Source organism: Sinobaca sp. SA16-1, from assembly GCF_059510515.1.
Window position 1 is genome coordinate 230,234 of the sequence record NZ_JCAKFL010000002.1, and the last position, 115,343, is coordinate 345,576.

Sequence of the window (115,343 nt, forward strand, 5' to 3'; positions counted from 1 at the left end):
AGGAATCGCCCATGCTACCAGTACGGATGTGCGGACAATAACCGTTCCTCTTATTTTCATCTTTTCTCCCTGAACGATCAACAATGCTACAATAAATCCTGCCACCAACTGAAAAATAACACTGAAGAAAACAAAAAAAGCAGTAGTCCCAATCATCGGCAGAAAACCTGGAAGAGTAAAAAGACGAAGATAAGACTCAATCGTATAGTTATATCCGAGCTGAATCATATTTGCGTTCGTGAAGCTTAAATGAATAATTTGAAAAATGGGATATACGAAAACAGCAATCAGGACGATTAACAAAGGAATCAGCCATGGGTAGGGAGTATCTGAAAACTTTTGCTTTTGAGTTGCTACTTTTTTCGTTTGCTGACGATCTAATGCTTTTTCGTTTACATTCATTCTTCAGCCCTCTCCTCTCCGAATGTTACAATTTCCCACGCGTCATCGACTGCCTGCTCCGGCTCTTTGCTTCCTGAAATCACCTGGGAAATTGCGGTTTGGAGCTGAACTGATATTTCATTGTATCTTGCAGCTCCGGGACGTACCTCCGCTTCTGTTTCTAATGAGGCTAGAAACTCATCGCTGAACGGCCCTGCTTCATAGTATTCAGAATCATATACAGACTCCCTTGCCGGCAAAGATCCTTGAATGGATGTAAACTCCCCCATGCCTTCTTCACTAATAAACGAATCAACCAGAAAATCAAAAGCCGCTTCCTGCTTCTCCGAATCCTCTGCAAAAATTCCCCATGTCCAGCCACCTGCACTTGAAACAGGGACATCTGCTTCATTTAAAATAGGAAGAGAAGTTACTTCCCAATTATCAAAATCATCTCCTAATATTTCTTGGATCGTAGCTGCCTGCCAGCTGCCTCCCAGAAACATAGCTGTGTTACCAGCTGCCACTTCTCCATTGGCATCATTTTCTACTCCAGCGTTTGCCATGCGTTTTGCTATAGCTCCTTCTTCTTGTGCTTGATCAAGCGTTTCAAATGTACGGATCATCGCCTCTCTATTTTTTCCTTCTCCAAAAACAGGTCTTCCATTCTCATCCACCAATTCTCCGCCCTGGGACCAAAAAATAGGCCATAACGAGGTAACAGATGTACCTTCCCCAATACCAACCGGAAGCACCAGACCCTGATAACCCTGCGTTTGGATCTCATTTGACACTTCGATTACTTCATCCCAGGTAACAGGTGGGTCCTCAATAACCTCTGCATCATAGTAAAGCATTCTTGTATCGGTACTCATATACAAACCATAAATCTTGCCGTCGTCACCGCGAATTACTTCTTCCGCAAAGGGTAAAAAATCGTCTGGATCTATCCCTCGCTCCTCCATCATTTCATCTAACGGCTGAAGATATTCCATATAACGTTCGAGCATATATCCATCAATAGCTGCCATGTCCGGTGCCCGTCCTGTGTTTGCTTGTTCGAGGAGCCTAGCCATCGCTTCATCGGTGTTACTTGATTGAAGACTAATTTGTATGTCCATATCTGGGTTCGTATTATTAAACTCTTCTATCTGGCCGGTAATATATTCTCCAGTTGCTGCAGATGGCGCTTCCGGCGAATATCCGGCTGTAGTAGACCAGGTTAATGTACTTTGTTCTTCTGCTTCAGAATTACCAATACTGCATCCGGTCACACTCAATAATAGAAAAAAAGAAAGTCCTAAAGGCATAGTTTTTTTCATTTATTCCGCCTCCTACTTAACATATTGCTTTATCTTCACTTTTTAAAATGATTTTAATATGTTTCTAAAAAGGAAGGTCTGCACTTACTTAATGCAGAACCCGTTTTATCATTAAAGCAGACGCTCCCACTGCTTCTGCTTCTCGTCCAAACGAAGAAGGAATGAACGTAACAGCGTTAGCCATTTCGGTATATATACAACCTTTAATTACCTCTTGAGCTTTAGTGGAAAAGTCCGGTAAAGCAGTAATTAACCTCCCTCCAATCACTACAAGCTCTGGATTTAGGAAATTCACCTTGTCTGCAATAGCCTGCCCAACGTCTTCAATGCTTTCATTTATGATGCGCACTGCTAATGCATCTTCCTTTGCATATTCCTTTAAAATTTCTTCTATAGTCTTTATATGAGCCGGCAGAGATGTTTCAAAGCCCTGATGTATTTTTTCATTTGTCTCTTCTATGATAGGCAGTATAGAGTATAAAGGTTTTCCTGTTATGTTATCTTTATGCCATGACCTTTGGCCATTAAATCCTACTTCTCCTGCTAAGTGCGTAGAACCTCGTATAAGACGACTGTTTATCATATAGCTGCTTCCAATTCCAAAATCAATCATAAAATAGAGAACATGGTCAGATTTTCTCGCTCTTCCGTAATGCCACTCACCTAACAACATGCAGTTTGCATCTTTTTCCAAACTCACAGTCGTTTGAAATTGTTCTTTAAAAACAGATACAACATCTATATTTTTCCATAATGGAAGATGCGGCGGTGACAAAATAATTCCTTCTTTAGCATTTATAGGTCCTGGTGAACTTATACCAAGCCCAATCATATTAGAAAATGTAAACTTCGGATCTTCAATTACCTTTTTAATCTGGTGAATTACCCTCTTTAAAACAATGTTGGGATTCTCAGATAACGAAAAAGTATTCTCTCCCTGATATATTATCTCCCCCTTTAACGTAGTAATGACGAAAATCACTTCTTTAACGGATATACTTACACCAACTAAATAATGCCATTCGTTATCCAATGTATATAGTGTAGGCTTACGCCCCCCATTGGAAACAGCCTGTCCAGCTTCCTGCAAAAGCTGGGCTTTTTCAAGGTCTATTAAAATATTTCCTATTGAAGCAACAGTCAGGCCTGTTTTTTTTGCCATTTCCTGCTGCGTCATTGGCATTTCATTTTGATGCAGCAGTTCAAAAATTCTAATTCGATTCGCTGTTTTCATCATATTTGCGTTAGTTATAGTCACGGCTTCCACCTATTCTTAAAATTGTTTTAATAAGTACATTAATGATAGCGCTTACATTAATTTAAGTCAATGTATTTTTGTTTTCTTATTTTGGAAATCATTTTCTTTCATGTATGCATTGCTGGATTGAACAGGGTTTTATTATTTAAGATTATCAATATATTGTTTTCCTTCGATTAAAGATAGTCCCAATTTTTCTCTGGCTGTTTTTATCGCTTTAATGTCATTTCCTTCTTTTATCAAACGGCGCAGTTCATCATCCAATGGATCTTCAGAAATTCCTACTTTCTCGCCAACTCTATTTAATATACTCTGCATCTGTTTTATACGCCTTTCTAACGTATTCATACGGGTTAACAAGTAAATAATAACTGCAAACAAAAGAACTATAATGACATTTTCCATACAAAGCTCTCCTTCATCGAATAAGTTCCACCCGGTTTCATTTCCATTCTTAATAAATAATCAGTCGTCATGCCATATAAAAACCCTTCAATCCAAGAATAAATATCATCTTGAGATGGGAGGGTTTTTTGCGGGTTTATTTACCGCATGCGGTACTCTATTTCTTCTTTCCAGCTCGTCCGTCCGTCAAGCACGTACTTCACTTTACTGCCGTCTTTAAGATGAATGGACAGCCCATTAGGCACAAAAAATAAAGAATTCGACAGCGTAACATAATCTATCTGTAACAGGTCTACCTTATGTACTTCCTTTTGTATATTTATTTTGTGGGGAACATGAACAAGTTGATCCGGAGTTGCGTATAACGTCCCGCCCACTGCTTCTCTTCCTTTCCATACATTTGCTTTTCCTTTTTTTGTATAGTGTTCTATCATAACGGCCTCCCCGCCTATGTCTTGTTTTCTTTCATTTCTTACTCTCCGCCTAACCGATGTTTACCAAACCACGAATATGTTAATAGTACTAGTAATAATGATATAAGTTCACGATAAAGAAAACCTGTAAAGCAGTTTTTGAAAAATACACCATTATTATAAAAAGGGAGTTTTTCTATGACACAGACCTCATTATCAAAATTCATCAGTAACTATGAAGGAGAAGTAAAGTTAGCTAATTTACTGGAACGGTATTTAAAAGAAATTTTTCCGGATAATTCATTAGAAGGCGTGCAGACAAGCTTTCTTATTAATACACATGAGGAATCCAAAGTAACTGCATTCCTATATGACACATTAACCGACCAGTTCTCTATTAAAGATATCGAAGAAAAAGACAATGAAGTAAAAGTAGCCATCGATACCGTGATAAGTACGAGAACAAACGGTAAAATAATAGAAGATATTACTGGCGCAGATGATAAAAAAATAAAAAAAAGACAAGGGAGGTTTGTGTATGATCACCACGTTCCTTTAAGCATTGAGCTCATATTTGACCCAGCTGTGTATCTAAAAAAACACAACCTTCCTCCGGCTTTATTGTCCTACCGGAATTTATCACTAAATAATGGAAATGACGTTAAAGTAGATGTGGAAAAAATAACCTCCACTTCTATCGTATGGGAAGATATCTAAATTTTGCTTCTTCTGCGGCAGCGCATATTCATATGTGCTGCTTTTTTTGTCGTCCACCGTCTTAGGGACAGCAGAATTCACTCATCGTGATCACCCTGTTTACTTTCCCAATTATAAACTATTATTGAAATAAAAAGAAGGAGTTGTCTTTAGGACAGTTCCTTCTTCGGGCTGTTCATTTATACTTTTCGATACCTTTTTAATCCAATAATATTCAACGTAGTAAAACCAACAATAAACAGAAATAAGATACTTGCATCAAACCATATATATTCAAAACCCTGCCCCTTAATGATGATATTTGTAAGAGCATCTCCTGCGTATCTCAGTGGGAGCAAATAGCCAATGACACTGATCCAGTCTGCAAGATTATCCAAAGGAATAATTCCTGAGAAAAAAATCTGTGGTATCACCACCAGTGGAATAAACTGTACCATTTGAAATTCTGAATTAGCAAACGTTGATATGAATATCCCTATCGTTAAGGCTGCCAGTGCAAGCAGGATATTGATTAACAGCACCCACAAAATATTTCCTGCTATTTCTATTTGGAGTAAATAGATAGAATAAAAAACTATAATTAGAGTTTGTAGAACAGCGAATACTCCGTAGCCCGTTAAATAACCAAATACTATTTCATTCCGTCTAACAGACGTCGCTAACAATCGTTCCAGAGTTCCTTTGGTTCGTTCTCTTAACAAAGCGATGCCTGAAATAAGAAAAACAAAGAAGAAAACAAAAAATCCAATTAGTATGGGGAAAATTTTATCAAAAAATGTGCTGTTTACATTTCCATATAAATAATTATTATCAATATTCAACTCGTTCTCTGGAACAGTCCGTTCGGTATTAGGCGGTACCTGCTGACCCGTTTCCGATAATTCTTTTACCTTCATTTCTTGAATTGCACTGTTTAATACCTGCTTGGCAGCGGCCGTCTTACCCGGATCTTCATTTGGATATGTCACTACCAATGTGGACTCATTCATTCCAATAAAAACGTCTAATTGATTCTCTTCAATGACATCTTTTTTGGTCACACTATCGTCGTACGTGTGAATATGAACCTCGTCAGAAGGCAGGGCATTGATAATACTCTGCGGAACATCGTCTTCAAATCCTACAACAAGATTAGTTTCATTGCTCGTATCAAAGATCAAATACATTAAGGTAGATACAATAAGCGGAGCCAAAAACATAAGTGCGAGTGTACGCTTGTCTCTTAACAACTCTTTAACCACTCTTATACTTATAGCTCTGTATCTTATTATTTCTTACTCACCTCCGCTTTTATGAATACGTCTTCGATAGAATCTGCATTAAACTTTGTTTTTAACTCTTCTGGCGTGCCTATTGCAAACAGCCGGCCCTCGATAATCAATCCTACATAATCACACTTTTCGGCTTCATCCATAATATGCGTAGTCATAATAATCGATTTGCCTTGGTTTGATAGGACTTTTAACTGCGTCCACACATCAACTTTTAATACAGGATCAATTCCTACTGTAGGCTCATCTAAAATGATAATATCCGGATCAGATAGAAGGGTCACCGCCAGGGATAACCGTCGTTTCATTCCGCTTGAAAAAGTAGAGACGATTGTATTGATTTTCTCTTCCAACTGAACAAGTTTCATCTTCTCAGAAATGGAGGCTTCTAATTTCTCACCTGACAGCCCCATTAGATTGCCAAAAAATATGAGGTTTTCGCGCGCGCTTAATCCTTCATATAGGGCAGTATTCTGACCCATATAGCCAATCCTATTTAATACTTGACGGTTGGGGACTCGCCTATTAAATAAAGATGCTTCTCCCTTATCCAAACGCTCTATGCCAATCCAACATCTTATTAACGTCGTTTTTCCCGATCCGCTTGGTCCAATAAGTCCTAATATAGAACCTTCTTCCAGATTAAGATTGATATCACTCAAAACATTTTGCTTATCAAATGACTTATATGCCCCTTTTAAATAAGCAATAACATTTTTCATGCGCTGCCTCCGTATATAAAAATAGAATCTATTATAGATAGTATTTAGATTATACATTCTTAGTTTGGTAGTTCAAGTATAAAATGGATCTTTTATACAAATAGATAATAAAAAAACCTTCTACATCATAATGAATGGAGCGCCGGCAGTGCGGCATCATTACCATAGAAGGAAAATCTGACAGAGGTAACCCTAAAACATGATTTTTAACTCATTAAAAAAAGTAACTAACAATAATATACACTACGATAAAAACAAGTAAATAGACCAAAATATTCCGTATCACTTAGTTCCTCCCGGCTGGATAATCACAAATCCATCTCCTGCAAATTTCATTTGAATGGATTCCCCGCTGCCTCTTCCGAGAAAAGTGCGGTAGTTCATATCAGTATGGAATTCCGGTTTTACATTGCCGGACCATGCGACCGTAGCAGATGGATCAGTATATACCGGTTCACCTTCATAGACCGGGAGCGTCATTGGCTCAAAATACGTAGTAATCGCAATTTTCCCCTGGCCGTGCAGCGTAATATTAAACAGCCCGCTTGACATCATCCCGGCGGCTTTTTTCATCATTTCAATGTTCCATTCCACAGACGGTTCAAATGCGAGCAGATCATTTCCATTTACAGTTAGACGCTGGTTGTTTAAATCCAGAATCGTAATACGTTTCCCCTGATCTGCCAAGAATAGACGCCCGCGCCCTGAGGCTTTCATCAGATCCTGGCCTTCTGCAGTGAATGTTTTTTTGAGTGCCCGCTCCATGCCGTGCTCAAATGCCCGTTCCCGCTCAAATACTATATTACCGGTATAACCGGCCATCGCACCAATTTTCGCCCAGACATCACCTGCCAGATTTACTTCCAATACCCGCTCCGACTGCATGCCAAATACCTCTGTCGGCCTCGATTTAGGCTGTGTTTTATTTATGAATTCATCTATCGAATAGCTGTTCATCCTGTCCGCTCCTTTAAATAGTTAAAATCGGATACGCATGCTCCCGGCCTGAATGATTTACAATCACTATGTAATTTATGTTGTATGCATCCTCATGCCACTATAATCCTCTACTTTTTTTGAAATAGAATGAATATTTGTCGTAAAGAGGAGATAGGTCCGCTTTTCTGTGTGAATAACCAATCGGTCTGTTGTTCCATACGGCGTACCGATGCGCACCGCTTCTTTGTCTTCACCGCCATACGTATCATCTTGTGTGATGGATGTGATTTCATGAATCGGAATAGTCGTTTTGGACAACTGCCACTTAATCACTAAATCGCTGTCTTTTTTGCTGACGCTGATCCCCATCATAACAGACACCCTTTCCTGCTTGTTCCCCTTATAAATTACCATATTTTACAGTATAAATCCAAAACTATCATAATTCATCCATTATCTGTTTGGTAATCCATTTACATTTCCCTCTACTTTACGTTATCCTTCTAACCAAAGATCTTGTTTATCTATTAGACTATACTGACTAAAAGGGTGAGAATAATCTCTGCAAAAAAACCAGAGCACCAGCGGGAAGAATTGAAGCATAAAGAAAGAACGGGAAATGCGGGTGGGAATTTCAAGGATGCATCCGATCACACGCAGGCCGGCGGATTCGGCAGGGTGGCGAACAGCCCGGGGTGGAAAAGTACCGCTTTTTTACTTGTGGTTATCATTGTTGGCTTTTTGCTTTACAGCATTTTTTATTGAAAAATATCGGCAGTCCTGCAAAGGTGCCATTCTTAATAAATAATCCCGATAAAATAAAAAAGCTGTTATCCAGCTAACAGCTTTCCTATTTATAGCATTGGCTCTTTTTCAGGAAAACATAGTACACACCCTTATTGGTATGTCCGTTACTCTGCCTATTCATTATAGTTTTACCTATTTTTACAACCGTAGGGTTTCTTTAATCCATAACAAATAAAAAATCACCCACACTATTTATTCATCTATCCACTGGTAGACGTGGTCCCGCAGCTCCTGCTCCGTTTCGCCTCCAACGGGCGGATGTTCTGTTTCCGCCATCGGCACGACAATAAATTTATCTTCGGGCCCCTCTATGACCTGGGTAAACTCCATATTCGGCTCTGATATGACTACCTCGTCTTCCGCTTTTTCTACTTGGAAGGTCGCGACACCGCCGGTATCTGTATATTCAAAGTTCTGCCCGGAATAGAAATTGCCGAGAGAATAATAGACGAGCATCTCCTGCCCATCTTCTCCTTCGACCCATTCCATCGGCTGCAGCACATGCGGGTGATGGCCGATGACTACATCTACTCCTTCATCTGCAAGAAAGGCAGCTAATTCTTTCTGCTCGTCATTAGGCAGTCTTTCGTATTCGGCTCCCCAGTGCATATTCACCATTAGAACATCCACCTCGTCTTTTATTTCGCTGACATCTTCTTGTATCACTTCCTGGTCAATCACCTGCACGGCATACTCATGGCCATCTGGCACGGTATAACCGTTCAACCCATAAGTATAGGAAAGCATGCCTATATCAATACCATCCACCGACACAATTCTCGGTGCCGCGGCGTCTTCCTCATCTTTATATACGCCCACATAATCCATTCCGGCTTCTTCATAATAGCTGGTTGCGTTATGGATCGCTTCCATCCCCCGGTCCATTGTATGATTGTTAGCACCTGAAACCATATCCACTCCTGCTTCCTGCAGTGCATCTACAATAGCGTATGGACTGTTAAAAGACGGATACGTTGATAACCCCATTTCTTCTCCCCCGGGAATGGATTCCTGATTGATGATCGTAAAGTCCGGTTCTTCCAGCAGCGGAGTAACGTTCTCCAAAGCCGGCGTAAAATCATATTCGCCGTTTTCTTCCATTCTTTCATACACCCTGCCATGCAGCAGCACATCTCCGGCAGCTCCGATCGTAATAATAGAGGTTTCATTTGTTTCTGCCTGCACCTGCTCCTCCTGAGCAATACTCGTCTCCTGATCCTCCTCCTGTACTTCCTCATTCGCACAGCCCGAAACCAAAATAACAGCACCAATACACCCAACAGTCACTAAGCGCATGACATCCCCCTTTATTTAAATGGTAGTTGTATAATAAATATACCATAATATTACTAATATTCTAACAATAAATTAGCTTATCCATTATTTTCAACACAAAAAAGCCCCGTCATGCGGATGCATAACGGGAACTTCTTTATTATATAACTTGCTGCGTACTGCCAAACTGCAGGGAGACCTGCTTAATTTGATGATGGTCTGTGTCCAGTATTTTCCATCGTCTTCCGTCCCGCTCCACGACTTTATTCGGTTCGAGCGGTATATTGTTCATTTGAAGCCAGCCGCCGATAGTGTCAATATCTTCTTCATTCGAAAAAGTTATACCCAGCTGCTTTTCAATATCATCCAGCAGGGTCCGCCCATTAATATGGTACAGTCCTTCTTCGACTTTTTGGATATCGGAAACTTCTTCTGTATCAAATTCGTCGCGGATTTCACCGACAATTTCTTCTAATATATCTTCCATGGTTACAAGGCCGGCACTTCCTCCGTATTCATCAAGAAGCAGGGCCATGTGTACCCGTTCTTTTTTCATATGCACAAGTACGTCCTGTATAGCAGCGTGCTCCGGCATGACCGGGAGGCTCTGCATGTAATCTTTCAAAATAATACGGCGTCCTGCTACATAATCAATTAGGATTTTCTTGACGTTTACAAAGCCGATCACATTATCTTTGTCACCATCTTCGGTTACCGGATAACGGGTGTGCTCGTGTTCATGAAAAACTTCCAGCATTTCTTCCTGATTCATATCAACCCGAAGCGTGTTCATGTCGGTTCGGGGAATCATAATATCCCGGGCGGAACGTTCATCAAATGCAAATATATTTTCCATATACTGCAATTCCGTTTTGTTAATTTCCCCGCTCTGAAAGCTCTGGGTCATAATAATTTTAAGCTCTTCTTCCGAGTGGGCCTGATCATGGCCTGCCGGTTCCACTCCAAACATGCGCAGAAACAAGCGTGCTGAACCGTTTAACGTCCAGATAAATGGGAACATCAGCTTACCAAACCAATACAGCGGCGGAGCGAGCAGGAGTGTCATCTTCTCAGCGTATTGAATCGCCAGCGTTTTCGGTGCCAGCTCTCCAATTACCACGTGCAGGAAGGTCACAACAGAAAAGGCGATGATAAAAGAAATGATCGTAGCCAATGCCTGTGCAGTTCCCAGGCTGTCAAATAAAGGGTACAGCAGACGTTCTACAGTCGGCTTCCCAAGCCAACCGAGTCCAAGGGCCGTTACGGTAATGCCAAGCTGACAGGCTGACAAATAATAGTCGAGCTTTTCCGCTACTTTTTTAGCCTTGTCTGCTTTCTTATTTCCTTCGGCAACGAGCTGATCCAGCCGCGACATCCGTACTTTAACCACTGCAAATTCCGAGCCTACAAAAAAGGCGGTCAAACCTATCAATATAACCACTAACAACAAATTCATAATCAGTATAATGTCCAAATAGTCCCTTTAAAAAAGGGATTCACCTCCGTATTTTTTCCACCGGTTCCGTCCCCGGCGGGATGAATCAGTTTATCTCCGATGCAGGAGCCAGCCTCTTTTTATGGAAAAAGAGAAAACACATAATCTTCGAACGTACTGTTATTCGAGGATATTTTACATGTCAGCCAATACCTGCCTTTTCATAAAGTAGATTAAATATACCACATCTATAGGAAAAAGAAAGATAAACGTTTGTAAATATTGTATGACATTATAATGTCACTGGTTTTCAAGGGGCATGATAAACCTTGGACGGACGACCAGGATATCGCAGCCGGCTCTGCGGACGATGCCTTCTGAAACACTTCCGAGGCGGATTCCTCTTTCTTCCCCGGCTCCAAGAGCACCGGCAATTATCAGGTCCGCTTGAAAGCGCGGAGCCAATTCTTTCGGAATAATATGCTTCGGGGAACCATATTCCAGCGTAATCGTCATATCTTCTACTCCTTTAGCAGCCGCCAGCTGCTTATACTTTTCCAGCAGCAGTTCCCCGTTTCTCATGTACACATCCTGAATATTTTCTTGAAGCTGCTCGAGAGAATGCACTAAAGGGGTATGAAGCACATGCACTGCTGTTATATCCGCTCCATGTTTCTCCGCGAGGTCCAGACCTGCTGTGAATGCATTAACAGCCATCGATGATTCATCTATGGCGATAAGAATGCGCTGATATTTTTTAGCTGTCTCTTTATTTTTGACGACCAGTACATCGCAGTCGGCATGGTGCACGAGACCGGCTGAAACGCTTCCAAGTACATAACTTTCCAAAGGACCCAGGCCGGAGGCGCCTGTTACTGCGAGATCCACGCTGTACAGCGGCAGTATTTCTTTTGCTATCTTTTTATGTGGGGAGACCCCCTGTTTCATGATCGTTATTATATTTTTCAGACCGGCGGCTTCTGCCTGTTTTTCGCTTTCCCTTAAAATGTCCAATCCAGTTTCCACAGCAGCCTGTTTCATTTCTTCGCGGTAGACAGGTACCCTGCTGTATTCTTTGCTTTCCACTACGTGGCAGATGTGCAGCCGGCTGTCGTACTGAGCTGCTAAATAAATTGCACGTTTTAGAGCCGTCTCCGCCTGGCTTGAACCGTCTGTTGCAACCAGAATTCGTTTATATCGTTCCACCTTTCTCACCAGCTTTACCCATATTTGTTACTCCTATTATAATAAGAATAGTGCTTTTTCAATGTGATGTGTCTCACACCGGAAGCCTATTTTTATGGGCACAGCAAAAAAGCCCTGAAGATGTCCTTCAAGGCTTTGTCTGGATTGTCTGGAAATCGTTTTGTCTAGTTTATCTACGCATTCCACCGTTTCCTTTTCAAGAGAACACATGGAATAAAGAAATAAACAGCCATAGGTAAAGATATAGACGGCGTCTCGCCCTATGGAAAACGAGCCCTGTACAAGCTTTTTTATTAAAATATATGGTTTTTGTCTTTTTCTTTTGCTGCTATTCAATGCCCAGGGTTTTTTTATATCCTTCCAGATACGTTTTTTCGGAAGGCGACGCCTGTTCAAAAGCACTCATCGCGCGGTGCCACAATGGATATATCGGGGCCGGCCGCGCGGCTGCTTCAATTTTTTCTGCTTCTTCTTTGGACAGCACAATGTCGAAAGAAGCGATATTTTCGCACAGCTGCTTTTCGTTTCTAGCAGCAATAACGATCGGACCGACATTGGGCCGATCCCTTACCCAGGAAAGAGCAATCTGCGGCACGCTCGCATTATGATGGTCAGCTGCTTCCTGCAGGGTATCAATCACGTTATACAACCGTTCCTGATCCATAACCCACGGCTCCGGCCAGCCTTCTCCCTGTCTTGTGTTTTTGGGAGCTTCTTGGTGACGGCTGATCTTACCATTAAGCAGGCCTTCCCCGAGCGGACTCCAGATCATCGAACCTACGCCGAGTTCACTGCCGGCCGGAAGCAGTTCATATTCGGCTTCCCTGGCTTCCGGACTGTAGTATATCTGCTGGCAGACCGGCGGAATAAGCCCTGCCTGTTCCGCATAGGTGACCGTTTTCGCCAACGCCCAGCCGCTGTAATTGGAAACACCCCAGTACCTGATTTTCCCGGATTTCACCAGGTCCGTCATTGCCTGAACCGTTTCTTCTATCGGCGTTTGTCCGTCCCAGAGATGTACGAAATAAAGGTCCAGGTAATCCGTTCCCAGACGCTGCAGGGATTGGTCAATAGATGCTTCCAGATTTATTCTCGATGCGCCGCGTGCGTTCGGGTTATCTTCAAAATGAAAACCCGTTTTAGAAGTAAGGACAACATCTTTCCGGCGTCCTTTAATCGCCGCGCCGAGCACCCGCTCCGCATCTCCTTTCGAATACAGATTTGCTGTATCAAAGGTATTAATGCCGGCTTCCAGCGAGATATCCACCATTCGCCTTGCTTCTTCTTCTTTAATATTTCCGGTGGCTTCAAACCCATTCGTGCCGCTGAAAGGCACGGTTCCCAATATATATTTCGGAACGCGCAGCCCAGATTTTCCTAATGTAATGTATTCCATATTATTCCTCCATCGATCGTTTTATTTTTCGTGGGAAATAACTATCTTCCCAAAGAAATTCTGGCTTTTTAGGTGATGGTACGCTTCCTGTGCCTGTTCGAATGGATAGACGGTATCAATAACCGGCTTTAGCTTGTGGGCAGTGATGACTTTATTCATGGCTTCAAACATATCACGGCTGCCGACCATAATCGTTCTTGTCGATGCTTTTCCAAATAAATCGTAATAATCAATATTATCGCCTGTTTTACTCAATACACCGATGAGTGCTATTTCATCTCCCGGGGCCACAGATTGAATAGACTGCGGAAACGTAGCTGACCCCACGACTTCGACGACACGGTTTACGCCGCCTGGTATCATTTCTTTTACTTTCTTTCCCCATTCAGGCGTATCGGTATAGTTAATAATATGATCAGACCCCATTTCCTGCAGTTTTTCTTCTTTCCAACTGCTGGAGGTCGTGGACACGACCTGTATTCCCAGGGCTTTGGCCAGTTGAACCGTAAAAACGGACACGCCGCCGGTTCCGAGTGTCAGCACTGTGTCTCCAGGATCAAGCGGAGAAGGGCCGTTCAAGGCATTCCATGCCGTTACGGCTGCACATGGAAGTGCCGCCCCCTGCTCATAAGTCAGGTGATCCGGCAGTTTAACAAGCTCTTCCGGATGAATCGCTTTGTAGTCCATCAGCCAGCCGTCACTATGGGACCCGTATGGTTCTATATAGCCGGGCATTCGTTTCCCGCTGAACCACTCTCTTGTAAAGTTACCTGCTACACGGTCACCCGCTTTAAAACGGCGCACATCCGGTCCGGCTTCTATAATTTCACCGGCGCCGTCGGACAGCTGAACCGTATTCTCGTTCAACGTACCGGGATAGTTCCCTTCAACTAATGCTAAATCACGATAGTTCAGCGATGTCGCTTTTACACGAACGAGTACTTCGTTGCGGCTTATTTCAGGAAGGCTTTCTTCCGTCATTTTTAGTTGATCAATGCTTCCGGACTGCTGCAGCCGAAACGCACGATTTGTAGATTCTGTCATAGTCTGCCTCCTCTTTGTTGTTACCCTTTCCATATTCCCAACTTGGAAGGCAGTTGAAACGAAAGCATTATTTGCTGATAAACAGGCCTTTAAAAAAAACCGGTATTATTATACGCTTACATGACTGCAATTTATTTTTTATGTTAGGAGTTTACTATGACCCAGTCCTCTTCTTCTACGTTCACTGCTGAAGAAAAACGAAAGTATTATGTCTGGATGCCGCTGTTTATGAGTCTTTCTGCGATTATGCTGACCTCTTTATGGCTCGTATCGATCCCCCCTCTTCCACACCTCATTGGGTTAGCCGCCGGTTTTCATATCGGATCCTTCCTTACAGCAAAACGTTTTATTAAACAGGACCGTGCGCAGCTAGAGAAAGCGGGAACTTCCGCTCAGAAGAGAAATACTATTCTGCTGGCAATACTGCTTAGTATCATTTTCGCAGTCACTATAATCCGATTTTTTATTCTCATTTGAATTCTATTTATTTGAAACCCCGGAATTTCCTTAAAAATAAAGAAAGCTGAGAGATGAAAAGGAAGCGTTCTCTTTGTTATACTGTTTTTTTACTAATCTATTGAAAAGGGGTATGAACATGGCGAAATATAGACTTGAGATCACGAATACGAACACTAATGAGGAACACAGCTGGTACTTTTACGAGTTTGAGCCGGCCAAAGATCATTTTGATAATATCAGCAATGCATTTGACCATGTAAAAGAGTACACCGGAGAAAGCAGTGTAAAGGTGGAAGTGCTGAAAGAACCGGCAGAAATAAATGTCGCTGATATATCATCGATTGCGAATATGAATGCAGACATGCCGAAGCGTTCTTTTCATATAGACAGCTTTACAGACATTCAGTCTTACATGCATGAGAAACTAGGTTCTCCCGACGTATAATTTACCAGGAACCGTCCATTGCGGATGGTTTCTTTTTTTATATCCAGTTCTTGATATATTTTGCTGATTTAAAAAATTCTGTTTAATAGTGATCCAATTGTTCACTAGATTCGTTCCCTATATGAATCGATCATTTTATTCTTTTAAAATCGAAAGGGGAACGAACAAATGAAGAAAAGAATTGTACTTCCATTAACATCCGTATTTGCTTTTACTGCTTTTGCAGGAACTGCTGCCGCTGATCACGAGGGCCGGGAATTCATGGTCGAATTAACACCTGATGAAGAAACAATGAATGTAGAAAGCGATGCAATGGGTCAGGCCCATTTTGAAGTAAGCGAAGATGGGGATTCACTAATGTATTCAATACATGCCGAACATCTGGATGACGCGGCAGCCGGGCACCTCCACAGCGGTGCTCAAGGAGAGGATGGACCTGTTGAACTGTTATTATTTGAAAATGACGAACCAATGGATTATAACGGCGAGGTAGCAGCCGGTACGCTGACTGAAGATGACCTAGTTGGCGATATGACATGGGAGGAAGTGTCCATGGGGCTTGTAGCTGGAGAAATTTATGCTAATCTGCACACAGAAGACTACCCGGACGGTGAACTTCGCGGCCAGCTTAACGAAGAGGCGCAGGACGCAGCGATGATGCCGGAGGAAATGCCGCAGACAGGAATGGGCGGCACCGGTAACGATGGCTGGATGACCGCTTTCCTTGCGAGTATGACGGCTTTAGCCGGCGGGGCTGTTGCACTATTTATCCGTAGAAAAAAACAGGCATAATGCAAAAAAGGAAAGAGCAGCAATCTGCTCTTTCCTTTTTTCTGTATAAGATTAAATATGGACGGTTACATCTCCGTCTTCACGAAGCTCGTCTATGAGCTCCTGGGCACGTTCTCCCTGTTTTTGTGTCACTAACTGCTCTTCTACCTGTTCACGGTCAGGTTCCGGCATTTCAGGTGCTTCCTCGCCGCCCTGTTCCGCCATAGCAGCCTGTTGTTCTTCAGCCTGTGCGACAGCTTCATCTATCTCTTCATCCGTCACTTCCAGATCCTGTGATTCCTCTTCAATTAACTGTTCCACTTTAATGGACTGTTCGACCTCGGCACGGAATTCATCTTCCGTATACCCTTGTTCCTCTAAAGCCTGCTGGTACTGGTCTTCTGATTCAAACTGCTCTTTCTGCTCGGCAATTAAATCATCAACTTCCTGTTCGTCTGTGCTGTATTCCCGCTCATCTGCTTCCTGAATGAGCAGTTCCTGTCCAACGAGCTGATCGGCCGCCGCTTGTTTCATTTCGGCTTCCATTTCCCCGTTTTCATCCTGCTCTTCGAGGTTCATGCCCTGCATGGAATACATAGATAGTGCTGAAGTATAAGCCACTTCAAATTCGTCTTTTGTCACTTCTTCTCCGTTTACCTCAGCTACAACGTCTGGTACATCATCTAAATTAGGTTCCGGTTGTTCCGGTTGTTCCGGCTGCTCAGTCTGCTCTGCCTCTTCGCCGTTTTCCGCTGCCTGTTCTTCCTGGGCAGCCTCTTCATTTTCTGAGCCGGCTTCTTCTTCAGACTCTCCGCCGCAGGCTGTAATTAATGATAATGAAACGGCTGCAAATGCCGTAAGTATCCATTTTTTACTCATGTGTATATCCCCTTTATTAATCAGTCTCACACGGAGTGTGACATTCCTTTATGTTGAGACTGTGTCAGAGCTGTATTTTTTTCACCTGTCTGGTATATGCTTTAACAGCCCGGGTAGTAAAGTCAAGCACACTTCCTGGTTCTATGAAAGCAAAAAAGCCCCTTCTGCAGGACAGAAGAGACTTCGACATTACTTATTTTTTTTAAAATCCAGAATGAAACGCTGAAACATTTCTTTTGTCATCCCATCTTCAATTAATTCCTGCATCACATCAAGCCATTCCTGTTCAATCTCAACGGTATGCCCGGGGCTGCGTTCACCTGTGTTCTGACGGGGGATATTCATCATGAAATGTTTAACTGTATTGTTTCCCATTTGCAAGTCCTTTCTTTTCATCCATTATCGCCTTTAATGTAATAAACAAGTATGTAAAATGCATATTTTAGGAACAGTTACGATTTATTACTATTTTAGTGTAATCTGTGGTTTTTGTCAAAAATCGAAAAGCCATTATAGAAACCTGTTTTTAATTGTTTTTTGTTTACTGCTTTAATCCATTTAATTACACGCTTAAATTGTCAGGTGAAGCCAATTCGATTTAAAATTTTTGTTTTTTGATAATGAAATATCGATGTAGAAACTTCAAAAATAGTTCCATTGGTTAAGCACACCGTGTTTTCAATAATAAGAGCAGGATCTGCTGTAGTGAGTTGTAATAAATCCGCTTCGTAATGATCTATTTTGTCACAATTGATCACTTTGTCAGCAAAGCCGATATTCAACCGAAGGTCATCAATCAAATAGCGGTAAATCGATTGTGCCGCAATTTCCTCATTCAAATACGGTACTATATTTTTTCTGAAATAGCTTATTTCAATTGAAAACGGCTCGTCATCGACCAAACGAAGTCTTTTTACGTAATAAATATATTCTTCTGTCTGCAGGTGCATCCTTTCCATCACCTGTTTTTCTGCTTTTATCACCTTCAGTTCCAGTACTTCTGCCCGAACCGTTTTATCCGCTAAATTCTCGGTTAACCCTCTAAGACTGCCTAACTGGATATAATCAGCTGATGATTGATCTCTTAAAAAAAGGCCGCTTCCCTGTACTTGATACACATAGCCCCGGCCGGTCAACAATTCGATGGCTTTTCGTATCGTATTTCTACTCACCTTATATGCCTGCAGTAATTCTTCCTCTGTAGGAAGTTTTTTCGCCTGGTCATAAGTCCCTTTTATAATGTCTGCTTCTAATTTATCTGCTATCTCTCTATATTTTGCAGCCATAAGGTCTCCTTTTTCAGTTTAATTATACAACAAAACGCCTCAGCTCTACGTTAAGGCGCTTTGTTGTGTGACTTATAATTCTTCTCCTCTGGTTTTAATAACATGCTGGTACCAATAATAGGACAGTTTCTTTTGGCGGTTTAAATCGTTCTCATGATCTATATAAATGAACCCGTACTGTTTTTCAAAACCATTAAGCCAGCTTAAAAGATCTGTAGCCGACCAGGCGTAATAGCCTTTTAGATAAATGCCTTCTTGAATAGCTTGTTTAATCACTTTTAAGTGGGCTTCAATAAACTTAATTCTTGAAACGTCGGCTACTTCTCCTTCAATGATAGGATCTTTATCCCCAAGCCCATTTTCGGTCACGTACATTTTAATGTTACCATAACGCTCTTTGAGCATGTGAAGACCCGTTAAAAATCCTTCAGGAGATATTTCCCATCCCCATTTTGTATACGTCTTATCTTCCATCTTAACCGTTTGATAATACCCGTCAAACGAAGGATGTCCAGGCACCAATGTAGATGTCTCTCTAGTATGGTTTTGGATTGTTTTTACCTCTTCGTTTTTTTTCACACGAATTGGCTGATAGTAATTAAGGCCAATAAAGTCATTTTTGGCAGCGTTTCGTTGAATACACGATAATTCCTCTTCTGTCCATTCAGGAGTCCAGTTGTTTTCGTCCAATTGGGCTTTCACATATGGCGGGTATTCTCCTTTAAGTACCGGATCATAGAAAAAATACGTTTCATATTCGTTGGCATGCCTGGCTGCCTGTATATTTACTTCTTTATCGTCTACGCTGTAGGCAGGAAGAAAAACATGTGTAATACCTATTTCCCCGTACTGTTTTAACTCCTTATATACCTCCACTGCTTTAGCATGGGCATAATAAACGTAATGAGCTGCCTGGAAATATTTTTTCTTGTCATTTTGAATACCGGGCGGATGGGCTCCTTTTAAATACCCCAATCCACAGAACATCTGCATTTCGTTAAACGTAATCCAATGCTTAACCCGGTCGCCAAATGATTGAAAACAGGTTTTGGCATAATCAACAAATGCTTCTGCGGTTCTTTTATTTGTCCATCCTCCCACTTTCTCAAGTGCCTGGGGAAGATCCCAATGATAAAGGGTAACAAAAGGTACTATACCGTGAGAGAGGCATTCGTCGATCACCTTATTATAAAATTCCAGCCCCTTTTTGTTTATTTCCCCGTCTCCATTCGGAAAAATCCGCGGCCAGGATATAGAAAAACGGTAAGACTCCAATCCCATATCAGCCATTAGCTGAATATCTTCTTTATACCGGTGATAATGGTCAACGGCTGTATTCCCATTAGTCCCTTTAAATGTTTTCCCGGGAATTTTTGAAAAAACATCCCAGTTGGAAAGACCTTTTCCATCTTCGTCCCATGCTCCTTCCACTTGATAAGAAGCTGAAGCTGCTCCAAACAAAAAATCATGCGGGAATTTCATACATTTCCTCCATTAGTAATATAGTTTATTTATAAGTATCTATTTAATTTGTAGGTACAAATATAATATTAGTATATATCTTCTCCATTTATCTGGCTAGATATAAATATGATTTTCTTCTGTTTGGATGTTTTACGTTATAAGAATAAGGTTCTTATTCCGAATAAAAAAGCACTCCTCTGTAATAGAGAAGTGCTTTTCGTCACGTTTCCGGATAAAACAACACTTTAATATGATTGCCTTTTCGTTGAATCAAATCATCAAACACACGCGGGCCTTCGTCCAGGGAATAGCGGTGGTGGACCATCGCCCCACTTGTTATCTGTCCGGTTCCCATGTAATACATCGCTGCATCCCACTCCTGTCCTGGGAAAGGAGACGATACACCATTCCAGGAACCATACACACTTAATTCATTGCGGACAATCTTTTCAAAATAAAAGCGTTCAATCGTAATGTCTGCATAAGGAATTCCCAAAAAGACAACTTCCCCGCCTTTTTTAGGAAGAGCGAAAATCTGTGCCGAGGTAATAGGAGACCCTGCTGACTCAACAGCAAGACTTACCCCCATGCCATCCGTGTGTTCCAGCACCTTTTCATGAGGAGGCCCCTCAAGAGAATTAACGAGGACATCTGCGCCGAGTTCTTTTGCAGCCTGCAGTTTAGCCTCATCAATATCAATCGCAAAAATAGTTTTGGCTCCGAAAATACGCGCCCACTGTACAGCCAAAAGCCCAATGCTTCCACACCCCATGACAGCCACCGTATCGCCCGGTTTTATGCTTGTTTTATAAAACCCGTGCGCTACAACGGCCGCCGGTTCCAATAGAGCGGCCGTGTCAAAATCAACATTCTCAGAAATTCTAATGACATTTTCCTCCGGCAGTTTTACTTTTTCCGCATAGGATCCGGGGTGCCTGGCTCCAATAACTGTGAGCTTTTCGCACTGGGAGAATTCTCCTTTTTGACAGCTGATGCACACACCGCAGTAAAAAGCGGGGCAGCCGGCGACTTTATCGCCTTTAACTACCCGCTTTACACTGGAGCCGACTTCAACGACCTCGCCTGCGAATTCGTGTCCAAATGTCATTCCATCTATATATGGCCCGAGTTTATTGAATCTTGAGATATCAGAGCCGCAGATTCCAGCAGCCTTAACTTTAATAATTACATCTTCCGGAGCCGTAATGACAGGCTCACTGGTCTCTTCACAGCGAATATCCTGGACACCATATAAATTTAATGCCTTCATTTTTTATTCCTCCTTCTCAGCTTGTGGATTCATCTTGTTTTTTATGGAAAAAGAGCTGATAAAGGAAAAATAAAACGATGATGGTATTAAAAATGATCTGGTATTCAAAGTAAAATTCGCTGATGCCTCTGAAGGATCCCAACATATATTCAAGAAATGTATCGGCCATATTTATCTTCCTTTCTTATTTCATATTAATCGTTTATAGGAGTAAGCAGTACTTTAATGGCTTCTCCGCTTTTAATAGCATCGTAGGCTTCTTTCCACTGTGTAATTGGAAATTCATGCGTCACCATCGACTTGGCATCTACGCTTCCATTGTTCATCAGTTCAAGAGAAGGCTCCCAGTCTTCCGGCTTTTGGCTTCTGCTGCCAACTACCCGTATTTCTTTTTGGATAATTTTCTCCAGATCAAAGGACACTTCTGGGTTTGCGAAGATACCAACCTGGCCGTACTGGCCTTTTTTGCGAAGCAGATCAAGTCCCTGCTTGGCGGCCGGCGCGGCACCGGAGCATTCAAATACAACGTCTGCGCCATATCCATTAGTTAATTCGTTAACCAGCTGCTTAATATCCTGTTTCTGGGTGTCTACCGCATAGTCTATGCCAAGTTCACTTGCTTTATCCAATCTTACTTTATCGTTTGTAAGTCCGGTAATAAGTACCGTGGCGCCACGGCTTTTCGCTACCTGAGCTGTGAAAAGACCGATGGGTCCGGGTCCAATAACTACTACGATATCTCCCTGGTTTATCTCTGTTTTTGCTACCGCATGGTGGGTGCAGGCTAGCGGTTCAGTCATAGCGGCTGATTTATCATCTACTCCATCTGGAATATGATGCACACTGTCTTTGCGCGCTACTAAAAATTCAGCGAAACCGCCGTCCTGCTGCGTGCCGAGTCCTTTCCGGTGATTGCAGAGGTTGTAATCCCCGGACTGGCAGTACTCACACTCTCCGCAGATATAAAAGGTGGTTTCCGATGTCACACGGTCGCCGGCTGAGAATTCCGTCACACCTTCGCCCACCTCCACGACTTCGCCGGAAAATTCATGCCCGAGCGTCACGGGCACAGCTACTTTATAATGACCTTCATACGTATGAATATCCGAACCGCATACACCGGCATAGTGCACTTTGATTTTTACTTCGCCGGGGCCTGCCTGTGGTTCATCTCTATCCTGAATTTCGAGGTTTCCGAATCCCAGTTCTGTTTTTACTAATGATTTCATAGATATTTTCCACTCCTTTTCTCTGTGCTTAATTAATTAAATAAACCGAAGAAGCGATAGATGATCCAGTTAATAATGTTACCGCCCTGGTCAATACTTGAAATCTGCGTAGTGCCTTCCGGCATATTGAAATCTGCGTTTTCTGCCATCATTGTAAATGTAGTAGCAACATCTGTAGCGACATATAAAGAGATGCCGATCATAATGCTTCCTACAATAACAGAGTGAACGATATTTCCTTTAGCCGCACCGACAATAAAGGCTACAATGAATGGAATCGTCGCTAAATCTCCAAAAGGAAGCAGCGCGTTTCCTGGTAAAATAACAGCCAATAGTACGGTGATTGGTACGAGAATTAACGCTGTCGCAATAACGGATGGATGACCGAGAAGAACGGCTGCGTCCAGACCGATAAGAATATCTCTGTCACCAAAGCGCTTGTTGAGCCATTCGCGGGCCGACTCTGAAACAGGCATAAGGCCTTCCATCAGGATCTTAACCATTCGCGGCATTAATACCATTACGGCGGCCATTGCCATACCGATTTCGATCACATCGCCGACACCGTAACCGGCCAGGATTCCGATAAGAGAACCGAGTGCCAGGCCGATAAAGATCGACTCACCGAAAATTCCAAATCTTCTTTGAATAGATTCCGGATCCGCATTTAAATTTTTAATGCCGGGGATCTTCTGCAGTCCTTTTACAAGAAAAATACCAGGGGCATAAGAAATCGTGCTTCCTGTTGCTACCGACACACCGGGCATTTCGTAAAAATCGCTTACCATTGGTGCCGTCCAGTCTGCTACTTTAAGTGCAACAATCTGGAACAATACTGCAGCAATTAAACTTTGGATAATGCTTCCGGAGATGGCATAAACCATCGCTGCCATAAACGTGTAGTGCCAAAAGTTCCAAATATCCACGTTCATCGTTTTTGTTGTTTTTGTTACGAGCATTAATACGTTGACCAAAAGGCCTAACGGAATGATAAAGGCGGCAATAGATGATGCCCATGCAATAGATGAAGATGCCGGCCAGCCGACGTCAATGACAGTAAGCTCTACTCCCAGACGTTCCACCATGCCCTGTGCGGCCGGTCCTAAGTTTAATACGAGCAGGTCAATAACAAGAAAAATACCTACAAAAGCGACCCCTAATGTAAGAGCGGACCGGAAGGCTTTTCCTATTTTCTGACCGAAAAATAACCCCAGGAAAAATATAGCTACGGGTAGAATAACGGTAGCCCCTAAATCTAGAAAACCTTGTAAAAAATCAACAAACCCCTGCATCGTGACTCCTCCTCTATGTGTGAAAAAGAGCACGCCCGACTCTATTCCTCAGCAGTCGGAACAGCGCGCTCTTCATTTAATTATTTTTTCAGTTCATCCAGGATCTGCTGCTTTGTATCCTCTTTGCCGATTCCTGTTAGAAAGGCTCTTGCGTTAATAACTGGAAACGGATATTCTTTCTTTGTCATTGCTGTTGTAACTAACAGATCAGCCGTATCTACATAAGAACCGACTTCCGTAATTTTAATCTGGATCAGATCTACTTTAATGTTGTGCTCTTTAGCCATTTCCTCAATTGCTCCGTTTACCACTGTTGATGTTGCTACTCCTGCTCCACATGCTACCAATACCTGCTTCTTTTTCATTTATTCCATCTCCTTATATTGTAGTAAAATCGATTTGCTGTTCTATTGTTTCTTTAATGCGGGTGGCATTTGTTTCTTTCATTAAATACTTCAGTGTTTCTTCGTTTTGGAATATTTCCATCAGCTTCTGCAGGAGAGCAAGCTGGGAGTGGGTTTCGTTCATGGCAAGCATAAACACAAGCTCCACCTCTACGGTTTCTTCGTCTTCTCCCATAATGCCGAATGCGACCGGTTTTTGAAGCACCCCTACACTGATCGTTTTTGTATTAACGTGTTCGACGTCAGTATGCGGGATCGCCACAGCTACACCGGCTGTCGGAAGCCCTGTTGCAAATTCTTTCTCTCTTGCAATCACTGCTTTTACAAAGCTTTCTTTTACCAGCCCTTTTTGAACTAGATTATGTCCCATTTCTTCAAGAACAGCTTCTTTAGTCTCTCCTTTTACTTCCAGTAAGATGACTGATTCATCAAAAAATAGTTTCGTCACTTTTTCCTACCCCATTACTATGTTGGTTTGAACGCATGGTTTTTAGTCGTGTGAATATAAATCAATCATCCGGCGGATTTCGGTAATCGTTTGTGCCGCTATCGTCTGGTTCCGGTCTGTTTCGGCGTGTGCAAATCGCATCAGTTGCATGAGGGCATGAATGTGTTTTTTCTTGTCCACTGCTGCAATAATGACAATCAAATGAATTCTGTAGCCTTCTGTAAAATCCACTCCATCTTCGATCCGCAGAAGGCTCATTCCTACGTCCATTACTCCTTCTTCCGGAGCGGCATGAGGAATCGCAATATTAGGTCCAATAATTATATAGGGATCTTTATCGCTCTGGCGGATCATCGCTTCAATATAACGCTGCTCGATTTTACCGCTTTTCACTAATGGGCCTGCGGCAATACGTACAGCGTCGTTCCAGGAAGCCACTGATTTTTTCAAAGTGATATGCTCAGGCACAATCAACTCATTTAAAGGCAGGTTTCTGTTTTTTGCATACGTTTTAACAGCTTCGTCTTTGTCTTTTGACATATAGCGGTGTAAATCTTTTTTCAGCGCTTCTTCATCTGGAAGCGATGTATGGGTTTTAATAATGTCCATAATATGGTCAATGTCTATTTCATTTGGTACAAACCCATGCATATCCATCATGACCTGCTTGCGGAACCGCTGCTTTTCTTCCTGGCTTAAAAACGCTTTCGATAAAAACAGCTTTTTGTCGGTAGCAAGAGACGATGTGGAAAACACAATATCGTAATCCAGCCCGTAATGAAGGAACTCTCTGATAGACAGGGAATCCAGAAATACAAATTCCGGGAAAAGTTCTTTTAAATCATGAAACATCAGCCTGGATATAGAGACCCCCTGCGGACAGACAACAATCGCTTTGACCTTTTTCTCGATGCTTTCTCCCTGCTTTACCATCCAGCCGCTGATAAGCATCGTAATAAACGTTGATTCGTTATCGGGCACCGGCCGGCCGATCAGCTCTTCAAGCGGACCCATCGACTGCTTTACCAAATGGTGAATTTCTTTAAATTCTTTGCTCACATCCTGCTGCAGAAACACCGTTTCCGTCAGATTGAACTTGATTCGATAGTAGGCCGGTTTAATATGCTGAATCAGCTGCTCGAGCAGTTTGTCCCGCTCCTGCAGATATATGCAGGCACTTTTTTCAAAAAGCCTCAGCATATTGTCTATTTCCGGCAGCAGATCCGGAATGGCATCTTCTTCTATCGTAAACTCGGCCCGGTAGACGTTCGTTGTTAGCAGGTGAAGGGTGATGAACAGTCGCTCTTCCCTCGGGATGCTGTCTGTTTCCCGGAATATTTCCTCGGTTGCCTGGTATTCCTTTGTATCGGACAGTTCCTCATATGGGATGGAGGATTCTGTAATGTTGTTTCCCTTTTGTACTCTGCGGAGAATAAACAACAGAATATAAGGCATCATAGCTAATTTCTCATCTGTGAACTTCAATTGCAGCTTGTTTTCTACTTTTTCAATTTTGGAGCGGAATTCGTCAATTTCTTTTTCATCTACCTGAGCGGCAGCTGCTATTTTCTTTTCACCGTCTGCCATTTGAAAAATCCGGTAGGTAACATGAATAAGTAATTTCCGGACTTGAAATTCTTTTCCTTCCAGCAGGTATCCGGCTTTCCTTGAATAACGAAAAGATAAATCGTATTTTTCAAGATATGCCTGAACCTGCTTTAAATCGTGCAGCACTGTGTTTTTGCTTACATCGAGTTCTGCAGTGAAATGATACAGAGACAGTTCCTCTTTCGTCCCAAGAAGCATGAGCATGATGATATAGATCCGCTGTTTTTCTGATAAAACAGAGACAGCTGCCAAGTCATTTTCCTGACTCGTCAGATCCGTAAACACCGATTGATCAATAATGAAATGGCCCTGTCTGGTACGTTCAATAACCGGGAGATGTTTCGCCATCAGCCATTCATTAATCTTGTTCATACTGTAGCCAAACTGTCGGCGTGTTAAGTTATATTTTTTCTCCAACACGACACTTGCCACATTTGGATTGTGTATGAGTTCGTCTAGAATCTGCTTGCTTCGGTCATCCATCGACAACTGCCCCCCTTTCAATAGTTAGTGTAGCATCGGCCTGCATTCAGATGTATACGTTTTCATCCCAAATGAACGAACAGTTTATGTACAACGTTGTGATTTACATTATTAATCAAATTTTAATGTATATCGTTTTTTGCGCAAGGTCAGGAGGTCCCTGCTTAAAAATAATCGGTTTTTCACGCAAAAAAACAGCCGGTTTGAAATCAAACCAGCTGCAGCCCGATTACTGCTACGTGCTCTTTTTTGTTCGCCTCAGCCTTTCTTTTGCAGTATTTGTTGACGTATTTACAGATTCGGTCCCGAGCGCTTTTCCTAAACCAAAGGCGGGCATATTGACATAAATGGATTCGTACGAATTTTTAGGAATAGTGTACGTTTCATGATAGAGGCCTACCGCATGATTTCCTTTCGCTCTTCTATTGAACGTTTTCCAGGCTTTCGAGTGCTTTTCTCCTCTGGCATAAGCAAGCAGCTGTTCTTCAGACTCCCAGTACTGAATCATCATCGTCGTCGGCAGCTGGACATAGCTGTGCAGATTTAAGCAGCCCAGTTCTTTTCGCATGGACAGCTCTTTTATCATAGGGGGCATGGCAAGCAGGACGGGCAGCCACTTCCGGATAGACCGGAACCGGTTAATGCGCATCCCGATAACAAATACGACCAGCTCTTCCTCATTTTGTGTCGTGTGCCGGCCTTCCTGCAGATCTGCTTTCATTTTATTCCCTCCCCGTTTTAGTTTCATTATGTGCCGCGGCGGATGGTTTTCTTTCTTATATTGTAGCGCTTTATCCAAAAAATAACAGCATTCTCTTATATGGAGAATACTGTTATTTTCTATTTTCTTTTGATACCAATGGAACGGCCCGCCATTTCCGGACGTGAGCCGGCATCTGTATGCGGCAGAGCAGCAATTCCTTCCGCAAGTGCAGACGGGAAGGGAGCCGGCCGTCCCGCTGTTTGATCAATTCCCATGATCATCTGTTCACTTGCCGCCAGAAGTTCCTGAGCTTCATTTTTCATTTCCAGCCACAAGTGCAGTCGTTTTTCATCTTTATCCAACACTTGAACGTACACATCTAATTTTTCATCCAACAACGCTTCTTTCCTATACAGGACGTGTGTTTCAAGTGTATACACTGTGTATTGGTGCTGCTTCCGGAACGCTTCGTCCAGCCCTATTTTCTCAAGCATGCCATCCAGGGCCCTGCTGAACACAATCGCGTAGGCGGCATCATTCATGTGGTCGTTATAATCGACCCACGCTGCGTCCACCCGGCCTTCCCAGATGTGTTGGTTTTCAGACATTGTTCTCCACCTTCTCTGCCGGCCAGTAATTTTCTTCCTGCAGCAGCTGCAACAGCTTCAGCAGAAACTGGTCACGTCGTTCTTCCAGCTCAGCGACGCTTTGTGTGCCGGACTGGTCTTTCGTGCCATTAATTACTTTCTCGCTTAATTCAGGGGTCAGCTCCGGCGCTACCAATTTTGTCCACGGTGCCTTTAAGGCGGGGCCGAACTGTTCAAGCATATGTGCCATTCCCTTTTCCCCGCCGGCCAGGTGAAAGGTTAAAAATGGACCCATCAGCGCCCAGCGCAGTCCTGCGCCGTAAACAATGGCTTTATCTACTTCTTCTGTTGTGGCATGTCCGTCATTTACGATATGAAGCGCCTCTCTCCAGAGTGCTTCCATCAGGCGGTCTGCGATATGGCCATCTACTTCCCCCTTCATGACCAGGGGTTTCATTCCTGCGGATTCGTATAAACGGCGGGCTCTTTCCAATGCTTCCTGACTTGTAGCTGCTCCTCCAGAAATTTCTACAAGAGGAAGCAGATAGACCGGATTAAATGGATGAGCTACCATCACTCTTTCCGGATGGGCCGTGCACTGCTCCTGAAGGGTCGTTGGTTTATAACCTGATGTACTGGATGCGATGATGCTTGCTGCCGGGGCATGTACATCGATCTGTGAAAGTACGCTTTTCTTCAGTTCCTCGCGCTCAGGAACATTTTCCTGAATCAGCACCGCTCCGCGGACTGCCTTTTCAATGTTATCGGTAAAGGTCAGACGGTCCATGGAGGCCGTAGGATGCATGCCGTGCTCTTGAAGAGACGGCCAGAGCTTTTCGATCGCTTTACGCGTTTTTTGTTCGGCTTCCGGAGCCGGATCGCACGCAATCACGTCGAATCCGTTTGCTAAAAAGCGGGCAATCCATCCGTTTCCGATTACGCCTGTACCAATCACTGCTATTGTTTGATTTGTCATTAGTTTATCCTTTCTATGATAACTGTTTAGTTAAACCCAGGGTATCCCGCGCTTCTTCCGGCGTCATTGGTTCTATATCGAGCCCCTGAAGAAGGGTGGTTGTTTTATCAACAAGCTGGGCGTTTGTGCCGAGCACCCCTTTTTCGAGATACAAATTGTCTTCTAGACCAACGCGTACGTTTCCACCTAACAAGGCTGCCTGAACTGCCGTTGGAATCTGCATACGCCCAATGCCAAATGCCGACCAGTTGGCGCGGTCCGGAAGATGATGAACCATATGAAGCATTGTTTCGGCATCTGCTTCCGCTCCCCAAGGAATACCAAGACAAAATTGATACAGCGGATCGCCGTCGATCAGTCCTTCTTTTACGAGCTGGTTGGCAAACCGGAGGTGTCCGGTATCAAAACATTCCATTTCTGCTTTCACGCCGCTGCTTTTTATAAGCGCAGCCTGTTCCCGCAGCCATTCTGTCGGTGCCATGTAGAGCTGGTCGCCGAAGTTCAGGCTGCCGCAGTCAAGGGTGCATATTTCCGGAAGCAGGTTTCCTACCGGGAGATGACGCTCCCCGGGAGTTTGAATAAAGGTTCCTTCCCCTCCGGTTGCGGGATGAGTAAGGCTCGGAACAAAGTCGCCGCCGCCGCCCGCAGTTAAATTTAAAATCACATCTGTTTCTTTTTCACGAACTCGTTCCACCACTTCTTGAAAAAGGGCTGGATCAAAGCTGTATTCCCCTGTTTTAGGATCTCTTACATGAATATGTGCCACGGCAGCTCCAGCTTTAGCTGCTTCAATCGAAGCTTCCGCTATTTCTTTTGGCGTAATCGGCACGTGCGGGCTCTTGTGAAATGTATTTCCGGCTCCGGTTACTGCACATGTAATAATTGTTTTCTTTCCCATTATTTATCCTCACCTTTTTTTTCTGCAGACGTATCCACAGGTACTGAATCAAAAATAGCGCCGCTCTCAAAAAATTCCACCAGGTTATTGATCCAATTGTAATAGGCTACCCATTTGGTTAATTCTCTACGGAGTTCCTGCACCTTGGCTTCCACAGCGGGAGAGCCATCATTGATCTTTTCTATCTCGTTTATTTCCTGCTGCAGCTTTTTGGCGAACATGCGGTTTTTGCTGATCACTTCCCGCCAGTTGGTCGTAAAAAGAGAAATAAACGTTTGAACGTAATCGTTTTCGACATTGTAATGCTCTTTCCGGCTTCCTTTGATATGTTCTTTTTCAGCAATGTTTAAGGCAATCATTTCACGCATTACCTGGCTCATTCTTGTTTTGCTCATACCCGTTGCTTCTGCCAGGTCATCGAGCGTCATTGGCTCACGGTTCATATAAATGATTCCCAGCAGCCTTCCTATAGTAGAAGACACGCCGAAGGTGCTCATGTTATCAGAAATTCGGTCTCCGATCTGCCGTTCCGTTTCGCTTAATTGTGAGAGCAGTTCCGCTTCTCTTTCTATAGCCATTGTATATACCCTCCCTCATCTGCATATGTAGTAGTATCGGCTCATAGTTGTTACTGTATCATTTTTCTAAAAAAAGTAAAAAGCAGCTCTTCTATCTTATCTGAGCGATAAACCGAGTATTGATAAGATAGAACTCTATAAACTCTGTACAATAAAAATTGCATAGATTTTATAGACTATACGCTGTTATACGCCTTTTTCTTTTTTAAGTTCACTTCCATATACTTAAACGAGGCTATTAAAGAGAGTAGCGCAAGTCTAATAAAGGAGGACATTTTTTATGTCAAGGTTCACGACGGTCTTAAAAGTATCAGTGGTACTTATTCTTTCTTTTCTATTATTCGGGGTATTTTTTACAGAACAGCTTGAAGCAGGAATCACTGTCACCCAGGCTTTTGTATTTGCCCACTTTGGCTGGTATTTTCAAATACTCGTAACAGCCTTATTGATTTTTGCCATCTATTTAGGCTTTAGTAAGTATGGACACATACGACTCGGAAAGCCGGACGAAAAACCGGAATTCAGCAGGCTTACCTGGTTTACGATGCTGTTTTCCGCCGGCATAGGAATCGGCCTGTTATTTTACGGAGTCAGCGAGCCGATCAGCCATTTCGCGAGCCCGCCTATTGGGGATGGTGGAACAGAAGCGGATGCGGTAACCGGGGTTTCTTCTACATGGCTGCATTGGGGTCTTCATGCCTGGGCCATATATGCACTGGTTGCTTTAGCGCTTGCCCTGCAGCAGTTTCGCTATCAGGCACCCGGTTTAATGAGTACAACACTTCGGCCCGTACTTGGTAAATATGCATATGGACCCATCGCAACTGTTGTAGATATTATTGCTGTATTTGCTACACTATTTGGCGTTGCTGCCTCGCTTGGTCTTGGATCCCAGCAGATTAACTCCGGTCTGCAGACCGTGTTTGGAGTGCCTTATAATCTTGGTGTTCAATTTATTATTATGGCTCTTATCACCGTCATTTTCGTTACATCCGCAAGCACCGGTATCCATCGCGGCATTAAATACTTAAGTAATATCAACCTATCGATTACCGGATTATTTCTATTATTTATGTTCATCGCCGGTCCAACTTTATTTCTTCTTAACATGTTCGCTTCCGGACTGTCCGCTTACGTTCAAAACTTTATCGGCTGGGGTCTTCGCATGAGCCCGGTTGATGCGCAGGAAGCGGACTGGACGCAGGCTTGGACCGTCTTTTACTGGGCATGGTGGATTTCCTGGACACCATTTGTCGGGATGTTTGTCGCACGAATTTCCAGAGGACGAACCATTCGTGAATTTATAGCAGGCGTTCTTCTTCTTCCATCTGTTGTATCGTTTTTCTGGTTCAGCACGTTGGGCGGCTCTGCTATTTTCATGGAACTGTATGAAGGACGCGACGTTTCCTCGCAGTCACTGGAGGGCGCCTTGTTTTATGTAATTGAATCCTATCCTATGAGCGGCCTGATCTCTGTGTTAGCTATTTTCGTTATTACCATCTTCTTTGTCACCACAGCCGACTCGGCTACATTTGTTCTGGGAATGCAGACAACAGGTGGCAGCTTGAATCCGCCAACATCTATTAAAATTATGTGGGGTGTGTTCTTTGTTACCATCACAGCAGTTCTATTGGTTGTTGGAGGATTGAATGCGTTTCAGACGTCCATTGTCGTCAGTGCCCTGCCACTTTCGATTATTATTATTCTAATGTGTATTGGCATTATGAAAACATTAATTAGTGAACACAAGCAGAACTAATAAAAGTCCCTTTTTTCCAGAACGGAAAAAAAGGGACTTTTATTATGATTTACAGAGCTTGCCTGCGGTACTGCTGCAAAAACTGCTCCATCTCCAGAACAGGGAGCGGCTTCGAGATTAGGTAGCCCTGGGCTGTCTCGCATTCGTAGGCTGCAAGGGCATCCAGCTGTACTTCCTCTTCCACTCCTTCTGCAACCACTTCAAGCTGCAGATGACGTCCAATATCGATAATTGCTTTTACGAGCGACTGCTCTTTCAAGCCGCTTAGGTCATCGATAAACGATTTATCAATTTTTATCGTATCGATTGGAAGTTTCTTCAACACGTGAAACGATGAATACCCGGTTCCAAAATCATCCAGAGCTACCCGGACACCAAGAGACCGTATGTCATCTAAAATTATGGAGGTTACCGCTACATCCTGCATAATTGACTCAGTGATTTCAATTTCCAGTTTTGTAGGGTTTAGGCTGGAGTCTTCCAGCGCTTCCTGGATTAACCTTAATATGTCTCCATATTTTACTTGATGCACCGATACGTTAACAGCCATCGTTCCATGAAACAATCCTGTTCGTTTCCATTGTTCCGCCTGGTGACAAGCTTCTTTTATTACCCAGCTGCCTAACACTTTAATAAAACCTGATTCTTCTGCTAATGGTATAAACTCAAAAGGAGAGATCTCTCCCAACTTTCGATTATTCCAACGCAGTAATGCTTCCATTCCAGTGACTTCGAGCGTTTGGACATTAATCTTAGGCTGATAGTGAAGCGAAAACTCCTGCCTGATGAGTCCCTGCTTCATTTCACTTTCAATAGTCATTTTGCGGTCAAGCTTTTGGTGCAGCACCTCATCATAAAAAACAAAGCTGTTTCTCCCATTTTCTTTTGCTGCATACATCGCAGCATCAGCATTTTTCAGCAGAGACTCGCTGTCCCTGCTCGTAGCTGGATAGCAGCTGATGCCAATACTCGGCGTGAGCAATATACGCTGGCCTGCTATTAAATATGGTTTGCTGAACGCTTTTTTGACTTGAAGGGCTGCCTCTAACGCGCTGTTTTTATCAGCATTATCTACTATGATCACAAATTCATCTCCACCTAACCGATAAATATCGTAAGGAAGATCTTTTTTCAGCCGATACGCGCTTTCCATTAATACTTCGTCCCCCACATGGTGACCAAGAGAGTCATTAATCACTTTGAAACGATCAATATCAAATAGTATTAGAACTAATTCTTTATTATCTTTTTTACAAGCCGTCACAGCTTTATCTATATTTATTTTAAAACTTGTGCGGTTATAAATTCCTGTAAGAGAATCATAATACGCCAGATGCCTGTATTCTTGTATAAGCTTCGTATTTTTTTTGGTCATAATATAATTTCTGCCCGCAAATAGTAAGAGAACGACGCCAACCGAAACACTGAGGATGTTTATATGCCGATCATAACTGTTCCAGGTGAAAAAAATGAGCAGGGCAATGCCGGCAGCAGGAAAAAGGATAAACGGTTGTTTTATATCTTCCCGGATCATCCACGTGTTCTCCTGTGCCCCTGTCCTTTCATATATTGACGCTGTACCAATCATAATAATCCCAAGCAGCCAAAACACTTCATTGACATTGACCGGACCTGCAGCAGCACCTGTTAATTCCAGGTAGGCCGTACGAAAATCACCGATATTCTGAAAAACAAATGCAGCAATCAGTATGTACATCACCGTAATATCACGTTTTATTTTTAAAAGATATACCAGATAGCCTGCAGCAAACAGCAGAATGATATCAACTAATAAAAAAGAAAGGTTGATGACGCTGTTTACAAAAGAATAATCAAACACCTCCAAAGCAAAGGCCGTAAAAAAATGCCCCATTACCGCTGTCGAAACAATCATAAAGACGCTGACGTTAAATACATGAATAGATATAACAGGCTCTCGGCTTGCGATAAAAAGCTGGTACAACAGCGCACTTAGAAACAAAAAGTATGAAATCAGCCAGGCAAGGCTGGATATCGAAGGAGGGATAGAAGATATTCCTAATAGCGCAGCGGCCAGCCAGATACTATAACCTGCTCCGTTAGCCACAATCCCTCTTCTTATCCATTTCCAAAACATACGGCGGTGTCCGTACGAGCCGGTAATGGTCCTGTTTATGTGAATAAAAGCCCATATGGCTCCTCCAACAGCAAAAAGGCTCGTACCGGCTGCTTTCCTATAGTCAGGCCCTTCATAAAAGAGCACCCAGAAAACCAAAGCAGCCACCCATAAAATAATAAGCATTGTATTTTTTCTATTATGTATTTTCATTAATCACCCTCCGACCTGTTAAGTAGCCCTATTGAACTATTTATACTTTCTACTATACAATATCTGCGGGCATTTCGTATGAACAATTTTTTACGAGGTCCCCATACATTGTAAAGAAAACAGCTTTTCTCCTCTTTTCTTTACCGGTCAAAATAGAGCTTTCAGATTCGTACTCTCTTTTCCCTTTTTTGTTGATTTTTTGTTATACTATGCTTCTGTGTCAAATTGAGATATGAAAGGAGCTTGTGCTCATGAAAAATATAGCATTTATTGTTATTGGAACTTTGCTGTTTGCAGTTTCTGTCACACAGCTGGCTATGCCTAACTCCATTGCGGAAGGAGGCATTATCGGCGCCGCACTGTTGATTTACTTTGGAACCGGGTTAACACCGAGTATATCGACTCCTGTCATTTTTCTGCTGCTTCTTGGGGTCAGCTTCAAATACCTCCCCCGCCATATGATATACAAGACCATATTTAACGTGTTTTTGCTGTCCTTTTTCATTTGGCTGCTGGAAGGGGTCTATGCGGTACCAATGGAAGACACGCTGCTTGCGGCGATTTTTGCAGGTATCATTACAGGCGTTGGCTTTGGATTCATTTTCCAGGCCGGCAGCTCGGTAGGCGGAACTTCTATTATTGCCCGGGTTCTTCATCACCAGCGAGGCTGGGACCTGACAGGTACAACGCTGGTACTCGATGCCGCTGTTGTTATTATCGGTATTTTTGTTATCGGCCCTGTATTTACGATGTACACGCTGATTGCGCTTTATATCGGCAAAGTGGTAACCGACTATGTATTGGGCGGCTTTGACTCCAAAAAAGCCATTAATATTATTTCTCCACACTCAGAAGAAATATCCCGCCGTATTACAACAGAACTTGGTGCGAGCGCTACCGTTTTTGATGCGTACGGCGAATACTCCAAAGAACAGCGCCGGGCGCTTTATGTTGTTATTCCAACTCATCGGCTGCTCCGGTTCAAACGGACCATTAAAGAAATTGACCCGAATGCGTTCATTGTCGTTCATAATGTCAAGGATGTATCCGGAGGCACATTTTCTCTTCCACATGAATCTTCATTTTCTAATCGTGGGTAGATAATAGATAAAACGAGAGCGGCGCCGGCCGTTCTCGTTTTTTATTATGACTCTTTTAAGCCCTGCCGTCCTGACTTTTTGTGAAGATACATATTAGTATCCGCAGCTTTATAAAGCTCCCGAAACGTTTGACTGTTTGAAGAAATGAGAAGCATCCCTAAAGAGGCTGATAAAGGAATCCCTGCTTTTTTTCCTGCCCCGGCTATGATCGACTCTATCTGCTGCTGAGCGGCCTGCAGATTTTCGGCAAAAGGCAGATATAAAATAAACTCATCTCCTCCAATCCGTCCGATAACAGAGGAGTCCGGCAGTTCTTTTTTTAATTTCCGGCCCACCTGCTGTAGTACTTTATCTCCTGCATCATGACCCAAATTATCGTTAATCTGCTTAAATTGATTTAAATCCATCACCGCAAAAATCCCTTTGTTCAGACGATTATTGCTCCATTCCATTAAAAATCCTTCACGATTATAGAGACCGGTTAAATAATCCGTATATACTTTTTTCTGCAGATGGGTGAATGAACGCTCATAATGATGAAGAGCATAGGAAATCAGAAAACCGCCGGCAATCGTTAATGCATTAACACCAATGATGCTAAGCGGCAGAATAAAACTGCCCGAAGCAGGAAACAAAAAAACCCCGCTGAATAATATAGTTGCTCCATATAAGACCGCTCCTGCTGCATTTAATAGCAGAGACCCGGATAAAGCGTATAAAATCAGCAGGATACCGGCAAAATAGAAGATAGGACTGTCCCATCCCCCCGTATACAAAACCGTCACCCCCCACCAGAAAAAAGAGATGATTAAATAAATGCTCAACAGCCGCGTACTCTGATGAACAATCATATGTTTAATAACGAAAGCTCCTGCACAGATAAAGATTGTCCATAGTGCCATTACCAGAGGAGGAAACGCAATAAGATAAATGCTGTCCCAAATAAGAAGCAGGCCAAACAATATATACATACCGTAAAACGACCTGATATGCCTCTTTTTCTGAAAAAGCTTTATGCTGTACAGCGCTCCCGGGGCCTCCAGGTTAAACTTCGGCATGATATATTCCATCTACCTGTTCAACAGGTACTTCATTCGGCCTGGCAAAGTAATATCCCTGAAAGAGCTCATATCCCATATTGGAAAGGTATTCAATATCTTCAATATGTTCGACACCTTCACCGAGCGGCTTCGCCTGTAAATGATGGGCAATATGGAGCACGGAAAGGGCCACGTTTTGTTTTGCCGGATCCCGGCTCACTCCATCGGCAAACTCTCTTGCTAATTTGACAAAGTCTGGTTCCAGGCTGGCCAGTTTTTTTAAGTCATTGGCTCCGGTTCCGACATCGTCGAGCGCATATTTAAAACCGTGCCTGCGGTAAAAGTTCAGGATATTTTTTAAATGATTTATATCTTTCACTTCATCGCTTTCCACGACTTCAAATACTACCTGCTCCGGCTCTACTCCAATCTGCTTAATTAATTCAAACGTTGTAGCAAGGCAGTGCTCCGGTACATAAATTGCCGTTGGAATAAAATTAATAAAAATAAGCTGATTGGTTTTTACAGCGGATGCATTTTTTACTGCTTCTATCCGGCAGGCTCTATCCAGAGCAAACAGCCGGTTTCGGGAACGTGCTGCTTCGAAGAGTTTAAATGGGGGAATAATGCTTCCTTCTATATCTACTCCCCGTGACAGCAGTTCGTGCCCTACGATAGAGGCCGTTTTGTTTTTTAATTCTACTATAGGCTGAAAATGAGTGCGGATGGCTTTTTTTTCAATTACCTCATCCACCCAGATCGTTAATTGCTGTGCACGAAGTTCTGCTATCGTTATCCTTGTCTCATGGTCCTCCGGCAGTGCCGCTTCCTTTTTGAGGACAAATTGGACAGTTCCTTCGGGGTAATGAGCCTCTAAATAATCAAGCAGTTCAAACAGAATCGTTTCCTGCGTCCAGAAAGCATGATTGTTTATGATAATCCACTCGGTTTCCGGATAGGATAAAAAGTATGGTTTTATTGCTTCTATATTTTGTCCGTTTTCAAATACAGCTATGTACCCTTTTTCTCTTATAACGCAGATATCGCATGATGGTGTCATGTCTTTCCCCCCTGGCATAGTATCTTTGTCTATATCGGTATCTTTCCTGCCTTTTTGCAGTCCGTTTTCGAACAATTTATATGAACAAAGGTGGATCCAGGCACAAAAAAACTCCTTTCCTTACAGAGAATACAAACATCTCTGTCGGAAAGGAGTATATGATGGTGTTTTGCTTAGCGGAAATCCTTCGTGTCATCCATGCTGTCACTAATAAGTCTATATCCTACTAGAGAAGCTATAACAAGAAAAATACTAATAAGTGTGCAGTTTTTCATTGAAGCATCCCTCCTTCTCTATTAAAATGCGGATTCTTTTATTTAAAACGGGCGGACTTTTCCTTTTTTCAATACTAGCTTTACGCCGCCAACAAGATAAAGGGAGCGGTTGTCAATTACCTTTTTCATAGTTGCTGCTTTTTTACCGGTTAATTTATACCCGTCGAAAATGCTTCCAATTCCATCGGAATTGCCAAGAGATGCGACCGTTCCTTTGTTATCAAAAACAAAGTCTTTAAGCGGTTCTTTTTTCATTAAGGCGATAATGTTGTCAGCTACATAATCAGCTTCCTGCATGGCCAGCTGCGCTGTTGGAGCATAAGGGCGGTCGCCTTCATTATCCCAAACCCATGAACAGTCCCCGATAACGAATAATTCTTCTTCGCCTTTCATACGCAGGTCGGCGTTTACATTCACTTTGCCTTTTACCATATCAAAGCCGGATTTTTCAAGGATTGGACTTCCTTTTACTCCGCCTGTCCAGACAATAGTGCCTGCTTTTACAAGTTCATTTTCTTCACCAATAATGAAGCCATCCGGCGTACATTCTTTAATTGGTGCTGCCATTCTAATTTCTACTCCACGCTCTTCCAGTGCTTTTCTGGCATACGTAGAGAGGTCCTGTTCAAACATAGGCAGTATAGAAGGTGCTGCTTCCACGTTAATGATTTTCACCTTGCTGCGGTCAATATCATATTTTCTGCAGAGCTGTGGTACTTTATCAGCTAGTTCTCCAACAAATTCAATACCTGTAAAACCGGCACCGCCGACAAGGATATTCAGGCTTTCTTTTTCTGCATTTTCCTCATTATTAAATTTGGCAAACTGATACTCAATATGCTCGCTGATCAGACGGCTTGAATCGATATCTTCGATAGCAAACGCATTTTCAGCCATGCCTTTGATTCCAAAATCGTTTGATTTCCAGCCGAGAGCTACGACTAAATAATCATACGTAATATCTCCATTTTCCAGAACGACACGCTTTTCATCTTTTTTGATTTCCACTACTGTATCGTAAACGAGTGTGGCCTTGTTTGGGCTGATTACATCGCTGATCATGACGCGGGCATCGTTGGGAGAGATAGTCCCTGCTGCTACTTCATGAAGCCATGTTGCTTCATAGTGATAGTTATGCTTATTTACCAGAACGACTTCCGCCTGTTCGGGAGACAGTTTTTGGATTAATTTTTTTGCAGTTGTGAGTCCAGCGTGGCCGGCTCCAAGAACGACTATTTTCGGTTTCGTACTCATTATTCCATTCCACCCTTCATTTTTCACGATAAAAAAAAGCATATAACATTGCTGTATGCTTTCTACACAAAGGCCATCGTGCTATGTGAAAATATTAACATGAATAAGAATCAAAAGCACTCTTTATTGCAACATTCCCTTGTGCTTACCCTTTATTTTCATAAATTAAGGAAAAAGACCGGCTGCCGGACCGGTCTTTTTCCCTATTATTTGAGTTCGTTCATAACTATAGTATGCATCTTGCAGTGTCACCTTTTCTGCTTCCATAATAAAAACTGATGACCTTATTCAAAGAAGCGTTCAATATATGTTTCCTCCCCTTGTCCTAACAGATCGACTCCTGCATAAGCTAAGATAGAAAATACAATACTCCAGAGAGCAATACTTGCCGTCACCCAGTAAAATGTCTGTTTTTTGGAGCCGCCTAGAGATATTCCCATAAAAGCTGTTAAATGACTCCCGACAAATAACGGCCCAATGACAGCCAGTCCAGGGAGACCATATTTCTCCCACAGCCGCTGCGCCCGCTGCGATCTTTTCCCTACTTCCTTATCTGGATGTTTCTTTTTTCTCCGTGATGCCACCCATTCCTGCACCCGGGCAATAAAAACGATCAGAAGCAGAACGGTCATAACGTTGCCGATCCATCCAATAAGAAACGCCGGCACAGCAGCAATTCCTGCAATGACTGCAATCGGAATAACCCCATACGCTTCAAAAAAAGGAACAGCAGATAAGATAAAAATCAGAACGTATATTCCCAGCAATTCAATAAAACCCATTATGTACCTCCATTTTGTTCAGTTGTATGGTCATTTTACCATTTTATGGTCCGTGTTAATAAATGGTTTATTAAAAACATTATGGTAATTGAAATTATTTTACGTTTTGTTTACCCTTTTCATTGTAGGGTACATTATATTATGATGAACTTTCTTTATTTCAGCGAAAAACCATTTTTATACGGATATGTTATTTTACTTATGTCAGGAGAATGCTCATGAACTACTTATTATATGGAAGCCTTGCCGGCCTGGTCCTGTCGCTTCTCGTCTTTTTTTCATTTGTTTCCTTCTTCTCTATGGAAGCCGCTCTGCTCGTTTTACTTATATTAAGCGTGCTGCTGTGCCTGCCTTTAATTTTCAAAGCACTTATGAAAAATCAAGTGCCCCGTCCGGGTCTGTTTGGATCCCGCGCTCCTGGACCTTTAACGACGGTCGAAACAAAAAAAGACTACACCCCTTTAAAGAAAACCCTTTTTTCAGCAGGTGCCGGTATTGGCATTCTCGTTGTTTTTCTTATCAGCGCTCTGCTGATTATGTAAACGAAGCGCCCGGAACAACAGCCGGATGCTTCGTTTTTATTAGGTGCCGCAGTACGTGCGGTACGGTTGGGAGTCTGCTTCTCCAGGGTCTGTATAGGCTTCCTGTTCATGAGAATAGGCAAATGGATTGGATAGGACGGTAAGCAGCCTTTGCATGACCGAATAGTCCCCTTCCTTTTCTGCGGCCGTTAATGCCTCTTCCACTCTATGGTTGCGGGGAATTACCGCTGGATTATTTTCTTTCATCATTTCCTGCACGGTTTCTGCAGAATCCCCCTGGCGCTCGAGTCTTTCAACCCAGCGTCCGTACCATTCTGTAAACGAAGCGTCAGTAAACAGCTCTCCTTCACCGAGCTGGCCGAGCGTAAGCGCCCGAAATGTATTCGTATAATCGGCGCGGTGTTCCTGCATAAGCTCAAGCAGATCTTCGACCAGCTTTTCATCTTCGATTTCTTCCGTTTTTAAACCGAGCTTTGCTCTCATTCCTTTCATCCATTCGAACTGGAATAGCGTAATGTAACGGGAGATTTCATTCTGCGCAGTTTCAACAGCTTCTTTGGGATCGTCATGAAGCAGTGGAAGCAGCGTTTCTGCAAAACGAGCCAGGTTCCAGCCGGCAGCCGCCGGCTGATTTTGGTAACTGTAGCGCCCCTGCATATCAATCGAGCTGAATACAGTTTTCGGATTATAGGTATCCATAAAAGCACACGGTCCGTAATCAATCGTTTCCCCGCTGATGCTCATATTATCTGTGTTCATTACACCGTGAATAAAGCCCGTGAGCTGCCATTTAGCGATTAATGCAGCCTGGCGTTTGATAACGTCCTGAAGAAAAGCCAGATACTTATCCTTTTTTTTATGCAGCTCCGGAAAATGCCGCTCGATTGTATAATCGGCCAGTGCCTGAACGTCTTCTGTTGTCCCCCAGCGTGCGCCGTATTCAAATGTCCCCACCCGAATATGGCTTGAAGCCGTGCGGGTCATTACTGAACCGGTTAAGACACCTTCCCGAAGTACTCTTTCTCCGGTAGTGGTCACCGCCAGGCTTCTTGTTGTCTCTATGCCAAGACCGTGCATTGCTTCACTGATAATAAATTCGCGAAGCATCGGTCCGAGCGCCGCGCGTCCATCACCTCCCCGGGAGTATTTTGTTTTTCCCGAGCCTTTCAGCTGGATATCCACCCTTTTGCCATCGGGTGTTATTTGTTCTCCGTATAATAGGGCACGGCCGTCTCCAAGCATAGTAAAATTACCGAATTGATGTCCGGCATAAGCCTGCGCCAACGGGTATCCGCCTTCTGGTGTTTTGTTTCCGGCCAGAACCTCCACTCCTTCTTTTTCCTTTAAAGCATCTTTATCAAGACCGAGTGAATCAGCCAGCCTCTCATTTAAAATGACCAGCTGCGGTGCTGGTACTGGATTAACTGCAAACGCCGTATGAAATAAAGATGGCAGCTCTGTGTAGCTGTGTTCCAGCTTCCATCCTGTTTTATTTTTATGGTCCTGCATGACATTCATCCTTTCTTTTTTTATATCTATATGACTGCAGCATGTGCCTGGTATTGAAAATATCTGTAACAGCTTCTATTATACGCTTCTCTTCTGCTGCTTTAAATCAATACGCCATATAAGCGCGACAACTCAAAAAGGACCCCGCCTTTTCAGCGGAGCCCTCTCGGGCAGAAATCAATTAATCAATGGATTTATCTTTATTCTGTAAGCTCCAGCAGATTCTTTTCCGGATCTTCTATGACACTTTCGTAATACCCATCCCCTGTGGTACGCGGTCCGCTCACTACGGTATACCCGTCTTTACCAAGCTTTGCGGTGATGGCATCAACCGCTTGTTTTGAGCCAAGGGAAAAGGCTACGTGCGCCCATCCAATGCTGTTTTCTTTAGGACGCTCCCCAATACCGGTTTTTCTCATTAATTCAAGGCGTGCGCCTTCATCAAACTTTAAGAAATACGACTCAAACTGTTTTTGTTCATTTACATACTTATCGTTTGCTGCTCCCCCGAAGTATGTTTCATAAAAGTCTCTCATAATCTCCAAATCTTTTACCCAAACTGCTGCATGTTCTATTTTCATGGCCACGCTCCTTTTACATGTTAACTATGTGTCCACTAAGTATAGCATGATGTTCACTTATTTATTGTTTTTTCAGTGGAAGCCCGCGTCGTGCCTATGCAAAGAAGGAAAGCCTGTTCCGGTTTTCCTTCCTGTAGAGGTTGTATATCGTCATTTTCTCGCTTCAGAATAGCCGGGTTTGCCATCAAAACTGTATAAATTCTCCACTTGAATCCAATCCAGCCCTGCCTCTTCTATCTGTCCCAGCAGCTCCTGAATGTCTTTGTGGGTGATTTCCTCTTTTCCTCTCGGCATAAAACGGCACCTCCAATGATCGGTAGTAAAAATATCCGCTGCTCCTTTAGGGTACGCATTCGCTCCTCTGTTTGTAATAACAGAAAGCTCCAGTGCTTTCCCTGACAAACGTTTTAGAGTCTCAGCTGTCTGCTCGACCGGCCGTCTATTTTCAAATAAAAATACATCGACACCTTCCAGGCGCCTGTTGACAGGAGAAGCTCTGTCTTCAGCTTTTAAGGAAACAGAGGAAGTATTCTTCTTTCTGCCTCTGCCTGTTTCATAATTCATTGGTTCGATCGTGTCCGGCTTTTGGCCGAGCCGCTCAATTACAGCTTCAGCAAATTCGTTCGTTCCGACGGACGGCGAGCCTTTTGCAATGTCACCGGTGTAGATTCCGTCTTCCAGCGTTTTAAACCAGGCGTTGTGAATACGCGAAGCTGTCTCAGGCTGATCTATATGCACGAGCATTTGAATCGCACCGTGCAGCAGTCCGGAAGGATTTGCAAGTCCCTGTCCAGCAATATCAGGAGCACTGCCGTGAATTGCTTCAAACATAGCATTTTCATCCCCGATATTTGCAGAGCCGCCAAGACCGACGCTTCCTGAAATCTGCGAAGCAATATCTGATCCGATATCTCCATATAAATTAGGCATAACTACAACATCGAACTGTTCCGGAGAATCCGCAATTTTGGCCAGACCGATGTCGACAATCCAATGATCGGTTTCCATTTCTTTATATTCTTCCGCTACTTCATTGAACACTTGATGAAACAATCCATCCGAGCGCTTCATAATGTTATCTTTTGTTACACACGTTACTTTACTGCGGTTATGTTCTTTGGCGTATTCAAACGCATGCCGGATCAGGCGTTCCGAGCCTGGCCGGGTAATTATCTTTAAGCTTTGCACGACCTCAGGGGTCTGCTGGTATTCAATTCCCGTATATAAATCTTCTTCATTTTCCCGAACAATAACCAGATCCATCTCCGGATGATTTGTTTTTACGTAAGGGGCGTAAGAGATCGTCGGCCGTATATTGGCGTACAATCCCAGGGAGGAGCGGATCGTGACGTTTAAACTTTTATACCCTCCCCCCTGCGGAGTCGTAATAGGCGCTTTTAAAAACACGTTTGTCCGCAGCAGGGATTCCCACGCGCTGTCCGGCACTCCCGTAGACCAGCCTTCCAGATAGGCGTCTTTTCCAATCTCAATAAATTCCGGTTCTACAGCAGCATCTGCTTTTGTTAAAATGTTCAGAACCGCGTCCATAATTTCCGGACCAATTCCATCTCCTCTGGCTACCGTAATAGGTATTTTTTTCATAAAAAAACCTCCTGTGTACGAATGTTCCAACTATTCTATAACATATCCCTATATATAGCTATTCACTACTTAAAGCTGCTTAAAACACAGGATTTCCATAATACACTGTATCTACGTTAATAGCCCTGCCAGTTCTGTTTCTGTAACCTAAAAGCGCTGGAAGAAAGCTTATAAGAACAAAAACAAAAAAAATCCCGGCATGCATAGCTGCCGGGATTTTTTTGTTTTTGTTAAGCAATTTCCTCTTGCTGCTGGCTATCCCGTCTCGCCACTCTTTTAATGTCCTTTTTAATAAAAAGGGCCATTACAAGAGCTACAGCCATCAGTGCGGCAAAGAGGTAAAATACGGGAATGTAACTTCCGGACTGTTCTCTGATTTGGTTTACAATCTGCGGTCCGAGTAAACCTCCCATAGACCAGGTCGTCAGAAGGTATCCATGAATCTGCCCAAGCTGCTTTGTTCCAAATAAGTCGCCGATAAAGGCAGGAAGATTTGAAAACCCTCCACCGTAACAGCTGACTACCAGGAAAATAAAGGCCTGGAATATTAATACGTTGGTTATATTCGGAAACAATATAAAGGCAGTAACCTGGAGGACGAAGAAAATCAAAAATACGTTCGGCCTTCCAAGATAATCCGAAGCCGCCGCCCAGACAAGCCTGCCCCCGCCGTTAAATACCCCCATAATACCAACCATGGTTGCAGCCGCTGCTGCGGATAATCCGACCACTTCCTGTGACATAGGGGATGCCACGGATATAATCATAATTCCTGCCGTTGTATTAACGAGCATCATCGTCCACAGCATCCAAAACCGTCTCGTTCTTACAGCTTCTTTAGCATTTAACTGCTGCAGATCACGCTTGACTACTTTTTTGCCGGAAGCAATATCTTTTTTCATTTTTGCCGGCATCCAGTCTTTCGGAGGCGGCGCAATGTAGGAGGCTCCCGCAAGCATTAAGACAAAGTAGCTGAAACCAAGAATATAAAACGTCATTTGAACGCCGACTGTATTCATCAGGCTTGCTGCAACTGGTGCGGTAATAAGTGCCCCGGCACCAAAACCCATAACAGCCATCCCGGTAGCCATTCCGCGGCGGTCGGGAAACCACTTGATTAATGTAGATACAGGAGCAATGTAGCCGATACCCATTCCAAGACCACTGGCCAGTCCATACGTAAGAATGAACATTACCGGCTGATCAAGCGCAACGGAAAGCCCGGCACCTGCCTGTCCTAATCCGAATAGTACAGCAGCCAGTATAGCGGAGCGCCTGGGTCCGTTTTTTTCTACAAAAGGCCCGAAAAAAGCGGCAGCAATACCTGCGAGTACCATCATTAATGTAAAGGCGAGTGTAATTTCAGTTGTAGACCATCCCATTGTGTCTCTAATAGGGTTTGTGTAGACGCTGTATGCGTAAGCAGCGCCTATGGAAAGGTGAATTGCAATTGCTGATAAAGCGATTAACCATCTGTTTTTATTGGTCTGCATTCTTTTGACTTCCCTTCGTGTTGTATAATAGATGCAAAAACAACATATGTTTATAGTACAATTAACCGCTTACATAAATCAAACGAATATGAAAAATAAAATTATTATGAATATTCACACTTTTACTGCATGCCGGTTGTTAAAACCAGCATGTCCCTTTTTCAGGTATATTGCTGTGATTGGAAAAAAGGTCTTTTCTTTGCGCTTTTTTTGTAGAGATAAAAAAAGCATCTCTCCCGGCCGGGAGAGATGCTTTTTGATTACCAGTTTTTCATTTCCTGGCGGAGTTTTTCCTGTTTTTCTTCTTCTTCCCTGAGTCGTGTTTCTTTATAGTCCAGCCTGATCGACTTCAACAAGGCAAGACTTGCGACCAGAAGCACAATCGAGAACGGCAGTGCCCCTATGAGCGAGGCCGTCTGCAGCCCTTCCAGACCAGCGCTGATGATCAGAATTGTTGCAACAGATGCAATCAGTGTACCCCAGACTACTTTTAAAACGATAGAGGGGTTCGTGTCTCCCTTGGAAGTCATCATGCCAAGAACAAATGTAGCAGAGTCGGCAGATGTAACAAGGAAGGTAAACAATAGACCAATCGACAGAACGGATAAAATGCTGCCGAGAGGCAGATTTTCCAGCATGGCGAATAACGCATTGGTTACGTCATTTTCAACCGCCGTCGTGATATCTGTTCCCTGGAATAAATCCATGTTAATCGCTGTTCCGCCGAAAATACCGATCCATAAAATTCCGATAGCCGGCGGGGCCACCATAACGCCGAATACGAATTCGCGCACGGTGCGTCCTTTGGATACCCGGGCCACGAACATACCGACAAAAGGAGACCAGGCAATAACCCAGGCCCAGTAATAAACCGGCCATTCCTGCACCCAGGTTCCTTCGTTGTAATGGTCAAGCCGCAGGCTCGCCTGGAAGAAATTCTGAATATAGTCTCCGACACCGGTCGTAATCGTGTTTAATATAAAACCGGTCGGTCCAATCAATAAAACCGAAACCATTAAAATTAGAGCTAACCCTAAATTCACATTACTTAAGTATTTAATTCCACGGTCCAGACCGGAAACCGTCGATACCATGAAAAAGGCAAACATTGCTATGACGATCCATATCTGTGTTGCATTTCCTGCAGGAATACCAAATACATTATTAAGTCCCCCGCTGATCTGCAGCACACTCAATCCAAGTGTCGTAGCCACTCCCAGTACTGTAGCAATAACAGCAATAATATCCACCGTGTTACGCAGCGGTTTTTTTCCTGTTTCACCAATAACGGAGTTCATCGTATCACTAATTAAGCTTCTTTCTTTTTGACGGTATAGAAAATAGGATATAGACAAACCAACAAAAGTAAAAGCAGCCCACTGGTGAATCCCGTTATTAAAAAAGGCATTCCACATAGCTTCTCTTGCGGCATCCGCCGTACGTGGTTCTGCATCGGTACCAGGAGGCACTGTACCGAAGTGAGTCATCGGTTCTGCTACACCCCAGAATACAATACTTACACCGAATCCACAGCTGAACAGCATGGCAATCCATGTAAACATAGAATACTTGGGCCTGACATCGTCCCCGCCCAGCCTGATTTTTCCATACTTACTAAATGCCAAATAGAAATTAAATATAATTAAAAATAATACAAATACAAGATAAAACCATCCGAACGTATTGGATATGAAATTATATGTAACTGTAGCCTGAGATGCAAGCTGACCTGGCGCTAAAAATCCCCAGATGGCAAAAGCCAGTACAATAATAAACGAGATCCAGAACACGCTGTTAAAACGCCACTTTTGTTCTTTCTTGTCCATTTCTTTTTCCCCCTTTACTATAGTTGGAACCAGCCCATGCCTATAAACGAAGGGAAGTATTTCTACTGGGATATGTATCATTTATAGCCACAATGCTGATTATCTTTCCTTCCCCTCTTTTCCCTGCTTTAAAACGTTACTAAATCAAGGCATCCCAGGGTCATCCATGAAAAAGCGCTTATTTTGAAAGACGCCTTTTCGGCGGTTCGACACGCTTTTTGGCCGGAGTATTGGATCATATTCAGCGAATGTGCAAATGTTTCAGATGAACATCATATCATACATTACGAAGCAGGTTAAATACCCAAACCATGATTAAGTACCTCTCATGGTTGATTATACATAAAAAATAAACATTTGCCTGCTTATTTTTGCAAAAAAGGGATATTGTTTCTTTTTAGTAAGTGGAAAACAATCAAAATTTATTCAGCGTTTCGACAAAGTCGTTAATATGCTGAAGGGAGCTGATTGTCTCATTACAAGTATCGCTGTCCTGGCAGATGTAGTTCCCTCTGCTTGTATACGTTTCCCGGCTGCTTTTGACAACAGCCATAAACAGCCCTATTCTCGTATGCCCATGACAGATTGCGCATAGTCCTTTACGAGGCATTGGTTTAAACGAGCCGCTCCATCCGGTCGTACCGTGACGATGGGGAAACACAATATATTTACGCTCTGAGCGGACATCATTCCAGCCTAAGTAGGTCATCCGCTTCGCATCAGCTTTTACCAGTTCGGGCATTTTTAATTTTTTTGCTTTCGGAAAAAGGGCACGGATTTCGTTGTCTGTTATATCCGGAAACGGAATAACAAATTCCCTTCCTTCTGCAAGGTACAGCTCGGCCTGCAGGGATTCTCTCATAGCTGCCGCTCTTAAAATAAACTGCTTTTGTTCGTCTGTGAGCGGCGGCAGCATTTCCAGAACTTTTTCAACAGCACTTATCCGGGTTGCATCCAGCACCCCCTGGTCCTGAGTGGCTCCATGTGCCTGCACAATAATTTTCACTTGACGCTTTAGAAAATTGTACTGGTCATTGCGCAGAAAAGGCTGTATACCTGTTTTGTTTGATTCAGCCATTCAGATCACTCCTTTGTATCCAAAAGTCTATAAACATTCAGGAAGACCAGCGTTTCTGCTTTTCTCCCGCTCCTCCCTATCATACGATACTTTATTCGTTACTTGAAGAGAGTTCTACTTCTCTATCATTTAAAGGCTGGACAGGACGGTGATTTTCTCCGAAGATGTTCTGAAATTGTTCAATTTGTTCGGAAGACATCGTGATAGGTTCCTCATAAATCATCCATTTTACCTGCTCCGAGCAGGGTGGTGTGGTCAGTGAACCATTGTAATGAAATGAATCAGCATCTTCAGGAAGCAGAGCCTGTATGTCGATTAAATTTTCCACAGGTATACTACTCTCTGTTTCTTCTTCAGGAAGCTTGTTCCAGACAGGCAGCAGTGTTTCGTTCTCGGCCCCTTCTTGTATCATAATACCAGCTACAGCAAGCTCTCCTTCTTCGTTTTCATGTACCAGATGCAGTTCCATCTCATAATATTCCCCGTTAAACTGATGTTCGCTTGGCGTATGAAAATGAAACTGCACGAGCTTATAGTCATCTTCTTCAATAGACAACACGTTCTCCGGCTTGGCTGCATGCACCATAAGAGTATGCCCGTCATTTGAAAGACTGAATTCTCCCGGTTGATAGGTCAACTCTACATTTTCCCGGGCAGAGGATTCAGTAACCTCAGAAAATTCCAGGTCAACTGGCGATTGTTCTGTGCCATCTGCGCACGTTTGATAGGAAGGATCAAGACTTCCCCAGTTTTCCGGTCCTGTATCTTCTTCATACGTCCATTCCTCTTCGTACTGTTCGTTCTGTTCGTTCTGTTCTTCCTGTTCTTCTTGTTCATGCTGTTCTTCCGTCTCTTGCTGTTCTTCCGGCTCCTGCTCTGTCGTTTGTTCCTGGCATCCGCTCAGGCTCACTCCGATAAGGAGGCCTGCAAGCATTAATTGTTTGGTCATTGTTCCCCTCTTTTCCTAATAATGGTGTGGATTCCTGATGTTTTCTATCTTATTCTAATAGATAGTAAAAAAGGCAGAATAACCCTATTTTATTGTAATTAGTGGAAACTGTGGACACAATATGCCAAATATAACAAAATGCATAAAAAGAGCCCCTCCTATTATAATAGGAAGAGCTTTGTTGATTTTGATTGCTGCTGTTACCTTCTTTTCGGAAGAGAAGGATCTTTGCGTACTGTTTTATAAAAGGAGATTCCCATTAGTAATATGACTACCGAGAAAGGGAGTGCAGCGATAATGAGTATATTCTGCAGTCCCTGTGTCCCTCCGAAATAGACTATTACAGCTGCTACTGCAGACATCGTAAGACCCCACATAATCTTTACTGCGTTCGGCGGATTAATGGAACCTCCCACCGTAAGCATTCCGAGTACGAACGTCGCCGAGTCGGCAGACGTAATAAAGAAAACGGCAATAACGACAATAGTGATAATCGACATTAAGAACCCAAGCGGATATTCCTGTAACACCGCAAAAGTTGCCGTTTCCAGTGAATAATCTGATATTGCAGCAATTCCGAGCTGCTCAATATTTATAGCTGAAACGCCGAATACTGCAAAAAAGATAAAGCAGACAACAGCTGGAACGAATAGAACGCCAAGCATGAATTCTTTAATGGTACGTCCCCGGGATATACGGGCAATAAAGATGCCGACAAACGGTGACCAGGAGATCCACCATGCCCAGTAGAAAATAGTCCAGGCATTAATCCAGGAGCGGTTGTCTTCATTTAAAGGTTCTAAATGAAAGCTCATGTCAAAGAAGTTGGAAATATATCCGCCCATTGTACTCGTAAACATGTTGAAAATATATAAGGTCGGCCCAACGATTAATAGAATCAAAAGAAGGATAAAAGCGAGAATCATATTAAAATTACTTAAATATTTGATTCCTTTGCTGACACCGGACCAGGCCGAAATGATAAATAATACCGTAGCCACCGCCAGAATAACCATCTGCATTGCAAAACTATTTGGTGTGCCAAACAAGAAAGATATTCCTTCGTTCATCTGTGCGGAGCCAAAACCAAGTGTGGAAGCGACACCTACGACCGTAGCGAATACAGCCAGTGTATCGATAAGCGTACCAGGCAGACCCCTCATTGCTTTTTCACCAAAAAGCGGTTCCAGCGTAGCACTTACGAGGCCGGGATATCCTTTGTGGAACTTAAAATAGGCAAGGACCAACGCTACGACTCCATAGACCGCCCAGGCGTGAATACCCCAGTGGAAAAAAGAATATTGAAGCGCTTCTTCAATCGCCTGGTCAGACCCGGGCTCAGCACCCGGCGTGCTGATAAAAGCATGGGAAATCGGCTCGGATGTTGTCCAGAACACCAGACCCATTCCCATGCCGGCGGAAAACAGCATCGCAAACCAGCTGAGAAGGCCAAATTCCGGTTTTTCATTGTCCTTTCCTAATCGTATGCGTCCAATTCTTGAAAAGATAAGATACACGCAGAAAACCAGCATAAACACGACGATGATAAGATAATACCAGCCAAATGCTGTCGAAAATGTCGTGGTCATGGTTGTGGTAACAGCCTCCAGCTGTTCCGGAGCAATACTTCCCCAAACTACCATAATGAGGCAGATTGAGATCGCAAGCCAAAATACTAACGTTGCATTCTTCACTTCTTCACCTCATATGTTCGAATTTTTTCTTATGTACAGCCTGTTTCTCATACCCTTTCTAATCAGATTCAAACAAAACACACAGCTTTGCTTCTCCAGTAGATTATTCTACCATACATTAGTATCGGAATTAATAAAGAATGGCGGTTGTCCAGTTTTCTTCTCTCTTAATACTCATTTTTATATACGGTTTAAATCCTGTTTCAGCCGACAAAAATCTATTGTTATTTTAACGGTGGTTTTTTTGCGTTATAATGAATAGAATAAAAAAAGGAGTGCCTGAATATGAGTGAACGAGAATACAATGAAGTAGAAAAACGGGTGATTGAACAGTATCAGCAGGATGAGCGGATGATGATTCTTGTCTTTGCCCAATGGTGTGTTAATCAAGATCTTGATCCTGCTGAATTATATAAAAAAGCCTATCCTCTTCAATCTGAGAACGCTGCTCTGCGGGACGGTATCGCATTAACTGTATCCAAGGAAGAATCGGAGCCTATTGCTGATTCTACGCTGCTTAACGTTCTCAGCCTTTTTGGAAATGAAGACCTGTCGATAGTAGTATCAGAGTATATGCATAAAGGAAAATCCGAATGACTATTGTTACCCACGTCGGATTAACCGTTCCCGATCTTTCGGCTGCCGTCTCATGGTACTGCGATATTTTAGGCTTTCAGCTGCTGGCCGGGCCCTTTCATACCACTTTCTCTGAAGACGACAACAGCTCCAATTCCATGACTAAAGATCTGCTCGGTGAAGATATTACCGAAATGGAAAACGCCCACCTGCTGGCCGATAACCAGATTGGACTTGAGCTTTTTTCCTTTCCCAACGCTCCCAAAACGGAGCGTCCCCCTTTATGGCAGCCAGGCTTCTTTCATTTATGTATGACAGCCCAAGATGTACAGGCGATGGCAGATCACATTTCCTCCCATGGTGGAAAACAGCGCAGCAAAGTCTGGAATACATGGCCGGGTAAACCATATTATCTAGTGTACTGCGAAGATCCTTTTGGAAACATTATTGAAATCTACTCACACACGACCGAGCAGATGTATGCCAATAAGGAATAAAACATCCTCCCTCTTGTTATTAGAGGGAGGATGTTATTTTACGTATGTTCACTATGGCTTAGTGCCTGATTCAGCAGCTCAATTACGTGGCTGTCATCGCAGCTGTAGTAAAGCTGATTACCGCTGCGTCTGTATTTCACGAGCTTCATCTGCCGCAGCGTCCGGAGCTGGTGGGAAACGGCCGATTGATTCATCTGCAGAATATCGGCAATATGGTTCACCGGACATTCTTCTTCAGCCAGAAGATGCAGGATTTTTATCCGGGTCGGATCGGCGAGCGCTTTAAATAAATGATACGTATCCTGGGCATGCTGTTCTGACAGGCGCTGATGGGCTTCCTTTTTCATGTACGACACTCCTTTCTATACGTGGGAATGCTCAAGATGGCTTAAATCCTCATATTCTATTTGTATCGTGCTGTGCTTAATACCGAGATTCTCGTAAATCCAGCGGTTTGCTTCTACAAGCACTTCCTGGCCTTTTGCATGGTACTGTTCTTCCACCACAAGGTGACAGGTAAAGCTGTACAGGCCGGATGTAATGGTCCAGACGTGCAGGTCATGTACAGCTGCCACCCCGGAAAGGTTTTCAAGTTCTGCTTTAACTTTCCCACAGTCTACGTGGGCCGGGGCCCCTTCCACAAGAATATGAATGCTTTCTTTGCAGAGGTTCCAGCCGGCGATGCCGATTAGTACAGCGATGCCTGCACTTAAAATCAGGTCCATCGCATACCAGTTAAAAAAGTAAATACTCAGTCCTGCAATAATAGCCCCTACTGATCCAAGGGTGTCCCCGATAACATGAAAGAAAGCTCCTTTCATATTCAGATTTTCTTTTATTTCTCCCCCGGATAGGATATACAAACAAAGTATGTTAGCCAATAATCCTACGACGGCAATTATTATCATCGGCCCTCCCAGAATCCCCTCGTTTGTGCCGACACGCTGGACCGCCTCTGATACGATAAACAAGGAAATAACGAGCAGGGCCGCTCCGTTAAATAAAGCCGCCAGGATTTCATAGCGGTGGTTTCCAAACGTTTTTTTATTCGTTACCGTTTTGCCTGCTGCAATCATCGCCGCCAGACTGATAAACAAATTAAAAAAGTCGCTGAACATATGCCCCGCATCGGCCAGAAGGGCCAGGCTTCCTGTCCATAACCCGCCTATTAATTCTACGACCATCCAGCTTCCAATAACAATCAACGCGAGTATGAGTCGTTTCTTATTTACATTATTTCCGTGAGAATGGCTGTGGGAATGTCCATGATGCTGTGCTCCCATATTCAAAACCACCTTATCTATATGTCTATATACTCATATTTTATCATCCTTATCATATTTGTAAACAAAAAGAAAACCCCGCTTACTCAGCGGAGTTTTCTTTTTCGGTATTGAACCGGATCGATTGTCCAGGGGTCTGAACAATTAACTTCTTCTTTAAAAGCCGTCCTACTGCTCGTTTAAACGCGGCTTTACTGATGCCGAACGCGTCGTAGATATCGTCCGGCCCGCTCTTGTCTGTAAAAGGCATTTCGCCGCCGTTTCTTGTCAGGTAGATAAGAATAGCTTCTGCATCACGGTCCATCCCTTCTACTTTCATAGGACGCAGGCTGACGTTAATCGTGCCGTCTTCTTTCAGGCCGATCACCCGGCACTCTGCTTTTTCACCAAGCCGGAGTTCACGTTCGCTTTCGCTGTGATGAAGAAAAGCACGGTACCTTTCTTCGGTCCATAAAAATGATCCTACTTTGGACGCCCGGTATACGTGCCCTTTTACAGATTGGTTTTGAATATCCTCCGGTGCTTCTTCAGAAGAATCCATAATCACATCTTCATCCGCCGGGACCGCAAACAAACGTCCTCTTGGATCCTGGTGAAGTTTTACAAACAGCTTATCCCCTCGCTTGGGCCATACTTCCTGCATCAGCGGAAGGTTATCTTTGGATACAAGCATGTCTTTTTTGAGGCCGATATGAACAAACACTCCTAATTTGGGAATAATGTCAGCGACTGTACCCCATCCATAAGAAGAAACGGTAACCTGCGGAAGGTAGCTTGTCGCTAAATAACTGCCTTCTTTGTTTTGATAAAGAAACACTTCCGCCTCTTCTCCTACTTCTGTGTCTTCTTCTGCATCCACGTATGGCATAAAGATTTGGTGTTTTCCTCTTTCCAGTACAAACCCCTGGTTTTCTTCTCCAATTACATCACAGAATTGTACAGATCCTAATTCTCTCATTTTATCTACTTCCCATCATTAATTGTTCTATTGAAATATTTATTCCAAGTCGTGCCAGTGTTTCTTCAGCTGTTGTTCCGTCAGCCTGCCATTGGGCGTTTTCCAGTGGAAGTGATACCGGTGCATTGCAGCGTATTGCTGCCAGCGCTCTCGACAGGTGCATCATATCCAGTTCTGCTTCAATTTTTTTCCGCTGTCCTGCCGGAAGGTGCTCCAGGTTTTCCAGTACTCCTTCTATCGTTTCATACTCCTGAATTAATTTTAATGCCGTTTTTTCCCCAATACCTTTTACGCCGGGGTAATTATCGCTCGTATCGCCCATCAATGCTTTAATATCGACCAGCTGATGGGGATGACAGCCTTTTAGTTCCTTTACCGTCTTTTCATCATATACCTGATAATTCCCCTGACCTTTTTTCATAATAACGACACGGACTTTCTCGTTGGCCAGCTGAAGCATATCCTGGTCGCCGGTAAGAATATAAACTTCTGCGTCCTCTGCGTAAGAAACCGCAAGCGTACCCAGGCAGTCATCCGCTTCGTAGTTTACGGCATCTATACTTGGAATCCCAAATCCGTCCGTTATTTCCCGTGCCATTGCAAATTGGGGAACCATCTGTTCTTCCGGTGCAGACCGGTTTCCTTTGTAGGCTGGAAATAGTTCTGTCCGAAACGTCCGGCTTCCAAGGTCCCAGCAGCATACGATATGGGTTGGATTAAAGGACTCTACTGCTTTTATCATATGCTTGGTAAATCCATGAACCCCGTTTGTCGGAATTCCTTCTTTATTATACATGTAATTGCCATGGACAGCTGTAGCAAAATACCCTCTAAAAAGAAGAGCCATTCCGTCTACGAGAAGTACTTTTTTCTCTTTCATTTCTATTGCTGCTCCTTTCTACTTTACAAAGTGTTACGACCATAAACGCTTAGGTTCTATGACCGGCCAGAATATTTTCTTAACCGTATTGGTTGATAAAATAAATGTATAGACTGCGGCAGCGGCAATATAGAGCATAACCTCTAAGTTACCGTTAAATATAGTATAAAAATCCGTTGTGCGCAGGTAGCGTAGAAGAAAGCCGTGCAGTAAATACACATACATTGTATTCAATGCCAACGCTGAATAGGCGGTCGGATGGGATGGAACGAGCGCCAGAAAACAAAGGCTCATAAAAATAGTGACGGCATATAACCCAAGCCGCACAGCCATGCCTGCCGCAGCGCCAGTCCCAAGGGACTCATAGGATTCACTTCCATAAAACCATTCAAACATAATACTGTCTGCAAAAGGATATAAAAGAACGGCAGCTCCTGCAAACACGATAATACCTATTTTTGGCTTAATGATTGCTCTAACCTGGTTCATCCAGCTTTTCTTCATAAAATAACCGAGTAAAAAGAAGGGGAAAAACACAAGCGTTCTGGAAATACTCAGCACCGGCTCGATGTCCCAGACGCCGGCAAGCATGCCAAGCAGCACGGCTGGAATCAGCAGATAAATACTGTATTTAAAAAACACCATTAATAAGTAAAAAGTAAACAGGCTTAATAAAAACCAAAGACTCCAGAGCGGCTCAAGCAGAGGATACACAAGCTCCCTGTCTTCAATAAAATAGTAGAATACCGCATAAATACCCTGAAAAATCATATAAGGCAGCAGAATCGTCTGAACAGGTTTCCAAAACTGCCTGCGGTCAATTGCCTTTTTTGCAAAATATCCGGCAATTAAAAAGAACAGCGGCATATGAAAAGAGTAGATAATCAAGTAGAGTGTACGAACCCCTGTATGTTCCCCAATATATGGAACTACAGCATGCCCCATGACTACTAATACAATAAGAAGAAATTTAGCGTTATCAAAAAAATAATCCCTTGCTCCTGTTTTTTCGGCCACGTTCTTCACCTCGACAGTATTTTGCGTTTCGGATCATAAGCTGTCGTTTCTCTGGTACTTTTCGTTACCTTGTTCACTCTATTTTTTTTTGAATGTTTTTAACGGTTTGGTTTTATTACCGAGCCACCCTTTCCGGCGCAGCCAGAAGTAAATAACAAGCGTGAAAATCAGAATGATCAGCCAGGCAAATCCGTAGCCAAAAGGCATCGAAAGTTCCGGCATCGTCTCAAAATTCATGCCCCATAACGCTCCCAGCACAATAACCGGTGTCGTCATTACAGTAAAAATCGTCAATGCATTGATAATTTCGTTGGCACGGTAGGAAAATAAGTTCATGTTTAAATCCAGAAGAGTGCCGATCTGATTATCATAATGATTCAACAGAGTCATTACCCGTTCCAGGCGTATGTTTGTCCGTTTATAAATCGTCGTATTTATTAACTCATCGAGCAGAGCTTCTTTTAAAGCTACCACGGTTTCTTCAATCGGGATCGCTACAAGCTTTAGAAACAGCAGCTCTTCCCGTCTTTCAAAAATATCTGCAAGAATGGCCTTACTGCTAACAGCGTGGGCTTTCTCCTCCAAATGACTGATTTTTTCCTCGTAATCATCAATACCATTTAACAAATCCCCAAGCATCTCCTGAATAATACATAGAAATGCTTCAAATCCGTTGGAAGCCGCGGGCATAGAATCCATTAAAGAAGCTTTCTGCTTTTCATCCAGAAATGTTTTCCAAGTACCGGACGTAAATAGATCTTTTTTTCGAATGGAAAAATAAAACAACTGGTCTGCATTGACCGCTGACACGTCGTGAAGCATACCATTTATAACGGGTTCACGCGATGTTTTATCATAAATAATTTCTATGTTATTTGCTGCTAGCTGCTGTGCTTTCTTCCACCACATTTCAATAGAAGATGACTGGTCTCCGGTATTCATTGTATCGGGGTCTATTTCCACCCATGACCACTGCCTGTTCTCCAATATAACGGTATACCTTTCGCTCATGTCGTTTCATACTCTCCCTTCTCTCCACCCGTACCGCCTGCTTTCTTTTTATTATAACAGGCAGACAAACCTTTCTCCTTCTTCTATCGTATGATTGTTTAAAATGAAGAAAGAACGGAAACGTGAAAGAAAAAGGGTGTGATGCAATGAGACTGCTGTATATTTCTGATATTCATGGACAGTATTCGGCCTTAGCCGCATTATTAGAAAAAGTAAAGCCGGCATCTGATGATGTACTCATCTTTTTAGGAGATTATGTGGATCGCGGCCCTGATTCCAGAAAAGTTATTGACCTTTTGCTTCAGATAAAAAACGATCCCGGTATTCATGCTTATTTTCTGATGGGAAACCACGAAAGTATGATGATAGAAGCGCTCCAGCATCCAGACGACCAGACCGCCGTCAGCATCTGGCTGCAGAACGGCGGCAGGGAAACGCTGTTAAGTTACATGAATAAAGACCACTCCCTCCCGTATGAGGAAGCGGCCTCACTTTTTAAAAATGAATACCCCGGCCACTACAATTTTATTCAGCATTTATCAATACATCACGAAACCGAAGATCATATTGCTGTTCATGCCGGTGTAAACCCGGGACATGCTAGTTGGAAAGAAACATCCATTCACGATTTCCTGTGGATTAGAGACGCTTTCCATTACGGAGACATTCTTAATACGAACGGCAAAAAAGTGATCTTCGGCCATACGCCTACACTGCGTTTTCAAGAACATGCCGGTGTATGGTTTCAATCCGACAAAATAGGAATCGATGGCGGAGCCGGGTTTAAAAAGCAGCTGAATGCGCTCATTTATGAAGACGGTGCTTATCAGACTGTGCATGAGAAAATTACTTAGCGCTTTCCATATGCTTGGACAAAGCGATAATCATAGCCCCCATCCGCTCATTCTCCGGTGCCACTACGTTCTCAACACCTTCTTCATGAAGCGCTTCTGTAGTTACCTTTCCTACAGATACCGAGGTGGTCTGCTCTGTTAAAATAGAACGGATCTCATCCGCACACTGATTTTTTTCCGCGAATCGAAACAAGGAATGCACCTGTATCGCCGTAGTAAAACAAAGTGCCTGGTAGGTACCGCTTTTTAATTCATTGCACAACAGCTGGACCGTATCACGGTCCGGCTCTACGTGCTGGTATGGGAGCACTTCGAGAATACGTTCCACGCCTTTGTTCTGCAGAAATTGAAAAAGGACGGGCGAGCTTACACCGTGAAGTTGTACCATTACTTTTTTACCTGCCATATCTGTCTCGTCCAGCCCGCGCATCAGCCCTTTGGTTGTTCCATCATCATCACGTACAACAGGCGTTATACCAAGCTCCTTCATGGCGTTGTATGTTTTGTACCCTCTTACTGCGACATCAGCCGCTTTCAGCAAATTCACGAACATTTCTTTTTTTTCCATCTGCCCGGCTGTGTCCATCATTGACTTCACACCGATACCTGTCGTGAATATGTACCAGTCGGGAGCTGTTGCGAGAACTTCTTCAATGGAAGGTTTTAATGCATCCCCTGCAGGAAAAACCGTTCCCTGCAGCGATCTTACAGTTCCTGTACCACCCTGCCGTTCAATAATTTCAATCATCTCATCCGTTTTTCTGGATGCTGCAACCGCTACGTGTTTATTTGTCAGACCTTTCGCCATCTTGTTATTCTCCTTTTCTACTTTCCAATCTTCTTCTTAATAATAGATTGTACATGATTTTTATTATCCCAGCCAATTGATATTTCATTCATATTATAGTTTGTGAAATTATATTTTCGGACGGGTTAATCTTGTTATCTTGCCTTCTCTCCCTATTTCCCCTATAATAAACTAGTTAAAGAGGTCTTTTCCTTATTTACGGAAATGCATCGAAGTTTCTGTGAATAAGTGTTATCATAGTAAAGATAAAAACTAAATGTAAGGATGTATGTAAATGATTACTTGCCAAAATATTGGCCTGCGTTATGGTGACAAGAAACTATTTGAAGATGTAAACATTAAATTCACGTCCGGCAACTGTTATGGCCTGATTGGGGCAAATGGCGCCGGAAAGTCGACTTTCCTGAAAATCCTTTCCGGAGAAATTGAATCCCAGTCTGGTCACGTTCATATGGAAAAAGGCCAGCGCCTTGCTGTATTGAAACAGGATCACTTTGCTTACGAGGACCATCAGGTGATGGACGTTGTTATTATGGGCCACGAACGCCTCTATTCTGTCATGAAAGAAAAAGATGCGATCTATATGAAACCGGACTTCTCCGACGAAGACGGTATGAAAGCAGCTGAACTCGAAGGCGAATTTGCAGAAATGAACGGTTATGAAGCAGAAACAGAAGCGAGCCAGCTTCTGCGCGGATTGGGTCTGCCGGATTCATTCCACTTTAAGAACATGAGTGAGCTTACAGGTTCAGAGAAAGTGAAAGTTCTGCTTGCTCAAGTACTATTTGGTTCCCCGGACGTCCTTCTAATGGATGAGCCGACCAACCACCTCGATGTTCATGCTAAACAGTGGCTGGAAGAATTTCTTATTCAATTCGAAAATACAGTACTGGTCGTTTCCCACGACCGTCATTTTCTGAATAAAGTCTGTACCCACATTGCCGACCTCGATTTTGGGAAAATTGAGCTTTACGTCGGAAATTACGACTTCTGGTATGAGTCCAGCCAGCTTGCCCAGCGCATGGCGAAAGATTCCAACCGCAAGAAAGAAGAACAGGTAAAAGAATTAAAAGACTTTATCGCCCGATTTAGTGCAAACGCATCGAAATCAAAACAGGCCACGTCCCGTAAGAAAACGCTGGAGAAAATTAGTATAGAAGATATTAAGCCTTCTTCCAGACGCTATCCTTACGTGCACTTTAAACCGGAACGTGAACTTGGAAATGACCTCCTGGTCGTTGAGAACTTGACTAAGTCCATTGACGGCGTAAAAGTCATCGACAACTTAAGCTTTCGTTTAAACAGCAAAGACAAAGTAGCGTTTATTGGCAGCAAAGAAATTGCAAAAACAACGCTGTTTAAAATTCTTGCCGGTGAAATGGAGCCGGACAGCGGAACGTTTAAGTGGGGACTAACCACGTCTACTTCTTATTTCCCGATTGACAACTCCGACTACTTTGAAGGGGTCGACTTAAACCTCGTGGACTGGCTGCGCCAGTATTCGCCAAATGAGCAGACGGAAACCTTTATCCGCGGCTTCCTTGGCCGTATGCTTTTCTCAGGCGAAGAAGTATTTAAAACAGCAGATGTCCTTTCCGGTGGCGAAAAAGTCCGCTGCATGCTCTCTAAGATGATGCTTGCAGAATCAAACGTGCTGATCATGGATGAGCCGACCAACCACCTGGACTTGGAATCCATCACGTCTTTAAACAACGCATTAATTGATTTTGACGGTTCTCTATTGTTTACTTCCCATGACCACGAATTTATCCAGACGATTGCCAACCGTATTATTGAATTTACGGACAACGGCTTCATCGATAAAGAAATGAGTTACGACGAGTATATTGTAGAACAGAACAGTCAGAAAAAAACAGCTTCCAAATAATAGACAAAAAAGCGTTCCTTCATAGTCGAAGGAACGCTTTTTTTAGATTGTAAGGTAATCCTTCTAGTTTTATAACCCATTGTCTTCTAAAAATCCGGTAATCGTTTCTGCTTCCACCGCAATCCCAACTGGTTCATCGGACGCTGTTCCCCTCGCAAAAACAATGCCTTCCACTTCCCCGGCTTCGTTTAAAACCGGACTTCCACTGCTGCCATTAAACACCGATGCCGAGATAATCATCCGCTCTCCTTCGGTGTTTCCCGGTTCAACAATCTCTCCGCTGCTTGCAACCCACGTAAGCCGAAGCGGATTACCGATAACATAAATCGATTCTCCTGATTCAGCCGAAGCTTCCTTTACAGCAAGTCCTGGAATCGCTGGTTCTTCCACCTGCAGAAGAGCCAGATCGTTTTCTTCATCAGCCGCCACTAACGAAGCTTCCTGCCACTCCCCGTCTTCGGTATATATTCCTATCTGTTCTACTCCTTCAATCACGTGCTGATTGGTTAAAAGGTAGCCTTCTTGCTCGAGAGCAAAGCCCGTACCTCTTTTTTCCTCGCCATCCGCCTGTCCCTGAACCGTTACGATCGAATCTCTCCAGCTTTCTACCTCCTCATCCTGGAAAATTGCATTGGATTCATGCAGCAGCCGCAGCGAGTCCAGACGAAACCCATCAAACAGAAGGTAACTCGATTGAAACACAAGTACCATCGCAATACCGATGGCCACTATTCTTACCCCGGCTTTTTTGCCATTTTTCCGCTTGTGTTTTTTAGGAGGCTCCGGTTCCTCTTCCAAAAAGTCCTCGAGCTCTGGATGTTCATACTTTTCGTCGTACAGTTCTTCTATACTGTCTTTTTTCTTATTTGTCATCAACGTTTCTCTCCTATGTAATAAGCTCTCTTCCGCCGATCCTGCTTCAGGCAATTGACAAAACAGGGAAAACTAGCTAGAATAAAGCCTAGTAAATTAATATGAATACTCATATTAAGAAAGGGCGATAGGTCATGAAACCACATTCTGTTCTTCCAGGCGCCGAGTCTTTTTACTACCCGGCTGGAAACAGCGCTGTTCTGCTCTGTCACGGTTTTTCCGGTACCCCGCAAAGCGTAAAAGATGTGGCCGCTGCATTTTATAAACACGGCTACTCTGTGTATGCGCCTCTTCTGAGCGGACATGGGACACATTTTACTGACCTGGACTACGTGACTGCAGCCAACTGGAAACGGGATGTAAAAGATGCGTTTGAATGGCTCGCTTCGAGGCATGAGCACGTATTTGTTATGGGGCAGTCCATGGGTGGTACCCTTGCTTCCTATTTAGCATCTATTGTTAAAGATGCGTCCGGCATGATTCTCATTAATGCTGCCATGGAGGTTCCCGGCTTAGCAGAAATGGCAGAAACAAGCACTGCCTCCTATATCGCAGAAGGAGAGCCGGACATTCATGACAGCTCGCAATACGAAATAGCCTACCGCCGTCTTCCCGTGCATGCGGTCCGGGAGCTGGTCAAGTTAACCGAAGCGGTCAAGCCGCTGCTGCCTTCCATTACAATGCCAGCTCTGCTGTTTAAATCAGCGGTTGATCATGTCGTTCCCCCTGAAAACACAACAGAAATTTATCATGCCATCCGCTCTCCGGATAAAACGTGTATTACGTTACCGCAATCTTACCACGTAGCAACGATGGACTATGATAAACAAATCATTATTGACCAGACGGTTTCTTTTATGAAGCGCATTCTTTCCCCGGATCATGCAGCAGTCCTCCGTGACTATGAGTAGAACCACGCAAAAGCGGGAACAGAGAAAAGAAAGGAGCGATCCATCCAAATGAACTCACCTATAAAAGCTATCGCCTTTGATGTGTATGGCACTCTATTTGATGTGCAGTCTATTTCTTCTACCTGTGAAGTGTTTTTTCCGGGTGAAGGAGAAAGCGTCAGCCGCTTATGGAGAGAAAAACAGATCCAGTATACATTTCTCCGCCAGATTATGGGGCGATACGAACCATTTTCCAAAGTAACGATGGATGCTCTTCGTTTTGCTTCAGCAGCGCACGGCAGAAGATTGTCATCCCAGCAGGAACAGCAGCTCATGCAGGCGTATCAAACGCTCGACCTGTTTCCGGAAAGCCGCGAAACGCTGGAACATCTAAAGCAGGAAGGCAAGCAGCTTGTTGTTTTCAGCAACGGTTCTGATGATATGCTGCTTCCTCTTCTGCGTTATGCAGACATCAATCAATATTTGGATTTAGTACTCACTGTGGATGAAGTCATGCAGTATAAACCTTCTCCAGCTGCGTACACATTGATTTTAGATCATACCGAATGTAAAAGACAAGACATAGCGTTTTTATCCAGTAACGGCTGGGATATCAGCGGCGCCCAGTCTTTCGGTTTTCACACGGCCTGGATTAACCGCAGCGGCCAGCCCCAGGAAGAACTTGATGTTCCCCCTGACATTACCTACGACTCACTGGCGCCTCTAAAACAGTGGTTCTGATTCAATCTAAGGGGCGGGCGTCTCTCGCCTGTGCCAATTATGTTAAAAAAGACACGGAGTTTATCTCCGTGTCTTTTTTCTATGCTTCAGAAGAAACCGGCTCAAAATAAACTTTCTTAAATCCGGCCATTTTTTTGCTGTCGTCAATAATAAAGTAAAATTCTTCCGTTTCATTTTTCACATCGTACACACTGCCGGGTGTCAGTACACTATCCACTTTGTATTTGGCCGCATTGGCGTGAATACATTTAATTTGTTTACCGGTTTCTGCGGTTTCCCACGTCTTATGTATCATGCTGCACTCCCTCGTTTCGTTCTTATTTACTCATAAAAGTATAACAAAAAACCGGCTTCCCTTAAAGGAAAGCCGGTTCAGATTAGACGAACATACCTGCAATCGAAGCACTAAGAAGCGATGCAAGAGCACCTGCTGCAACTGCACGAAGGCCAAGCTGAGCAATTTCTCCGCGTCTTTCCGGTACTAGTGCACCAAATCCACCAAGAATAATAGCCATGGAAGATAAGTTGGCAAAACCGCAAAGCGCAAATGTAATAACAATAACCGATTTCTCTGATAGGTTCTCAATTTCCGGTGCGAAAGAAGCATAGGCTACAAATTCATTAATAGCCAGCTTCTGGCCGATGTAGCTTCCGGCCTGCATCGCCTCTGCCCACGGCACACCAATCATAAAGGCGACCGGTGCAAACACATACCCCAGTATTAATTCCAGCGTCAGGTTACCGGCTCCAAAAACGCCGCCGACAGTCCCGAGCAGGAGATTAATCAACGCGATTAGCGCGACAAATGCAATCAGCATCGCCGCAACATTCAAGGCAAGCGTCATCCCTGTAGAAGCGCCACGGGCAGCTGCATCAATTACGTTTTGGGACTCGGTATCTTTTCCAATAACGATGTCATCTGTTGTATTTTCCGCCTCTGTCTCCGGCATCATCATTTTAGCCATGATAAGACCGGCCGGCGCTGCCATGAAACTTGCAGCAAGCAGATAGTTTAATGGAATACCAAGACCTGCATATCCGAATAGTACAGAACCTGCCACGCTGGCAAGTCCTCCTGTCATTACAGTAAACAACTCAGAGCGGGTCATGCTCGGAAGGTACGGTTTAACGACCAACGGGGCTTCTGTCTGCCCGACAAATATGTTTGCGGCGGCTGACATCGATTCGGCTTTGCTTGTACCCAGAATCTTTGAAAGAATACCACCGATGATTTTAATTACGACCTGCATTACACCTAAGTAATATAAAATTCCGATAAGTGAGCTGAAAAAAATGATAACCGGCAGGACGGTAAAAGCAAATATTGCCTCTTCCAGAATAAAATCACCGAACAGGAACTGCACACCTGCATTAGCACTGTTAATAACTTCCTGTACACCAATCGTAAACTGCTCCAGAACACTTCTTCCGAAACTCCACTGCAGAACGATAAAAGCAAAAAATACCTGAAACGCAAGACCACCTAAAATCGGCCGGAATTTTATTGATTTTTTTCCGGTAGACAGCAGAAAAGCCAGAAATAGTATAAAAACAATACCCATTAAACCCCATAAAAAGTTCATTGGCCGTCACTCACTCCTTTTTTGAAAACGCTCTCCTTCCCTTTAAATTAGGAAAGAACATGGATACTTTATCAAATAAATAACGAAAAGTAAACAGCCGTTTGCTGAATCGAACAAATTTTATGTAATATTCCTTTACATCATATACGAATCACAAAAAAATTCGTAATTTCACTGTGAATACCGTAAAAAAACAAAAAAATCCTGCCATTGATGATGGCAGGATTCCAATCGTATTTATTCTACGCTTAACCGAAGATCCGGAAGGTGATTAAGTATAAACTGTGATTTCTCTGAATCCGAACGCGATGAAAACTGGCGGTAGTATTTAAGTGCCGTTTCAAAATGGGCAGGCATATTATTATATTCATCAAGCACCCGGTCAAATGCATCATAAGCAAGCATTAATGCCCCAACCAGATCAGTGATCGGCATAATGTACGTTTTGGAGTCATGGTGGGAGGCTGTGCATAACGTCATGTGCTCCACCTGGTCATCGAAAAAAGCCGCTGCTTCTTCTACGTATGGACGGTAGAGCGGATCTACTGTTTTCGCTTTTTTTTCAAACAGCGAACGCCATTCCCGGCAGAAGCTGATCAAGTACGGGAGATCATCCTTTATAATAGTTATATCAAAACCAGCCTGTCTAATACGATCCATACTCATTGGTTCCATTGTCGTCTGGCTGGTCCCTACATAGTAAAATTTGCGGCGATAAGCTTTCATATGACACCCCGTCTTTCTAAATTAATCAATGTAGTTTATTTTTCTCATTGTAACACTTAACAAGAACGTTTCCTACTATTTTTATTCGGTCTTCTCTATCTGCTCAAGTTCCTCTATGATGCCATACACCGCCGTTATCCCATGTTCGGCAGTTAAACAGGCCACACCGAGGGGTGTTCTCCAGAAATAATCAGGAATCACAGGTGCTCTTGCTGCGGGGGCCTGATACAGCGCTTTGTATATGCGCTGTACGTGAATCATGACATCCGGTTCTCCGGCAGTAGGATCTCCTCTTGCCGTATTAAAGACGAATTGAACAGACTTCAACAATGTATTTCCCGGCATATAGGCATACTCTTTGTAACGTTTTACTTTTTTCCCTGCTTCTGCTGCCAGCTCTTTTTCCACAGCCAGTTCAGCAGCCTGTTCTTCCAGATGCCGGTATACTACTTTCAGCACCTGCCGCTTTTCATTCATCATTAATTCATTTGTGTACACACTGCGAAGCATATCGTATGCCTGTCTTTCATTCATATTCTGCACTCACCCCTCTACCAATTAAAAGGAAAATCAAGTTCTGTATCCATCTGCCCTTTAATCGTTTTAATATAAACACGCTCTCCATTTAAAAACTCCCGGAAAGGGATTTGAACAGGGGGCCTGTTGCCTCCAATTCCTACATGAATAGAGAGGGTCTGCGGTACATAAACAGCGGTATGGATCGTGCCTGACCAGTTTTTGTAATCATTTGTGTAAATTCCCTTCCCCTCATGATTAAACAAGTAAAACAGCTCAAGAGCCTGCACCCTGGATAAGTCCATCGATTTGAAAATCTTTTCCCTGCGGTATGAATCTTTTAAAAAATGGCGGTTCTCTTCCTGCAGCCTTTCGGTAACAAAATGATTGGTACACCAAAAGTCATCTTCCTGCCTGACCGCAAGCTTTCGGGGCGATGCTTCTACTACGGCACGCCGTCCGCCCGCATCATACATTGAATAATTAAAAGAATGGCGGTGCGGCACTTCTTTTAAAAACTGAACCGCTTCCTCTGTAGTGCGGCAGTTTTCAAGTACCATCCGGCAGATATTCGAGCAGACAAAACCCTCTTCCGGCTTAATTCGGTGTACAAAATGATACCCGATTGCCAGGCCAAACTCGTTCATACCATCTGTACGCCCAACCATGCGTTGGGAAAAACCAAATGTAGCAATTCCATCTTCCGGCTGATGCATCATCATCCGGCCTTCATATGTTTTTGGAAAGTAATCGTAATTTCTTGCATAGATGCCATTGACCATTAAAGCACTGCAGCCGGCACGCACCCGGTCTCCCTGATAGCCGCTGTATTCATGCACCACATCGTATAAAGGCCATTTCAGCTCTTCCGAGATTCCTTCCAGCTCATCCCAAATGCCGCTGGAGTAACGATTTAGAAGCTGTTTCGTATCTTTAAAATCAATGCTGTACCGCCTCGTTGATTTTTCACGCCGTTTCCAGTGTACCTTCTCAATTAATGTATCCTTCCACTCTCTGCCCTGCTCGCGTCCGATATCGTAATAACTGCCCCGATAAGCGCGAAGCGGCATATTTATCATTTTCATGGCAGACTCCTTAAAACTTTTATCTATTCCATTGTTTTGTACGGTATCGAAAAGCATTTCCTGCTCTCCAAATCCAGATCAGGCTGAAAAGAGAAGCTGCAGATGCAGCGGCGGCAGGAATCCAGAGCGTGAAGGATGCAAACAGGATCCCTCCCGCTGCCAGCAGCCAAAAGCTTATAAATAGAAACAGACGATTCTGCAGATGCAGAGAATATTCAAACGTAAATTGTTTCTGTCTTTCTTCCGACACTCTTTTTTTATCAGGTGCCCGCAGATACGCCTGCAGGTCTGACGGAACGGAAAGCAGCGGCCGGGCATAATCTTTTACAATCCCCTGCCAGCCGTTACCAACACCTCCCACATCCTCCTGGTTGGCAATAATCCATTCCATTACCGGGGGCTTAGATGCTTCAATTAAATCCAGCTCCGGATCAATAATATATAAAACACCGATTAAAGTAGACACGGCCCGACCGAGAAAAGCAAATTCGCTCGGCATCTGGATTGGTTCTTTTTTCATTAAGTCCTGGATATCTTCGAGGTACGCTTCCACTTTCTGTTCATCCCACTGCGACATATCTTCTTGAAAATAACGGTCCATCAGTTCTTCAAATTTTTCTTTGAGCCGGTCTTTGTCGGCATGATCAAGCAGAAAGCCCAGCTCTCCCATAGCTTCGATGGAATCCTGATAGCGGTCAAACACAAACCCCGCTACAATTTTACGAAGGGAGACGGCCTGGGCCGGCGTAATCGTTCCTGCCATTCCAAAATCAATCAGCCAGAATGTACCATCTTTGTTTAAAAAAATGTTTCCTGGATGAGGATCGGCGTGAAACTTTCCCGGCTTTAGAGCCTGCTCCAGAAATCCTGTTAATAAACGAAGCGCCAGTTCCTCTTTTGGGAGCCCGTATTTTTCGATAAATGCCGTATCAGTCACTTTCACGCCATCTATCCACTCCATTACGAGAACTTTTTCCGTACAAAGCGACTCTTCATACGCCGGGATGAAAAATTGTTCGGAATCTTTGTAGCGTTCACTAAAGTTCATCGCATTTTTATATTCTTTATAAAAGTTCAACTCATCGCCGATTACATCTTCTATTTCTTTATAAAGGCGCTTCATGTCTGTAGAATCCCCGATTTTCGTAAATCGGTCAGCAAGCGCCATTACCATGCGGAGCGCTTTAAAGTCGGCCCTGATAATCTTTTCGATACCTGGACGCCTGACTTTTACTGCCGCTTCCCTCCCATCAGCAAGCACGGCTTTATATACCTGTCCGATTGATGCTGCTGCTACCGGATTTGTATCAATAGATGTAAGGTGGTCATATATATTACTCTGCCACTCTGCCTCTATTATTTCCATACAATCTTCCCATTTTTCCGGAGGCACACGGTCAATTAAATCAGATAATTCATCTATGAACTCTTTTGGCAGAATATCCGCACGGGTGCTTAAAAACTGGCCCAGTTTAATTAACAAACCTTCCAGTTCCAGCGCTTTGTTCCGGTAAATTGAGGCCTGCCTGCGCAGCAGCTCCCTCCACTTTTCTTCATCCCACTGTTTCGCATGACGTTTTTTAAACCATATTACTTTTAAAAACATAGAAATGCTCATTGTTAAAATAGTAATAATACGATACCAGGACATAAATTTCACGGGAATCCCCTCATTTTCCGGCAGTACACCGTCTAGAGCTTCTGCTTCTGTTATATTATGGTATCATAGAAACATGAATTTTCTTACTAATATGAATGTGTGGGATGGGAGGTCTTTACATGGCCCTTCGTGATCGGTTTATTCTGCTTTTTATATTCGTTGGCGCTTTAGCTGCACTGGTTGTATCTATTGAAGAAATGCGCCTTTACCCATATGCTTCTGCAGTACTTTTCTTCTTTGCTGTAAGTATGGCAGGATTTCTGCTTTTCTATCCTCACGTAAGTTCAGCCGCCGCCGCCGCCGGCACTGTTATTTTAACTATTGGATTTATTCTGCTCCCTATTATAGAAGGCTCCACTTTTCTATGGCCGGCTGTTATTTTAACTATTTTGACAGCCGCTGCCGCGTCGGCGCGGGTTTACGCGCATAATCAGTCTTCTTCCTAACAGCAAAAAACATCAGTCCTCGGGGTCTGATGTTTTTTATCTATTTGCTTTTATTACAGGCAGGACCAGCGTCTTACATCACTCACAAGTTCTGTAACATCACTATTTTTGAATTCTGTGTCTTTTAATTCCTCGGTAAATAAATAAATAATAATCGTATGCCTGTCGCGATTATCAATTACTTCTACACTGCTTTTTTCAGCTTTTTCATTTACTACAGGAAGCTGGAGCCTCTTGCTGACTTGTTCTGCGTCAATTCGGCCTTTAGGGATATCAAGGACAATTTTCAAGTGATCATCCATATCATCACAAATCATTCCCCAGCGTTTACCAAACCAGGCTCTGCAGCCTGTTGTGCTAATAAGAGTTAGTCCGTAGGGCGGTGTTGGCACAAATTTTGTGCTGGCCCACCCTTTAAGTTCCATGGCGCTGCAGAGCTCTTTAGCTTTTTCTACCACCAGCGTATGTTGATTTTCTTTAACTGGCATGTAAATCCCTCCTTCAAACTTACTCTACACCGCATTATGAATTTTCCCTTACTATAGAAAATTCAGAATATAATGTTGTTACATTAATGTACCACAATCTCAAAGTGGTTGTCGATGATTTTACAAAAACGTAAAGAAAGCGTATTCAAACAGGTGGGAAATATCCCCTTTTTACTTTATAATACGGTATATATATTTCATAACAGCGGCAGTGCGTAACAAAACCGAAATAATCAGGAGCGCTCAAGGTCTCTTTCCCTTTAAATAATCACATTTATATACTCGTTTTCTTCATTATATTGTTTCAGATTATTCAATAATCGTTCCCATCTTAAAAATCCACCTAAAAGACATAAAGTTTAATCAAATTAAAATAGTATTTTAGCAGAAATATTGTTAGTATATAAAATAGTGAATATTTATTGAAGGGAAGACGTATATGACGTGGAATGCTAAAAACATAACAAATATACTTGCTGCTCTCATTGTAATTGGGATCCTCGTATACTTTTTCGGCTTTAACAGTTCAAATGAAAGTGCTGATGATTCAAATAACGAGTCTTCACCTGATCAGGAATACTCGTTGGATGATTATGAAGGGTACGGGGTGAGTTCGTCCAACCAGCAGGCCGTTGATACCGGAATGGCCATACTGGATCAGGGTGGGAATGCTGTTGATGCAGCTGTCGCTGTGTCTTTCGCACTTGGAGTAACAGAACCGTTCGGCTCTGGTATCGGCGGCGGCGGCGGCATGATGCACATGCCGTCAGCTGCAGATGTGCCTACATATTACGATTACCGGGAAACCGCCACAAGCACCAATCCTGCTGATCAAATCGGCGTACCCGGATTCGTAAAAGGCATGCAGACGATTCACGAGCAGCACGGAGAGCTTCCAATGGAAGATCTTCTGCAGCCGGCGATCGATTACGCTGAAAACGGCTTTGAAGTGGATAACACGCTTGCCAACAGGCTTACCTATGCTAAGGATAGGATCATGGTAAATGGACCTCTGCCCGAAAACTTTTTCCCTAACAATGAACCAATTCAGGAAGGTGAAACACTTGTACAGCCTGAACTTGCTCAAACGCTGCGTACGCTTCAGGAAAATGGACTGGATGATTTTTATGAAGGCGAAATTGCCAACCAGATTAGTACGGATGTAGCACATATTGAACCTGCTGACCTGCAGAATTATACGGTAGCTGAAACTGAAGCGGCGGCCGGCGAATTTGAAGGCAGCACCGTTTATTCAGCCGCACCTCCTCTTTCCGGCATTACCATTATCCAAATGCTTGGCATGGCCGAATATTTAAATGCCGGAGATGTCATAGATAACGAAGCGGAATACGTAAGGCTCGTAAGCGAAATTACGAGACAGGCGTACTTTAATCGTTTGAATCGATTAGGTGACCCTGCGTTTGAGGAAGTAGATGTAGAATTACTAACAGGCAGCACTTATATCGAGAACCGTGCAGATTTTGTTCAGGAAAGCAGACTTGACAATGTCACTGCTTTAGACGAACATGATGGAGTTGAGCACACAAGTACCACTCATTTTGTTATTATGGATGAAGAAGGTCAAACGATCTCAGCTACGAATACCCTTGGTAACTTCTTTGGTTCCGGAAACTATATAGACGGGGCCTGGATGAACAGCCAGCTCGGCAACTACAGTGATGATCCCGAGTCACCTAACTTTCTTGAAGAAGGCAAGCGTCCGAGAAGCTTTATGGCTCCGACTATTATTCAAGGGGAAAACAATTCCTCCGTTATGGGACTCGGTTCTCCGGGCGGAGACCGTATTCCAAGCTCAATAGTGGAATTTCTGCTAAGACAGGCCTACACGGATGAAAGTGTTCAGGATTCCGTAGATCACGGAAGGTTCCATCCGGAAGTAGACTTGATTCATATAGAAGAGCGCATGGCAAATGACCAGCTGATTGAAGATCTCGAAGCTTACGGCTACCAGACAGAAGTCCAGTCGGTCGCTACGTACTTTGGGAACATGACCGGCCTTGTCCGAAACAATGAAGAGGAAACAATGGAAGGCATTTCTGACGACAGACGCGGTGGAGCCTACGATATTAATTAATAAGAAAGAAGGAAACAGATGTGTTAATACACTCAAAAAAAGTAATGATGAAAGTATTCCCCTACGTGTTTTTGGTTGCTCTTGTATTCTTTATGTATTTCTTTAAATCTGATGAAGTGTTAACTCACCAGGAACAGGAATACATCGACTCCCAGCTTTACGAAGAAGAAAGCAGCGATTTTTTCAGCGATTCGGAATAAGCCTTTAGGCTGTTCCACGCTGCATACAAGTTTGTTACAAGAGGATAGTCCAGCTAGAACAAGTAAAAGCCTGAAATCGTTTCGCTTCACAGACGTAGGTGTCTCTTCTGTAAATACTATAGTAGAGACACTTTCCTTATGTGTAAAAACTTCCTGTAGGGCTCTTCTTGAAATCATGAGGAGGAGAAAAACATGCTTTTAATCATTTTGGCCTGTTTAGTGCTCGTGTTAATAGGCCTGTTGGAAAAACGTAAACACGACCGGGAAATTGATAAAATCCCTCTGCGTATTAACGTAAACGGCATAAGAGGTAAATCAACGGTAACCCGGCTTATTACCGGTATCCTGACCGAAGCAAATTACAAAACGATCGGTAAAACAACCGGTACGGAAGCAAGGATGATATATTGGGACCGCTCGGAAAAACCTATTATCCGAAAACCTGAAGGAGCCAACATTAAAGAACAGAAATTCATGCTTCAAAAAGCTTCTTCCAAAGGAGCCGAAGCTTTTGTTTCTGAATGTATGGCCATCAACCCGGAATACCAGCGGATTCTGCAGCAGGATTTCCTGAAAGCCAACATCGGCGTTATTCTAAATGTATATGAGGATCATATGGATATTATGGGTCCTTCGCTTGATCACGTAGCAGATGGCTTCACTACAACTATTCCGTATAACGGAAAATTGATTATCGGAAAAGGTCCTTATTACGATCTCTTTTCCAAAATAGCTAAAGAGCGCAACACGGAAGTATTTGTTGCGGACGAAGATGAAATCCCGGAAGGATTTCTTCAAAAGTTTTCGTACATGGTTTTCCCTGAAAATATAACTATTCCTCTTGCTGTAGCTAAGGCGGTAGGAATTGATAAAGAAACGGCACTGCGCGGCATGCTTCGTGCCAATCCAGACCCCGGCGCGCTTAGAATTCTTTCGCTCGCCCAGGCCGGAAAAGAGCCATCCTTTATGATTAATGGATTTGCTGCCAACGATGCCCATTCTACTTTATCGATTTGGGACCGCCTTAAAGATTCGGCGTTTATGAAAGACGATACTATGATTATTATGAACTGCCGGGAAGATCGTGTAGACCGCACAAAAGATTTCTGCGAAAACGTGCTTCCCTACCTTCCAGCTAATAAGCTTGTGTTAATTGGACGTAACGTCTACCCTGCTTTGAAAGCAATGGAAAAAGGCCTTCTGCCTTATAACCGTGTCATTAACCTGGAAGCAGAAAACCGTGAAATGATTTTAGAAACAGTAAAAAGAGAAGCCAACGGCTCTACTATTTACGGAGTCGGAAACATCCATGGAATGGGCGAACTATTCATGGAGGAATTAAGAAATTCTCCTGATGTAATAGAGAGAAATGTCGGCGAGGAGGCCATTTAATTGTTTGGAACAGATTTATATATTGCTTTAGTGGTAGGAGTCGTACTTAGTCTCATTTATGCAGAACGCACCGGCATTATGCCGGCCGGCCTTATTGTGCCGGGCTACCTTGCCCTTGTATTCGACCAGCCTGTATTTTTGCTTGTTATCTTCCTAGTCAGCTTGTTCACTTATTTGATTGTTACGTACGGTCTTTCACGCTTTATGGTACTTTACGGCCGCAGAAAATTTGCTGCGATGTTGTGTACAGGAATTGTGCTCAAACTATTATTTGATTACTTTTACCCCATACTCCCCTTTGAAATATATGAATTTAGAGGACTTGGTGTTATTGTTCCCGGACTCATTGCAAATGCTATGCAGCGTCAGGGTGTTATCCCTACGGTAGCAAGCACGATTGTATTAACGGCTGCAACGTTTGTCATTATTACACTCTACTATCTGATTTAGGGGTTATACACATGAGAAAAAAATGGAGTTTTAAAGAGCGTGTACTCGCTTTAACAAAACAAGAAAAAAAGAAAGGATTTCGGCATGCTATTATTGCAATCATCATCTGCATAGTACTAATCACCGTTATCCGAATCGCTGAACCCCCTGCTGAAAGCAGCACGGACCGAGTATCAAATGAATCGGTGTTTTCCGCTGCTATGGTTGGAGACATGATGATGGGCCGCCACGTGGAGGAAGTAGCCACACGGGATGGCTATGAAGCATTATTTCAGTACACCGGAGATTTATTTAATCAGGTGGACTACATGACAGGAAACTTTGAAAATCCAATCGTAGATGAAGGCGATGATGTGCCGGAGGCGGATAAAATTATCCACCTGAGTGCACAATCTGAAGCTATACAAGCGCTCGAAGCATATAATTTCTCAACAGTAAACCTCGCTAATAACCATATGCTCGATTATGGGCAGGAGGGTCTTACAAACACAATGAATGCTTTCGACGACTCTTCTATTACAGCTGTTGGTGCCGGCAGAAACGAAGTCGAGGCATCCGGTTATTCTTTAGGAGAATACAACGGCCTTAACGTCGCCACACTAGGTGTAAACGATATTACCTATTCTGCTATGGAGCAGCCCGGTCCTGATTCCCCCGGTGTATTAACATCGGACCCGGAGGAATTCATCCCGGCGATCCAAGAGGCTCAGGAAGAAGCTGATCTGGTAGTAGTACACCTTCACGCCGGCCAGGAGTATGACAGCTCCCCTACGACCCGTCAGCAGGAACTGGCCCAGGCCATTGCTGATGCCGGTGCGGATATTGTCATAGGCCATCACCCGCACGTGCTTCAATCTGTAGATGTTTACAACGACACCTTAATCATGTATTCAATGGGTAACTTTATTTTTGACCAGGGCTGGACTCGTACACGAGACAGCGCAGTGGCAGAATATGAATTAATGGAAGACGGCACGGCACGCGTTGAGTTTAAACCTTATCGTATTTTTGAGGCACAGCCGCGTCCCGTTGAAGGATTAACTGAATTTGTCCACCGTTTCCGTATTTTCCGTCAGTTGACAAAAGATACAACAAATGAGGAAGCTATCGTAGAAAACGATGAACGACTCATTTTTGAAGTAGATCATTCCCACGTTTTAGAAGACAGCCAGCCATAACAAAAAGGGAGACGCGAAAAATCGCGTCTCCCTTTTTTTACGTTAATTTTTTAGCCTTGGTTTGTCGGGCGGATGATTATTTCATTTACATCAACATGAGGCGGCTGGTTAACAGCGTAAAATACGCCCTCTGCTATATCTTCACTTGCAAGTGGCGTCATGGAACCAAGACCAATACCGTCTTTTAGGAAAGACATGGCATCCTCGTCTGTAATTGTATCAGTGAGCTCTGTCTCCACAATACCCGGGGAAATAGAAGTAGTGCGGATATTGCTTTCCGCAAGTTCCTTGCCCATGCCTTCCATAATGATACGTGCCGCAAATTTAGTACCGCAGTATACGGCTCCGGTCGGCATTACTTCATGACCGGCTACAGAAGACGTCGTCAGGATATGTCCTTCATTGCGCTCTATCATGTGCGGAAGAACGGCTGCTACACCATATAATACTCCTTTGATGTTCACATCGACCATTTGGTCCCATTCATCCACTTTTGTATTCTTCATAAATGAAAGCGGCATCAGGCCTGCATTATTAAACAATACATCAATTTGTCCAAACTCATTTATAGCAAATTCCGCCAGCTCTTTCATTTCTTTTTCAGATGTTACATCTGTGGTTTTGTATACTGCTTTGCCGCTTCCGCCGTTCAGCTTGTTTTGCAGCTCTTTAAGTCTATCTTCTCTTCTGGCAGCTAATACAACGTTAGCTCCTTCTTTTACAAAACGTTCTGCTGTTGCTTCTCCAATACCGCTGCTTGCACCGGTAATAATGATTGTTTTGCCATTCCAATTACTCATCTTTTATCACTCCATTATTTTTGGTTACCTCCCTACCTTTCCCACTTTTTTTCGCTGTTAACCTTAATTGCTTAATTTTTTTATAATGTAATAAAAATGAAAGATTTGCTTCCATTTTTATCGGTTCGTATCATCCACAGGTGCTCGAAAAATTTGTTCTGCATTATCTTAATAAATCAGGACAATGCTGTTCCAATCTGCTGCTTTCCCACGTCTGGTATAGGGTTTTATTATCTGTGGTTTAATTAATTGATTCTTTTTCTCCTGTAGGCGATTCAACTGACCGATACGGGAAGAATATGCTGCTATCCATGCAGGTCATGGGATTCGATCATTTACTTGTATGCTGATAGGCAGTTCATAGTCCGTGTGTCGAATCTTCGTATAATGCGCCTTTTTCTTTCATAGGGATGATCAGCTCCTGATCAAATGCGTAGATATACGATTCCTGCACAGGCTCTCCCCATATGGCAGAAAGGGCTTCTTTATACACATCCAGCTGAAATTGATATTTTTCTTTCATACCGGCCATGTGTTCTTCCCGGGTTTTGTTTTCTACATTGGACAAACGGTCTGTTTTGTAATCGATAAGCACGAGATCACCATGTTCATTTCGAAAAACACAGTCAGCCATCCCCTGGAGAACCGTTATGTCTTCTCCACCAGATTCAGGTATAGGACGCCCGTAAGTAAAGGGTACCTCACGCCAGACGTCTGTGGAGCGGATCAGCGCCTGGCCGAGACGGCTCTCAAAAAAAGGCATAACTTTGCTTTCTTCTATTACTTCCGCCTGTTCTTCCGTGAGCCAGTTTCCTTCCACAAGTTGGGTTTTAAGCTGGGTCAAATCCGCTGTAGTGACAGGCTCTTCCAAAGGCACATGTTCCATTAGTATATGAAAAGCAGTTCCTCTTTCCTGAGGAGTTACTGTTTTTTCCTGAAGAAACCGGGGCCGCTCCGCTCCGGCTGAGCGGAAGCCGGTCTGAACGGCCGGCTGTTCGCTGTAAGGGTCAGAAATAGCCTGCTTCCATTCGCTCACGGTTTGCTTGGAGCGCAGTACTACTGTGTCAGCATACGGATATTCCCAGTTCATCCTTGCGCTGACGCCTTCATTTTCCGCGGTATAGCCCGGTACAGGATCAAGGTGAACGAGCGCTTCTTTTTCCTGCATGTTTAACTGCTCGGGCTCTTCCCTTTCTCCAGTCAATGTATGCTGTTCAATCACTTCTACGTTCCAGCTGGAGGCGTCCATTAGAAAATCCATCCGTGATGATTCCTGCCATTTTGCGTGATCGGCGTGACGAAGAACGGCCGGCATAATCCAGTCAAAAAACGTTTTAGCCTGAAGCCTGTCAAATGCCGAAAGCGTCTCTCCGGCCTGAGCCGCTGTGACAGCCCATTTAGAAAAATCCGATACTGCATCTTTAACTGTGCCTACTAAAACAAACTGCTCTTTCGCCCGCGTTAATCCTACATACAGCACTCTCATTTCTTCTGCCAGCAGTTCTTTTTTTTCCCTGATTTTGATGGCTGCCTGGGGAAGGGATGTTTTCACAATTCGTTTGGACGGATTAATATATTTGGTGCCGATTCCTAAATTTTGATGAAGAAGAATATCGTTGTACATATCACGCATATTAAAATCCTTGCTTAATCCGGACAGAAAGACGATTGGAAATTCAAGCCCTTTGCTTTTATGAATTGTCATCAGCCGGACTACTTCTTCTTTTTCTCCAAGGGTACGAGCGGTTCCCATGTCGTCTCCTTTTTCCTGAAGCCGTTCGACAAACCGGAGAAAGCGGAATAATCCTCTAAAAGAAGTCTGCTCATAAGCCCGTGCCCTGTCGTACAGAGCCAGCAGATTCGCCTGTCTTTGTTTTCCGCCGGGGAGTCCTCCCGTAAAGTCATAATAGCCGCTTTCCTGAAGTACCCGCCAAATAAATTCAGGCAGCGACTCCTGACGGGAGTATGTCCGCCATTCTTCCAGCGTCTTTAAAAAAGTATGAATTTTTTCTCTGCAGGAAGCGGTTTCCGCTGCAGCCAGCAGCGCATCATAATAGGTGCCCCCTGTATCAGCCATCCGTATCTCTGCCATCTCTTCTTCGCTGAACTGGCCGATTGGGGAACGGAGCACGCTTGCCAGCGGAATATCCTGAATCGGGTTATCAATCACATGCAGAAGCGACAGCACAATATGAATTTCAACTGCTTTAAAATAACCGGTCCGAAGCTCTGCATACACGGGTATCTGCAGTTCACGGAACTCTTCCATCATCGCTGTGGACCAGGCCATAGAACGCATCAGAATGACAAAATCATTGTAGCGGACCGGGCGCGGTTCTCCTGTCCGGTCATCGATAACCTGTTTTTTCTCTTCCATCATTTGATGGATGCGGCCGGCAATGTAACGTGCTTCCAGTACGGCTTTTTCTGTATCTTCCTCTGATTCTTCCACTTCCATACCGGAAAGAGGGGTACCCCGGTTAATAACAGCAATATCTGCCGTAGGGTCTGCTTCTGTTTTGAACCCTTCATTTCCCTGTTTAAGAGCAGCTTCTGCATCATAGGCAATTCCACCAATATCTTTGTCCATCAGCTGCCGGAAAATAAAATTAGAGGCATCAATAACGTTTTTGCGGCTGCGGAAGTTTTTATCGAGATTAATTTTCCAGCCATTTTCTGAGTCTTCTGTTGTATAGCGTTCGTATTTATCGATAAACAGGCCGGGTTCAGCCAGCCGGAACCGATAAATACTCTGCTTTACATCCCCCACCATAAACAGCCGGTCCGGTGCCGCCACCAGCTGAAGGATTGCTTCCTGTACGTAGTTTGTATCCTGGTACTCATCAACAAGCACTTCCTGGAAATGATTCTGATAATAGGTGGATGCCTGTACACTGCCTGATTGATCCCGTAGAATCTGCAGGGTTAAGTGTTCCAGATCGGAAAAATCAGCCACCCCTTTTTCCCGTTTATTCTCCGTAAAACGGCTGTTCAGCTCCTCGGCAGCAAGCGTCAGTTCCTTCACTGCCGGAACCATAAAATGCATGTCTTCCAGCATTTTTTCCGGAGATTGGTACAGCAGTTCTTTTGTATTTTTCACAATTTCTTTTGCTTTATCCCGCAGCTGCTTTGCTTCCACCTTTAACGATTCATCCACATCATGTTTTTTCGTAATAGGCTTCAGTCCCGCAGGCAGAACCGCATGAACACCGGCATAAAGCTGCTCCAGCGTGTCGTAGTCTTTAATAATTGAAAGCTGTTCAATATCGGAGCGGATCGCCTCAGCATAAGGAAACGGACCGGACGGGGCGTTCGTCAGTTCTTCGGCACGGTGAAGCATTCGAAGTGCCCCTTCAAGCGTAATACGGATTTCCTGGATAATTTCCCGGGACCACGGATGTTCATTTAAATTATCCCCGCTGAGCGTTTCATACTGGCTGCTCATTTCCTGGAGCCAGCGGTCCGGATCCGGATGGGCCCGCGAGAAATCATAAAGCCTTCGGATCAGCTGGCGCAGCCTTTCGTCATTTCGATTGCCGCTGTAAGAATCAGCTGCCTGAATGAAAAAGCTGCTTTCCGGCTGTTCGTATTTTTCTTCCAGAATTTGTTCGAGTATTTCTTCTTTCATCCATTCCCCTTCGGTTTCATCCAATACGCGGAACTTCGGGTCGAGTTCAACCTGAAAGTAATGCCTGCGGATGACGCTCATGCAAAAAGAGTGCAGTGAGGAAATTTGGGCTTTATTTAGTAAAGATAGCTGCCTGCGCAGGTGAAGCGAACCCGGTTTTTCCTGTATTTCTTTTTCCAGCGCTTTACCGATTCTTGTTTTCATCTCGGCGGCAGCGGCATTTGTAAAAGTCACAATAAGCAGGCGGTCAATATCAATGCCGCTTTCTTCGTCGATCACCTTTTGAATAACCCGCTCCACCAGGACAGCCGTTTTTCCACTTCCTGCAGCAGCCGCAACGAGCGTGTCCGCTCCGCTTCCGGAAACAGCTTCCCATTGGCTGTCTGTCCAACGGACATTATCCGGCTTAGCCTTTCTTGTTCTTTTCATCAGATGACTCCCCCTCTCCGAGTAACTCTTTTTTAATCGTCTTATCGTCTGCCTTTAATACTCTGAAATGATTTGCTTCAAACTGCTGGTCAAACTGGCAGACGGCTTTGAAAGAACAGAACGTACAGGCTGTCTCGTTTCCTATTTTATAGGGATTTATCTCTACAGCTCCATGCATAATACGCTCTCCGGCTTCCAGCAGCTTCTTCTGGATAAACTGGTGGACCGCCTGGAAATTCTCCCGGCTGATTGTGGATTTGGTTTTGGAGAGCTCTCCGCTTTTTTTCATTCTGGCAGGAATGGTCGTCGAATGCCCTTCCTTTAAATCCGTGTCCATCAGGCGGACCGATTCTTCATCATCTGCAATAAGACCTTTCATTTTATACTCTTTAAACAACCGTTCTTCGATATCATCTGCTGAATCATCCTCTACGTTTACAAATGGATCATGGATATGAAAATAGAGGATACCGGCCGTATCGGCTTTTTCCCCAATCCACTCTTCTGCGTAGGTCATTACTATATCCAGATAAACGAGCATCTGCAGAGCCAGTCCAAAGTACACCTCGCTCAGGCGGATGTCTTTCACACTCGACTTGTAATCAATGACGCGGAGCAGCACACCGTCCGGCCCCTCCGCTCTGTCCACGCGGTCAATTCTTCCTGCTATCTCCATCTTCGTGCCATTCTCAAGCGTAAACGTCATTGGCGGAAGGTCCTGATGTTCGCCGAACGCTACTTCTAAAGCGATCGGGGAAAACGCAGACTGTATAGACTGTTTTCTCATTACAAGAGACGCTCTCGTGATCGTCTCCTGCAGCTTTTTCTGCACAAAAGCGTGCTTGGCACTGCTGGAAAGAATTTCCCGCTGGACTTTTGGTGCAAGCTGGTCTACTGCATGGGCGGCTTTCTCGATGCATTCCTGTTCTGTTACATCTTTCCATTCTTTTCCTTCGCTTTGAATGGCTTCTGTCATATCTTTTAAGGCTGCATGAAAAAACTGGCCGATATCCGGTGCTTCCAGCGTATACGTATCCCGCTCTTTCAGCCTCAGGCCGTAGGAGGCAAAATGGGCAAAGGCACATTTTTCAAACTGTTCTACTCTGGATACACTTGCTTTCAAAGACGTTCCGTACAGCTGAGTGCTCATCTGTTCAGTAAGCGGGTAAGCTTTATTTTTATAAAAAATGCTTTCCATGCCTTGAACAAAATCAGGATGCGCTGCCGGACTCTGTGCATACCAGTTATACACGCCCCACCATAAATCGGATATCGCTTCTCCCGCCTTCCATCGCTGCAGCTGGTAAATCAGCTGGGACAGTGTTCGTCTGGAGGAGTGGACAAACATTGCTTCCTGCTCTTTTGACTGGAATTCCTGCGGCTCTGCATACACAAATTCTTCCTGCAGGCCGGGCATCATATCTTTTATCTGGCTGATGAGAATAGAAGGCTGCTGCGCCTCTCCTTTTTCATTGGCAAGCGGATAGCTGACATACAGCTCCCTGGAGGGCAGGCTCAGAGCCCTGTATACGAGAAAAGATTCATTTAACAGTTTCTGGCTCGACGTATGTGCGAGGGAAACCCCGCTTTCCTGAAACCATCTGCGGTCTTCGTCTCCAAGAATCCCATCCTCTTCCATCGTGGACGGGATAATTCCTTCATTTACGCCAAGTACAAAGAGCAGCTTTACATCTTCGAGGCGCGAGCGCTCCATGTCGGCAGCACTCACCTGATCAACCGCCGGTGGAACCAACCGGAATAACAGGCTTTCCAGCCCTGCTTCCAGCAGTTTCCGGTAGCGGGTCATGCTCATTTTTTCATCGCCTGCTACTTCTACGATTTGATCAAACAGCTCCATCAGCTCACTCCATACCTGCTCGTGTTCCCCCGCTTTTGTCAGATCGTTATGTTCCAGCGCCAAATCCCTTAGTTTTTCCAGTTTTGCCGGAATATCCAGCTCCTCTAGAAAGCGGTACACCGCAGCGGTATAGGCTTCCACCGTTGTTCCTTTTTTTAATCGTTTTTCCAGCGGCATTACCTGGTCTTTAATCATTTCTTTTTGTTCATTAATCAGCTGTTCTATTTCTTCTTCTGCGCGGGATCGTTCATAATCTTCTCCGGCCGACGTACGAAACCGGGAAAAAGACCAGTTTTCTTTGCTTTTCCAATGTTTTTCTTTAATTCCATACGCCAGTACATAGTTTTCCAGCCGGTCCATGTCTTTACGGCATGATGCCCAGTCCTTTGAAACCGGAAAAAACATGTCTGTTTTTACGGCACGAAATACGGCTTCATAACGCCAGCTTTCTGTAAGCCATTCCAGTACCGATCGTAAAAATTCAAGCACGGGGTGATGCTCCATTTTTTTCGTCTGGTCTGTAAAAAGCGGAATCCCGTGATCCCGAAAAGAAGTCTGCAGTAAATCATCGTAATCTCCGATGTTACGTGCCATGACGGCAATATCTTTAAAGCGGTATCCGTCTTCTTTTACTTTTTCCAGAATCGTTCTCGCTGTATGATCCACTTCTACCCGTTTATTGGCCGGGCTCCATATGTGCACATGCGGAGCTTGTGCGATCGTATGAACTGGGCGTTTCTCAAAGTATGCTTCCAAATGCCTGAGATCAGGCTTCCGTGCTTCTTTGTCTTCTTCTGCTTCAAATATACTGACCTGCTGCTCTTTATCGGCGGTCATACGCTGAAGCAGATGAAACGTCTCTGCCGGCTCCTTAAAGAGGTCTAAAGCATGGGTGTCCTGTTGTATATGCGCTTTATCCATCGTAAGGGCTATCGTCGTCTGCTCTGCTTTTTCTATCAGCATCGTTAGAATTTCCATTTCCTGCGGGGTAAACGAATGAAAGCCATCTATATAAATCCGGCAGCCTTCCAGCATACGGGAATGGGGCAGCTTGTCACGGAGCATGGGAAGGTAGTCTTCCAACCCTACAAAGCGGCCTTTCATTTCTGCTTCCATTTTCTCCCACAACAGCAGTATATCCGACAGCTTATCAGAAAGGATTTTGTCGTTAGCCGTTTGAATGGGTTTTTGTTCTGCCTGTTCTTTTATATCGTTAATATGACCGGGTTCCACGTTGTAGCGCTGAAACTCTTTAAGCATCATATCCATATTTTCAATAAAGCCGGGGGTATCCGATGATTTAGTGAAAAGTTTAAAATGGGTTTTATGCTCTTCCATGACTTTGCGTAATAGTACATGCATTCCCTGTTTCTGCAGAAAGGTGTGAGTAAGGCCGCCCTGCTCCTGCAGGATGCGGCGGGCCAGTCTTGGAAAGCTGTACACCTGGGCACGCTGAAGGCCAACCGTGTGCTTTTTAATTAATTTTTGTTCGGATATAAATGTCATCTGGTCGGGAACGAGTAAAATAATCGGCTTTCCCGCAGGATTGTCTTTTGACTCTTTAATAATATGATCATGCAGTGTTTCCGTTTTTCCTGTGCCTGTTCTTCCGATAAAGTAATGCACTGTCATATAGATGCTCCCTTCTGTGGATCTTCGTTCAATAGAATCATATGTTCGCCTATGTACTATTTTAATATAAAATATTGGAAAAGGTAAGGATTATTGCCTTTGATTATAACGTTCATGACTTCTTTTTTAATAAAAAAAAGAGCCCTGAAACAGGACTCTTTTTGAACTATTACCCTTCCAATAAAAGGGACTCTGGATCTTCCAAAAGCTGCTTGACTTTTACGAGGAAGCTTACTGCTTCTTTTCCATCAACAATGCGGTGGTCGTAAGAAAGTGCAAGGTACATCATTGGACGATTTTCCATTGTCTCTTTATCTACAGCTACCGGTCTCCACTGGATAGTGTGCATACCGAGAATACCTACCTGCGGGCCATTTAAAATTGGCGTAGACAAGAGGGAGCCGAATACTCCACCATTTGTAATGGTAAAGGAGCCGCCCTGCAGATCCGGCAGGGTTAACTTATTATCGCGCGCTTTTTTGGACAGTCCGATAATTTCCTGTTCAATTTCAGGAAAAGACAGACGATCTGCATTACGAACTACCGGAACGACTAATCCGTCATCTGTGGAAACAGCCATACCAATATCATAAAATTTCTTTTTCACTACTTCTTTGCCTTGAATTTCAGCATTAAGAAGCGGGAACTGCTTTAAAGCTGCAATAACTGCTTTGGTAAAGAAAGACATAAAGCCAAGACGAACTTCATGGGAATCCTGGAAGGAATCCTTTCTTCTGCTTCTTACATCCATAATAGCTGTCATGTCTACTTCATTGAATGTAGTAAGCATAGCTGACGTCTGCTGTACTTCAACCAGGCGGTTTGCAATGGTCTGGCGGCGGCGGGAAAGCTTTTCCCGTTCGACCGGCTTCCCGGCAAACTCATCTTTGCTTTCTTTTGGTTTGCTTTCTTTAGCAGGAGCTTCCGACTTCGCGGCAGCTTTTGTATTGCTTTCGTAGTTCTCTACGTCTTCTTTTCTTACACGGCCAAGTGGATCTCTTGTTGGAATATCATCAAGATTTAATCCCTTTTCACGCGCAAGTTTTCTTGCCGATGGCGAAGCAACAGGAGATTCAGAAGGAGAAGCATCGCTTTCCTCTGCATCTGACTGTTCTTTAGAAGCAGCCGGTGCTTCTTCTTTGGCTTCTTCTTTGGATTCTTCTTTTTTAGGTTCTTCTTTAGACGACGTTTCTTCGGATGCTTCTGTGCTTCCGCCGGCTTCGCCGTTCTGGTCGATCACTGCGATAACGTCTCCGACTTCCACTGTATCGCCGGGCTCTTTAAGAAGTTCTTTAATAACGCCTGCTTCTTCACTTGGAATTTCAACGTTTACTTTATCCGTTTCCAATTCAGCTATATTTTCGCCTTTTTCCACGTAATCGCCTGGTGACTTCAGCCACTCTGCAATCGTTCCTTCTGTAATTGATTCAGCAAGCTCTGGTACTTTTATTTCCGCCATGAGTAAATCCTCCTTGTTATTTTCCTCTCAATGCTTCATCGATAATACGGCTTTGTTCTTTTTTATGGACTTTAGGATCTCCCTCAGACGGGCTTGAACGCCTGCGGCGTCCGATATATTCTGTTGTGATTTTGCTGCCTGCCACGCTTCTTAGAAGCGGCTGTACGTAATTCCAAGGTCCCATATTGGACGGCTCTTCCTGTACCCATTTGAATTCTTTTACGTTAGGATACTGTTCAAGCAGTTCTGCAATTTTATCGTCCGGGAACGGATATAATTCTTCAATTCTTACAATATGCGTATTGTTTACTTCTTTTTCGTCTTCGATTGCTTCATGAAGATCAATTGCCATTTTTCCTGTAGCAAACAGCATACGTTTTACTTTCTTAGGTTCTTTGCCTGTTTTAGGATCTTCTACGATGGACTGGAACATTCCTTTGCTGAACGCATCCGGTCCAGACGCTACGTTCTGATTTCTTAACAGGCTTTTTGGTGTCATAAGCACGAGTGGTCTCATCTCTTCTTTACCAAGGAAAGAAGCCTGGCGGCGAAGCAGATGGAAATACTGCGCTGAACTGGACAAGTAGGCGACATTCCAGTTGTTCTCAGCAGCAAGCGTTAAGAAACGCTCCAGCCTTGCACTGGAATGCTCGGGGCCCTGTCCTTCATAACCGTGTGGAAGCAGCATAACCATTCCTGATTTCTGCCCCCATTTAGCGCGTCCCGCTGAAATAAACTGGTCAAATATAACCTGGGCGGCGTTGGCAAAATCACCAAACTGTGCTTCCCATAAGACTAGTGTTTCTGGAGCCTGAACGTTATAGCCGTATTCAAATCCTACAATAGCGGCTTCAGACAGCGGGCTGTTATGCACGGCAAAGGACGCTTTTGCTTTGGAAAGTGTGTGCAGCGGAGAATAAATATCGCCGTTCTCGCTGTCATGAAGAACGATATGTCTCTGGGCAAATGTCCCGCGCTCGGAATCCTGGCCTGTCAGACGTACCGGTGTTCCATCGGAAATGATACTTGCAAAAGCAAGTGTTTCTGCATGGGCCCAGTCTACTTTTCCGCCTTCCTGAAGCGCATCTTTTCTTCTTTCCAGAATTTTTTTCAGCTTCGGAAAGACGTTAAATTCTTCCGGCCAGGTAATTAATTCTTCATTCAGCTGCTGCAGATCATCAATATTATAAGAAGTGTTTACCTGCGGCAGGTGCTTTTCGACTTCCTCAGGGATGCTAACATCTTCAGCATCCTCTGATTTATCCCCTGACACCCGGTCATAGTTCTCCTGCAGGTGCTGCAGGCTGTCTTCTTTATATTTCTCAGCTTCCTCATTGGAAAGCAGTTCATCTTTAACAAGCTCGCCGGCATACACTTCGCGAGCCGTTGGATGACTTCTGATGACCTCATACAAATGCGGCTGTGTGGAAGCCGGTTCATCCATCTCGTTATGGCCGAAACGACGGTATCCAATCAGGTCAATGACAAAGTCTTTATTAAATTTGTTACGGTATTCATGTGCTAAGTGAATAGCTGCAAGACAGGAATCTGCATCATCGGCATTTACATGTACAATTGGAATTTCATATCCTTTAGCAGGGTCACTTGCATACGTTGTACTTCTTGAATCATGCGCGTCTGTAGTAAAACCAAGCTGGTTGTTTGCAATAATGTGAAGCGTTCCACCAGTCTGGTATCCTTTTAAACGGCTCATATTGAGGGTTTCTGTAACTACACCTTCGCCGGGGAAAGCTGCATCCCCGTGAATAAGTACTGCGATTGCTTTGTTTGTATCCTGCTGAGGAAAACCTGGTTCGCTGCGGCTGTCCTGAGCGGCTCTGGCGTAGCCTTCCACCACGGGGTTAACAAATTCGAGGTGACTTGGGTTATTCGCAAGCGTGATCGTTGCATCGACGCTTTCTTTTTGAATTTCTTTATTGGCTCCAAGGTGATACTTTACATCCCCGGTCCAGCCATAGTTCAATCCAATTGATCCTTCAGAAGGAACCAGATCTTTGTTAGGTGAATGCTGGAACTCGGAAAATATTAAATCATATGGCTTACCAAGGACGTTGGATAATACGCTTAAACGTCCACGGTGGGACATACCGATCATGACGTTTTCTGCACCTTCATGAATGGCATCCTGTACAAATTCGTCCACCATCGGTACCAGCGCGTCTACTCCTTCAATAGAGAAACGCTTCTGACCGACAAATGTTTTATGAAGGAACTGCTCAAATGATTCGACATCTGTCAGCTGCTTTAACAGCGCTCTTCGTCTGTCATCGGAGAGACCTTTATATATTTCACCGGACTCTACTTTTTTATTGAGCCATCTATGTTCTTCCACATCATGAACATGGTTGAATTCGAAAGCAATAGAGCGGGTGTACATGCTTTTCAAATGATTAATGGCTTCAAAGCCGTTCGTTACTCTCTCTGGTGCGTCTTCACAGATAATATACGCTGGAAGCGCCTGCAGATCTTCTTCAGAAAGGTTATATTCATTAATTTTTAAAAAGGACGTTTCCTCGCCCGGCTTGGCAAGAGGATTAATATCTGCAGACAGGTGTCCGTGTATACGGATGTTTTCTGCAAGTTTTACTGCGTTGGCAATTTTGTCTACGTCTATGGAAGAAACATCCGTTACGGTAGTGCTGGAATCTGCACTTACCCCTGTAGTAGGAGCTGTACCATTAACTGGTGCCCCATATTGCTCAAACCATTCTCTCATTTCACTATCAATAGAATCTGGATCTTCCGTGTATTGGTCATAAAGATCCATTAAATACCCCAGGTTGGGGCCATAAAATTCTTGCCATGCTTCTTGCTTGGCTGAATTTTTACTCATCTGTTCCATACCTCCGCTGCTGTGTAATTATGATACAAGACGAAATAGGTTTTTCATGTGTTTACCGGCATGTTTTTTTCTTAAATCATAAACCACTTCTTTTCACGTCATTTTAGCGATGTGCTTTGTGATAATGATAAAAAAATAGTAGTTGGACTGTTAAAGGATGCTAAGCCTGCTTTGCTCTTTTATTTTAACACGTTGAAAGCGCGTTCTCAAAAGCTTATATCATAAAAGGGGAAAGTTCACTGGCTATATACCGCTGTTCTTAAATATGAAGGAACACGTTGTTTTGTTCATAAAACTTTTTTTATTTACTTTATGTTCCCATTAGATGGCCTAACATCCTACCCCATTATTGTACACCAATTGTGTTTCAAATAAAGAAAAAATTCAAATTAGGGAGAACAGACCGTTATTCGCACGGGAGAGGGTGCCTTTTTGAACGGGTTCGCTTATAATAGACGGGAAGAAACAAAGGAGGCCTACATAATGAATACATTGATTTTTGATTTAGACGATACACTGTTATGGGATAAAAAAAGTGTGGAAGAATCCATCCGGGCAGCCGCTTTGGAGGGTACGGCTTACGGAGCAGACGCAAAATCGCTCGTACAGTCCGTACGTGCGTGGGCTCCAAAGCTTTATGCCGAGCTTGAAAGCTATACGTTCACTCAAAACATAGGTATTAATCCATTTGAAGGACTTTGGGGAGCTTTCGGAGATATTCACGATCACCGCTTTCGACTGATGGGAAAGCTTATTAAAGAATATCAAACAGCTGTATGGAAAAAAGCACTGATTGATCAGGATATACAAAATGAAGAACTCGCGGTGTACCTTGCCGAACAGTTTGTGTTTCACCGCAGGCATCTGCCCTTTGTATACCCGGATACGTTTGAAGTTCTTGAGGAACTCAGCTCCCGTTATCAGCTTATTCTACTGACAAATGGAGCTCCTTCCCTGCAGCATATTAAACTGCAGATGACCCCGCAGCTGGTGCCTTATTTCTCCCATATTATTATTTCAGGAGCATTTGGAAAGGGCAAGCCGGACCCCTCTATTTTTGAGCATGCTTTAACACTTGCTGATGTAGACAAAGAAAAAGCCTTGATGATTGGCGATAATCTTTATACGGATATTTTAGGCTCCAATCGCGCAGGCATTTCCAACATATGGATTAACCGCGAGAATAAACCGGCTGACGAAAAAGTACCCGCTTCCATTCAAACGGCTGATCTTTGGGAAACCACTCATGCCGCAGATGCTTTTTTTCAAAAAAATAAATAGAATATAAAAACCACAATTACTGGAGAAGAAGGCACTAGTCTTCTTCTGTTAATTCCAGAAAAGGCCGCATTTTTTTTATATACCGCCTTAGTTTAAAAAAAGCTTCTCTTTTTACTTTCTGGTCTTTTACCACTTTCCCTATCGCTTTAATGTCAGGATAAACCCCATAGTAATGATATTCGACTGGTATTGTCATTTCATAAAGAATCGTACCCTCTGAAACATGAATGACTTCTGCTTTAACGACAGCAATTCTCGTGTCCAGTTCATCTTTAGGCTGTTTCTCTGTAATTTTTTCGATCTCAAAAATATACTGCACTGTGCCAGCTCCCGTCCGCTTCTTTGTATAAACTTTTTTTCTATAATAACGTCTAGGCAATTACTGCTTTTTATTGCCTGTCGTTCATGCTAAAATGGCTTCATAGCAATTATCTGAACATTCCATCAACCGTCCGGCTCTTTCTTTTTGTATAAGGAAATGTTATTTTTATAATGAAATTCAAGATTTTATACAGTGCTCTTTGCGTCAAATATGGAGTATAATTAGAAAGTCTTATTATTTTATGCAAAAAATATACATAAAGAGGTGTCGACATGAATTATTCTTCTCCAACTAAGCCCCCGGCGGCCCGGGGCTCTATGCTGCGTTTTCTGGTTCCATCTATTATAGGGATCCTGCTATTTATGGTCCCTGTATCTATTGGAGGAGAAGTGACTATTGTAGTAGCTATTCTCGCCAATTGGCTTCAGGGGGCGATAGGTCCTGCCCTTCCGTATATTGCAGCTGCCTTTATGCTCGCTGCTGTTATTGGGACTATCACCGTACGCTTTGTACATGTTTCTTCCCCCTTTCTTCAGACTTTATTCAACGTTTCGCTGTTCTGGCTGATTGTAAGGGTGCTGGGATTTATTTTTGCCGTTATGGTCTTGTTTAGTATCGGCCCGGAGCCGATTATTTCAGAGTTTACCGGCGGACTGCTTTTGTATGACCTTATTCCGGTACTTATTTCCGTCTTTTTGTTTGCCGGCTTATTCCTGCCGCTGCTGCTTAACTTCGGCCTGCTTGAATTTGCCGGCGCTCTGCTCACACCTATTATGCGGCCGCTGTTTAAGCTTCCCGGACGGTCTTCGATTGACTGTGCGGCCTCCTGGATGGGAGACGGAACCATCGGCGTACTGCTGACAAACCAGCAGTATGAACAGGGCTACTATACTAAACGTGAAGCGGCCGTGATCGGCACGACTTTCTCTGTCGTTTCCATCACTTTCAGTATTGTAATATTAGAGCAGATGGATCTGTTGAGCTATTTTCTCCCTTATTACTTTACGATTATCGCAGCAGGTTTTGTAGCGGCTGTTATTATGCCGAGAATTCCTCCGTTGTCCAGAAAAAAAGATGACTTTTTCAGAACACGAACGAAGCAGTCCTCGGAAGAACGCCCGGCTTCTGTCAGCACGTTTTCCTGGGGTATCCGCCAGGCGGTTTCTAAATCCGGCGAAAATGGCGTTCGTTCTATTTTTACCGGCGGTATCAAAAATGTTCTCGACATGTGGATCGGCGTTCTGCCGATTGTGATGGCGCTTGGTACGCTGGCAGTGATTGTGGCTGAATTTACTAACTTCTTCGCCATCATTGGCGCTCCATTCGTTCCGCTGCTGACACTCATGCAGGTTCCGGAAGCTGCCGCAGCGTCTGAATCCATGCTCATCGGATTTGCCGATATGTTTCTCCCTGCTATCTTGGGATCCGGCATCGAAAGTGACATGACCCGGTTTATTATTGCCAGTTTATCCGTTACCCAGTTAATTTACATGTCTGAAGTCGGCGGACTGCTTCTTGCATCAAAGCTGCCGGTATCGTTTCTTGATCTTGTTATAATCTTTCTGGAACGGACCATTATTACACTGCCTGTTATTGTAGTCTGCGCCCACTTTATCTTTTAATCCAGAAAAAAAGCATCCGCCCCTGAAAGGGCCGGATGCTTTTTTATACTTCTTTTCTCTCTTTTCCGTACCATTCATCAAGCACTTTAGCATCTAATACTTGTTTATCAATAAAAGCCTGCTGCGAATCATTAAATACATCTTTCCAATTCACGTCCAGGTCCTCGGCATGTTTTACTGTCGTAAGAAGCTCCTGCCATGCCACGTAACGTTTGTACCAGAAAAACTGCGGCTGCTCGTTCATATAAGGATATAAATCATCAAATGCAGTGTGCTTACAGTCAATTGTTCTTTCAAATTGTTCTTTGGATTCTTCAAGCTTATGAATTAGATATTTCCCAGTATCTTTTGACACGATCCATTCACTCCCTATCCCTTACCTTTACCTCATTTTATAACAACTTGTTTCGATAAGTAAACCGAACCGGTCAGGAAACTTTCATTCTGTTGTTTCCGCTTGCAAAAAAATAACAAAAAAGCCCTCCATCCGGAGAGCTTCTTCAATCAGGATTCTAATCAGCTGATGCCGCGCATCCGCTTTTCCATGTTATTCATCTTAAAATCTTCTTTAAATTCTTTTTCAAAGCTTTTAATTAATTTAATCAGCTTTTTCTTTGTATAGGAAGAGCTTAACAGTCCTTTATTAATCAAATATTTATTAAGAAAGTCCATCCGTCCGCTTTCATATTTACTGCGGTTATCCACGAGTTCTAAATAAGTGTAAATCGCAGCCTCCAATGAATCTTCTGCATCAGCAAAGTCATTGTAGCGATCCAGAAACATCCGGTAATTATTTTCACTCAGCATATTCAATAGTACAGTCATAAACTGCTCTTCTCTACCTTTTATACTGTAGCCTTTTTTCTCCAGAAGCCGGATAAAAATGGAAAGATCCGTATTATAAAAATCCAACGCCAGGCGCATTTCACTTGTCACATGCAAAGAAATAGAAAATTTACCCTGTGAACGGGCAAGGAGACGATTATGAAGCGCTCTCGCTACCCCTGCATTCAATAAAAAAGATGGATGAATCGTATATAAATATTTTTCCATTTCTGAATAAAGCAGATGGTTCTGCTTTTCTTCGACTGTTTTTTGTTCTTCATACATTACTTGTTCGGACGCAGCATATGCTTCCATTCTTTCAGCGGTCTCGTTGGACCATACCGTTCTTTTCTGGCTGTATTTCTCTCTCAATGCTTTCAACATGTGAAAGCCCCCCTTCATGCTTGGACTCCATATCTATTTTATGTCCCGTTTTTATGATTGTCTGATCGACCAAAGAGTAGTGTATCATACAACAATGAAAAATAAAATAGAGTATATGCAAGTTTATGAACATAAATAAGCGGTGAGGGCTTCTGAATAAGCTAAATCATCATATATTCCGTTTTATTCACATATATGGCCTATAATTTCGTAAATAATAGAAGCAGGCTAATGACGGTCCAGTTGTTTAGATTGAACGAATGTTTTCATATACTGCCTTTTGGAACGACCTAAAAGCTCCTGCATCTGCCCTGCCCATGTGATGGACTTCCTGCCCGACGTCCGGTTTTGATAATACGCCTTAATTACTTCGTCATAAGAGTGATAGGCTTCGCTCAACGCAGCCTTATCTTTTCTATAAGCTTCTTTATGAAAAACAGTTTCCAATGGAAGCCTTGGTTTAATATCTTCTCTTTTTTCAGGATATCCTACCGCCATTCCAAACAATGGGACTACATAATCCGGGGTTTCCACCAGTTCATCCACTCCCTGTAAGTTGTTACGTATGCCGCCTATATAGCATATTCCAAGTCCAGAGGACTCGGCAGCAACTGCCAAATTCTGCGCCGCCAGCGCAGCATCAATGACGGCCACCATAAACCCTTCCGTGCTTTCAGTGGAAACACTTATATCCGTATCACCTGTTTTCAACAGTTCTTCGTGACGGTTATAGTCCGCACAGAATAGAAAAAAGTAACCATTTTGTTCTACGTACTGCTGGCCTCCCGCTAGTTCGGCCAATTTTCTTTTTTTGAGCGGATCTTCTATACCAATAATCGTGTAGGCCTGAACAAAGCTCGAAGTTGAAGCCGCCTGAGCAGCACGTACGAGCAGTTCGACCGTTTCTGTATCAAGCGCTATGTCTTTAAACTGCCTGACCGAACGGTGGTCCAGAAGCGTTTCTATCGTTTTATTCATATTTATTCTCCTTTTTACGTTTATTTCGAAAAAAAAACACGCTGCATCAGCGTGTTTTATTGTGAGTTAGGTTGTAGGCAGTAAAAAAAAGAAATGCAGACTGCAGGCACTGCACGTCTTTTTTTCACTAAAATTATGTAAGGGTTCGTTTAAGCTACTAGACTTCTTTAGTGCCAAGGCTTATTTCCAGGCCTTCTTTGACACGCTCCATCGTTTCGTCGTCCAGATGAGTAATTTTATCTGTAAGGCGCTGCTTATCAATTGTACGCAACTGTTCCAGCAAAATCACGCTGTCCCTATCAAAACGATGTTTCTCGGCATCAATTTCTACATGGGTTGGAAGTTTGGCCTTTTTAATCTGGGCCGTGATTGCAGCTACAATAACGGTGGGACTAAATCTATTCCCAATGTCATTTTGAATGATAAGAACGGGTCTTACCCCTCCCTGTTCCGAACCTACAACTGGAGACAAATCAGCAAAAAAAACGTCGCCTCGTTTTACTATTTTTTTGGATGAATAGTGATCATGACTACGTTCACTCAACTCATCTGTTCACCTCCTTGGTCTTATTTCAGGAAATAAGAAACGCCAAAGAAGGCGGTTTCAGCTGCCTATCTGGCAGCTAAAACCAATTCTCCGACAGTTAGGGCTTCAGATTCCGCTTCTTCAAACTCACGGCAAACCTGTGCATTAAGCTGGGCCATTTCCAAATAGCCATGCTTCATTTTTTCCTGCATGTCTCTAGATTTTCTTTTCTTAATCTGTTCGAGAAGTACATCGTGAAAAAATGAATCTTTTTCCTGTTCCGTTAAATGTTTGATCTCAGAATAAAGATCTTCTCTAAGTTCAAACGCTACCTGGTGAAATGGTGACATATCAAAATGACCCCCTGCATATTTATTCCTTACCCTCAGTATAAAGCAAATATGCGTGTATTGAAAATAATATTTTTCTTTTTTTTGTATTTCCCTATAATAAAGCCTTTTTTATTGATAAATATAGGCTAAAGCTAGTGTCTTATTTTTATTTATCTTATCGAAATAAAAACTATTGCATTATACTATAATATTTGATATGGTGGCGTTACAACAAAATGTAATATCCTACTTCTTTTAGAAGAAGTGAGGTTAGAGGTGCAAATGCTATCAGTAATCTGCCGGAGAAACTTGAGTTTCTGTGAAGGCTGATAAAAGGAGTATTTGCCGAAGCTTCTATTATTCTCAAGAATTAGAAGCTGGTTTCGTATTTAACAGGTGCGGAACTGTCATGCAGCCACCCGGCTGTATGGAGGGCTATCTCACGCTTTAACGGTTCTTATAATCCCGGAAACGTTAAACAGCAATGAGGTCTCTCCTGTTGCTGTTTTTTTGTATGAAAAAACGCTTCGGGAAAGTACCTTGCCCTCACTCTATTCGTTTTGTGATTTTGAAACATAAATCTCAAGAAAAGGGTGATTGTAATGATGAATTTTGGAAGAATCAGTACAGCAATGGCCACGCCATTTGATAAAGATGGGGAGATTGATTTCCGCTCCCTTACGAGACTTGTAAACCATTTAATCAGCACTGGAAGCGAAAGTCTTGTCGTAGCAGGTACAACCGGTGAGTCACCTACGCTCAGCCGCGAAGAAAAGCTGATGCTTTTTGAACATGTTGTATACGTAGCCAACGGCCGGGTACCGGTTATTGCGGGTACCGGTTGTAACAACACGCGCGCTTCTATGGAATTAACAAAACTTGCCGAAAAAACTGGCGTAGATGCCGTCATGCTCGTTACTCCTTATTATAATAAGCCTTCCCAGGAAGGTATGTACCAGCATTTCAAGGCCGTTGCCGAGGCAACGACCCTTCCGGTTATGCTTTATAATATTCCGGGCCGCAGTGCAGCAGGAATGATACCGGAAACGGTTATCCGCCTTTCTGAAGTCGAAAATATTATGAGCGTGAAAGAAGCGACCGGCAATTTGGACTGGGCATCACAGATCATTTCCAGCACTCCTGACTCCTTTCTCGTTTACAGCGGCGATGACAGCTTAACGCTGCCTATGCTCTCTATTGGAGGCACTGGTATTGTATCTGTCTCTTCTCACATTATTGGAAATGAAATGCAGGATATGGTGCAGAGCTTTTTAAATGGAAATATCGCTTATGCTTCCAAGCTTCACCGGGAGCTGCTTCCAGTCATGAAGTCTATGTTCTCCGCACCAAATCCAGTTCCTGTAAAAGCCGCGCTTGAAATGCAGGGCATTGTTTCCGGGGACGTTAGACTGCCTATGGTACGCTTGACAGAAGAAGAAGCTGCGCTGGTTTTTACCGCCATTGAACCGAAAAAATCGCTTTATGTTGGATAACACGTTATACTCATTATAAAAAACAGCCCCGCATCCAGCGGAGGCTGCTTTTTTTCGAAAAGAGGCACGAGGCTGTGAAACACCTTTTTTTATGGATTATACGGGGCTATCAGCGGTTTATTTCACCCTATACCCCACCTACCTGTCGTTTTTATCCTACCTGCTCCCAGTATGGATATGAAGCCTTTTCCCGATTTGGAGCCCTCAAAGGCGCCTGGCTCACGATAATACGAATTTGTAAATGCCATCCTTTTCACCCGGGCGGTATTGATTATGTCCCAGAGAAACAAAAAAAAGAAAAGCTTTAATAGGCTTTTCTTTTTTGTATCCACTTTTGTTCAAGATAACCTGTCCCCATTAAGACACCGGCTACAATTAATAAAAAGCCGACCCCCTGCAGCATATAGATAGATTCTCCTAAAAATATAACAGAACTTACCATTCCAAAAAAAGGAACAAAGTTGTTAAAAACGGCAGTTTCCCCTGCTCCTATCTTCTGAATGGATAAGTTAAACACCTGATGACCTAAAGCGGTTGCCAATACGGAGGAGCCAAGGAAAATCAGCCAGACGCCAGCCGGTATCTCTCCAAGCGGCGGCAGCCCTCCCGGTTCAAGCAGCGTACTAAACACGAATAACCCCGCCGAACCAATAACAAACATCATGCCGGTCACCAGCCTTGGAGACAAATCAATCGTCGCTTTTCTAATAAACACAAAACTCAATGCCTGGGCAAACACTGCAGCAAGCATCAGTATATCCCCGGATGCCACACTCCCCGGCCCGCTCCCGGCACCTGCCGCAATGACCAGACAGACGCCGACAAATGCCGAAACAATCCCGATAAACTTAATTCTCGTAAAAGGGTCTCCTAAAATAAGCAGGGCCAGGATAGAGGTAAAAATGGGAACGAGTGCCACGATTAGCGAGCCGTTTACGGCCGTTGTGTTTGCGAGTCCAAATGCCAGGAACAGATGATGAGCCGTTACTCCTGTTAATGACGCAAAGGTAATGTACACCGCCTGTTTCTTCGTCAAACGCCGCCATTCTCCTTTGAGGGAAATAATAACTGCCAGCACTACGCCGGCTAATAGAATTCTCCATGACTGCATTGCAGCTGGAGGCACGTATTCCACCAGTATCTTAATCGCCACTACATTCATCCCCCAGGCAATCATTACGGCAAATAACAGCATATAATTTATCCACTGTGCTGAACCATTCATAAACAAGACCCCTTTATACTCCTATGCTTTGAAACCAGTGAAGCCCGCTTAATAAAAAGATAAAAACAACATACACCGTTACTAAAAAAGGGGTGTTTTTTTTAATCAGTTTCCAGGCAGGCACATTCATGAGATTAGACGCCATAAGAACCGAACCGGAAAAAGGAGAAAACTGCGTCGCCAGCATCCATGCGGCCAGCATCAGCATCCCCATAAACGAAGGCGTCACGCCAAACAAAGCCGGATCAAGCGAGCCTCCTATCCCAATAACAATAATAACAGGATGAATTCCTATAAAGGCCAATCCCATAGCCATTGCCATTAACAAGGCAGCAAGAACCGGCACCGCTCCCCCCGACCAATCAATTAATACACGGGTCAGCACGTCCCCAGCCGGACTCAAAGATAACGCCTCTCCAAAAAAACCAGCTGTAATAAAAATACCAAGTTCATTATATAATCGTTTAAAACTCCAGCTTACCTGCTCATGGGCACTTATAATATATCTCCGGAACATATGAAGCACCGCTGCCCAGATTAAAGGATAGATCAATCCCAATAAAACAACGACCGTCAGCATCCCGAACGGCAGGATCATTTCCATTGTAAAGGATAGGAGAAGCAAAAGAACAACAAATAGTAAGAACAGCCCAAGCTGCCTTTGCAGAAAAACCGGCTCTTTGTTTTCCGTGCGGTTTACCCGTTCATCCGGATCAGCAAATGCAGAAGACGGGAAAAACAAGGCTACAATCACACTATAAAAGACGGCCATGATCAAGCCGTAGCCTCCAATGTCTGTCCACGATAAATCGTATAGTACCAGAATCAGTGCTACATTAACAAAATAAGGGGACCAGAGCATGCAAAATCCAAAACCCCTAATAATCAGCAGGCCGAAACGTTTATTCTCGAAGGCGGTAAAACTCTCAGAACCAATTTTATGTACAAGCGGCATCGAACCAAGGTTTAATAATGATCCCATTCCGGCTGTTAACACATATCCAAACAGATAGGGCCTGGACCGGTGTTTTTGTTCTCTTTTCTGCAGGGCATGCTGCAGCGCTTTTAAAAAGCCGGCCCTGCTCATAAACACCCCAAAAAGCGGAACGAGGATAAACAAAGCAAGCAGGTTCATGTTTTCTCCTAAACTAAAGAGCATAAGAGAAAACGTTTCCCGATAGAATATAAACATCCAGAACCCGCTGCCGAGCAGCAAAATAATAATACTTCTCGTAAACCGATCCATTTTCGAAAGAGAAAATAAAAGCAGTACCCCAGCAGCCGTGCTGTATGTATACACAGCACCCGGCATGGAAAATATCTCATCAGCTAAATAAAACAAGACCGCCAGAAAGGTAATATAGCCCAGTAACCGTTCCAATATTGATATATGCTGCATGAGTTTTCACATCCCGCCCAATGCTTGTAGTAGAGTCCATTTTAAAACAATATTTTCATCGTACCACCTCCGTCGGGGTTTGCAAAGCACTCCTGCCCAGAGAAAAAGCCTCCGGTTGAATACAGCCGGGGGCTTTCACTTCGTTTCTTATCGTTAGAAAAGCTGTTTGCTTTTACTCGAATTTGCTTCTTTTACGTAAAGCGGCCTTGGAACGTCTGCGAACGTTTCACATCCATTTTCCGTAATAAGAATAGACTCGGTAATCTCGACGCCGTAATTATCAAGCCAGATGCCTGGCATTAAATGAAACGTCATATTCGGCTGCAAAATCGTTTTGTCACCTTTTCTGAAGCTGACGGTATGCTCGCCCCAGTCCGGTGGATAGCTTAGTCCAATAGAATACCCGAGCCGGGACTCTTTGTAATAGCCGCGCTTTGCAATCGTACGGCTCCAGACCGCTTCTACTTCTTCTGCGGTCATTCCAGGCTGAATGGCATCAAGAGTTGTTTCAATGCCCTCCTGAACGACTTTGGAGAGTTCCGTTACTTTATCCGGTGCATGGCCGATGGCCATCGTTCTCGACATCGGCGTATGATAGCGCTTATAGGCGCCGGCTATTTCAATTGTTAGATAGTCTCCCTCTACGTAACGACGGTCTGTCCACGTTAAATGAGGGCTTGCCGTATTTTCACTCGTTGGGATCATCGGTACAATCGACGTGTAGTCGCCGCCGTATTCAGCTGTACCCCGTATCTGTGCTGCGGTGATGGCCGCTGCTACATCATTTTCCCTTACTCCTACATCTGCCGTTTCATAGGCTGCCGCCATTGCATTTTCCAGAATTCTTGCAGCCCGTCTCATATATTCTATTTCCAGATCTGATTTAATTAAACGCACCCAGTTAACGAGTGTATTATAGTTTCTGAATTCGGCATCGGGGAGCTGGGTTGTAATACGCTCATAGCACATTGCCGTGAAGTAAAACGAGTCCATCTCCAAACCGATCTTCCTGGACCCCTGACCAATCTCAATAAGAATATTTGCTACAAAATCCATTGGATGCTTAATAGAAGACTGCACAAACTCATCCGGATAAGGAATAATATGATTCTCGTCAAGCCAAGTGGTCACTTTTGCGCTGTGCGCATCCATTTCCCTGCCTATCCAGATAGGCTGCTCTTCGTCTATCATAACGACCAGTATTTGGTGTACGTAAAACGACCAGGCGTTATATCCCGTTAAATAGTACATGTTAGACGGGTTGGAAACGAGCAGCACTTCTATTCCATATTCCATCATTTTTTGCTTTGTATGGTTCATCCGAACTTTATATTCATCAAGAGGAAACATTTCTCCACTCCTTCGCAGCCGATTTTTTTAAAAATCTTCCAACTTAAAACAAATAATCCGCTTTTCCGACATTTCCTCAATCGCAAAGGCTACTCCTTCACGGCCGAGACCCGAACCTTTCACTCCGCCGAAAGGCATCGCATCGATACGAAAATCACTGCTGTCATTTATCATAACGCCGCCGACGTGCAGCCTGCGTGCAGCCTTCATCGCAGCATCAATATTTTTAGTGAAAATGCCTGCCTGCAGGCCGTAGTTCACCTGATTGGATCGTGTGATCGCCTCATCAAGCGAGTCCACTGGGAAAATCATCACAACCGGACCGAATACTTCTTCTTTTACAATGGTCGCATCTTCCGGCACATTTTCAAGAAGGGTTGGATGATAAAGGGCACCTTCGCGCTTTCCTCCGGCTAGTATGTTTCCTCCGGCATCGAGTGCGTCCTCCACCCATTCCTGCACCCGCTTGGCTTCTTTTTCATTAATCAGCGGGCCCATGTCCGTGTCTTCAGATAGCTTTCTGCCTAATTTCACCGAGCTTACTGCTTTAGTCATGTGCTTTTTAAATTCATCATATACGCTGGATTCGATAAATATCCGCTGCACGCCGAGGCAGTTCTGCCCGGAAGCGGCAAACGCTCCGGATGTAAGAGAAGCCGCTGCTTTTTTCAAATCTGTATCCGCCATAACGATGGCCGGTGAGTTTGAACCAAGTTCCATGGATAATTTTTTAAGACCGGCTTTTTTTGCAATGGCTTCTCCTGTTTCCAGTCCGCCGGTAAAGCTGATCATGTTTACTTTACTGCTCTCTACAAGCGTGTCTCCAATGTCCCTGCCTCTTCCTGTAATAACGGTAAGAACCTTTTTAGGAAGCCCGGCATGCATTAGTGCTTCTGCGAGCTTTAGAGCGCTCAGCGGTGTCTCAGTAGCCGGCTTTACAATGATGGCGTTACCCGCAGCAATACCCGGGCTCACTTTGTGGGCTACAAGGTTTAACGGGTCGTTAAACGGCGTAATTGCAGCAATAATACCTACCGGAAAGTGATAATAATAGCCCATCCGGTTTTCATTTCCGGGCATTTGATCAAAATTAATTGATTCCCCTGTTAAGCGCCTTGCCTCTTCTGCACCAAGTCGAAGCGTTTCAGCGGCACGTTTTGCTTCCCCGCGCGCTTCATTAATTGTTTTACTGCCTTCTTTGGCTATCGTTTCTGCAAATTCTTCCCTGCGCTCATCAATATAAGCTGCTGCTTTATTTAAAATATCCATTCTTTCCCGTACAGTAAGGGATTCTGCAATAGCGGCTCCTTCTTCAGCCACTTGAATAGCATATTCCATGTCTTCCTTTGCAGCCGCCGGCACGGAATCAATCTGCTCTCCATTTTCAGGGTCATATACAGGAATACGATCTTCACGATCCACCCATTCTCCGCCTAAAAGCATTTTTCTTCCAGCTGTTTTCGTCGCCATATTGCTTCTCCACCTTTCTCGTACTGTTAAATAGATTATTTTTTCATGTTCAGCAGGTCTATCAGCAGGGCAAAACCGGTTTCCGGTATACCTGCCCCCGCACCAATCAGCGTCACAGGTCCCGATAAATCGCATTCGTACGTTACCGCATTCAGCGCGCCGTTAATTCCGGCAAGCGGATCATCGAGCTTTAAACGTTCCGGTGCAACGGAGGCAGTTACCCTGCCCTCTTCCTGGACTACTTTGCCTATCAGCTTCCAGGTTTCCCCGTTTTCTTTCGCTTCTTTCATATCAGCAGGTGTAAGGCTGGTAATGCCGCTTCTGGACACTTCTTCTTTTGTAATAGAGGCTCCCATTACGACATTAGCCATAATCACCATCTTGTACATGACGTCGTATCCTTCGATGTCATTCGTCGGATCTGCTTCCGCAAAGCCTTTATCCTGCGCTTCTTTTAACGCTTCCTCGAACTCAAGCCCCTGGTCCATCCTCATCAGCATATAGTTTGTAGTGCCGTTAAAGATGCCCTTGATTTCCCTGATATCGTTGCCTGCCAGAGAAGTCAGCGGCATGCGTATAGCCGGTGTCCCGCTCATCACCGTTCCCTCAAAAAGGAACGCTACGCCTTTTTCAGAAGCCAGTGCCTGCAGTTCTTTTACCGCAAGGGCTACCGGTCCTTTGTTGGTCAATACAGCATTTTTCCCGGCTTCGAACGCTTTTTTACAGTGGTCAATCGCCGGCTGTCCGGTATTTACATCCGTAAACGTAATTTCGATCATCGTATCGGCATTTGATTTTTCTATCGTTTCGATACTGTCCCAGCCTCGTACCAGCCCGCTGCTTTCCGGATAGCCTTCCAGCGTTTTGTGCTGTTTCAGAGAATCAAGCACCTTCTCGAGATCAAGTCCGTCCGGGTCATGAATGGACCCTTTGTACAAATCGGAGATAGAGACCACTTGAAAATCGGTACCGTACTGCTCTTTTAGTTTTTCTTTTTTATCGATGAGAATAGAGGCTAGTCCCTGCCCTACTCCTCCAAATCCAATAAATGCAAGCTTATGTGCCATACGCTCTCTCCTTTTCGGTTTACGTATTACTTCTTTTGCTGTGACGAAGGGCTGCATTTACTAGTATAGCTGCGCCGACTGGAAGCACTGCCTCTTCGAAATCAAACAGCGGCATGTGAAGCCCACTGTGGCTGCGCCCGGGTATTCCGGCTCCAATAAACATCATAGCCGCCGGCACTTCTTTCGCCACGTGGGCAAAATCTTCTCCCCCCAGCCCGTATGGCTCCTGCAGAATAGTCATTTCAGGAAACAGGTCTGCTACAGTATCATCTAGAAACTGCACCGTCTTCCGGTCATTTAATAAAGCCGGTTCCCCGCGGTGGGTAGAGAGCGTGTACGTTCCGCCGAGCGAATCAATAACATTAAATGCCTGTTTTAATTCCCGCTCCATCCGGCTGCGTGTGCTTTCGTAATAGCTGCGCATTGTGCCTCGTATATACACTTTGTCTGGAATTACATTGTAGCTGGACCCTGCTTTAATTTCCCCAATACTTATTACGGCAGGTTCAAGCGGAGAAATCCGCCGGGAACTTACTCCTTGAATGGCCTGCAGGAGAAACGAAAGCATCCACGTCGGATCAGTTCCCAGATGTGGATAGGCGCCGTGCCCGCCTGTTCCTTCAATAACTGCTTCAAAAGTATCCACGCTTGCCATACTCGCGCCTTCATGAAGTCTGACGCTCCCCAGAGGATGTTCCGGGTCTATATGGAGCGCATAAGCCTGGTCCACATCATCATAGATCCCGCTTTCCAGCATATAAGACGCTCCCGTTTTGCCGGCCCGGTCCGTATCTTCCTCGGCAGGCTGAAAAATAAATTTAATCGTTCCGGCTGCGTGCTCTATATTTTCAGCAGCAAGTCGTGCTGCACCCAGCAGCATAGCGGCATGAGCATCATGGCCGCAGGCGTGCATCACTCCTTCATTTTGGGAAACGTAGTGATGGTCATTTTCTTCTGTTATAGGCAGCGCGTCAATGTCTGCGCGCAGGGCGGTAACCGGACCTGTCCCCCGCTTCAGAATTCCAACGACACCGGTTTCAACCCCGGTGTCTTTTTTGCCTTTTAATACGGTCATTCCTCGGATTTCCTCCAGCTTTTCAGCAATAAAAGCGGATGTGTTTGTTTCCTGAAAGCTGAGCTCCGGGTATTGATGAAGCTCTCTTCTCCAGGAAGTAAGCTGCTCTGTCATAGCTTTTGCCTGAGTATAAATGTGGTGGCTGGAGTCCATGCATCTAGTCAACCTTTCTTTTAATAGCTTTTGGCTGCAACCGGCTCCGGCAGACACGCCAGGGCCTGGTTTAAATCTCTGATCAGGTCATCGGTATCTTCAATACCTGCAGAATAACGTACGAGGCTTTCCGGGATACCCAGTGCCGCTCTTTCTTCCGGCGTGTTTTCCACATGGCTCGTGGTTCTGGCCGGGCCTACCGTCGTTTCGACTGAACCGAGGTTTGCTGCTCTATTGGCCAGTTCCAATTTAGGAAGAAACAGCTTTACTGCCTCCAGTCCGCCTTTCATAGAAAAGCTGAACATCCCTCCGAAATCTTTCATCTGCCTTTTAGCGATGTCGTGGCCTGGGTGATCTTCAAGTCCCGGATAAAATACTTCGTCTATTTGATCATGATTTTTAAGAAACGTTGCAATTTTCATAGCGGATTCGCACTGCTGCCTTACACGGAGATGAAGAGTCTTCATGCCGCGGATCATAAGATAGGCAGCCATCGGATCCATTGTCGCCCCATTGATTTCACGATAATGGTACACCTGTTCAACAAGCTCTTTGCTTCCACAGATTACGCCTCCAAGAGCATCGGCGTGGCCTCCAAGAAACTTCGTAGCACTGTGAAGAACCAGATCCACTCCGTATTCCAAAGGATTTTGGTTAATAGGGGTGGCAAACGTATTATCTACAAAAACAAGCGCTCCGGCATCGTGCCCGATTTTAACCATCTTTTCAATATCTGTAATTTTAACGGTTGGATTGGTCGGTGTTTCTAAATAAAGGACTTCGCAGCCTTTATTTACTTCTTCTTCAATCTGGGCCTCGTTGCCCGTTTCACAGAGCATAACATCTATATTCATCTGCGGCAGGAATTCGCTGAAAATCTTATTTGTCCCGCCGTACGTATCTTTAACAGAAACAACACGGTCTCCCGGGCGCAGAAACGTAGCAAGGGAGTTGCTGATGGCAGCCATTCCTGTTGAAAAGCTGGTTGCCGCTTCTGCTCCTTCAAGCTCCTGCACTTTTTTTTCAAAGGACTCAACGGTTGGATTCGTGTTTCTACCATAGATATGGCCTTTTGTTTTACCGATTGCTACATCATACCAGTGGTCTAAATCATCATACGTATAAGCCACGCTGTGTACTACAGGAACCTGGGATGCCCCAAAAGCACGGTATTCCTTTTCGCCTGCCCATACTGATTTTGTTGAGGCTTTTACGTTGTTATCTTTAAATTCTGTCATTTTAAACCACTCCTTATTCGTATACAATTTCCTGTCTACCTTTATTGTATAGAAAGATTTATTATAATCCATTCATCAAATTGTATGAAGTTTCTGACTAAGCGTTTGACAAGTTGGATAATAGATTATCTCCCATAAACATATGCTACAATAAATGCAATAGAATACACTGTAGAAAAAAGTGGGGTGATACCTTTGTTTACCGTAAAAGATGTAATGGATCTTCCAGTGATGGATCAATCACTCCTGCTTACAGCTTATGAAGCAAGCAAACAAAACCAAGTAGAATGGGTATCAATTATTGAAGCCCCTGTAGAAGATTTTGTCCGTAAAAATGAGGTCGTGCTGACGACCGGTATCGGCTACAAAGACCATATAAACAGCCTGCTTACTTTTGTGCAGGAAGTAAGGGAGGCCGGGGCGGCCGCGCTGGTAGTGTCGATAGGCCATTACATACCACAGCTGCCGGAATCTGTAATTTCCTACTGCAGTGAACAGAAGTTCCCTCTTGTTCAACTTCCCTGGGACGTACGGTTCAGCGAAGTAACCCAGCAGATCTCTTCTGCTTTAAACCAGGAAGAACGGGACGCTGTGAAGCGATCCGACGGCATTCGAAAAGAACTGCTGGAGATCGTCCTTCGCGGAGAGGGGCTTGGTGAAATCACCTTTTATCTTCAGCAGCAGCTGGAGATGCCGGTCATTGTGACAGACCGCCGCGGCCGTTTGAAACACCAGACACGAAATGCCGAAAGGCTTAAATTGCTTTGGAACGATTATCTTCTTAACCAGGGAGATCCTCTTTCCTACTCCTATGAAGACGGCGTGGACGCAAAGACCCTTCCAAGCAACATGCATTGGATCAGCACCAGCCAATCCAGCATCCTGCAGCTGACAGTGCAGACAGCACGGGAAATTCAGGGGTTTATTTTAATTCAGTGGCCTAGTAAAGGAATAAAAGCGGAAAAAGAACTGCTTGACCACCTCATTCTTTTAGAACATGCAGCGACAACGTCTGCTTTATGTTTTCTGCATGACCAGACGGCACTGGAAACCGAGCTTCGCTTAAAGGATGATTTTGTATGGAGCCTGGCTAAAGGAACGTTTGACTCGCTCGATGACGCTTTATCGCGGGCCAAATCTTTGAACTATGACCTGGATACAGAATATTTATGCCTGATCGCAAAGCCGGAAAACAACAGCCAGCTTTTTAAGCACGGCAATCACGCGTCGCATTCTTATTCTACCTGGCTCCGCTCCATTGGGGACGTTCTTGAGGAAGAAACGTACCATGCCGGGCGCACTATGAACATAAAAACAATGAGCACCTTCCAAAAAGAAGAATTGATCATATTTGTGGAACTTTTCACCGAAAAAAGCATTGAAACCGCCTATCCTTTTATTGACCTGCTGCAATACCGGCTTGAACAGAAAAACCCCCAGGCTGTTGTATCCTGGGGAGTGGCAAAAACGTATGGACGCTACTGCTTTAACGTTAGTTTTCAGGAAGCAAAAGCGGCGCTTGATATCGGGCATGCCCACAAAGAGAAGGGATTTATCAGCACATTTGCTGACACTCGTTTTGACCGCGCTTTATTTGCCATGACGGAAAATGAGGAACTTGAAGAAATTACAGAGATTACTATCGCTCCTCTCCGGAAGTATTCAAAAGAAAGGGGAATAGACCTCGTGCACACTTTTGTCGTCTACAATCAGCATAAAGGAAATGTGAGCCAGACGGCACGGGCATTGAATCTTCACCGCCAGTCCCTTTTGTACCGGTTGAAAAAAATTGAGAACCTTACCGGCTGCAGCCTGGATGACTCTGACGAACTGTTTCTTATTGATTTATCCGTAAGACTTCATATGCTTCGTTCCGGAACGCCCTACGGCTTTTCGTCTTTGCATTAAAACGTATAATCTTCGGCTGCTTTCTGCAGTGTCTCGAGAGACTTCTTGTCAAAAGGAGTCTCTTTGTTTTCCAATTCCTCAAAATAGGCAGTGTATGCCTGCTTTAATGTTTCGTTGTAGCTGCTGCCGCACAGCTCAGCCTCTTTAACCATAGCAGTTGGAATCCAGACTTTTTCAAATTCCGCCAGCGCTTTACGCTCGTGAAACATCGCTACATCCACCTGATTCGGATTATGCAGGTCCCCCTGCTTTGGATGTTTACGAACTTCCCGGACTTTGATCAGTGATTTATCGTTTTTTTCATCTATTTTCTCTCCGATGTATACCCCTGTTTTATAAGGAACACGAACAATAGCTGTTTCCATAGTATCTTTTCCTCCTGTTTAGTAAATGTTTCAGCCTCCGGGTGTTATCAGCACAAACCAATCCCACAGTCTTTCAGACCAGGGAGTTAAGGTATCATCTGCAAACGGACGGAGACTGCTTAGTCCGAACACTTCGTCTGCTACTATAATAGCAAAGGAAAGCATAACCGTAATAATGGTGGCAGTCAGAATCAATACAATCACCGCAGCATAGACGGCTAGTATTCTAAGTAGAAATTTCCATGCTTTTTTCATAATTTCCCTCGTTTATTTAAGTGTTTTTTTCATCTTACCAAAGTTTTGCAAAAAAATCATTTTTAATATGGTTTGTGAAATTATATAAAATGCCTAAAAGAAACACCCGGCTGCCCGGGTTATTCTTTTATACTAAATTGGTTGCACCCATTAAATATCTATCGCATTCTCTGGCTGCTTCACGGCCTTCGTTAATAGCCCAGACGACAAGGCTCTGCCCTCTTCTGCTGTCACCGGCTGCAAATATGCCTTCACGGTTGGTTACATATTTACCGTATTCCGCCTTCACGTTGCTGCGGCTGTCGGTTTCTATTTTCATATCTTTTAAGATGCCCTGCTCCGGTCCGGTAAACCCTACCGCAAGAAGAATCAGTTCAGCTTTCCAGACACGCTCTGTATTTGGAATTTCTGTACGGATTTTTTCTCCGTCTTTCCATTCCGTTACTACATCAATCGTATGAAGCTCTTTTACATTCCCATTTTCATCGCCGACAAATTTCTTTGTCATCACTTTATACGCACGTGGATCTTCTCCAAACACAGCTTCTGCTTCTTTATGCGCATCTTCTTTGCTGTGAACGATTGGATAAAGCGGCCATGGATTGTTTTCTTTTCTTTCCTCATCTTTTTGCACGTTAATATCAAATTGAGTAAGTGACGTACAGCCGTGGCGGAGAGATGTTGTTATGCAGTCTGCTCCGGTGTCCCCGCCGCCGATTACGATGACATTTTTATTTTCCGCATTGATATATTTATTATCGGAGTACTCTGAATCAAGAAGGGATTTCGTATTCTGGCGTAGAAAATCCATCGCATAATGAATCCCTTTGAGATCATTTCCTTCTGCCGGGACGTCGCGGTGTACTTGAGAGCCCGTGCACAAAATAACAGAATCGTAGTCGTTGGTCAGCTCTTCTGAAGAAATATCTTTGCCAATTTCTACGCTGGTGCGAAATTCAATGCCTTCTTCTCTCATAATATTCAACCTGCGGTTAACAATATGAAAAGGAAGTTTCACGTCAGGAATACCGTATGTCAGTAAACCGCCGATCCGGTCATCTTTTTCGAACACCGTCACCGAATGGCCGGCTTTATTGAGCTGGGCGGCAGCGGATAGGCCGGCCGGCCCTGAGCCGATCACGGCTACTTTTTTGCCGGTTCTTTTCTCAGGAATCTGTGGTTTAATCCATCCTTCTTTAAAGCCTTTTTCTACAATTTGAAATTCTATCGATTTAATGGAAACAGGATCATCGTTGATAGCTACCGTACAGGAACCTTCGCATGGTGCCGGGCAGACTCTTCCAGTGAATTCCGGAAAATTGTTCGTTTTATGAAGCCTTGTTAATGCTTCTTTCCATTTCCCCCGGTACACTAAATCATTCCATTCAGGAATAAGATTGTAAACAGGACAGCCAATATCGCCGGAACCAGGCATGGATGTACCTGTCTGACAGAAAGGGATTGCGCAGTCCATACAGCGCGCTGCCTGCTTTTCTACTTTTTCTTCAGGCATAATAATCGTAAACTCCTGCCAGTTTTTCACTCTGGCAAGCGGGTCTCTCTTTGATGGAGTCTCTCTTTTATACTCCATAAATCCTGTAGGTTTCCCCATTTCCTTCACTCCAAACATTCTTTTCTAGTCAATCTATGTGTGAAAGCAGGGGAAGAAAAACGTCTTCCCTTATCCTGCCTTTTTAGTTTTTACCAGCTTCCGCCTTGCTGAGCTTGCTTTCATCAAAAGCCTGCATGATCGCTTCCTGCTCATCAAGTCCGCTGTCTTTTGCTTTTTCAATAAACGACAGCATCTGCTTAAAGTCATGCGGTATTACTTTTACAAATGCATTCACTTTATTGTCCCAGTCCTGTAGAAGACTCTCTGCAAGGGCACTATCTGTATATTTGAGGTGGTTTTCCACCATCTGCTTTAGTTCCTTTTTGTCTGCGTCGGTTTCCACTTTTTCAAGATGCACCATTTCTGTATTGCAGTGGGTTTCAAAATGACCGTCTGTATCAAGAGCATACGCCACTCCGCCGGACATTCCAGCTGCGAAATTCCGTCCGCAGGTGCCCAGGTTCACGACAACTCCGCCGGTCATATATTCGCACCCGTGGTCTCCAACGCCTTCCACAACGACATTTATACCGCTGTTTCTAACGGCAAAGCGCTCTCCCGCCATTCCACGTACATAGGCTTCACCGGAAGTAGCTCCATAAAAGGTGGTGTTTCCAATAATAATGTTTTCCTCTGCAATGAATGTAGCCTCATCGGGCGGCACTACAGTGATCTTTCCACCGGATAAGCCTTTTCCGATATAGTCATTGGCATCGCCTATCAGGTTCAGCGTCATCCCTTTTGGAACGAATGCACCAAAGCTCTGGCCGGCGGACCCTTTAAAGGTAAACCGGATCGTATCATCCGGCAGCCCGGCACTTCCATACTTTTTCGTAACCTCACTGCCGACAATGGTTCCTGTTACCCGGTCCGTATTCTGAATTGAAAATTCTCCGAATACCGGCTCACCGTTGTCAAGAGCTGGCTTTGCGGCTTTCATCAGCGTTGTGCGGTCAAGTGAAACATCAAGGGAGTGATCCTGTTTGATTGTTCCAAAATGCTTGGACTGGTCCAGCTTTCTTGGACGATACAATAAATTAGTCAGATCAACTGTACTTGCTTTCCAGTTGTCTACTTCCTGTTTCTGCTCCAGAAGGTCCGTGCGTCCTACCATTTCATCGATGGTTTTAAAACCAAGCTCTGCCATGATCTCACGCATTTCTTCTGCTACAAATTCCATAAAATTGACTACATCATCCGGTGTGCCCATAAACTTCTTGCGAAGTTCCGGGTTCTGCGTTGCTACGCCGACCGGACACGTATCCAGGTGACAGACTCTCATAATAATACAGCCGAGAACAACAAGCGGTGCCGTAGAAAATGCATATTCCTCTGCGCCCAGAAGCGTAGCAATAGCTACGTCTCTTCCGGTCATCAGCTTTCCGTCTGTTTCCACTGTAATACGGTCCCGAAGGTTATTAAGCACCAGCGTCTGGTGGGTTTCCGCCAGGCCGATTTCCCACGGAAGGCCGGTATGCTTAAGGCTTGTTCTGGCAGCTGCTCCCGTTCCTCCGTCGTATCCGCTGATTACGAGATGATCGGCACGGCCTTTGGCAACACCGGCAGCGATCGTTCCTACTCCGGTTCCGGAAACAAGCTTTACACTCACCCGGGCTTCTGGATTGGCATTCTTCAAATCATGAATCAGTTCCGCCAGATCTTCAATGGAATATATATCATGGTGAGGCGGTGGAGAAATCAGGCCTACTCCAGCCGTGGTGCCTCTTACTTCTGCTACCCATGGGTACACTTTATTGCCGGGAAGCTGGCCGCCTTCTCCTGGCTTGGCTCCCTGCGCTATTTTAATTTGAATTTCGTCGGCATTTACCAAATAGTGACTTGTCACGCCGAATCTTCCGGACGCTACCTGTTTAATCGCACTTCGTTTCAAGTCTCCATTTTCTTCCGGATTAAAACGCTTCGGGTTTTCCCCGCCTTCTCCTGTATTGGACTTTCCTCCAATTCGGTTCATGGCAATCGCTAATGCTTCATGGGCTTCTTCCGAAATCGACCCAAAAGACATTGCTCCTGTTTTGAATCGTTTTACAATATCGGATACCGGCTCTACATCTTCGATAGAGATCGGGTTCAGGCCATTCTTTTTAAAAGCAAGCAGCCCCCGGAGCGTCGTTTGATCTTTTTCCTGCTTATCGATTGCTTCGGAATATTTCTTGAATAACTTATAGTCCTTGCGTTTAGTTGCATGCTGAAGCATATGGATCGTATGCGGATTATACTGATGCGGTTCACCATTTCTTCTCCATTGCAGATCATCACCCGGATCGAGGGTTTTGTCCTGTCCTGCAAGTTCCGTATAAGCACGGCGGTGCCTCATCATCACTTCTTCACCGATCATATCAAGCGTTACGCCTCCGATACGTGAAGGTGTCCACGTAAAGTAGTCGTCCACCACCTGCGTATCAACACCGATCGCCTCAAATATCTGGGCGCCGCGGTAGCTCTGAATAGTGGATATGCCCATTTTGGACAGTACTTTCATAACTCCCTTTGTAACGGCTTTAATATATGTCTGAACGGACTCCACGTAGGAAGTATCTTCGAGCAGGCCGTCCCTGACCATTCCATCAAGGGAGTCGAACACGAGATAAGGGTTCACTGCTTCTGCACCGTAGCCCAATAGCACGGCAAAATGGTGTACTTCTCTTGGTTCTGCCGATTCAACCACCAGACTGACCTGCGTACGCAGACCGTTACGGATTAAGTGATGGTGCAGTCCGGACAAGGCAAGGAGTGCTGGAATTGGAGCATAGTTTTTGTTAACATCCCGATCGCTTAAGATAAGGATGGTAGCGCCCTGCTCAACGGCACGGTCAGCTGCATGAAACAACCTGTCCATCGCAGGTTTCAGGCCTCTTGCCCCTTTTTTGCTTTTAAATACCATAGAAAGCGTGACGGACCTTAAGCCTTCAGTTCTATTTGACCGAAGTTTTGCTAACTCTTCGTTGTTAATAAACGGCGTTTTCAAATAAAGATGTCTTGCACTTTCCGGTTTCGGATGGAGCAGGTTGCCCTGACGTCCAATTGAAGTGCCGACAGCCGTTACCAGTTCTTCACGTATTGCATCAATAGGCGGATTGGTCACCTGGGCGAAAAGCTGTTTGAAATAATTGTACAAAAGCTGCGGACGTTTAGAAAGCACCGCCAGCGGGGAATCGTATCCCATAGAGCCAACAGGGTCTGCTCCTTCGAGCGCCATCGGTTTGATCATTTTTTCCATTTCTTCATACGTATAGCCGAAAGCGAGCTGTTTTGTTTCAAGCTGCTCGAAATCCGTATTGTAAACCTCACGGCTTTCCAATACATCTTCCAGATCAATCATATGTTCTTCTACCCACTGCTTGTAGGGCTTTTCGGAAGCAATTTCGTGTTTGATCTCTTCATCCGGAATGATTCTGCCTTCTTTCATATCTACAAGCAGCATCTGACCGGGGTGAAGTCTTTCTTTATAAAGTACATCTTCCGGCTCAATATCAAGAACGCCAACCTCGGAAGACATGAGTATGTGATCATCTTTAGTTACATAGTACCGGGCAGGACGGAGTCCATTCCGGTCCAGACAGGCTCCTACCTGGCTGCCGTCTGTATAGGCTATCGCTGTAGGGCCGTCCCACGGCTCCATCAGCGTGCTGTGGAATTGGTAAAATGCTTTTCTTTCTTCGCTGATTGAAGCATCATTCTGCCATGGCTCCGGGATCATCATCATTGCTGCATGAGGCATTCTGCGGCCGGCAAGCGTCAAAAACTCAAACGCGTTGTCAAACATAGCCGAGTCGCTTCCGCTTTGGTCGATGACAGGAATTTTATTAATATCTTTTTCGAACACTTCTGAACGAAAAATAGCTTCTCTGGCGTGCATCCAGTTTACATTTCCTTTGATTGTATTGATTTCGCCGTTGTGAATTAAATAACGGTTCGGATGGGCTCTTTCCCAGCTTGGAAATGTATTCGTTGAAAAACGCGAGTGAACAAGCGCCACCGCTGTATCAAACGAAGGATTAGAAATATCAAGATAAAATTCCTTTACCTGTGCTGTTGTAAGCATGCCTTTGTAGACAATCGTCCGCGAAGAAAAGCTGGCAAAATAAAACGCATCATTTTCCTGAAGCCCGTTTTGCGCTTCATCTTCGCTGCGCTTTCGTATAACATACAGCGCCCGTTCAAACGCTTCCCTGCTTTTTATATGATCAGGACGTTTCACAAACACCTGACGGATCGTCGGCATCGCTTTTAAGGCAGCTTTTCCGAGCGTGCTGTCATCATGCGGCACATCTCTCCACCCAAGAAGTTCTGCACCTTCCTGGCTGATTATATCTTCCACCTGCTGCTCACACTTTTCGCGTCTTGATGCATCATTGGATAGAAAGGCCATTCCTACTCCGTAAAAGCCTTCCTCAGGAAGAGAAAATTCTAAGTCCGCTTCTTCTTTAAAGAAACGATGCGGAACCTGCAGCAGTACTCCTGCGCCGTCTCCTGTGTTTGGCTCATCACCCTGGCCGCCTCTATGTTCAAGATTTCTTAAGATCTGCATCGCTTTTTCTACTATATCGTGCGACCTTTTTCCTTTAATGTTTGCAAGAAAACCAATACCACAGTTATCATGCTCAAATTGAGAGTCATAAAGACCCTCCCTCCGTGAATATACAGGCTTTGTCATTGCCCTCTCCACCCCTCTGCTACTATATATAATTCATTTACTTCTTATTTAATATACAAAAGCATATCATTTTTCTGACATTTCGGCAAATTATATCCCATGAAAAAAAAGTATTGAAAACGCTTTCTTTAGGGGTTTAACAGAATTTTTTATTTATTCAACGAATGTATAGTGATAAAAGCTATTACATATTTATACAACTACTTCTGCCAAACATTTTCTGTCGTAAATGTAATCGACCGATCCCCGTCAGCCTTTCCCTCTTCGTTTACGAGCCGTTCTGTAATCTCTACTCCGCCTTTGTTATTCATTAACAAAATAGTTTGAGATCTTGTTCCGTATTCTTTCATTTTAATAAAAACCGAGGAAAGGTTCTTTTCCAGGTCTTTTCCCACCCCGGTATCAGGAAGGTCCGGCTCTTCATACTTCCGTTCGCTTGACAGGCAGGAAAACAGCTCTTCTCTGCTGATCTTATCACGAGCGGCAGCTCTACTTACCCCTGCCTTTAATTCCTCTACTTTCGGCCACGGGGTATCAAGCGCTGCGTTACTCAGGCCGTAAAGCCCTTTTTCAAGCCGCACAGGCTTTTGGTCGCTTTGGTTGGAGTGATAATACACTTCTTCAAGGCTGCCCGTGAGCAGATTATACCCCGAGTAACGGTACCTGCTTGTATGAAGCGCTTCTAAATAGCTCTCCAGATTCTCCGCTTCCAAAGCTTCCTTCACAATAAATCCTCTCGACAGATCCCCCGGCTGTTCCAGTGGATTTCTTACATTTGTGACGAGGGCAAAACGACCGGCTTTTGTCACTCCCATCCAGGTGCCGCCAAGCTTTAAGTCTTTGCCGGCGATAATAGGAGAGTCTGTCCATTCATGGAGCGGCTCTGTCGGTCTCTCGAAAAATTCATCACGGTTGGCGGCAATGATCAAAGGATAATCTGATCTCATGTTATAGCTTATTGTCAATAAACACATGTACGTCTCTCCTAATCACTCATCTATATAGTTTACTTTTCTTCTTTTCTTATATGTTTCAAAAACGCCGTGATAATGCAGAATTTCCGCTTCTCCCTGCTTCCAGCATAAAAGAACCGGACTGCCGTCTATCTTGGCCGGAAAATCCACGAGACCCTGATCAATGCTTTTTACAAAAATGCTCTGCTTCTCCAGCTGCTGTATAAGCTGGCGGGACTGAAACTCCCAAAAATCTATTCTTGCTTCCAGCATAAACAGTTGTTCTTCATCTGCCTGACTGCCGGCAGAACTTTCCTGCTTGTGATGAAGACGCACGGCCAGCAGTTCCCGGTATTTCAGCTGCAGTTTCTGCAGGGCGAGCATTTCCTCAGCCAGGTCTTTCAGTGTTTTATTTGCTTCTTCAAGGGTAAAATAATAGGAAAACACGTTAAACGCTCCTTTTTTATAACAAACCGCCTTCTATCTGTTTCTACTGGTTTATCCAATGAAACGAGCGATGAGGTTAATCGTATCTAATAATGAGGAAAATAGGAAGTCATTTGCACACAGTTTCCGGCAAAATGATATAATATTTTCAATATAGATGAGAATGTTTTTGAACGAATCCAAAGGAGGATACAAAATGGATACGAATCAACACCTGAACGCAGATAAAGAAAAAAGTACATCCAAAGAGGCGGAAAAGTTTATACAGCGTTTCCGTGAATCTAAAGATACAGATGCACTGCTCACATCTCTTGGCGGACTGGGACAATCTGAACAAAAAAGCGCCGGGGATTCCCTCGATTCACTAAAACGGCCTGTAAAGGAAATGATGAATCAGGAGG

The 115,343-nt window shown here is 43.9% G+C and carries 107 protein-coding genes and 1 riboswitch (2 of these 108 running past the window's edge); of the genes, 26 read left to right on the forward strand and 81 right to left on the reverse strand.

What is annotated here, in order from left to right; genetic code table 11:
- The 5 genes from AC5W2J_RS05255 to AC5W2J_RS05275 all read right to left on the reverse strand — a co-directional run.
- On the reverse strand, nucleotides 1–402 hold the 5' portion of the coding sequence (locus tag AC5W2J_RS05255) for a carbohydrate ABC transporter permease (RefSeq protein WP_496058438.1). It extends 540 nt beyond the left edge of the window; 402 of the gene's 942 nt are visible here — the first part of the coding sequence; it begins with the start codon at nucleotides 400–402; its stop codon lies off the left edge, out of view.
- On the reverse strand, nucleotides 399–1,703 hold the full coding sequence (locus AC5W2J_RS05260) for an extracellular solute-binding protein (RefSeq protein WP_496058439.1): 1,305 nt from the start codon (nucleotides 1,701–1,703) through the stop codon (nucleotides 399–401). Before AC5W2J_RS05260 ends, AC5W2J_RS05255 begins: the two co-directional genes overlap by 4 nt.
- An 88-nt stretch (nucleotides 1,704–1,791) precedes the next feature.
- Nucleotides 1,792–2,940 (reverse strand): ROK family transcriptional regulator, encoded by a 1,149-nt coding sequence (locus AC5W2J_RS05265; RefSeq protein WP_496058440.1) that lies wholly within the window; start codon nucleotides 2,938–2,940, stop codon nucleotides 1,792–1,794.
- A 162-nt stretch (nucleotides 2,941–3,102) separates the two neighbouring features.
- The gene (locus AC5W2J_RS05270; protein WP_496058441.1) at nucleotides 3,103–3,366 is read right to left on the reverse strand and encodes a hypothetical protein; all 264 of its coding nucleotides are present in this window, start codon (nucleotides 3,364–3,366) and stop codon (nucleotides 3,103–3,105) included.
- Nucleotides 3,367–3,506: 140 nt separating this feature from the next.
- A complete protein-coding gene (locus AC5W2J_RS05275) occupies nucleotides 3,507–3,800 on the reverse strand; it encodes a hypothetical protein (RefSeq protein WP_496058442.1) in 294 nt (97 codons plus the stop codon).
- Nucleotides 3,801–3,977: 177 nt separating this feature from the next.
- Here AC5W2J_RS05275 and AC5W2J_RS05280 point away from each other — a divergent pair, with 177 nt between their 5' ends.
- Nucleotides 3,978–4,496 (forward strand): hypothetical protein, encoded by a 519-nt coding sequence (locus AC5W2J_RS05280; protein ID WP_496058443.1) that lies wholly within the window; start codon nucleotides 3,978–3,980, stop codon nucleotides 4,494–4,496.
- Between the two features lie 179 nt (nucleotides 4,497–4,675).
- On the opposite strand, the gene AC5W2J_RS05285 is transcribed toward AC5W2J_RS05280, so the two are convergent.
- From AC5W2J_RS05285 to AC5W2J_RS05300, 4 genes are all read right to left on the reverse strand, one after another.
- Nucleotides 4,676–5,764, reverse strand: a complete 1,089-nt coding sequence (locus tag AC5W2J_RS05285) for an ABC transporter permease (RefSeq protein ID WP_496058936.1) — start codon at nucleotides 5,762–5,764, stop codon at nucleotides 4,676–4,678.
- Nucleotides 5,764–6,489 (reverse strand): ABC transporter ATP-binding protein, encoded by a 726-nt coding sequence (locus AC5W2J_RS05290; RefSeq protein WP_496058444.1) that lies wholly within the window; start codon nucleotides 6,487–6,489, stop codon nucleotides 5,764–5,766. Before AC5W2J_RS05290 ends, AC5W2J_RS05285 begins: the two co-directional genes overlap by 1 nt.
- Nucleotides 6,490–6,771: 282 nt before the next feature.
- Nucleotides 6,772–7,446, reverse strand: coding sequence for an AIM24 family protein (locus AC5W2J_RS05295; RefSeq protein WP_496058445.1), 675 nt, complete (start codon nucleotides 7,444–7,446; stop codon nucleotides 6,772–6,774).
- A gap of 75 nt (nucleotides 7,447–7,521) precedes the next feature.
- The gene (locus tag AC5W2J_RS05300; protein ID WP_496058446.1) at nucleotides 7,522–7,800 is read right to left on the reverse strand and encodes a SunI/YnzG family protein; all 279 of its coding nucleotides are present in this window, start codon (nucleotides 7,798–7,800) and stop codon (nucleotides 7,522–7,524) included.
- Between the two features lie 177 nt (nucleotides 7,801–7,977).
- Between AC5W2J_RS05300 and AC5W2J_RS05305 the strand changes: the two genes are divergently transcribed.
- Complete coding sequence (locus tag AC5W2J_RS05305) at nucleotides 7,978–8,193, forward strand: DUF6366 family protein (protein ID WP_496058447.1); 216 nt, start codon at nucleotides 7,978–7,980, stop codon at nucleotides 8,191–8,193.
- Between the two features lie 234 nt (nucleotides 8,194–8,427).
- Here the strand turns inward: AC5W2J_RS05305 and AC5W2J_RS05310 are convergent, their stop codons facing one another.
- From AC5W2J_RS05310 to AC5W2J_RS05330, 5 genes are all read right to left on the reverse strand, one after another.
- Nucleotides 8,428–9,531 (reverse strand): CapA family protein, encoded by a 1,104-nt coding sequence (locus tag AC5W2J_RS05310; protein ID WP_496058448.1) that lies wholly within the window; start codon nucleotides 9,529–9,531, stop codon nucleotides 8,428–8,430.
- 139 nt (nucleotides 9,532–9,670) lie between these two features.
- Entirely contained in the window at nucleotides 9,671–10,984 is a 1,314-nt protein-coding gene (locus AC5W2J_RS05315; protein WP_496058449.1) for a hemolysin family protein, read from the reverse strand.
- A 261-nt stretch (nucleotides 10,985–11,245) separates the two neighbouring features.
- Nucleotides 11,246–12,151 carry a universal stress protein gene (locus tag AC5W2J_RS05320; RefSeq protein ID WP_496058450.1) on the reverse strand — a complete coding sequence of 302 codons (906 nt, stop codon included), beginning with the start codon at nucleotides 12,149–12,151 and terminating at the stop codon, nucleotides 11,246–11,248.
- 328 nt (nucleotides 12,152–12,479) lie between these two features.
- Complete coding sequence (locus tag AC5W2J_RS05325; RefSeq protein WP_496058451.1) at nucleotides 12,480–13,547, reverse strand: aldo/keto reductase; 1,068 nt, start codon at nucleotides 13,545–13,547, stop codon at nucleotides 12,480–12,482.
- A 21-nt stretch (nucleotides 13,548–13,568) separates the two neighbouring features.
- Nucleotides 13,569–14,591: a zinc-dependent alcohol dehydrogenase family protein gene (locus AC5W2J_RS05330; protein ID WP_496058452.1), complete on the reverse strand. Its 1,023-nt coding sequence runs from the start codon at nucleotides 14,589–14,591 to the stop codon at nucleotides 13,569–13,571.
- Nucleotides 14,592–14,747: 156 nt separating this feature from the next.
- Between AC5W2J_RS05330 and AC5W2J_RS05335 the strand changes: the two genes are divergently transcribed.
- From AC5W2J_RS05335 to AC5W2J_RS05345, 3 genes are all read left to right on the forward strand, one after another.
- On the forward strand, nucleotides 14,748–15,068 hold the full coding sequence (locus AC5W2J_RS05335; protein ID WP_496058453.1) for a hypothetical protein: 321 nt from the start codon (nucleotides 14,748–14,750) through the stop codon (nucleotides 15,066–15,068).
- A 118-nt stretch (nucleotides 15,069–15,186) separates the two neighbouring features.
- Nucleotides 15,187–15,495, forward strand: coding sequence for a hypothetical protein (locus AC5W2J_RS05340; protein ID WP_496058454.1), 309 nt, complete (start codon nucleotides 15,187–15,189; stop codon nucleotides 15,493–15,495).
- A gap of 168 nt (nucleotides 15,496–15,663) precedes the next feature.
- Complete coding sequence (locus AC5W2J_RS05345; protein WP_496058455.1) at nucleotides 15,664–16,287, forward strand: CHRD domain-containing protein; 624 nt, start codon at nucleotides 15,664–15,666, stop codon at nucleotides 16,285–16,287.
- A 51-nt stretch (nucleotides 16,288–16,338) separates the two neighbouring features.
- Here the strand turns inward: AC5W2J_RS05345 and AC5W2J_RS05350 are convergent, their stop codons facing one another.
- The 15 genes from AC5W2J_RS05350 to AC5W2J_RS05420 all read right to left on the reverse strand — a co-directional run bounded on the left by AC5W2J_RS05350 (nucleotide 16,339) and on the right by AC5W2J_RS05420 (nucleotide 30,371).
- Complete coding sequence (locus AC5W2J_RS05350; RefSeq protein ID WP_496058456.1) at nucleotides 16,339–17,145, reverse strand: SurA N-terminal domain-containing protein; 807 nt, start codon at nucleotides 17,143–17,145, stop codon at nucleotides 16,339–16,341.
- Between the two features lie 189 nt (nucleotides 17,146–17,334).
- The gene (locus tag AC5W2J_RS05355; RefSeq protein ID WP_496058457.1) at nucleotides 17,335–17,520 is read right to left on the reverse strand and encodes a hypothetical protein; all 186 of its coding nucleotides are present in this window, start codon (nucleotides 17,518–17,520) and stop codon (nucleotides 17,335–17,337) included.
- A gap of 203 nt (nucleotides 17,521–17,723) precedes the next feature.
- Nucleotides 17,724–18,431 (reverse strand): GntR family transcriptional regulator, encoded by a 708-nt coding sequence (locus AC5W2J_RS05360; protein WP_496058458.1) that lies wholly within the window; start codon nucleotides 18,429–18,431, stop codon nucleotides 17,724–17,726.
- A gap of 72 nt (nucleotides 18,432–18,503) precedes the next feature.
- Complete coding sequence (locus tag AC5W2J_RS05365; protein ID WP_496058459.1) at nucleotides 18,504–19,913, reverse strand: glycoside hydrolase family 1 protein; 1,410 nt, start codon at nucleotides 19,911–19,913, stop codon at nucleotides 18,504–18,506.
- Nucleotides 19,914–20,115: 202 nt separating this feature from the next.
- Nucleotides 20,116–21,165: a galactitol-1-phosphate 5-dehydrogenase gene (locus AC5W2J_RS05370; RefSeq protein ID WP_496058460.1), complete on the reverse strand. Its 1,050-nt coding sequence runs from the start codon at nucleotides 21,163–21,165 to the stop codon at nucleotides 20,116–20,118.
- A gap of 194 nt (nucleotides 21,166–21,359) precedes the next feature.
- On the reverse strand, nucleotides 21,360–22,394 hold the full coding sequence (locus tag AC5W2J_RS05375; RefSeq protein ID WP_496058461.1) for a zinc-binding dehydrogenase: 1,035 nt from the start codon (nucleotides 22,392–22,394) through the stop codon (nucleotides 21,360–21,362).
- Between the two features lie 32 nt (nucleotides 22,395–22,426).
- The gene (locus AC5W2J_RS05380) at nucleotides 22,427–23,686 is read right to left on the reverse strand and encodes a galactitol-specific PTS transporter subunit IIC (RefSeq protein ID WP_496058462.1); all 1,260 of its coding nucleotides are present in this window, start codon (nucleotides 23,684–23,686) and stop codon (nucleotides 22,427–22,429) included.
- An 80-nt stretch (nucleotides 23,687–23,766) separates the two neighbouring features.
- The gene (locus AC5W2J_RS05385; protein WP_496058463.1) at nucleotides 23,767–24,051 is read right to left on the reverse strand and encodes a PTS sugar transporter subunit IIB; all 285 of its coding nucleotides are present in this window, start codon (nucleotides 24,049–24,051) and stop codon (nucleotides 23,767–23,769) included.
- Between the two features lie 13 nt (nucleotides 24,052–24,064).
- Nucleotides 24,065–24,538 carry a PTS sugar transporter subunit IIA gene (locus tag AC5W2J_RS05390; protein WP_496058464.1) on the reverse strand — a complete coding sequence of 158 codons (474 nt, stop codon included), beginning with the start codon at nucleotides 24,536–24,538 and terminating at the stop codon, nucleotides 24,065–24,067.
- Between the two features lie 42 nt (nucleotides 24,539–24,580).
- Nucleotides 24,581–26,629, reverse strand: a complete 2,049-nt coding sequence (locus tag AC5W2J_RS05395; protein ID WP_496058465.1) for a BglG family transcription antiterminator — start codon at nucleotides 26,627–26,629, stop codon at nucleotides 24,581–24,583.
- 235 nt (nucleotides 26,630–26,864) lie between these two features.
- Nucleotides 26,865–27,350, reverse strand: coding sequence for a DUF4188 domain-containing protein (locus AC5W2J_RS05400; RefSeq protein ID WP_496058466.1), 486 nt, complete (start codon nucleotides 27,348–27,350; stop codon nucleotides 26,865–26,867).
- Nucleotides 27,351–27,469: 119 nt separating this feature from the next.
- Nucleotides 27,470–27,940, reverse strand: coding sequence for a thioesterase family protein (locus tag AC5W2J_RS05405; RefSeq protein WP_496058467.1), 471 nt, complete (start codon nucleotides 27,938–27,940; stop codon nucleotides 27,470–27,472).
- The gene (locus AC5W2J_RS05410) at nucleotides 27,933–28,895 is read right to left on the reverse strand and encodes a 3-hydroxyacyl-CoA dehydrogenase NAD-binding domain-containing protein (RefSeq protein ID WP_496058468.1); all 963 of its coding nucleotides are present in this window, start codon (nucleotides 28,893–28,895) and stop codon (nucleotides 27,933–27,935) included. Before AC5W2J_RS05410 ends, AC5W2J_RS05405 begins: the two co-directional genes overlap by 8 nt.
- A 13-nt stretch (nucleotides 28,896–28,908) precedes the next feature.
- A complete protein-coding gene (locus tag AC5W2J_RS05415) occupies nucleotides 28,909–29,793 on the reverse strand; it encodes a beta-keto acid cleavage family enzyme (RefSeq protein ID WP_496058469.1) in 885 nt (294 codons plus the stop codon).
- Nucleotides 29,793–30,371: a GbsR/MarR family transcriptional regulator gene (locus AC5W2J_RS05420; RefSeq protein ID WP_496058470.1), complete on the reverse strand. Its 579-nt coding sequence runs from the start codon at nucleotides 30,369–30,371 to the stop codon at nucleotides 29,793–29,795. Before AC5W2J_RS05420 ends, AC5W2J_RS05415 begins: the two co-directional genes overlap by 1 nt.
- A gap of 280 nt (nucleotides 30,372–30,651) precedes the next feature.
- On the opposite strand from AC5W2J_RS05420, the gene AC5W2J_RS05425 reads away from it, so the two are divergent.
- Nucleotides 30,652–32,130 (forward strand): BCCT family transporter, encoded by a 1,479-nt coding sequence (locus AC5W2J_RS05425; RefSeq protein WP_496058471.1) that lies wholly within the window; start codon nucleotides 30,652–30,654, stop codon nucleotides 32,128–32,130.
- Nucleotides 32,131–32,179: 49 nt separating this feature from the next.
- Here AC5W2J_RS05425 and AC5W2J_RS05430 read toward each other — a convergent pair whose 3' ends face one another.
- A complete protein-coding gene (locus AC5W2J_RS05430; protein WP_496058472.1) occupies nucleotides 32,180–34,438 on the reverse strand; it encodes a putative bifunctional diguanylate cyclase/phosphodiesterase in 2,259 nt (752 codons plus the stop codon).
- 251 nt (nucleotides 34,439–34,689) lie between these two features.
- On the opposite strand from AC5W2J_RS05430, the gene AC5W2J_RS05435 reads away from it, so the two are divergent.
- On the forward strand, nucleotides 34,690–35,538 hold the full coding sequence (locus tag AC5W2J_RS05435) for a YitT family protein (protein ID WP_496058473.1): 849 nt from the start codon (nucleotides 34,690–34,692) through the stop codon (nucleotides 35,536–35,538).
- A gap of 44 nt (nucleotides 35,539–35,582) precedes the next feature.
- On the opposite strand, the gene AC5W2J_RS05440 is transcribed toward AC5W2J_RS05435, so the two are convergent.
- The 4 genes from AC5W2J_RS05440 to AC5W2J_RS05455 form a co-directional block, all read right to left on the reverse strand.
- Nucleotides 35,583–36,509, reverse strand: a complete 927-nt coding sequence (locus AC5W2J_RS05440; RefSeq protein WP_496058474.1) for a GGDEF domain-containing protein — start codon at nucleotides 36,507–36,509, stop codon at nucleotides 35,583–35,585.
- A 73-nt stretch (nucleotides 36,510–36,582) separates the two neighbouring features.
- Entirely contained in the window at nucleotides 36,583–37,638 is a 1,056-nt protein-coding gene (locus AC5W2J_RS05445; protein WP_496058475.1) for an EAL domain-containing protein, read from the reverse strand.
- A 317-nt stretch (nucleotides 37,639–37,955) separates the two neighbouring features.
- Nucleotides 37,956–39,167 carry an NAD(P)/FAD-dependent oxidoreductase gene (locus AC5W2J_RS05450; protein WP_496058476.1) on the reverse strand — a complete coding sequence of 404 codons (1,212 nt, stop codon included), beginning with the start codon at nucleotides 39,165–39,167 and terminating at the stop codon, nucleotides 37,956–37,958.
- A 284-nt stretch (nucleotides 39,168–39,451) separates the two neighbouring features.
- On the reverse strand, nucleotides 39,452–39,949 hold the full coding sequence (locus tag AC5W2J_RS05455) for a small multi-drug export protein (RefSeq protein WP_496058477.1): 498 nt from the start codon (nucleotides 39,947–39,949) through the stop codon (nucleotides 39,452–39,454).
- A 218-nt stretch (nucleotides 39,950–40,167) separates the two neighbouring features.
- Between AC5W2J_RS05455 and AC5W2J_RS05460 the strand changes: the two genes are divergently transcribed.
- On the forward strand, nucleotides 40,168–40,491 hold the full coding sequence (locus AC5W2J_RS05460; RefSeq protein ID WP_496058478.1) for a hypothetical protein: 324 nt from the start codon (nucleotides 40,168–40,170) through the stop codon (nucleotides 40,489–40,491).
- A 39-nt stretch (nucleotides 40,492–40,530) separates the two neighbouring features.
- Here AC5W2J_RS05460 and AC5W2J_RS05465 read toward each other — a convergent pair whose 3' ends face one another.
- The 8 genes from AC5W2J_RS05465 to AC5W2J_RS05500 all read right to left on the reverse strand — a co-directional run bounded on the left by AC5W2J_RS05465 (nucleotide 40,531) and on the right by AC5W2J_RS05500 (nucleotide 51,223).
- Complete coding sequence (locus tag AC5W2J_RS05465) at nucleotides 40,531–42,009, reverse strand: protein adenylyltransferase SelO (protein ID WP_496058479.1); 1,479 nt, start codon at nucleotides 42,007–42,009, stop codon at nucleotides 40,531–40,533.
- Nucleotides 42,010–42,200: 191 nt separating this feature from the next.
- On the reverse strand, nucleotides 42,201–42,581 hold the full coding sequence (locus AC5W2J_RS05470) for a VOC family protein (RefSeq protein WP_496058480.1): 381 nt from the start codon (nucleotides 42,579–42,581) through the stop codon (nucleotides 42,201–42,203).
- A 150-nt stretch (nucleotides 42,582–42,731) separates the two neighbouring features.
- The gene (locus tag AC5W2J_RS05475) at nucleotides 42,732–44,183 is read right to left on the reverse strand and encodes an NADP-dependent isocitrate dehydrogenase (protein ID WP_496058481.1); all 1,452 of its coding nucleotides are present in this window, start codon (nucleotides 44,181–44,183) and stop codon (nucleotides 42,732–42,734) included.
- 230 nt (nucleotides 44,184–44,413) lie between these two features.
- Nucleotides 44,414–45,676 (reverse strand): L-lactate MFS transporter, encoded by a 1,263-nt coding sequence (locus tag AC5W2J_RS05480; RefSeq protein ID WP_496058482.1) that lies wholly within the window; start codon nucleotides 45,674–45,676, stop codon nucleotides 44,414–44,416.
- A gap of 260 nt (nucleotides 45,677–45,936) precedes the next feature.
- Complete coding sequence (locus AC5W2J_RS05485) at nucleotides 45,937–47,502, reverse strand: BCCT family transporter (RefSeq protein ID WP_496058483.1); 1,566 nt, start codon at nucleotides 47,500–47,502, stop codon at nucleotides 45,937–45,939.
- Nucleotides 47,503–47,917: 415 nt separating this feature from the next.
- The gene (locus AC5W2J_RS05490; RefSeq protein WP_496058484.1) at nucleotides 47,918–48,580 is read right to left on the reverse strand and encodes a FusB/FusC family EF-G-binding protein; all 663 of its coding nucleotides are present in this window, start codon (nucleotides 48,578–48,580) and stop codon (nucleotides 47,918–47,920) included.
- Between the two features lie 91 nt (nucleotides 48,581–48,671).
- On the reverse strand, nucleotides 48,672–49,529 hold the full coding sequence (locus AC5W2J_RS05495; RefSeq protein ID WP_496058485.1) for a carbonic anhydrase: 858 nt from the start codon (nucleotides 49,527–49,529) through the stop codon (nucleotides 48,672–48,674).
- A 200-nt stretch (nucleotides 49,530–49,729) separates the two neighbouring features.
- Complete coding sequence (locus tag AC5W2J_RS05500) at nucleotides 49,730–51,223, reverse strand: BCCT family transporter (RefSeq protein WP_496058486.1); 1,494 nt, start codon at nucleotides 51,221–51,223, stop codon at nucleotides 49,730–49,732.
- Between the two features lie 285 nt (nucleotides 51,224–51,508).
- Here AC5W2J_RS05500 and yxiS point away from each other — a divergent pair, with 285 nt between their 5' ends.
- Complete coding sequence (gene yxiS, locus AC5W2J_RS05505) at nucleotides 51,509–51,820, forward strand: protein YxiS (protein ID WP_496058487.1); 312 nt, start codon at nucleotides 51,509–51,511, stop codon at nucleotides 51,818–51,820.
- Nucleotides 51,817–52,296: a VOC family protein gene (locus tag AC5W2J_RS05510; protein ID WP_496058488.1), complete on the forward strand. Its 480-nt coding sequence runs from the start codon at nucleotides 51,817–51,819 to the stop codon at nucleotides 52,294–52,296. The genes yxiS and AC5W2J_RS05510 overlap by 4 nt, the downstream gene beginning before the upstream one ends.
- Before the next feature lie 38 nt (nucleotides 52,297–52,334).
- On the opposite strand, the gene AC5W2J_RS05515 is transcribed toward AC5W2J_RS05510, so the two are convergent.
- The 6 genes from AC5W2J_RS05515 to AC5W2J_RS05540 form a co-directional block, all read right to left on the reverse strand.
- Nucleotides 52,335–52,643: an ArsR/SmtB family transcription factor gene (locus tag AC5W2J_RS05515; RefSeq protein ID WP_496058489.1), complete on the reverse strand. Its 309-nt coding sequence runs from the start codon at nucleotides 52,641–52,643 to the stop codon at nucleotides 52,335–52,337.
- Between the two features lie 15 nt (nucleotides 52,644–52,658).
- Complete coding sequence (locus AC5W2J_RS05520; RefSeq protein WP_496058490.1) at nucleotides 52,659–53,579, reverse strand: cation diffusion facilitator family transporter; 921 nt, start codon at nucleotides 53,577–53,579, stop codon at nucleotides 52,659–52,661.
- An 82-nt stretch (nucleotides 53,580–53,661) separates the two neighbouring features.
- Nucleotides 53,662–54,537: a CvfB family protein gene (locus AC5W2J_RS05525; RefSeq protein ID WP_496058491.1), complete on the reverse strand. Its 876-nt coding sequence runs from the start codon at nucleotides 54,535–54,537 to the stop codon at nucleotides 53,662–53,664.
- Between the two features lies 1 nt (nucleotide 54,538).
- On the reverse strand, nucleotides 54,539–55,417 hold the full coding sequence (locus AC5W2J_RS05530; protein ID WP_496058492.1) for a 5'-3' exonuclease: 879 nt from the start codon (nucleotides 55,415–55,417) through the stop codon (nucleotides 54,539–54,541).
- 33 nt (nucleotides 55,418–55,450) lie between these two features.
- Nucleotides 55,451–56,434 (reverse strand): acyltransferase family protein, encoded by a 984-nt coding sequence (locus tag AC5W2J_RS05535; RefSeq protein WP_496058493.1) that lies wholly within the window; start codon nucleotides 56,432–56,434, stop codon nucleotides 55,451–55,453.
- Nucleotides 56,435–56,512: 78 nt separating this feature from the next.
- A complete protein-coding gene (locus AC5W2J_RS05540; RefSeq protein WP_496058494.1) occupies nucleotides 56,513–57,445 on the reverse strand; it encodes a CorA family divalent cation transporter in 933 nt (310 codons plus the stop codon).
- Between the two features lie 146 nt (nucleotides 57,446–57,591).
- Between AC5W2J_RS05540 and AC5W2J_RS05545 the strand changes: the two genes are divergently transcribed.
- A complete protein-coding gene (locus tag AC5W2J_RS05545) occupies nucleotides 57,592–58,299 on the forward strand; it encodes a metallophosphoesterase family protein (protein ID WP_496058495.1) in 708 nt (235 codons plus the stop codon).
- On the opposite strand, the gene AC5W2J_RS05550 is transcribed toward AC5W2J_RS05545, so the two are convergent.
- Nucleotides 58,292–59,107: a uroporphyrinogen-III synthase gene (locus AC5W2J_RS05550; protein ID WP_496058496.1), complete on the reverse strand. Its 816-nt coding sequence runs from the start codon at nucleotides 59,105–59,107 to the stop codon at nucleotides 58,292–58,294. The two genes, AC5W2J_RS05545 and AC5W2J_RS05550, sit on opposite strands and share 8 nt — an antisense overlap.
- 274 nt (nucleotides 59,108–59,381) lie before the next feature.
- Between AC5W2J_RS05550 and AC5W2J_RS05555 the strand changes: the two genes are divergently transcribed.
- Nucleotides 59,382–60,995: an ABC-F family ATP-binding cassette domain-containing protein gene (locus tag AC5W2J_RS05555; RefSeq protein ID WP_496058497.1), complete on the forward strand. Its 1,614-nt coding sequence runs from the start codon at nucleotides 59,382–59,384 to the stop codon at nucleotides 60,993–60,995.
- A 69-nt stretch (nucleotides 60,996–61,064) separates the two neighbouring features.
- On the opposite strand, the gene AC5W2J_RS05560 is transcribed toward AC5W2J_RS05555, so the two are convergent.
- Nucleotides 61,065–61,868, reverse strand: a complete 804-nt coding sequence (locus tag AC5W2J_RS05560; protein ID WP_496058498.1) for a S1C family serine protease — start codon at nucleotides 61,866–61,868, stop codon at nucleotides 61,065–61,067.
- A 134-nt stretch (nucleotides 61,869–62,002) separates the two neighbouring features.
- Here AC5W2J_RS05560 and AC5W2J_RS05565 point away from each other — a divergent pair, with 134 nt between their 5' ends.
- Both AC5W2J_RS05565 and AC5W2J_RS05570 read left to right on the forward strand, forming a co-directional pair.
- Entirely contained in the window at nucleotides 62,003–62,779 is a 777-nt protein-coding gene (locus tag AC5W2J_RS05565; RefSeq protein WP_496058499.1) for an alpha/beta hydrolase, read from the forward strand.
- 48 nt (nucleotides 62,780–62,827) lie between these two features.
- Nucleotides 62,828–63,499 (forward strand): haloacid dehalogenase type II, encoded by a 672-nt coding sequence (locus AC5W2J_RS05570; protein WP_496058500.1) that lies wholly within the window; start codon nucleotides 62,828–62,830, stop codon nucleotides 63,497–63,499.
- Between the two features lie 79 nt (nucleotides 63,500–63,578).
- On the opposite strand, the gene AC5W2J_RS05575 is transcribed toward AC5W2J_RS05570, so the two are convergent.
- The 6 genes from AC5W2J_RS05575 to AC5W2J_RS05600 form a co-directional block, all read right to left on the reverse strand.
- On the reverse strand, nucleotides 63,579–63,794 hold the full coding sequence (locus tag AC5W2J_RS05575) for a DUF6501 family protein (protein WP_496058501.1): 216 nt from the start codon (nucleotides 63,792–63,794) through the stop codon (nucleotides 63,579–63,581).
- Between the two features lie 82 nt (nucleotides 63,795–63,876).
- A complete protein-coding gene (locus AC5W2J_RS05580; RefSeq protein ID WP_496058502.1) occupies nucleotides 63,877–65,082 on the reverse strand; it encodes a NupC/NupG family nucleoside CNT transporter in 1,206 nt (401 codons plus the stop codon).
- A gap of 237 nt (nucleotides 65,083–65,319) precedes the next feature.
- Nucleotides 65,320–65,808: a hypothetical protein gene (locus AC5W2J_RS05585; protein WP_496058503.1), complete on the reverse strand. Its 489-nt coding sequence runs from the start codon at nucleotides 65,806–65,808 to the stop codon at nucleotides 65,320–65,322.
- Between the two features lie 81 nt (nucleotides 65,809–65,889).
- Nucleotides 65,890–66,342 carry a hypothetical protein gene (locus tag AC5W2J_RS05590; RefSeq protein WP_496058504.1) on the reverse strand — a complete coding sequence of 151 codons (453 nt, stop codon included), beginning with the start codon at nucleotides 66,340–66,342 and terminating at the stop codon, nucleotides 65,890–65,892.
- Nucleotides 66,343–66,359: 17 nt separating this feature from the next.
- Entirely contained in the window at nucleotides 66,360–67,409 is a 1,050-nt protein-coding gene (locus tag AC5W2J_RS05595; RefSeq protein ID WP_496058505.1) for a C45 family autoproteolytic acyltransferase/hydrolase, read from the reverse strand.
- Nucleotides 67,410–67,428: 19 nt separating this feature from the next.
- Complete coding sequence (locus AC5W2J_RS05600; RefSeq protein ID WP_496058937.1) at nucleotides 67,429–69,060, reverse strand: ABC1 kinase family protein; 1,632 nt, start codon at nucleotides 69,058–69,060, stop codon at nucleotides 67,429–67,431.
- 128 nt (nucleotides 69,061–69,188) lie between these two features.
- Here AC5W2J_RS05600 and AC5W2J_RS05605 point away from each other — a divergent pair, with 128 nt between their 5' ends.
- A complete protein-coding gene (locus tag AC5W2J_RS05605; protein ID WP_496058506.1) occupies nucleotides 69,189–69,515 on the forward strand; it encodes a hypothetical protein in 327 nt (108 codons plus the stop codon).
- Between the two features lie 53 nt (nucleotides 69,516–69,568).
- On the opposite strand, the gene AC5W2J_RS05610 is transcribed toward AC5W2J_RS05605, so the two are convergent.
- Nucleotides 69,569–70,003 carry a hypothetical protein gene (locus AC5W2J_RS05610; protein ID WP_496058507.1) on the reverse strand — a complete coding sequence of 145 codons (435 nt, stop codon included), beginning with the start codon at nucleotides 70,001–70,003 and terminating at the stop codon, nucleotides 69,569–69,571.
- 439 nt (nucleotides 70,004–70,442) lie between these two features.
- On the opposite strand from AC5W2J_RS05610, the gene AC5W2J_RS05615 reads away from it, so the two are divergent.
- The 5 genes from AC5W2J_RS05615 to AC5W2J_RS05635 all read left to right on the forward strand — a co-directional run bounded on the left by AC5W2J_RS05615 (nucleotide 70,443) and on the right by AC5W2J_RS05635 (nucleotide 75,318).
- Entirely contained in the window at nucleotides 70,443–72,098 is a 1,656-nt protein-coding gene (locus AC5W2J_RS05615) for a gamma-glutamyltransferase family protein (RefSeq protein WP_496058508.1), read from the forward strand.
- Nucleotides 72,099–72,118: 20 nt separating this feature from the next.
- On the forward strand, nucleotides 72,119–72,298 hold the full coding sequence (locus AC5W2J_RS05620; protein WP_496058509.1) for a hypothetical protein: 180 nt from the start codon (nucleotides 72,119–72,121) through the stop codon (nucleotides 72,296–72,298).
- A 192-nt stretch (nucleotides 72,299–72,490) separates the two neighbouring features.
- The gene (gene pgsB / locus AC5W2J_RS05625) at nucleotides 72,491–73,690 is read left to right on the forward strand and encodes a poly-gamma-glutamate synthase PgsB (RefSeq protein WP_496058510.1); all 1,200 of its coding nucleotides are present in this window, start codon (nucleotides 72,491–72,493) and stop codon (nucleotides 73,688–73,690) included.
- Nucleotides 73,691–74,140 carry a poly-gamma-glutamate biosynthesis protein PgsC gene (pgsC, locus tag AC5W2J_RS05630; RefSeq protein ID WP_120194319.1) on the forward strand — a complete coding sequence of 150 codons (450 nt, stop codon included), beginning with the start codon at nucleotides 73,691–73,693 and terminating at the stop codon, nucleotides 74,138–74,140.
- Between the two features lie 11 nt (nucleotides 74,141–74,151).
- The gene (locus AC5W2J_RS05635; RefSeq protein WP_496058511.1) at nucleotides 74,152–75,318 is read left to right on the forward strand and encodes a CapA family protein; all 1,167 of its coding nucleotides are present in this window, start codon (nucleotides 74,152–74,154) and stop codon (nucleotides 75,316–75,318) included.
- 50 nt (nucleotides 75,319–75,368) lie between these two features.
- Here AC5W2J_RS05635 and AC5W2J_RS05640 read toward each other — a convergent pair whose 3' ends face one another.
- The 5 genes from AC5W2J_RS05640 to AC5W2J_RS05660 all read right to left on the reverse strand — a co-directional run bounded on the left by AC5W2J_RS05640 (nucleotide 75,369) and on the right by AC5W2J_RS05660 (nucleotide 87,978).
- Complete coding sequence (locus AC5W2J_RS05640) at nucleotides 75,369–76,118, reverse strand: SDR family oxidoreductase (protein ID WP_496058512.1); 750 nt, start codon at nucleotides 76,116–76,118, stop codon at nucleotides 75,369–75,371.
- 358 nt (nucleotides 76,119–76,476) lie between these two features.
- Nucleotides 76,477–80,175 carry a helicase-exonuclease AddAB subunit AddA gene (gene addA / locus AC5W2J_RS05645; protein ID WP_496058513.1) on the reverse strand — a complete coding sequence of 1,233 codons (3,699 nt, stop codon included), beginning with the start codon at nucleotides 80,173–80,175 and terminating at the stop codon, nucleotides 76,477–76,479.
- Nucleotides 80,153–83,665, reverse strand: coding sequence for a helicase-exonuclease AddAB subunit AddB (addB, locus tag AC5W2J_RS05650; protein ID WP_496058514.1), 3,513 nt, complete (start codon nucleotides 83,663–83,665; stop codon nucleotides 80,153–80,155). Before addB ends, addA begins: the two co-directional genes overlap by 23 nt.
- Nucleotides 83,666–83,834: 169 nt before the next feature.
- Nucleotides 83,835–85,124, reverse strand: coding sequence for a 2-oxoglutarate dehydrogenase complex dihydrolipoyllysine-residue succinyltransferase (odhB, locus tag AC5W2J_RS05655; RefSeq protein ID WP_496058515.1), 1,290 nt, complete (start codon nucleotides 85,122–85,124; stop codon nucleotides 83,835–83,837).
- 16 nt (nucleotides 85,125–85,140) lie between these two features.
- A complete protein-coding gene (locus AC5W2J_RS05660) occupies nucleotides 85,141–87,978 on the reverse strand; it encodes a 2-oxoglutarate dehydrogenase E1 component (RefSeq protein ID WP_496058516.1) in 2,838 nt (945 codons plus the stop codon).
- Between the two features lie 492 nt (nucleotides 87,979–88,470).
- On the opposite strand from AC5W2J_RS05660, the gene AC5W2J_RS05665 reads away from it, so the two are divergent.
- The gene (locus AC5W2J_RS05665; RefSeq protein WP_496058517.1) at nucleotides 88,471–89,268 is read left to right on the forward strand and encodes an HAD family hydrolase; all 798 of its coding nucleotides are present in this window, start codon (nucleotides 88,471–88,473) and stop codon (nucleotides 89,266–89,268) included.
- A 34-nt stretch (nucleotides 89,269–89,302) separates the two neighbouring features.
- Here AC5W2J_RS05665 and AC5W2J_RS05670 read toward each other — a convergent pair whose 3' ends face one another.
- Nucleotides 89,303–89,587 (reverse strand): hypothetical protein, encoded by a 285-nt coding sequence (locus tag AC5W2J_RS05670; RefSeq protein WP_496058518.1) that lies wholly within the window; start codon nucleotides 89,585–89,587, stop codon nucleotides 89,303–89,305.
- Nucleotides 89,588–89,862: 275 nt separating this feature from the next.
- On the opposite strand from AC5W2J_RS05670, the gene AC5W2J_RS05675 reads away from it, so the two are divergent.
- A complete protein-coding gene (locus AC5W2J_RS05675; protein WP_496058519.1) occupies nucleotides 89,863–91,212 on the forward strand; it encodes a YjiH family protein in 1,350 nt (449 codons plus the stop codon).
- A gap of 43 nt (nucleotides 91,213–91,255) precedes the next feature.
- Here AC5W2J_RS05675 and AC5W2J_RS05680 read toward each other — a convergent pair whose 3' ends face one another.
- The 5 genes from AC5W2J_RS05680 to AC5W2J_RS05700 form a co-directional block, all read right to left on the reverse strand.
- A complete protein-coding gene (locus AC5W2J_RS05680; protein ID WP_496058520.1) occupies nucleotides 91,256–91,567 on the reverse strand; it encodes a hypothetical protein in 312 nt (103 codons plus the stop codon).
- A gap of 161 nt (nucleotides 91,568–91,728) precedes the next feature.
- The gene (locus tag AC5W2J_RS05685) at nucleotides 91,729–92,421 is read right to left on the reverse strand and encodes a hypothetical protein (protein WP_496058521.1); all 693 of its coding nucleotides are present in this window, start codon (nucleotides 92,419–92,421) and stop codon (nucleotides 91,729–91,731) included.
- Between the two features lie 228 nt (nucleotides 92,422–92,649).
- Nucleotides 92,650–93,399: an oxygen-insensitive NADPH nitroreductase gene (gene nfsA / locus AC5W2J_RS05690; RefSeq protein WP_496058522.1), complete on the reverse strand. Its 750-nt coding sequence runs from the start codon at nucleotides 93,397–93,399 to the stop codon at nucleotides 92,650–92,652.
- A 157-nt stretch (nucleotides 93,400–93,556) separates the two neighbouring features.
- Nucleotides 93,557–93,904, reverse strand: a complete 348-nt coding sequence (locus AC5W2J_RS05695) for a type II toxin-antitoxin system PemK/MazF family toxin (protein WP_120193571.1) — start codon at nucleotides 93,902–93,904, stop codon at nucleotides 93,557–93,559.
- Nucleotides 93,905–94,011: 107 nt separating this feature from the next.
- The gene (locus AC5W2J_RS05700) at nucleotides 94,012–94,275 is read right to left on the reverse strand and encodes a hypothetical protein (RefSeq protein ID WP_496058523.1); all 264 of its coding nucleotides are present in this window, start codon (nucleotides 94,273–94,275) and stop codon (nucleotides 94,012–94,014) included.
- 245 nt (nucleotides 94,276–94,520) lie between these two features.
- A riboswitch (Lysine riboswitch) is annotated at nucleotides 94,521–94,703 on the forward strand.
- A gap of 159 nt (nucleotides 94,704–94,862) precedes the next feature.
- On the opposite strand from AC5W2J_RS05700, the gene dapA reads away from it, so the two are divergent.
- Nucleotides 94,863–95,750: a 4-hydroxy-tetrahydrodipicolinate synthase gene (gene dapA / locus AC5W2J_RS05705; RefSeq protein WP_496058938.1), complete on the forward strand. Its 888-nt coding sequence runs from the start codon at nucleotides 94,863–94,865 to the stop codon at nucleotides 95,748–95,750.
- A gap of 74 nt (nucleotides 95,751–95,824) precedes the next feature.
- Entirely contained in the window at nucleotides 95,825–96,058 is a 234-nt protein-coding gene (gene yidD, locus AC5W2J_RS05710) for a membrane protein insertion efficiency factor YidD (RefSeq protein ID WP_496058524.1), read from the forward strand.
- Here the strand turns inward: yidD and AC5W2J_RS05715 are convergent.
- From AC5W2J_RS05715 to AC5W2J_RS05745, 7 genes are all read right to left on the reverse strand, one after another.
- Entirely contained in the window at nucleotides 96,055–96,975 is a 921-nt protein-coding gene (locus AC5W2J_RS05715; RefSeq protein ID WP_496058525.1) for a DMT family transporter, read from the reverse strand. The genes yidD and AC5W2J_RS05715 overlap by 4 nt on opposite strands.
- 13 nt (nucleotides 96,976–96,988) lie before the next feature.
- Nucleotides 96,989–98,374 carry a hypothetical protein gene (locus tag AC5W2J_RS05720; protein ID WP_496058526.1) on the reverse strand — a complete coding sequence of 462 codons (1,386 nt, stop codon included), beginning with the start codon at nucleotides 98,372–98,374 and terminating at the stop codon, nucleotides 96,989–96,991.
- Between the two features lie 153 nt (nucleotides 98,375–98,527).
- The gene (locus AC5W2J_RS05725; protein ID WP_496058527.1) at nucleotides 98,528–99,724 is read right to left on the reverse strand and encodes a M24 family metallopeptidase; all 1,197 of its coding nucleotides are present in this window, start codon (nucleotides 99,722–99,724) and stop codon (nucleotides 98,528–98,530) included.
- A gap of 27 nt (nucleotides 99,725–99,751) precedes the next feature.
- Nucleotides 99,752–101,194 (reverse strand): aldehyde dehydrogenase family protein, encoded by a 1,443-nt coding sequence (locus AC5W2J_RS05730; protein WP_496058528.1) that lies wholly within the window; start codon nucleotides 101,192–101,194, stop codon nucleotides 99,752–99,754.
- A gap of 35 nt (nucleotides 101,195–101,229) precedes the next feature.
- Complete coding sequence (locus AC5W2J_RS05735) at nucleotides 101,230–102,261, reverse strand: homoserine dehydrogenase (protein WP_496058529.1); 1,032 nt, start codon at nucleotides 102,259–102,261, stop codon at nucleotides 101,230–101,232.
- A 19-nt stretch (nucleotides 102,262–102,280) separates the two neighbouring features.
- The gene (locus AC5W2J_RS05740) at nucleotides 102,281–103,489 is read right to left on the reverse strand and encodes a M20 metallopeptidase family protein (protein ID WP_496058530.1); all 1,209 of its coding nucleotides are present in this window, start codon (nucleotides 103,487–103,489) and stop codon (nucleotides 102,281–102,283) included.
- 20 nt (nucleotides 103,490–103,509) lie between these two features.
- Nucleotides 103,510–104,727 carry a cystathionine gamma-synthase family protein gene (locus AC5W2J_RS05745; protein ID WP_496058531.1) on the reverse strand — a complete coding sequence of 406 codons (1,218 nt, stop codon included), beginning with the start codon at nucleotides 104,725–104,727 and terminating at the stop codon, nucleotides 103,510–103,512.
- Nucleotides 104,728–104,913: 186 nt separating this feature from the next.
- On the opposite strand from AC5W2J_RS05745, the gene AC5W2J_RS05750 reads away from it, so the two are divergent.
- On the forward strand, nucleotides 104,914–106,635 hold the full coding sequence (locus tag AC5W2J_RS05750; protein WP_496058532.1) for a PucR family transcriptional regulator: 1,722 nt from the start codon (nucleotides 104,914–104,916) through the stop codon (nucleotides 106,633–106,635).
- Here the strand turns inward: AC5W2J_RS05750 and kapB are convergent.
- The 6 genes from kapB to AC5W2J_RS05780 all read right to left on the reverse strand — a co-directional run bounded on the left by kapB (nucleotide 106,632) and on the right by AC5W2J_RS05780 (nucleotide 114,942).
- Nucleotides 106,632–107,000, reverse strand: a complete 369-nt coding sequence (gene kapB / locus AC5W2J_RS05755) for a sporulation phosphorelay system protein KapB (RefSeq protein ID WP_496058533.1) — start codon at nucleotides 106,998–107,000, stop codon at nucleotides 106,632–106,634. The genes AC5W2J_RS05750 and kapB overlap by 4 nt on opposite strands.
- 30 nt (nucleotides 107,001–107,030) lie before the next feature.
- On the reverse strand, nucleotides 107,031–107,255 hold the full coding sequence (locus AC5W2J_RS05760; protein ID WP_496058534.1) for a hypothetical protein: 225 nt from the start codon (nucleotides 107,253–107,255) through the stop codon (nucleotides 107,031–107,033).
- Between the two features lie 127 nt (nucleotides 107,256–107,382).
- Nucleotides 107,383–108,867 (reverse strand): glutamate synthase subunit beta, encoded by a 1,485-nt coding sequence (locus tag AC5W2J_RS05765; protein ID WP_496058535.1) that lies wholly within the window; start codon nucleotides 108,865–108,867, stop codon nucleotides 107,383–107,385.
- A gap of 82 nt (nucleotides 108,868–108,949) precedes the next feature.
- Nucleotides 108,950–113,542 (reverse strand): glutamate synthase large subunit, encoded by a 4,593-nt coding sequence (gene gltB / locus AC5W2J_RS05770; RefSeq protein ID WP_496058536.1) that lies wholly within the window; start codon nucleotides 113,540–113,542, stop codon nucleotides 108,950–108,952.
- 200 nt (nucleotides 113,543–113,742) lie between these two features.
- Nucleotides 113,743–114,516, reverse strand: a complete 774-nt coding sequence (locus AC5W2J_RS05775; RefSeq protein WP_496058537.1) for an NRDE family protein — start codon at nucleotides 114,514–114,516, stop codon at nucleotides 113,743–113,745.
- Between the two features lie 15 nt (nucleotides 114,517–114,531).
- A complete protein-coding gene (locus AC5W2J_RS05780) occupies nucleotides 114,532–114,942 on the reverse strand; it encodes a DUF2203 domain-containing protein (protein WP_496058538.1) in 411 nt (136 codons plus the stop codon).
- Nucleotides 114,943–115,138: 196 nt separating this feature from the next.
- Between AC5W2J_RS05780 and AC5W2J_RS05785 the strand changes: the two genes are divergently transcribed.
- A protein-coding gene (locus tag AC5W2J_RS05785) for a toxic anion resistance protein (RefSeq protein WP_496058539.1) crosses the window boundary here: on the forward strand, nucleotides 115,139–115,343 show its beginning. It continues 833 nt past the right edge of the window; the window shows 205 of its 1,038 coding nt (coding positions 1–205); its start codon is at nucleotides 115,139–115,141; its stop codon lies beyond the right edge, outside the window.

What these genes read in the sequence shown, in the direction of transcription:
- AC5W2J_RS05260 (WP_496058439.1), bottom strand. Translation starts at nt 1,703, where the DNA reads ATGAAAAAAACTATGCCTTTAGGACTTTCTTTTTTTCTATTATTGAGT.
- AC5W2J_RS05265 (WP_496058440.1), bottom strand. Translation starts at nt 2,940, where the DNA reads ATGATGAAAACAGCGAATCGAATTAGAATTTTTGAACTGCTGCATCAA.
- AC5W2J_RS05270 (WP_496058441.1), bottom strand. Translation starts at nt 3,366, where the DNA reads ATGGAAAATGTCATTATAGTTCTTTTGTTTGCAGTTATTATTTACTTG.
- AC5W2J_RS05275 (WP_496058442.1), bottom strand. Translation starts at nt 3,800, where the DNA reads ATGATAGAACACTATACAAAAAAAGGAAAAGCAAATGTATGGAAAGGA.
- AC5W2J_RS05280 (WP_496058443.1), top strand. Translation starts at nt 3,978, where the DNA reads ATGACACAGACCTCATTATCAAAATTCATCAGTAACTATGAAGGAGAA.
- AC5W2J_RS05290 (WP_496058444.1), bottom strand. Translation starts at nt 6,489, where the DNA reads ATGAAAAATGTTATTGCTTATTTAAAAGGGGCATATAAGTCATTTGAT.
- AC5W2J_RS05295 (WP_496058445.1), bottom strand. Translation starts at nt 7,446, where the DNA reads ATGAACAGCTATTCGATAGATGAATTCATAAATAAAACACAGCCTAAA.
- AC5W2J_RS05300 (WP_496058446.1), bottom strand. Translation starts at nt 7,800, where the DNA reads ATGATGGGGATCAGCGTCAGCAAAAAAGACAGCGATTTAGTGATTAAG.
- AC5W2J_RS05310 (WP_496058448.1), bottom strand. Translation starts at nt 9,531, where the DNA reads ATGCGCTTAGTGACTGTTGGGTGTATTGGTGCTGTTATTTTGGTTTCG.
- AC5W2J_RS05325 (WP_496058451.1), bottom strand. Translation starts at nt 13,547, where the DNA reads ATGGAATACATTACATTAGGAAAATCTGGGCTGCGCGTTCCGAAATAT.
- AC5W2J_RS05330 (WP_496058452.1), bottom strand. Translation starts at nt 14,591, where the DNA reads ATGACAGAATCTACAAATCGTGCGTTTCGGCTGCAGCAGTCCGGAAGC.
- AC5W2J_RS05335 (WP_496058453.1), top strand. Translation starts at nt 14,748, where the DNA reads ATGACCCAGTCCTCTTCTTCTACGTTCACTGCTGAAGAAAAACGAAAG.
- AC5W2J_RS05340 (WP_496058454.1), top strand. Translation starts at nt 15,187, where the DNA reads ATGGCGAAATATAGACTTGAGATCACGAATACGAACACTAATGAGGAA.
- AC5W2J_RS05345 (WP_496058455.1), top strand. Translation starts at nt 15,664, where the DNA reads ATGAAGAAAAGAATTGTACTTCCATTAACATCCGTATTTGCTTTTACT.
- AC5W2J_RS05350 (WP_496058456.1), bottom strand. Translation starts at nt 17,145, where the DNA reads ATGAGTAAAAAATGGATACTTACGGCATTTGCAGCCGTTTCATTATCA.
- AC5W2J_RS05355 (WP_496058457.1), bottom strand. Translation starts at nt 17,520, where the DNA reads ATGGGAAACAATACAGTTAAACATTTCATGATGAATATCCCCCGTCAG.
- AC5W2J_RS05360 (WP_496058458.1), bottom strand. Translation starts at nt 18,431, where the DNA reads ATGGCTGCAAAATATAGAGAGATAGCAGATAAATTAGAAGCAGACATT.
- AC5W2J_RS05365 (WP_496058459.1), bottom strand. Translation starts at nt 19,913, where the DNA reads ATGAAATTCCCGCATGATTTTTTGTTTGGAGCAGCTTCAGCTTCTTAT.
- AC5W2J_RS05370 (WP_496058460.1), bottom strand. Translation starts at nt 21,165, where the DNA reads ATGAAGGCATTAAATTTATATGGTGTCCAGGATATTCGCTGTGAAGAG.
- AC5W2J_RS05375 (WP_496058461.1), bottom strand. Translation starts at nt 22,394, where the DNA reads ATGAAATCATTAGTAAAAACAGAACTGGGATTCGGAAACCTCGAAATT.
- AC5W2J_RS05380 (WP_496058462.1), bottom strand. Translation starts at nt 23,686, where the DNA reads ATGCAGGGGTTTGTTGATTTTTTACAAGGTTTTCTAGATTTAGGGGCT.
- AC5W2J_RS05385 (WP_496058463.1), bottom strand. Translation starts at nt 24,051, where the DNA reads ATGAAAAAGAAGCAGGTATTGGTAGCATGTGGAGCAGGAGTAGCAACA.
- AC5W2J_RS05395 (WP_496058465.1), bottom strand. Translation starts at nt 26,629, where the DNA reads ATGGATGACCGAAGCAAGCAGATTCTAGACGAACTCATACACAATCCA.
- AC5W2J_RS05400 (WP_496058466.1), bottom strand. Translation starts at nt 27,350, where the DNA reads ATGAAAGCAGATCTGCAGGAAGGCCGGCACACGACACAAAATGAGGAA.
- AC5W2J_RS05405 (WP_496058467.1), bottom strand. Translation starts at nt 27,940, where the DNA reads ATGTCTGAAAACCAACACATCTGGGAAGGCCGGGTGGACGCAGCGTGG.
- AC5W2J_RS05410 (WP_496058468.1), bottom strand. Translation starts at nt 28,895, where the DNA reads ATGACAAATCAAACAATAGCAGTGATTGGTACAGGCGTAATCGGAAAC.
- AC5W2J_RS05415 (WP_496058469.1), bottom strand. Translation starts at nt 29,793, where the DNA reads ATGGGAAAGAAAACAATTATTACATGTGCAGTAACCGGAGCCGGAAAT.
- AC5W2J_RS05420 (WP_496058470.1), bottom strand. Translation starts at nt 30,371, where the DNA reads ATGGCTATAGAAAGAGAAGCGGAACTGCTCTCACAATTAAGCGAAACG.
- AC5W2J_RS05425 (WP_496058471.1), top strand. Translation starts at nt 30,652, where the DNA reads ATGTCAAGGTTCACGACGGTCTTAAAAGTATCAGTGGTACTTATTCTT.
- AC5W2J_RS05430 (WP_496058472.1), bottom strand. Translation starts at nt 34,438, where the DNA reads ATGAAAATACATAATAGAAAAAATACAATGCTTATTATTTTATGGGTG.
- AC5W2J_RS05435 (WP_496058473.1), top strand. Translation starts at nt 34,690, where the DNA reads ATGAAAAATATAGCATTTATTGTTATTGGAACTTTGCTGTTTGCAGTT.
- AC5W2J_RS05440 (WP_496058474.1), bottom strand. Translation starts at nt 36,509, where the DNA reads ATGTATATATTGTTTGGCCTGCTTCTTATTTGGGACAGCATTTATCTT.
- AC5W2J_RS05445 (WP_496058475.1), bottom strand. Translation starts at nt 37,638, where the DNA reads ATGACACCATCATGCGATATCTGCGTTATAAGAGAAAAAGGGTACATA.
- AC5W2J_RS05450 (WP_496058476.1), bottom strand. Translation starts at nt 39,167, where the DNA reads ATGAGTACGAAACCGAAAATAGTCGTTCTTGGAGCCGGCCACGCTGGA.
- AC5W2J_RS05455 (WP_496058477.1), bottom strand. Translation starts at nt 39,949, where the DNA reads ATGGGTTTTATTGAATTGCTGGGAATATACGTTCTGATTTTTATCTTA.
- AC5W2J_RS05460 (WP_496058478.1), top strand. Translation starts at nt 40,168, where the DNA reads ATGAACTACTTATTATATGGAAGCCTTGCCGGCCTGGTCCTGTCGCTT.
- AC5W2J_RS05465 (WP_496058479.1), bottom strand. Translation starts at nt 42,009, where the DNA reads ATGAATGTCATGCAGGACCATAAAAATAAAACAGGATGGAAGCTGGAA.
- AC5W2J_RS05470 (WP_496058480.1), bottom strand. Translation starts at nt 42,581, where the DNA reads ATGAAAATAGAACATGCAGCAGTTTGGGTAAAAGATTTGGAGATTATG.
- AC5W2J_RS05475 (WP_496058481.1), bottom strand. Translation starts at nt 44,183, where the DNA reads ATGAAAAAAATACCTATTACGGTAGCCAGAGGAGATGGAATTGGTCCG.
- AC5W2J_RS05480 (WP_496058482.1), bottom strand. Translation starts at nt 45,676, where the DNA reads ATGCAGACCAATAAAAACAGATGGTTAATCGCTTTATCAGCAATTGCA.
- AC5W2J_RS05485 (WP_496058483.1), bottom strand. Translation starts at nt 47,502, where the DNA reads ATGGACAAGAAAGAACAAAAGTGGCGTTTTAACAGCGTGTTCTGGATC.
- AC5W2J_RS05490 (WP_496058484.1), bottom strand. Translation starts at nt 48,580, where the DNA reads ATGGCTGAATCAAACAAAACAGGTATACAGCCTTTTCTGCGCAATGAC.
- AC5W2J_RS05495 (WP_496058485.1), bottom strand. Translation starts at nt 49,529, where the DNA reads ATGACCAAACAATTAATGCTTGCAGGCCTCCTTATCGGAGTGAGCCTG.
- yxiS (WP_496058487.1), top strand. Translation starts at nt 51,509, where the DNA reads ATGAGTGAACGAGAATACAATGAAGTAGAAAAACGGGTGATTGAACAG.
- AC5W2J_RS05510 (WP_496058488.1), top strand. Translation starts at nt 51,817, where the DNA reads ATGACTATTGTTACCCACGTCGGATTAACCGTTCCCGATCTTTCGGCT.
- AC5W2J_RS05515 (WP_496058489.1), bottom strand. Translation starts at nt 52,643, where the DNA reads ATGAAAAAGGAAGCCCATCAGCGCCTGTCAGAACAGCATGCCCAGGAT.
- AC5W2J_RS05520 (WP_496058490.1), bottom strand. Translation starts at nt 53,579, where the DNA reads ATGGGAGCACAGCATCATGGACATTCCCACAGCCATTCTCACGGAAAT.
- AC5W2J_RS05525 (WP_496058491.1), bottom strand. Translation starts at nt 54,537, where the DNA reads ATGAGAGAATTAGGATCTGTACAATTCTGTGATGTAATTGGAGAAGAA.
- AC5W2J_RS05530 (WP_496058492.1), bottom strand. Translation starts at nt 55,417, where the DNA reads ATGAAAGAGAAAAAAGTACTTCTCGTAGACGGAATGGCTCTTCTTTTT.
- AC5W2J_RS05540 (WP_496058494.1), bottom strand. Translation starts at nt 57,445, where the DNA reads ATGAGCGAAAGGTATACCGTTATATTGGAGAACAGGCAGTGGTCATGG.
- AC5W2J_RS05545 (WP_496058495.1), top strand. Translation starts at nt 57,592, where the DNA reads ATGAGACTGCTGTATATTTCTGATATTCATGGACAGTATTCGGCCTTA.
- AC5W2J_RS05550 (WP_496058496.1), bottom strand. Translation starts at nt 59,107, where the DNA reads ATGGCGAAAGGTCTGACAAATAAACACGTAGCGGTTGCAGCATCCAGA.
- AC5W2J_RS05555 (WP_496058497.1), top strand. Translation starts at nt 59,382, where the DNA reads ATGATTACTTGCCAAAATATTGGCCTGCGTTATGGTGACAAGAAACTA.
- AC5W2J_RS05560 (WP_496058498.1), bottom strand. Translation starts at nt 61,868, where the DNA reads ATGACAAATAAGAAAAAAGACAGTATAGAAGAACTGTACGACGAAAAG.
- AC5W2J_RS05565 (WP_496058499.1), top strand. Translation starts at nt 62,003, where the DNA reads ATGAAACCACATTCTGTTCTTCCAGGCGCCGAGTCTTTTTACTACCCG.
- AC5W2J_RS05570 (WP_496058500.1), top strand. Translation starts at nt 62,828, where the DNA reads ATGAACTCACCTATAAAAGCTATCGCCTTTGATGTGTATGGCACTCTA.
- AC5W2J_RS05575 (WP_496058501.1), bottom strand. Translation starts at nt 63,794, where the DNA reads ATGATACATAAGACGTGGGAAACCGCAGAAACCGGTAAACAAATTAAA.
- AC5W2J_RS05580 (WP_496058502.1), bottom strand. Translation starts at nt 65,082, where the DNA reads ATGAACTTTTTATGGGGTTTAATGGGTATTGTTTTTATACTATTTCTG.
- AC5W2J_RS05585 (WP_496058503.1), bottom strand. Translation starts at nt 65,808, where the DNA reads ATGAAAGCTTATCGCCGCAAATTTTACTATGTAGGGACCAGCCAGACG.
- AC5W2J_RS05590 (WP_496058504.1), bottom strand. Translation starts at nt 66,342, where the DNA reads ATGAATGAAAGACAGGCATACGATATGCTTCGCAGTGTGTACACAAAT.
- AC5W2J_RS05595 (WP_496058505.1), bottom strand. Translation starts at nt 67,409, where the DNA reads ATGAAAATGATAAATATGCCGCTTCGCGCTTATCGGGGCAGTTATTAC.
- AC5W2J_RS05600 (WP_496058937.1), bottom strand. Translation starts at nt 69,060, where the DNA reads ATGTCCTGGTATCGTATTATTACTATTTTAACAATGAGCATTTCTATG.
- AC5W2J_RS05605 (WP_496058506.1), top strand. Translation starts at nt 69,189, where the DNA reads ATGGCCCTTCGTGATCGGTTTATTCTGCTTTTTATATTCGTTGGCGCT.
- AC5W2J_RS05610 (WP_496058507.1), bottom strand. Translation starts at nt 70,003, where the DNA reads ATGCCAGTTAAAGAAAATCAACATACGCTGGTGGTAGAAAAAGCTAAA.
- AC5W2J_RS05615 (WP_496058508.1), top strand. Translation starts at nt 70,443, where the DNA reads ATGACGTGGAATGCTAAAAACATAACAAATATACTTGCTGCTCTCATT.
- pgsB (WP_496058510.1), top strand. Translation starts at nt 72,491, where the DNA reads ATGCTTTTAATCATTTTGGCCTGTTTAGTGCTCGTGTTAATAGGCCTG.
- AC5W2J_RS05635 (WP_496058511.1), top strand. Translation starts at nt 74,152, where the DNA reads ATGAGAAAAAAATGGAGTTTTAAAGAGCGTGTACTCGCTTTAACAAAA.
- AC5W2J_RS05640 (WP_496058512.1), bottom strand. Translation starts at nt 76,118, where the DNA reads ATGAGTAATTGGAATGGCAAAACAATCATTATTACCGGTGCAAGCAGC.
- addA (WP_496058513.1), bottom strand. Translation starts at nt 80,175, where the DNA reads ATGAAAAGAACAAGAAAGGCTAAGCCGGATAATGTCCGTTGGACAGAC.
- addB (WP_496058514.1), bottom strand. Translation starts at nt 83,665, where the DNA reads ATGACAGTGCATTACTTTATCGGAAGAACAGGCACAGGAAAAACGGAA.
- odhB (WP_496058515.1), bottom strand. Translation starts at nt 85,124, where the DNA reads ATGGCGGAAATAAAAGTACCAGAGCTTGCTGAATCAATTACAGAAGGA.
- AC5W2J_RS05660 (WP_496058516.1), bottom strand. Translation starts at nt 87,978, where the DNA reads ATGAGTAAAAATTCAGCCAAGCAAGAAGCATGGCAAGAATTTTATGGC.
- AC5W2J_RS05665 (WP_496058517.1), top strand. Translation starts at nt 88,471, where the DNA reads ATGAATACATTGATTTTTGATTTAGACGATACACTGTTATGGGATAAA.
- AC5W2J_RS05675 (WP_496058519.1), top strand. Translation starts at nt 89,863, where the DNA reads ATGAATTATTCTTCTCCAACTAAGCCCCCGGCGGCCCGGGGCTCTATG.
- AC5W2J_RS05685 (WP_496058521.1), bottom strand. Translation starts at nt 92,421, where the DNA reads ATGTTGAAAGCATTGAGAGAGAAATACAGCCAGAAAAGAACGGTATGG.
- nfsA (WP_496058522.1), bottom strand. Translation starts at nt 93,399, where the DNA reads ATGAATAAAACGATAGAAACGCTTCTGGACCACCGTTCGGTCAGGCAG.
- AC5W2J_RS05700 (WP_496058523.1), bottom strand. Translation starts at nt 94,275, where the DNA reads ATGTCACCATTTCACCAGGTAGCGTTTGAACTTAGAGAAGATCTTTAT.
- dapA (WP_496058938.1), top strand. Translation starts at nt 94,863, where the DNA reads ATGAATTTTGGAAGAATCAGTACAGCAATGGCCACGCCATTTGATAAA.
- AC5W2J_RS05715 (WP_496058525.1), bottom strand. Translation starts at nt 96,975, where the DNA reads ATGAATGGTTCAGCACAGTGGATAAATTATATGCTGTTATTTGCCGTA.
- AC5W2J_RS05720 (WP_496058526.1), bottom strand. Translation starts at nt 98,374, where the DNA reads ATGCAGCATATATCAATATTGGAACGGTTACTGGGCTATATTACCTTT.
- AC5W2J_RS05725 (WP_496058527.1), bottom strand. Translation starts at nt 99,724, where the DNA reads ATGTTTCCTCTTGATGAATATAAAGTTCGGATGAACCATACAAAGCAA.
- AC5W2J_RS05730 (WP_496058528.1), bottom strand. Translation starts at nt 101,194, where the DNA reads ATGGCGACGAAAACAGCTGGAAGAAAAATGCTTTTAGGCGGAGAATGG.
- AC5W2J_RS05735 (WP_496058529.1), bottom strand. Translation starts at nt 102,261, where the DNA reads ATGGCACATAAGCTTGCATTTATTGGATTTGGAGGAGTAGGGCAGGGA.
- AC5W2J_RS05740 (WP_496058530.1), bottom strand. Translation starts at nt 103,489, where the DNA reads ATGGACTCCAGCCACCACATTTATACTCAGGCAAAAGCTATGACAGAG.
- AC5W2J_RS05745 (WP_496058531.1), bottom strand. Translation starts at nt 104,727, where the DNA reads ATGACAGAATTTAAAGATAACAACGTAAAAGCCTCAACAAAATCAGTA.
- kapB (WP_496058533.1), bottom strand. Translation starts at nt 107,000, where the DNA reads ATGGAAACAGCTATTGTTCGTGTTCCTTATAAAACAGGGGTATACATC.
- AC5W2J_RS05760 (WP_496058534.1), bottom strand. Translation starts at nt 107,255, where the DNA reads ATGAAAAAAGCATGGAAATTTCTACTTAGAATACTAGCCGTCTATGCT.
- AC5W2J_RS05765 (WP_496058535.1), bottom strand. Translation starts at nt 108,867, where the DNA reads ATGGGGAAACCTACAGGATTTATGGAGTATAAAAGAGAGACTCCATCA.
- gltB (WP_496058536.1), bottom strand. Translation starts at nt 113,542, where the DNA reads ATGACAAAGCCTGTATATTCACGGAGGGAGGGTCTTTATGACTCTCAA.
- AC5W2J_RS05775 (WP_496058537.1), bottom strand. Translation starts at nt 114,516, where the DNA reads ATGTGTTTATTGACAATAAGCTATAACATGAGATCAGATTATCCTTTG.